This is a genomic window from Pseudomonas zeae (assembly GCF_014268485.2).
Classification (GTDB): domain Bacteria; phylum Pseudomonadota; class Gammaproteobacteria; order Pseudomonadales; family Pseudomonadaceae; genus Aquipseudomonas; species Aquipseudomonas neuropathica.
Map to the genome: position 1 here is coordinate 6,403,186 of NZ_CP077090.1, position 113,130 is coordinate 6,516,315.

Consider the following 113,130-nt stretch of genomic DNA (forward strand, 5'->3'; position numbering starts at 1 on the left):
GCAGGCGCTGGAGCGACCGGAGCTGGAGCCGGCTCTGGCGCCTTCACAGGCTCTGGCTTCTTCTCGTCATCCGAACCGCCAAACAGATTAGTGAAGAAGTTGCCCTTCTTCGCCGCCACGGCACCCGCCGCGCCTGCCGCTGCTGCAGCCGGCACTACTTTGGCTGGCTCAAACGATTTGCCTGCCGCCAGATCTTCAACCTGACTCGCCGCCCGCTGACCGGTGCGCAGCGCGCCTTCCAGGGTGCCCGGGTACAAGGTGTCGGTGTGTTCGCCGGCGAACGTCACGCGTTGCAGCGGACGTTCCCACAAGCGCCAGAACTTGCTGATCTGGCCCGGGCCGTAAGCCAGGTACGCGCCGCCCATCGACGGGTCGGTGCTGTAGCGACGAATTTCATAGCCGGTGAACGAACCACGAGCCTGTGGATAAAACGCGTGCAGACGAATCAGCACCTGATCGACCATTTGCTTGTCGCCAAACGCCTGCATCACACGAGCGTTGTCGCCGGACAGGTTGATCACCACGTTGGCGCCGCCCTTCAGGGCAGGTTCGATCCACAACATGCCGAGACCGGTGTTGCTATAGATCTCGCCGGACATGCGCGCCTTGCTTTCCCACACCGGCGTCTTGAACTTCAGCATGATCTGGTCGCGCCAGCCGTAGTTGGTGCCCTTGATCGCGGCCATGTGCTGGGCATCCAGCGCCGGCGTCAAAGCAATCTTGTTCAGCGCACGCAATGGCACGGCCAACACAACGTAGTCAGCCTGATAGCCAACACTGCCGACCTTGACGGTCACGCCGTCTTTGTCCTGAGTGATCGCGGACACCGGCGAGTTGGTCTTGATGGTTTTGATCTGTTTGACGAACGCCTGCGCCAGCACTTGGCTGCCGCCGACCAGACGCGAAGCGCGCAGGTCACGGTCGGAGATGCCGCGATACACGCGGTTCTGCTGAGCGAAATACAGCAGCGACAGACGCGAAGGCTCGTCGTAGTGAGTGCGGATGTCCTGGTTGATCAACTGACGCGCAGTGGCCGGCAGGTTCTGCTTGTCGAGCCAGCTCGATACGGTGATCTGGTCCAGTGCGTGCAGGGTGCTGGTCGCCGCCGGGTTTTGCGGGTCGTCGATCGAACGCGCCAGATCATCGAGGGTTTTCTGGTAGCGCTTCAAGGCATCGGCGGTGGCCGGCTGCTTGGTCGCCAGATCGGCGGCAGAGAAATACTCGCCGTCGATCAGGTAGCCCGGGGTCCGCACGAATTCCGGCGCCGGCGTGGTGCCCAGCTTGAACGTCGAAACGTACTTGTTCAGCACTGGCTGGGTCTTGTCGTTGCCGATCCACTCGCTGGTGGCCATACCCGAGCGACCACCCAGGCTCGGTTTGGCTTCCAGCAGGGTGACCTGCCAGCCTTTGTTTTGCAGCTCATAAGCGGCGGTCAGGCCCGACAGGCCACCGCCGATCACGATTGCAGTTTTATCCTTGGCCAGCGCTGTAACGCTGAACAGCCCCAACATCACCAGCGCACAGGCGCGCAGCCAACCGACAGACATTCAGCGAACTCCGGAAATACACGTAGGAAAAAGCAGTTTTGCGGGTCAGACGACCCAAAGAACCGCGAAGAATACGTTAGCCATCAAAACGCCGCCAGCGACGTCTATCGGCTCATACAAAGTAGCTCAATCCACACAATGGGTTGTCCCGGCGCGATGCATTGCATAGGCTTGCGCGATTGTTTGCCCGCGCCTGACGCGAGCCGCCTCGAGGAGACTGTAAATGGGCCTGAATAACCAGTGGATGCAACGCGACCTCGCGGTGTTGTGGCATCCCTGTACCCAGATGAAAGACCACGAACAGCTGCCGCTGATCCCGATCAAGCGCGGCGAAGGCGTCTGGCTCGAAGACTTCGAAGGCAAGCGCTACCTCGACGCCGTCAGCTCGTGGTGGGTCAACGTGTTCGGCCACGCCAACCCGCGCATCAACCAGCGCATCAAGGATCAGGTCGATCAGCTGGAACACGTGATTCTCGCCGGTTTCAGCCATCAACCGGTGATTGAGCTGTCCGAGCGTCTGGTGAAGATGACCCCGGAAGACCTGAACCGGGTGTTCTACGCCGATAACGGTTCGTCCTGCATCGAAGTCGCGCTGAAAATGAGCTTTCACTATTGGCTCAATCGCGGCCAACCGAACAAGAAGCGCTTCGTCACCCTGACCAACAGCTACCACGGTGAAACCATGGCAGCGATGGCGGTCGGTGACGTGCCGCTGTTCACGGAAACCTACAAAGCGCTGCTGATGGACACCATCAAGGTGCCGAGCCCGGATTGCTACGGGCGTCCCGAAGGCATGAGCTGGGAAGAACACTCGCGCAACATGTTCGCGGCCATGGAGCAGACTTTGGCCGAGCATCATGGCAGTGTCGCGGCAGTGATCGTCGAGCCGTTGATTCAGGGCGCCGGCGGCATGCGCATGTATCACCCGGTGTATCTGAAGTTGCTGCGCGAGGCCTGCGACCGCTACGGCGTGCACCTGATTCTCGACGAGATTGCCGTTGGTTTCGGTCGCACCGGGACGATGTTTGCCTGCGAGCAGGCCGGTATTCGCCCGGACTTCCTCTGCTTGTCGAAGGCGCTGACTGGCGGCTATCTGCCGTTGGCGGCGTGCCTGACCACCGACGAGGTCTACAGCGCGTTCTACGACGACTATCCAACCCTGCGCGCCTTCCTCCATTCGCATAGCTACACTGGCAACCCGCTGGCCTGCGCGGCGGCACTGGCGACGCTGGATATCTTCGAGCAGGACAACGTCATCGAGAACAACAAGGCGCTGGCCCAGCGCATGGCGTCGGCGACGGCGCATCTGGTCGATCACCCGAACGTCTCCGAAGTACGCCAGACCGGCATGGTCCTGGCCATCGAGATGGTCAAGGATAAAGCCACGAAAGAGGCCTACCCTTGGCAAGAGCGTCGCGGCTTGAAGGTGTTCCAGCATGCGTTGGAGCGTGGCGCGTTGCTGCGCCCGCTGGGCAGCGTGGTGTATTTCCTGCCGCCGTACGTGATCACCCCGGAGCAGATCGACTTCCTCGCCGAAGTGGCCAGCGAAGGCATCGATATAGCGACGCGTGACAGCGTCAGCGTCGCCGTGCCGAAAGACTTCCACCCGGGGTTCCGCGACCCAGGCTAACCGTAACTTCTCGTTCCCACGCTCCGCGTGGGAATGCAGCCAGGGACGCTCCGCGTCCCAAAGCGGACGCAGAGCGTCCATTGAGGCATTCCCACGCAGAGCGTGGGAACGATCTAATCTGAGAGACCCGAAATGAGACTGTCCCGCTTCTTTATCGACGCCCCGCTGAGCACCGGCGAACACGAATTGCCGGAAGCCCAGGCGCATTACATCAGCCGCGTGCTGCGCATGGCCGAGGGCGATGCGGTGCAGCTGTTCGACGGTTCCGGCCATGAATTTCGCGGCGCCCTGCTGGAAGTCGGCAAGAAGCGCGTGACCGTACAAATCGATGAGCAATTCGCCGGCCAGGTCGAATCGCCGCTGCACATTCACCTCGGCCAGGGCCTGTCCCGTGGCGAGCGAATGGACTGGGCGATTCAGAAAGCCACCGAACTGGGCGTGAATGAAATCACCCCAATCTTCAGTGATCGCTGTGAAGTCCGCCTCAAGGACGAACGCGCCGACAAACGCCTGCTGCATTGGCGTCAGGTGGCGATCAGCGCGTGTGAACAATGTGGACGCTCGCGGGTGCCGGTGATTCATCCGCCGGTGTTGCTGGCGGACTGGATCAAGCAGGCCGAAGCCGAGTTGAAACTGGTGTTGCACCCGGTGGCGGAGCCGTTGGTGAGTCATGCCAAACCGGCGACTTTGGCATTCCTGATCGGGCCTGAAGGCGGTTTGACAGATGCCGAAGTCGAGCAGGCCAAGGGCAACGGTTTCCAAGCCGCCCGCCTCGGACCGCGGGTGTTGCGCACCGAGACGGCGCCGGTGGTTGCACTGGCGGTGGCCCAACAGCTTTGGGGTGATTTCTAAGGCCCCATCGCTGGCAAGCCAGCTCCCACAAGAGATCCTGAGTTCGAACAAATCTTGTGTTCACTGAATATCTACTGTGGGAGCGAGCCTGCTCGCGAAAGCGGTGTATCAGCCAACATCAGCATCAGCTGGACTGACGCCTTCGCGAGCAGGCTCGCTCCCACAGGGGATTGGGGATGATTCGGGCTACAGGACATAAAACAGAATCGCGACAAAGTGCAGCAAACTCCCGGCAATCACGAACAAATGCCAGATCCCGTGCGCATGCCGCAACCGGTGATCAAGGGCAAAAAAGATAATCCCCACCGTGTACAAAACCCCGCCCGATGCCAGCCAGGCAAACCCGGCCGTACCCAGCGCCGCAATCAAAGGCTTCACCGCCACCAACACAATCCAGCCCATCACCGCATAAATCACGATCGATAGAATCCGCGCCTCCGAACGCGGTTTGATTTCTTGCAGAATGCCGATCAGCGCCAGCCCCCAGACAATCCCGAACAACGTCCAGCCCCACGGCCCACGCAGGGTGACCAGACAGAATGGCGTGTAGCTACCGGCAATCAGCAAATAGATCGAAAAGTGATCAACCTTCTTCATGATCGCTTTCTTGCGCCCGCGCACGCTGTGGTACACGGTCGATGCGCTGTAGAGCACCAACAAGGTGAAAGCGTAAATCGCCACACTGACAATCTTCCACGGGCTGCCGTCCAGGCAGGCAATCACCAACATCCAGACGCCGCCGACAAAAGCCGCCACTGCCCCGACCAGATGGGTCCAGGCGTTCAATCGTTCTCCGTGATACATGTATCGCTCACCTCAAATTCGTTACCGCAGCGCGCAAGGCTCGGGCCTTAAGCGTAAAAGCGCAATGTTTCTGTTCAACGCGGACCTGCGCACGCCACGGTAATTGGGCACAATCGAAGCATTCCAAAAAGAGTCCGCGCCATGCTGATCGACGAAGAATTGACCCTGAAAAAACTCGAGGTGTTCCTCGCTTTCATGCGTACCGGCAACCTCGCGCGCGCCGCTGCCGAGTTACAGACCAGCAACGTCAGCGTGCACCGCGCGATCCACTCGCTGGAAAGCGCCCTGCGCTGCCCGCTGTTCAAACACGAAGGGCGCAACCTGACGCCGCTGGAAAGCGCTTATGTGCTCGAAGAACGGGCGCAGAAGCTGATCAACGACGTCGTCGAAAGCGTACGCTTGACCCGCGAAGCCGCCGGGTTCTCCGCCGAACGCTTCAAACTCGGCTCGCTGTATTCGCTGACCGTGAAAACCGTACCGCAACTGATCATGGGCCTGAAGATCCGCCGCAGCGAACTCAACATCGACCTGATCCTCGGCTCGAACATCGACCTGCTCTACAAGCTGAAGAACATGGAAGTCGACGCGATTCTGGTGTCGCTGGACGACAGCATCAACGACCCGGATTGCGAGCAGATTGCGCTGTTTTCCGACGACATCTTCCTCGCCACACCGGCGGATTCAAAGTTTGCCCAGCGCAGTGAAGTGGATCTGGCGGAAGTCCGGGATGAAACTTTTATCACCTTGACCCAGGGTTTTGCCACGCATCAGGACGGTAACCGGGTATTCAAGCAGGCGGGGTTCGAGCCGAAGGTGGCGATGCAGGTGAATGACATCTTCACGCTGTTGAGCATGGTCAGTTCGGGAGTGGGTTATGCATTGCTGCCGGGGCGGATTGCGGCGGTGTATGAGAATCGGGTGAAGTTGATTCCGCTGCAGGAGAAGTACCGGTTGCAGCAGCACATTGGCGTGGTGTTTTTGAAGGCCAAGGAGAGGGATCCGAATTTGCTGGCGTTGCTGGCGGAGTGTCGGATGTATGCCAATCGACAGGCTGGGATTTAGAGCAAGATCAAGATCAACAGCTACCCCCTCACCCCAGCCCTCTCCCCCAAGGGGGCGAGGGGGAAGGGAGCAGACCGGGGGCCTTTCAAAACCTGAGTTCGACTCAGGACTTTCAGATCGATGTATAACGCCAAAACAACTCGGTCAGTCCCCTCTCCCTACGGGCGGTCCGACGTTTCGGGAGGGCTAGGGTGAGGGCAGCTCTTAGCTGTTATCCCATCAACCCGCGCATCGCCAGAAACAACAGCGAAGGCCCAAGCAAACACCCAAGCGCCGTATAAAACGCCGCCGTCAGACACCCATAAGGCACCAGCTTCGGATCCGTCGCCGCCAACCCGCCGGCCACACCGCTGGACGTGCCCATCAGCCCACCAAAAATCACCGCGCTGCGTGGATTGTTCAGGCCAATCATCGGCGCCACGAACGGCGTCATCACCATCACCAGAATCGCCTTGATCAACCCCGCTGCAATCGACAGCGCCATGACCTCGGAACTGGCGCCAATCGCCGCGCCGGTCACCGGGCCGACGATGTAGGTCACCGCGCCGGCACCAATAGTGGTCAGGCTAACGGCATCGGTATAACCGAACGCCATCGCCACACCAACACCCGCCACGAACGACGTGCCTACGCCGACAAACAGCGCCAGCACCCCGACGAACCCTGCCCGTTTCAGCTCATCGACACTCACGCCGAAGGCCGTGGCCACAATCGCAAAATCGCGCAGCATCGCCCCACCGAGCAAACCGATGCCCGACAGCAACGGAATATCCACCACGCCCTTCTGCCCACCGGTCAGCGCGCCGCCGACATACGACAGCACCAGCCCCAGCAAAATGGCGATGGCCGAGCCGTGCAAACGGCCCTTGGTGAAGGTGTTGGACATCCAGTAGGACACCCACATGGTCAGCCCGACAATCAGAAACCCGCTGATCAAACCGTAACCGGTGATCACTTTCATCATTGATTCGTACATGGCGCTTACCCCGCAGTCTTGGCTGGAGCGATCGGGGTCTGCTCCTTGTTGCCCATGCGCGTCAGCACGGGCACCAGGGCAAAAGCGATCACCACGGCAAGCGTCCCGGCGAGAATCGCCATTGGCCCGCCCTTGAGCGCGCCGTACACGTTCTGCTGCGCTGCCATCGCCACGACGATCGGAATGTAGATGGCGCTCCAGAACTCGACACCCTGCTCGGTCTTGCCCTTGAGCCAGCCGCTTTTGTTCAGATAACTGCCCAGGCCAATCAACAGCAGCATCGCAATGCCGACGCCGCCGACGTTGGCCGGCACGCCGATCAGCTTGCCGAGCAGTTCACCGACCCAGATACCCACCAGCGTACAAAAGGCGAGAAACGCCACACCGTAAATAATCATTGTTGTAGTCCTCAAAGTGCATCGTCGAATGTTGTTTTTGTTGTTCGAAGCTTGAGTCGGCGGTTTTAGAGTTGGTGGCCACCCTCCTCACGCAACAGCGCCTGCAAGGTGTCGAGACGCGCACTGTCGAAGGCAGTGACCGTGCCCTGTTCGAACACCCGGCGCGCCAGCCCGGTCAGCACCGCACCGGGCGGCAGTTCGATCTGTAAACGCACGCCGCGCTCGTAGGCGCTTTGTACGGTGCCGCGCCAATCCACTACGCGACACATGTTGAAGGCGAGGTCGTCGCGCAGCGCTTCGATTTTGGTCACAGGACGCGCGCGGCTGCCGCTCAGGTAAGCGATTTTCGGAGTTTTCAGTTCAACTTTGGCGAAGGCCTCGGCGAGGGTTTGTGCAGGTGCCTCCAGCAGCGGACAGTGCGACGGCACACTCACCGCCAGGCGTTTCGCCAGACCGGCGCCACGGCTGCGCGCCAGTTCGGCCACGGCTTGCATGGCCTCGTCACTGCCGGCGATCACCACCTGGTTATCGGCATTGATGTTGGCCAGGTACACCGGCGAATCTTCACTGTGCACCTGCGCCAGCAGCGTTTCGACTGTGGATAATTGCAGGCCGATGATCGCGGTCATGCCGTAGCCCTGTGGATAAGCCTGCTGCATCAACTCACCGCGCAGGCTGACCAGATGCAGCGCATCGCTGAAGCTCAACGCTCCAGCGACCACCGCTGCCGGGTAAGCGCCGATGGACAAGCCGGCGACGTAATCCGCCGTGAGTCCGTCCTGCAATAACTGTCGTGAAGCCGCGACGCCGGCGATCAGCAGGCACAGCTGAACCGCCCTCGTCGTGCGCAATGCTTGAGCAGAATCGAGCAGCAAAACATCTTCGCCAAGTACATCACTGGCTTCGACCAAGGTTTCCCGAGGCAAGCGCTGAAACATGCCCGCCTGCTGCGCGCCCTGGCCGGGGAACACCAGCAGACTGCTCACGCTGCCTGCTCCTGCGGATTCCACGGATCAATCACCAGGCAAGCCTGATGAGCATTTTTCAGCAGCACCCGCGCCGAACCGCTAGCCCATTCACGCAAAGCCACAGCACCAAACGGCGTCTGCAATTGCATATCCACCCGGCACACAGCCTGATCAAAAACCGCGACAAGTTTGCGTGCCTGATTACGCGTGATCAGTTGCGGTGTACGCAGAATCAAATCGAGATCACTGGCCGCGTGCATCGCGGTAAAACCGCTGGCCAATTCAAACCCGACACTGCCGCTGACACCCCAGACCCAACCGCAATCGTCGAGCATCGGCCGCAGCTGTTGGAGCGCGTGCATGACTGGCAGATTGCGCTCACTGTCGACGTGACACAGCGCCTCTGGACTGACCCGACAGGCAATCGAATCGACGGCCATAAATGCCGCCCAGCGCTGCTCGCGCAACACACCGCGCACGCCGACCGCGACAAACCCCTCAGCACTCAACGCCCGTCGCACTACCACCGGTTGCCCGGCGGCTAATGACTCGACGGCCCACAGCGGCGCATCCGCCGGCAACTGCGCCGGGGTCATGCCCCAGAGCAGATCGTGGGCCAGAGGCGTGCTCACCACTGCGCCCTCAGCAGTTCGCGAACCTTGCTGGAGGCCGCACGATTCTTCGCGCCGAGGCGATTGCTCAGATCAGTGCTGACGACATCGCCGATGGCTTGCTTCAGGCACTCGTTAACTCTCGATAGATCCTCCGCCGTCGGCTGCTCAATCTGCTGCACCGACAGGGTTTCCCAGAGCAATCCGAGGCTGGCGTAGCTGTCGATGTCATAAGCCATCGGTGGCACACTGGCGGCCAGCGCTTCGAGCTCTTCAACACTGCGCAACGTCACCCGCGCCGCCGACGCCTTGCCCATCGCATGCACCATCACGCCCGGATCGCGCAGCGCAATCAAACGGTTGGCCTGATAACCATGAGCGAGAAACGCCCCGGACATTGCCTTACCGACCAGTAATGCAATCACCGGATGCCCGGCCAACCGCGCACGGGCATAACTGTCCGCCGCACCGGCCAGCGCCTGATGAATGCCGAGGGCTTCTTCGCGCCGACCGTAAGCCTGGCTCGGCACATCGACGATGGCGATGATCGGGCGTTTCTGGGATTTATCACGATCAGCAGTGATCGCGTCATCCACAGCCTTGGCCAGACCCCAGCCTTCAAGCAAACCGACTTCGCCGTTGCGCGCACGCGCAAAACGATTGTCCGGATCAGCGACCACGGCGATAAAACGCCCAAGTTCACCATCGGCAACCCGCAGCGATGGCGGCAAACCCTCAACGGCTTTCGCCCCGGCGCTCAAGGCGTCGAACCAGTTCAAACCGCGCAGTGAATAACCGCTCATGAGCGCTCTCCTTGGTAAAGATCGCGAACCACCGACGGTTCGATTTGCGGGTCAGTGTTCAGGCTGCTCAGGCGTTGCAGGAACCATTCGGCGCGCTGGCTGCGAGGTTGCTTTGGCAAACCTTGCTGCAGCAATTCGCCGACCTGCTGACGAATCTTCGCCACATCATCGGCGACATAACGATCCACCAGACCACTGGCGAAACGCTGCTCGCCACCGGTCAGGCTCCAAATGAACGGCCGGTCGCGGGAGTCGTATTCCTCGATCCCGGCTTCTTGCTCGATCACTTGCGGGCCGTTCAAACCGAGACGTGCTTCCTGAGTCACCAACAGGTAGCTGCACAGCGCCGCCGCAATCGACATACCGCCAAAACAACCAACGCTGCCCGCCACCACACCAACCACCGGTTGGTACTGCTGCAAATCGACAATCGCCGCGTGAATATCAGCAATCGCCGCCAGCCCGAGATTGGCCTCCTGCAAGCGCACGCCACCGGTTTCCAGCAGCAACACCGCGCGGGTCGGAATGCCTTTGCGGTTGTCTTCAGCCGCCAGTTCCAGCGCGCCAGCAATCTTCGCCCCGCCAACTTCGCCAAGGCTGCCGCCTTGAAACGCGCCTTCAATTGCGGCAATGACCACTGGCAAACCGTCGAGGCTGCCCTTGGCGATCACCACGCCGTCATCGGCCTGCGGCACCACGCCCTGGCGTTCGAGCCACGGCGACATGACCCGTTGAAACGGGTCGAGCAATTCGCGAAAACTGCCGGCATCGAGCAAGGCTTTCGCCCGTTGCCGCGCGCCGAGTTCGACGAAGCTGTGTTTGTTGAGCAACGCTGCGCTGTCAGTCATGGCCGATCTCCTCGAAACCCTGTTCCAGGCGCAAGCGCACCACCCCCGGCGTCGCACCGAAATCGTGGATATCGATGGCCATCGCCGGCGGCGTGGTGCCGTCGAACATCCGCGCAAACAGATGCTGCCAACGCAGCTGCGCACCGTTTACCGAGGTCTGCACATTGATCGTCAGCTTGCCGGCCAGGCCCGGTTCGATCAGCACTTCCAGATCACCCGAGCCAACACATCCGACCAGCGCGCGACCGCGTGGCGGCTGCCCGGCGGGGAATTCAAACGATAGGGTTTCCATCAAAACGCTCCCTGAAGGATGCCGTCGCGCTCGATGCGATCGAGCAGCAGTGTGGCGGCGAGCAAGTCGGCGGCGCCACCGGGCGAGGCATTCAATGCGATGAGTTGTTGATCGAGATCGTGCAGGCGACGGCGACCGCTGAGGCTGGCGCTGCCACCGGCGTCGAGCACCGCTTGCGCGCCGGACTGCATGGCGTGCAGACCCTCTTCGCCGGCGCGGTAGAGCACGCAGGTGTCGGCGAGGTTGGTCATGATTGCGAGCAAGGCGTCGAGCCGGGCGTTCTGTTCGCCGTGGCCATTGCCGCGGCTGCGTTTGAGTTGCGGCAGGCCACGTTGCAACACCGAGGGGAAGCCGAGTTGCGCTTCTTCACGAGCGCCGCGTGCGCCGTAACGCAGGGCGACTTGGGCGCCGTGGCTCAAAGGTTTTGGTGCGTAGCGGTCATCCAGCAGGGCGAGACGTGCGGCGCGCAGGGTCACGGCATTGGCGCTGGAGGATTGCGGTTCCAGCGCAGCGGCCGTCACCAATAATCCCAGCGCCCAAATGGCGCCGCGATGGGTGTTCACGCCGTTGGTGGTCGTAAGCATGGCTTGCTCGCCTTCTCGACCGATCCGGCCAATCGCTTCGCGCAACGTTGAATCGACTTCGCCGATTGCAACCGCCGCTTCAGCCATTTCCTTGAACGCTGGCCATAACGCCAACGCCGAAGCGTGCATCAGGCCCAAGTGCAGATCGGTGTGCGCGCCATTGCCGCGACGGTCAACCAGTGCCGGTTTCGGCGACAGATCGGCTTCGTCAATCAGCGCGTCCACCGCCAGATCGGCCAATCGATCTGCCAAGGACAGCGGTTTCGCTTGCAGGTTAAATGCGTGCATTACCAGCTCCTGAATTTGGCGGGCGGGTTGTACAGGCCGCCGGACCACTCAACCAGATCGCCCACGCTTTTCGCCGCGAGCAATTCGCGAGTGGCGTCGGTGCGGCGGATGCCGAGGTCTTCGGGCAAGGCGATCAAGCCTTCGCGGCGCATGCGTTCGGTGTCTTTCGGGTTGTGGCGCAGGCCGATGGCGGTGACGCCGGCGACTGCGGCGATCATCGCCTGGCGCTCTTCCAGCGAGCGCGCCTTGTACAGGTAGGCGATGCCTTCTTCGGTGAGCAGGTGGGTGACGTCGTCGCCGTAAATCATGATCGGTGCCAGCGGCATGCCGCTTTTCTTCGCCACTTCCACGGCGTCGAGGGTTTCGACGAAGGTCGGTTTGCCGCCCTCCTGGAACGTCTCGACCATTTGCACCACGAGTTTCTTGCCGCGTTCGAGCATCGGTTGCTGCGCATCGTCGTGGCGCATATCCAGCCACGCCGGGGTGCCGTGACGGCGGCCGCGCGGGTCGTGGCCCATGTTCGGCGCACCGCCGAACCCGGCGAGACGGCCACGGGTGACGGTTGAGGAATGGCCGTCGCCATCGACCTGCAACGTCGCGCCGATAAACAGATCCACCGCGTACTGCCCGGCGAGTTGGCAGAACATCCGGTTGGAACGCAACGAGCCGTCGCGGCCGGTGAAGAACACGTCCGGACGCGCGGCGATGTAGTTTTCCATGCCGAGTTCGGTGCCGAAGCAATGCACGCTTTCGACCCAACCGCTCTCGATTGCCGGGATCAAAGTTGGGTGCGGGTTGAGCGTCCAGTTGCGGCAGATCTTGCCTTTGAGGCCGAGGGATTCGCCGTAGGTCGGCAGGATCAATTCGATGGCGGCGGTGTTGAAACCGATGCCGTGATTGAGCGACTGCACGTTGTGTTTTTCGTAGATCCCGCGAATCGCCATCATCGCCATCAGCACATGCACAGGCTTGATGTGGCGTGGGTCGCGGGTGAACAACGGTTCGATGTAGAACGGCTTGTCGGCGACCACGACGAAATCGACCCACGACGCCGGGATGTCCACGCGCGGCAGTTCGCTAACGTCGTCGACCAATTGGTTGACCTGGACGATGACAATACCATCGCTGAACGCGGCGGGTTCGATCAGTGCCGGGGTGTCTTCAGTGCTGGGGCCGGTGTAGATGTTGCCGGCGCGGTCGGCCATGAAGCCGGCCGAGAGCACGACATTGGGAATCAGGTCCACCACGAGTCGGGCGTAAAGTTCGATATAGGTGTGGATCGCGCCGATTTCCAGCAGGCCGTCTTCCAGCAACTGGCTGATGCGCAGGCTCTGGGTGCCGGCGAAGGAGAAATCAAGCTTGCGGGCGATGCCGCGTTCGAACAGGTCGAGGTGTTCCGAGCGACCGACGCTGGGCATGATCATGTGCAGGTCGTGGAGCTTTTCCGGGTCGGCTTTGGCTAGCGAGCGCGAGAGGAAGTCCGCCTGCTTCTGGTTGTTGCCCTCCAGCACCACACGGTCGCCGGGATGGATCAGCGCTTCGAGCGCGGCGACGATCTTGTCGGTGGGCAACACCACACCGTCGGCCAGCCCGCGCACCTTGTCGAGACGGCGCTGCTTCTCATCGCGCCGCCGCGTCCAGCGCGAGTCGGGGGAAATTGTTGTTGTCATGCTCACTCCACGGGGTTCGCTGTCGTGGAGCTAAGGTAGGCGTGTGGGGTGGGGGCATCAATCAAGCGCGGTGGTGGATCGTTACGCTCAGGGTAACGATCAAGAGCCGCCCTCACCCTAGCCCTCTCCCGGAGGGAGAGGGAACTGATTGGGGGATGCTCAAGGGATACGCCGACCTGATCGTGCTTTACCGAATCCATAATCGACTCGCTTTACCAAACCCATAATCGACTCGGTTTTTCAGGTCGATGTATAGCGCAAGACACCTCGGTCGGCCCCCTCTCCCTCCGGGAGAGGGCTGGGGTGAGGGTCAGCTTTTTCGCTACTCCGTCGGCACCAACCTATCCAACAAACGATTGACGGCCATCTCCGCCACCATCACCACCTGCGCAATACCCTGCACAGTCTTGCGGTGCGTACCTTCCACCATTGCCGCATGGTTGTTAAGCATCACCGTGGCCGAGCCGAGGGTTTCACTGGCGTCAGCCAGCAGGGATTCGGTGTCGGCCTTGGGATTGGCCATGTACAGCGTGTTGGGGGTGTAAGGCGTGGCCATCAGGTCGGCGTTGGTCGGACCGAGGTAATGGTCGAGGGCGCGCTCGGCGGCTTCGTGGAATTTCTTCGAATCGGGGGATTCGTAGGGGGATGCCGGGTCGGTGACCGGCGGGTTAGGCGTTGGTTTAATCATCTTCAGGTTCCGAAATAAAGCTGGAACCGCTTCTCTGCTAAAAGAAGGGGTGGCAGCTGAACGCAGGTTAGCAGACCGGGGAACCTAAGGAAGCCGGCGCGCCGAAGCGCCCTGCGCACAGCCGCCATCGAATGCAGGCGCTGAGCCTGACGATGATGCATGTGCACCCTTAGATTAACCACGGGCTGCTAAACCCGATCACTGGAAATCAGTGACGGAATCAAGTTACGCAGCATGCCCAAGGCGCACAAGCCGGCGGATTCTGGTGCATGCGTAGGCAGCGGCGCAAGGATTTGTAGGCTGGGGAGGCGTAACACCGGGTGTCTTTAAACAGCCGGACTGAATGGTGTTTATTACGCACAGAGATTGAGGATTTGTCTGTCGGAATTCAGCGCTGCAACTGGCGCTTTCGCGAGCAGGCTCGCTCCCACAGGGGGTCTGTGTCGTACGCAAAATCCGGGATCAATGGAGATCCAATGTGGGAGCGAGCCTGCTCGCGAAGAGGCCAGTCGCAGTACCGAAAAGGCTGGATCAGCCCGCGGACGATCGTTCCCACGCTCTGCGTGGGAATGCCTCAACGGACGCTCTGCGTTCGGCTTCTTGGGACGCGGAGCGTCCCGGGCTGCATTCCCACGCGGAGCGTGGGAACGATCAAACTCAGGATCAGTGGACGAGACCCGCATCCACCAACAACTTCTCCAGCCCAAGCAAGTCAGGCACCTTCGCCACTTGCTCCCCCACTTGCACCGCTGCCTGCTCCAACGCACACAACGGCACATCGACATAACTCAACTGACTGTCGAGCTTGTACGACCGCGGAATCCCCTGCACCAGCAGCGCGATGAACTTCAACTCCGGCAACCCGCCCAGCGCATTCAAAATCACGATCCGCGCGCGCTCGCCAATGACGATTTTCTGCCCGCACGCCGATTCAAAACTCAGCAACGGAATCTGCCGCTCGCGCCACTTCACCCGCCCCAGATACCACGGCGGCGTGTCCAGATCGAAGGCACTGGCCTGATAGTCAATCAACTCAGCGACAGCAACGTTAGGCAGGATCAGATTGCGATCCGCCAACGGCAGCAACAATCCGGTCAGCTGACTGCTGCGCTGATTATGCCGGCGCTCATGCATGTTTCTTGCTCCACTGGGCAATGCTTTCGAGCAGCACCGACTCTTGATACGGCTTGCCGAGGTAGTCGTTGACGCCAATCGCCATGGCACGGTCGCGGTGTTTCTGCCCGGTGCGTGAGGTGATCATGATGATCGGCAGGTGTTGCAGGCGTTCGTCGTTGCGTACCTGGGTGGCGACTTCGAAGCCGTCCATGCGCGGCATTTCGATGTCGAGCAGCATCAGGTCGGGCATGTGTTCTTCGAGCAGCAGCATGGCGTCGACACCGTCCTTGGCCGTGAGCACGTTCATGCCGTGACGTTCGAGCAAACGGCTGGTGACCTTGCGTACGGTGACCGAGTCGTCGACCACCATCACCAGCAGCGGTTTCTGCGGTTCGCTGTCGATCTCCGGCAGCGTCGGTGTCTGCGCAACACGCGCTTGCATCGCCCGAATCGGTGCGAGCAAATCGAGAATCAGCACCACCCGGCCATCGCCGAGAATCGTCGCGCCGGACACGCCCTGCACCGCCGCAAACTGCGCGCCAAGACTCTTGACCACAATCTCGCGGGTGCCGGCCATGGTATCGACCAGCACCGCGATGCGCCGGTCGTTGTAATGCACCAGCAGCACCGGTAACGGCAGGTTCTGGCCGAGCAGTTTCGGCCGTGGCGCGGTTTTCAGCAGTTCGCCGAGGTAGCACAGTTCATAGGTCTGGCCGCCGTACTGATAGCGCGGCGGATCAACCCGGAAGTAAGCTTCCAGATCATTCGGCAACACGCGGACGATGCCTTCGATGGTGTTCAGCGGAATCGCGTATTGATCCTCGCCGCACTGCACCATCAACGCGCGGTTGACCGACACGGTGAACGGCAGCCGAATGCGGAAATGCACGCCCTGCCCCGGCACCGAGTCGATGCTCATGCTGCCGCCGAGTTGCCGCACTTCTTCATGCACCACGTCCATGCCGACGCCGCGCCCGGAAATCTGCGTAATCTTTTCCGCCGTGGAAAAACCCGGCTGGAGGATGAACTGCAACACGTCGCGGTCGCTGATTTCGGCCTCCGGCGCGAGCATGCCGCGCTTGATCGCCTTGCGCCGCACCGCTTCCAGTGGCACCCCGGCGCCGTCGTCGCGAATATCGAAAACGATGTCGCCGCCCTCGCGGGACAGGTCCAGGCTTACCGTGCCCTGCGCCGGTTTGCCTGCCGCCAGACGCACTTCAGCGGACTCCAGACCGTGGTCGACGGCGTTGCGCAGCATGTGTTCCAACGGCGCGGCCATGCGTTCGAGTACGTTGCGATCCATCTCGCCTTCGGCGTTGCCGACGACAAACGCGACGTCTTTGTTCAGCTCTTCAGCGACCTGGCGGACGATGCGTTTCAAACGCGGCAACATGCGCTCGAACGGCACCATGCGCGTGCGCATCAGGCCTTCCTGCAATTCGGTATTGATCCGCCCCTGTTGCTGCAACAGGTTCTCCGCGTCGTGGTTGCGGCGGTCGAGGGTTTCCTTGAGGTCGAGCAAGTCGGAGGCCGATTCGAACAGCGCGCGAGACAGTTGCTGCAACTGCGAATGGCGGTCCATTTCCAGCGGATCGAATTCTTCGTAGCCGAGGCGTTCGGCATCGACCTGCTGACGGCTGAGTATCCGCCCCTGGGTTTCAGTGTCGAGACGGCGCAACTGATCGCGCATGCGTTCGATGGTGGTTTCCATCTCGTTCAGCGCGATCTGCGCGTCGTTGACCTGCTGTTCGATACGGCCACGGAAGATCGAGGTTTCCCCGGCCAGATTGACCAGCTCATCGAGCAGTTCGGCGGAGACTTTGACCATGTCCGCGCCAGCGTCAGCAGCCGGCGGCGCCGCGTCAGTCTTGACCGGAACGGGTAGCACTGGCGGCGTTTCTATCGTCACCGGATGGCTGAAATTCTGGATCGCGTTGATCAGCCGATCGGCCGGTGGACACGGTTGCCCGGCGCGCACGCCATCGAGCATTTGCGCCAAGCGATCATGGCCGCGCTGCACCAGCGCAAACAGTTCGGTCGACGGCTGCAATGTTCCGGAGGAGAGACTTTCGTAAAGGTATTCCAGCTCATGGGCAAGGTCGCCGATCGGGCCGATCTCGACCATCCGCGCGCCACCCTTGAGGGTGTGCAGATCGCGCAGCAGGGTTTCCACTTCCTGGCGATTGCCCGGCTCGGCTTGCCAGCGCAGCAGCGCGGCGCCGGAGTTTTCGATGATGTCGAAACCTTCTTCGAGGAAGATTTCCAGCAGTTCGGGATCGTGGCCAGCGCTGTCGTGATCGGTTGTTGCTGGCGGCGCTTCGGCGACGCTGTGGCCCTGACGTACCTGACGAATCGTGTCGATCAGATCCTGCGCCGGGATCAGCGGCTGATGGTTTTGCAGTTGATCAAGCAACAATGCCAAACGCTCATGACTCTTGAGCAGCAAGCGCCCCAGGCTTTCGCTGTAGTGGTAGCGACGATCCACCAAACCTTCGTAAAAGCTTTCCAGCTCCTGAGCCAGATCGCCAATGGCCTCGACTTCAGCCATCCGCGCGCCGCCCTTGAGGGTGTGCAAATCGCGCTGCAACGAGGACAGCGGCGCGGCATTGTCCGGGTCGCTCAACCAGCGCTGCAAGGCCTGGCCTGAGCTGTCGAGAATGTCGACCGCTTCTTCAAGGAAGATCTCGACAATCTCGTCATCGTGTTCAAGCGCCGTTGCCTTTTGCTGCAACTCGGCGGTGGCGCTGCCCAGTTCACGGATGCTCAGGGTGCGGCTGCCATCGCTGCGAATCAGGCCCATGGACGACGGATCGAGGCTCTGATCGAGCAGATCATGCAACGCCCGGATCCGCGCCGGTTGTGGCGTGACTTCCTGCCCGGCGGCCAGTTCGTCGAGCATGTTGATCAGCGCTTCGTGGGCGTTCTGCGCTTCGCGGAAAAACTGTTCGCTGACCGCCAGGCTGCTTTCTTCCACCGCGCCATACAGGTCGAGCAAGGCTTCGCACAACACGTCCACCGGCAGCAGATCAGCCAGATGTGCGCCTTCGCCGAGGGTGGTCAGCTCATCCAGCAAGGCGCTGAGTTCCTGACGCTCGCCGGGGTGTTGTTGCCAGCGCTGCAACAGGCTTTCGGCGTCGAGCAGGATGTCCATGCCCTGAGCGAGGAAGTTGTTGATCAATTGCGGGTCACGCTTGATCCGCAGGCCGGTGTGCGGCGCATCGAGGATCGATTCCAGGCGCTCGGCAAGCAGGGTTTCCGAGCGCTTGATCAGCGACTGTGCACCGACAATCGGCGCCAGCGGATCATGCTTGAGTTGACGCAGGCCGACACGGAACAGGCCCTCGGCTTCCAGCAGCAACTCCACTTCGTCGAGGTCCAGCGGCAACTGGTGCGCCTTGAACTCGCGGGCCAGTTGATCGAGCGGCGCAGCGAGTTCGGCAATCGGCAATACGCCGGCCATCGAGGCGCTGCCCTTGAGCGTGTGCAAGGCGCGCTGCAGTTCGTCGCTGGCCTGCAGCGGCACATGCTCGGCGGCCTGATCGAGAAAGCGGTTGAGGCTGGCGAGGTGGGTCTCGGCTTCTTTGCGGAAGATTTCCAGCAACAGCGGGTCGAGTGCCGCCACATCGTCGACGTCTTCGGCGGCCAGCGGTTCATCGCCTTTGGCCAAGGCGTGGGCGCGAGCAGCGAGTTGATCGACATCGCTGCGCTGACGCTGGCTGTTGGTGGCGAATTCGCTGATCAACTCGGGCAGCAACAGCACGGTGTCGCTCAGCACTTGCTGCACCACCGAGCCCGGTTCGACACTTTGTTCGAGCACGCGGTTGAGCAGGTTTTCCACCGACCACGCCAGCTCACCGAGAATCAGCGCGCGGACCATGCGCCCGCTGCCCTTGAGCGTGTGGAAGGCGCGACGCAGTTCGGTCAGCGCATCGCGGTCCTGCGGATTGGCAATCCAGCGCGGCAGGTATTCGTGGAGGACTTCGAGGACCTCGTCGGTCTCTTCGAGGAACACTTCGCGCAGTTCATCGTCGACCGGTTCTTCATCGGCTGGCGGCGGCATCAAGCTGCCCGGCGTGATCAATGCCGGCGGGTTGAGCGCTGAAACCGGGCTGGCCAGAACGTCGGCCAGCGACTGCACGGTTTCCGGGTCATCAAGCGCTTGCATGTCCTGCATCACCAGCGCTTCGCTGGGGCTGAGCACGTCGTCGAGCACGGGCACATGCGGCTCATTTGGAAAGAACCCCAGACTCGCAAGGGACTTCTGCGCGACATCCAGCAACTGCTCGCTCGGCGCCTGCGGGTCGTCGCTCAGACGTTCGAGGTAATACTCGAGGCTGCTGATGACATCGGCCAGATGATCCAGCTCTTCCCAACCCGGCTCGTGCGGATCAAGCAACAGATGTTCGCGGATAAACCCGTTGCACGCCTCGACCAGACTTGCCGCGCGGTTCAACGGAATCATCGCCAGTGCCCCGCGCACCTGAGTCAGCAGCGCCGGCAACGGTTGCAGGTGCTGGCGATCCCAATCGGCGTCGATGTAGTCGACGATCATGTCCTTGGCCTGTTGCAGGCAGATGCGCGCTTCCTTGATGACGATCTGATGGATCTGCGTCAGGTCGGTGGTCGGCAGGCGCGTATCTTCCGGGCTTTCCGGCTCGACGGTACCGACCATTCCGGCCAGCGTCGCTTCGACGTAGAGCAGCGCGCCGGCAACGTCCATCAGGATCGCGTCGTTCGGTTCGCGCTGGCCCTGAGCGAGGCTGAGCACCACGGCCAATTGATCAATGATCACTTTGCGCGGCTGGCCGAAACCGAGCACCGCGAGGGTGTCGGCAATCTGCCGCAGGGGTGCGAGCAGGTTTTCCAGATCCGAGGTGTGCTGGCGGTCGCTGCGCACGAACAGGTCGAGGCGCTCCTTGACCCGCACCAGTTCTTCACACAACGCCGCCAGCACCGAGCGCATCGCATCGCGATCGGGGCCGGCCAGGCGCGCGCGTTCTTCGTCGACCATCGCGCTGTCGGGCAACGCGTCGTCCAGGGAGTAGCGATCTTTCATGGTCAGCATCTGCCCGGTGGGATGTTCGGCTTTGGCAATATAGAACAACAGGCTTTTCAGCAGCTCAGCCGGAGGCGGCTGATTGAGGCCGGACATACCTTGCTCGAGCAGACGCTTGAGCTCTTTGTCGGCATCCTTGAACAGGCTGCGCAGCGCCGGGCTGTTGGCGATGACGCCTGCGCGCATGCCCTCGACCAGCGCCGAGGCGACTTGCCACAGCGGACTCAGCGGCGAATCACCGCTCAGCGCTTCGAGGCGAGTGAATACTTTGGCCAGATAACCGAGGTGGGTCTGGTCATCCTGCTCGCGCAGCAAACCGACCAAAGCCATTTGCAGCATCTGGCGCAATTTGCGCAGCACGTTCGGCAGTTCTGCCGGCTCCAGCAGTGCCAGCGCTTCTGCGTTTAGCTGTGCCAGTTCGGGCAGTTGCGGGCTGAACAGGCTGGTTTCAGACAACAGGCTTTCGCCACGGGCGCTGCGCAGATCGTTGATCAGCGGCAGCACCACCAACGGCAAATCTCTCCGGGCGCTCTGCACGCGGTCGAGGTAGATCGGCAATTGCCCAAGGGCTTGCAGCAACAGGTGCAGGGCTTCGTCGCGATGGCTGACGCGCTCGTGCTGCAGGGCTTCGACCAGATGCTCCATTTCCTCGGCGAGCAAGGCTGCGCCGTAGAACTCGACCATCTGCAGACTGCCGTGGACCTGATGGATGTAATCCAGGCACTCCTCCAGTCCGGGAAAGGCCTGCGGATCATCGAGCACGGCTTCTATCGCCTGATGCGCCTGTTTCAGCGTTTCGGCAATTTCACCTTTGACCCATTCGAGGGCCACGTAGTCGTGCCGATCACCCATAACCACTCCACTCACGCTTTATCTGTCGCCGCCGGCAAGGTGAAGCCGGACACCGAACGTCGTAGCTGACTGGCCATTTTCGTCAGGTTGCCGATGCTCTCGGCGGTGGCTGTGGAGCCGGACGAGGTCTGCGAGGTGATCTGCTGGATCACGTTCATCGTCAGCGAGATCTGCCCGGCCGAAGTCGTCTGCTGCTGCGCTGCGTTGGAGATGCTTTGAATCAGCGCCGCAAGGGTCTTCGACACGCCTTCGATTTCTTCCAGGGCCACACCGGCATCCTGCGCCAGTCGTGCGCCGCGCACCACTTCGGTGGTGGTTTGCTCCATCGAGATGACCGCTTCGTTGGTGTCGGTCTGAATTGCCCGCACCAGGGTTTCGATCTGCCGGGTCGCGGCGGACGAGCGTTCAGCCAGTCGCTGCACTTCATCGGCGACCACGGCAAACCCGCGCCCGGCATCACCAGCCATCGACGCCTGAATCGCCGCATTGAGGGCGAGGATGTTGGTCTGGTCGGCAATGTCGTCGATCAGGCTGACGATGTCGCCGATTTCCTGCGACGACTCGCCCAGACGCTTGATGCGTTTGGCGGTGTCCTGAATCTGCTCGCGGATGTTGTCCATGCCGTGGATGGTGTTGTGCACCACCTCGTTGCCCTTGTTGGCGATCTCCACGGACCGCTCGGCTACCGCTGAAGACTCAGCGGCGTTGGCCGAAACCTGGTCGATGGATTCGGCCATGTCGCTGATCGCCGTCGAGGCTTCGGAAATCTGCTGGGCCTGATGCTCCGAGGCCTGGGCCAGGTGCATGGCGGTGGCCTGGGTTTCCTGCACGGCGGCGGCAACCTGGCCGGCGGTGAGGTTGATCGTCGCGACCAGATCGCGCAATTGGTCGACGGAGTAGTTGATCGAGTCGGCGATGGTGCCGGTGAAGTCTTCGGTCACCGAAGCGGTCACGGTGAGGTCGCCGTCAGCGAGGTCTTCGATTTCATCGAGCAGGCGCATGATCGCGTTCTGATTGCGCTCGTTCTTCTCGGCGGTTTCGCGCAACTGGCGATTGGTTTCGCGGACCATGACCATGCCGATGAGGATGATCGAGGCCAGCGCCAGCAAACCGAGGACGTAGCCGCCGATGGTGTCAGTGTTGCGCCCACCGGCAAGGTTCTCGAAGCGAGTGGCCAAGTGCGAGGCTTCGTCGAGCAGGGTTTGCGAGAGGCTGAAGATATTGCTCGCCGATTCACGAACCTTGAACAGCTCCGGCGAGGTTTCGAGGATTTCATCGACGGAGCCGGAGACAAACTGGAACAGCTCAGAGATTTCGCTCAAACGAGCACGGGCGTCGCGATCTTCGACCTGGCTGATTTTCAGCGTCGGGTTGCCTTGCAGCATGCCGTTGAGCACTTGGCCGAAACGCGTGGCGTCGCGGCCAAAGGCGTCGGCGGCTTGCTGCGAGTTTTCGTCGCCAGCGAGCACCGTGTTGACCGCGCCGAGAATGCGTTCGGCGAGCAGCGATTGGCGCTGGGCCATGGCCACTTGCGCGGCTGGGGCACCGCGCTGGAGGAGAATTTCGACGACTTTTTCGTATTCGATCTGCAACTGCGGCACGGTTTCGGCCAGCGTTGCGGCGACCTGATGCAGCGACAGCACGGTCTGTTCGCTGGAAAGAATCGCGTCGGTGTTTTTCAGCAGGCGTTCCCAGTCGAGCTGCACGGCGCGCATTTCCGGGCGCACAGTAGCCGGGGCGGGAGGCAGGCCGGTGGCCGGGTCGCCCTTCTTCAGGTAACCCCAGCGCTGGGCGAAATCGTTGCGCGCGTCGCTGAGCAATTTGAACGCGGCAGCCTTGCCGGCGGCGGCTTCGGTGGCGTTCTTGGCGATGCGTTGCGAGAGCACGCGCAGCTCACCGGCGTGGCCGATGTACTGTTTGTCGTAGTTCGCCTGGGTGTTGAGGTAAGCGAAGTTGGCGAACAGCAGCATGATGAACACGATCAGTGCGATAAACAGCACGATGATCTGCGAGCGACTGCGCGAGCCTTCCGCCGGCTTGCCTGTTTTTGCTTTTGTCATCGGTCCTCGCCCTTAACCCACACCTTTGAGACCTGCTCGCTCCCACAGGGGACGGTGTTGAATCTGTTATATCGCGACACTCATGAACACCGGGGATTTGGCCAGCGCAAACAAACTGAACACCCGCCAGTTCTGCTCGCGGCGGAAATAGCCTTTGACGAACTCGGCCTTCGAGCCCTGGCGTTTGCTGATCGACAGCGGTTCAAAACTGTTCTGCTCAAAGTGCTGCAGGCCGATGACTTCATCGACCATCAGCCCGGCAAACACATCGCCATGCTCGACCACCAAGACCCGCCGCTGTTTACGCAACGGCGACAGTTCATGGCCGAAGAAACCGCACAGATCCATGATCGGCAGCAGCCGCCCGCGCAGGTTAGCCACGCCTTTGACCCATGGTTTGACCCCGGGCAACTGGGTGAATCGCGGTTCATGCAGCACTTCGCTGACTTCGCCCATCGGCGCCACATACCAATGCTCGCCAAGGCGAAAGCCGATGCCGCTCCAGCGATCCTGGCGCGCCGCTTGCGACGGCAGGTCCGCCGCCAGCAAGCGGCAGCGCTGGTCGATTTGCCAGAGCAGTTCGAACGCGGTCAGCGATTCGCTCATGGTTGCGCGATCAACCGGCCAAAACGTTGTTCAGGGTCTTGATCAGGGTGTCTTCGTCGACCGGTTTGGTCAGGTAATCCTTGGCGCCCTGACGGGTGCCCCAGACCTTGTCGGTTTCCTGATCCTTGGTGGTGATGATGATCACCGGGATATGTCCGGTTTCCGGGTCTTTGGTCAACTGACGGGTTGCCTGAAAACCATTGAGGCCGGGCATGACGATGTCCATCAATACCGCGTCAGGTTTTTCCTGACGGGCCAGGGCCACGCCGTCAGCGCCGTTTTCGGCCTTCAGCACTTCATGGCCGTGCTTTTCGAGCATGCCGGTGAGTTTGTACATTTCAGTCGGCGAATCATCAACGATCAGGATGCGTGCCATGGTTTTCCCCATTTTTCTTGTCGACGCGCGGCCCGCTGGCCGCGTGTCTCTGTACGTGTCTTACTGCGGCAAAACGGCGGCGAAGCCCGGAACATGGGCCTGGATCGCGTTGAGCAGTTCTTCCTTGCTGAAAGGCTTGGTCAAAAATTGATCAGAACCGACAATCCGCCCCTTGGCCTTGTCGAACAGCCCGTCGCGCGATGACAGCATGATCACCGGCGTGGCCTTGAATGCACTGTTGTTCTTGATTAAAGCGCAGGTCTGATAACCATCCAGACGCGGCATCATGATGTCGACAAAAATGATCCCGGGATGGTTGTCGGCGATCTTTGCCAACGCATCGAAACCGTCGATCGCCGTGATCACTTCGCAACCGACATTCTTCAACAATGTTTCGGCGGTGCGACGAATCGTTTTCGAGTCGTCGATCACCATGACCTTCAAGGCGCTGGACTGCTGTTCCATAAGAGGGCTCTACCGTCGCCTTTGCGAATCAAATTGTCCGTTTTGCGATGACTGATGGCCGGAAACCCTTGATGTTCAAGGGCCAGCACTGCATGGCAGCCTTTTTAGCACAGTCTCCAGATGCAATCTATCGACGGGTTTTTCCTTGACCGAAAACCCGCCCGGCGCCACTCTGGCGGCACTTTTTCAATACCGATCCGGTAGCCAATTTTCGAGGAAAACCCAATGAGCGTTCGCGTCGGGATTGTCATGGACCCTATCGCCAGCATCTCCTATAAAAAGGATAGCTCGCTGGCCATGCTGCTGGCCGCGCAGAAGCGCGGCTGGGAACTGTTCTATATGGAACAGCGCGACCTGTATCAGGGCGAAGGTCAGGCACGGGCGCGCATGAAGCCGCTGAAAGTCTTCGCCAACCCGGAAAAATGGTTCGAACTGGACGCCGAGCAGGACAACCTGCTGAGCGATCTCGACGTGATCCTGATGCGCAAGGATCCGCCGTTCGACATGGAGTTCGTTTACTCCACCTACCTGCTCGAACAGGCCGAAACCGCTGGCGTGCTGGTGGTGAACAAACCGCAGAGCCTGCGCGACTGCAATGAAAAACTGTTCGCCACGCTGTTCCCGCAGTGCACGCCGCCCACCATCGTCAGCCGCCGCGCCGACGTGCTGCGTGAATTTGCCGCGAAACACGGCGACGTGATCCTCAAGCCGCTGGACGGCATGGGCGGTACTTCGATCTTCCGCCACCGTGCCGGTGATCCGAACCTGTCGGTGATTCTCGAAACCCTGACCGCCCTCGGTGGCCAGCAGATCATGGGCCAGGCTTACCTGCCGGCGATCAAGGACGGCGACAAACGCATTCTGATGATCGACGGCGAGCCAGTGGATTACTGCCTGGCGCGGATTCCGGCGCAGGGCGAAACCCGTGGCAACCTGGCGGCCGGTGGCCGTGGTGAAGCGCGCCCGCTGACTGACAAGGATCGCTGGATCGCCGCCCAAGTCGGCCCGACCCTGCGTGAGAAAGGCCTGCTGTTCGTCGGTCTCGACGTGATCGGCGAGAGCTTGACCGAAATCAACGTCACCAGCCCGACCTGCATCCGTGAAATCGACAATGCTTTCGGCACTGACATTGGCTGCATGCTCATGGATGCGATCGCCAAGAAGCTGCAAGCCGCCGGCAAAAAGCCACAAGCTTGATGCACGTCACATGCAGTCTGTCGCTTGAAGCGTGAAGCCCAAGGCGTGAAACCAACATTGCGTTATCATGCGCAGCCTCTGAAAAACGCGATGTTGGTTTTCTTGTCATGACCCTCCCGTCCGATCTGCCCGCAGAACTCGCCCACCGTGGCGTGCGCCCGGCCGATCGCCTCGGATTTACCCTGTTTCTCGCGGCGCTGATCCATTTGGCGCTGCTGCTCGGCGTCGGCTTCACGATGGTCGAGCCCAAGCAAATCAGCAAAACCCTGGAAATCACCCTCGCCACCTTCAAGAGCGAAAAGAAGCCGGAGAAGGCTGACTTTCTCGCTCAACAGCATCAGGAAGGCAGCGGCACGCTGGACAAGAAGGCGATTCCGAAGACTACTGAGGTGGCGCCGTTCCAGGACAATCAGGTCAAAAAAGTCACCCCGCCACCGGCCGCCAAACCGCAAGTGCAGGAAGCCGCACCCAAAGCTGCGGTGACCACCGTCGCGCCGAAACCTAAAAAAGCGCCGACCAAGAAAGAAGAAGCCAAAACCGAAGTCAAACCGACAGTCGACGCGCCAGAATTCGACAGCTCACAGCTGTCCAGCGACATCGCCAGCCTCGAAGCCGAACTGGCCAAGGAACAGCAGTTATACGCCAAACGCCCACGCATCCACCGTTTGAGCGCGGCGTCGACCATGCGCGACAAGGGTGCCTGGTACAAAGACGACTGGCGCAAGAAGGTCGAGCGCATCGGCAACCTCAATTACCCCGAAGAAGCACGGCGCAAGCAGATCTACGGCAATTTGCGCCTGATGGTCTCGATCAACCGCGACGGCTCGCTGTATGAAGTGCTGGTGCTGGAATCCTCCGGCCAGCCGCTGCTGGATCAGGCGGCGCAGCGCATCGTCCGGTTGGCAGCACCGTTTGCGCCGTTTACCGGGGACTTGTCGGATATCGATCGTCTGGAAATCATTCGCACCTGGAAATTTGCCCGGGGCGACAAGCTCTCGAGCAATTAAAGACACCGCAAATCCCCCTGTGGGAGCGAGCCTGCTCGCGAAAGCGGTGTGTCATTCAACATTGATGTAGCTGATCCACCGCATTCGCGAGCAGGCTCGCTCCCACATTGGATCGGTGTGTCACCTGCATCTCCAGCTTGTCAGTTTGCCCCCCGAACGCCACACTAGCGCACATGAAAAACGTCAGCCCCAGCTACCTCAAGCATCAATTCCTGATCGCCATGCCACACATGGCCGACCCGAACTTTGCCCACACCTTGACCTACATCGTCGAGCACACGGCCAATGGCGCTATGGGGATTGTGGTCAACCGGCCGCAAGAGCTGAATCTGGCCGACATCCTTGAGCAATTACGTCCGGACATCGACCCGCCAGCACTCTGCCAGCATGTGCCGATCTTCATTGGCGGCCCGGTGCAGACCGATCGCGGTTTTGTTCTGCACCCGGCGGGCAAGACCTTCCAGGCCACCGCGCAATTGGACGGTGATCTGGCCCTCTCGACCTCGCAGGACGTGCTGTTCGCCATCGCTGACGGCGTCGGCCCGGCAAAAAGCCTGATTGCCCTCGGTTACGCCGGTTGGGAAGCCGGGCAACTGGAAGCCGAACTCGCCGACAACGCCTGGCTGAACTGCCCGTACGACGCCGACATCCTGTTCAACACCAGCAGCGAACTGCGTCTGGAAGCGGCGGCCCGGCACTTGGGGATCAACCTCAGCCTGCTGACCAGCCAGGCAGGTCACGCCTGATGGCCCTGCGCCTGATTCTCGGCTTCGACTACGGCACCAAACAGATCGGCGTCGCGGTCGGCCAGGTGATTACCGGCCAGGCCCGTGAGCTGTGCACCTTGAAGGCACAGAACGGCGTGCCGGACTGGAACCAGGTCGAAGCCCTTATAAAAGAATGGAAACCCGATGCCGTTGTTGTCGGACTGCCGCTGAACATGGACGGCACCCCGAGCGACATGTGCGTACGCGCGGAAAAGTTTGCCCGCCGCCTCAATGGCCGCTTCAATCTGCCCTTCTATACCCACGACGAACGCCTGACCACGTTTGAAGCCAAAGGCGAGCGACTGGCCCGTGGCGGTCAAAAAGGCAGTTACCGCGACAACCCGGTGGACGCCATCGCCGCCGCCCTGCTGCTGCAGGGCTGGCTCGATGAAAACACTGCATTGTTTGAATCCTGACAAGCGCTTCGGCGCTTTTCTTTTGAGTGAAAAACCGAGTCGTGTCCAAGGACCCGATTCGCCCCCAACAAGGAGCAACCATGAGCCTGCCAAATCCCGCCGATCTGATCAGCCAGATGGCAACCCGCCTCAAGGCGCACCTTGCCCAGCGTGAAATCACTGAACCGCGTTACATCGGCATTCGCACCGGCGGCATCTGGGTCGCGCAGGCCTTGCTCAAGGAACTGGGCAGCGATGCGCCACTGGGCACGCTGGATGTGTCCTTTTACCGCGACGACTTCAGCCAGAACGGCCTGCACCCGCAAGTGCGCCCGTCCGCCCTGCCCTTCGAGATCGAAGGCCAGCATCTGGTGCTGATCGACGACGTATTGATGAGCGGCCGCACCATCCGCGCTGCCATGAACGAATTGTTCGACTACGGCCGCCCGGCCAGCGTGACCCTGGTCTGCCTGCTGGACCTCGACGCCGGCGAGCTGCCGATCCGCCCGAACGTGGTTGGCGCAACGCTGTCGCTGGCCGCACATGAACGGGTGAAGCTGTCCGGCCCCGAGCCGCTGACGCTCGAACTGCAAGACTTCAACCTTTAATCCGCCCTATTGAGAGTCCCCTTCGCGATGACGCCTCTAGATACCAAGCGCCCGCTGCAGCTCAATGATCAGGGCCAGCTGCGCCACTTCCTCTCGCTCGACGGCCTGCGCCGTGAGTTGCTGACGGAAATCCTCGACACTGCCGACTCGTTCCTCGAAGTCGGTGCCCGGGCGGTGAAGAAAGTCCCGTTGCTGCGCGGCAAAACCGTGTGCAACGTGTTCTTCGAAAACTCCACGCGCACCCGCACCACCTTCGAACTGGCGGCCCAGCGATTGTCGGCGGACGTGATCACCCTGAACGTGTCGACCTCGTCGGCAAGCAAGGGCGAAACGCTGCTCGACACCCTGCGCAACCTCGAAGCCATGGCCGCCGACATGTTTGTCGTGCGCCACGGTGATTCCGGCGCCGCGCACTTCATCGCCGAACATGTCTGCCCGCAAGTGGCGATCATCAACGGCGGCGACGGCCGTCACGCCCACCCGACGCAGGGCATGCTCGACATGCTCACCATCCGTCGGCACAAGGGCGGTTTCGAAAACCTCTCGGTGGCCATCGTCGGCGACATCCTGCACTCGCGGGTTGCGCGCTCGAACATGCTCGCGCTGAAAACCCTCGGCTGCCCGGATATCCGCGTGATCGCGCCGAAAACCCTGCTGCCGATCGGCATCGAGCAATACGGCGTGAAGGTTTACACCGACATGACCGAAGGCCTGAAAGACGTCGACGTGGTGATCATGCTGCGCCTGCAGCGTGAACGCATGACCGGCGGCCTGCTGCCGAGCGAAGGCGAGTTCTACCGCCTGTTCGGCCTGACCACCGCGCGTCTGGCCGGGGCCAAACCCGATTGCATCGTCATGCACCCGGGGCCGATCAACCGGGGGGTGGAGATCGAGTCCGCAGTGGCCGACGGCCCGCACTCGGTGATCCTCAACCAGGTCACCTACGGCATCGCGATTCGTATGGCCGTGCTGTCCATGGCCATGAGCGGGCAAACCGCGCAGCGTCAATTCGAGCAGGAGAACGCCCAGTGAAGCTCAGCATTCTCGGCGCACGCGTCATCGATCCAAGCAGCGGCCTGGATCAAATCACCGACATTCACGTTGAAGCCTGCAAGATCGTCGCCCTTGGCGCCGCTCCAGCGGGTTTCACGGCAGTGGAAACCATCGATGCCCAAGGCCTTGTCGCCGCTCCGGGCCTCGTCGATCTGAACGTGGCCCTGCGCGAGCCGGGCTACAGCCGCAAAGGTTCGATCATCAGCGAAACCCGCGCAGCGGCTGCCGGCGGTGTGACCAGCCTGTGCTGCCCGCCGAAAACCAAGCCGGTGCTCGACACCTCCGCCGTGGCCGAACTGATCCTCGACCGCGCTCGCGAGGCCGGCAACACCAAAGTCTTCCCGATTGGCGCCTTGAGCAAAGGTCTGGACGGCGAGCAACTGGCCGAACTGGTGGCGCTGCGCGACGCCGGTTGCGTGGCGTTCGGCAACGGTCTGGAGAGTTTCCGCAACACCCGCACCCTGTGCCGGGCACTGGAATACGCGGCGACCTTCGACCTGACGGTGATCTTCAATTCGCAGGATCACGACTTGGCTGAAGGTGGCTTGGCTCACGAAGGCGCGGTGGCCAGTTTCCTCGGTCTGCCGGGGATTCCGGAAACCGCTGAAACCGTGGCCCTTGCCCGTGACCTGCTGCTGGTCGAGCAGACCGGCGTACGTGCGCACTTCAGCCAATTGACCAGCGCTCGCGGCGTAGCCCTGATCGCTCAGGCGCAGGCCCGTGGCTTGAAGGTGACGGCGGATGTCGCGCTGTATCAACTGATTCTGACTGATGAGGCGCTGATCGACTTCAGCAGCCTGTACCACGTGCAACCGCCGCTGCGCACCCGTGCTGACCGTGATGGCCTGCGTGAAGCGGTGAAGTCCGGTGTGGTCACGGCGATTTCCAGCCATCACCAGCCGCACGAACGCGACGCCAAACTGGCACCGTTCGGCGCGACCGAGCCGGGCATCAGCAGTGTTGAACTGTTGCTGCCGCTGGCGATGACGCTGGTTGAGGATGGGTTGCTGGATCTGCCTACCTTGCTGGCGCGTTTGAGCGCTGGCCCGGCTGAAGCGCTGCGTCTGCCGGCAGGCAAACTGGCGGTGGGTGGTGCGGCGGATATCGTGCTGTTCGATCCGCAGGCTTCGACGGTGGCCGGTGAAGGCTGGTTGTCGAAGGGTGAGAACTGCCCGTTCATTGGGCACACTTTGCCGGGTGTGGTTCGCTATACGCTGGTGGATGGGCGGATTAGTCACCAGGCTTGATACCGCGTCGCCCCATTCGCGAGCAGGCTCGCTCCCACATTGGATCTGTGAACGACACAAATCCCCTGTGGGAGCGAGCCTGCTCGCGAAGACTTACTGGAAGGCGCCTCTGCCTTCGGCGTTACGCACCGAGACCTGATCATTCAGCGTCCAGAAATCATACAGCACCCCCAGAAAGAACAACCCGCCTGTCAACAGATAGATCAGCCCACTGATCCACTTGCCCTGATACATCCGGTGCACACCCAATGCTCCGAGGAACGTCAGCAGAATCCACGCCACGTTGTACTCGATCGGCCCTGCGGTAAAACGTAGATCCGCCTCGCGATCCATCGCCGGGATCAGAAAAAGGTCGATCAGCCAGCCAATACCCAGCAAACCGAAGGTGAAGAACCAGATCGTCCCGGTCACCGGTTTGCCGTAATAGAAGCGGTGAGCACCGGTAAAACCGAAAATCCACAGCAGATAACCGATGATTTTGCTGTGCGTATCTTGCTGCTGAACAAATTGTTGATAGGGGTTCATGAAGACCTCGATTCACACGATAGATAAATATTCTTGAATTCTTTGTGACTTTTTTACAGGTAGCCGACGTACGGCAAATGTTACCGTTGCTACCGTCAAAGCCTTATAGCACCTGACTTCTGTCCGACAATTGCGTCCATTTGCCGCTTATTTGGTTCCGTTGGCCTCCAACTGAATCGACCAACGGACTCGGAATGAAAAAAAACTCTGTTATAAAGTTGCGCGCTATCACTAAAGAGCCACGCCTAATGCGACCATTTTTCAAGACATGGCTAACCATCTGCCTATTAATGCCACTGGCCGCCCACGCCACCAATCGTGAGCAACGTCTTCCTAACGTTAACGGCTTTACCCCTAAATCCCATGCTTCGGCTCCCTCGAGCAAAAGCAGCAAAAGCAAAACCACCACGCTGAGCAGCAAAAACCACAGCAAGCTGGTGCCACCGATGGCGAGCAAGGAAAGCAGCAATGTGCTGAGCCGTGCGGTGAACGTCCTCGGTACCCCTTATCGTTGGGGCGGCAGCAGCCCAAGTAAAGGCTTCGATTGCAGCGGTCTGGTGAAATACGCTTTTAACGACGCCACGTTCGACCTGCCACGCACCTCCAACGCCATGGCCAGCGGTCACGGCGAGAAAGTCGAGCGCAAGGATCTGAAGCCGGGCGACCTGATTTTCTTCAACATCAAGAGCCGTCGGGTCAACCATGTTGCCATCTACCTGGGCAACGATCGCTTCATCCACGCTCCGCGTCGTGGCAAAGCGGTGAGCATCGATACGTTGAACAAGCCGTATTGGGAACAGCATTACGTAGTTGCCAAGCGAGTATTGCCGAAAGAGCCTGCAAGCAAGCAGATGCGCGTCGTTCAACGCTGAGCTGACTGACCCGCAACGGGTATCGCCAGCACTGACCTCTTCGCGAGCAAGCTCGCTCCCACAGGTGAAAGCATTCCAATTGAAGGAATGCAATCAATTGTGGGAGCGAGCTTGCTCGCGAAAGGGCCGGCTAGAACACCGAAAATCTCCCTCAGAAATTATCCGGCGTGCGCGCCTTCTCCCGCGCATGCTCGCGACTGATCAAGCCCTTGGTCACCAGTTCCTTCAGGCACATGTCCAGTGTCTGCATGCCCAACGCCCCACCCGTCTGAATCGCCGAATACATCTGCGCGACCTTGTCCTCGCGGATCAGGTTACGGATCGCCGACGTCCCCAACATGATCTCGTGCGCCGCCACCCGCCCGCCGCCGATCTTCTTGATCAGCGTCTGCGAGACCACCGCCAGCAACGACTCCGACAGCATCGAGCGCACCATCGACTTCTCGTCACCGGGGAACACGTCGACCACGCGGTCGATGGTTTTCGCCGCCGAGGTGGTGTGCAGCGTGCCGAATACCAAGTGCCCGGTTTCGGCTGCGGTCAGCGCCAGGCGAATGGTTTCCAGGTCACGCATCTCGCCGACCAGAATCACGTCCGGGTCCTCACGCAGTGCCGAGCGCAACGCAGTGGCGAAACTGCGGGTATCACGGTGGACTTCACGCTGATTGATCAGGCATTTGCGCGATTCGTGAACAAACTCGATCGGATCTTCGATAGTCAGGATGTGGTGATGCCGGTGGGTATTGAGGTAATCGATCATCGCCGCCAGCGTGGTCGATTTGCCGGAACCGGTCGGCCCGGTGACCAACACCAGACCGCGCGGGGCATCGGTGATCTTGCGGAAGACGTCGCCCATGGCAAGGTCTTCCATGCTCAGCACTTTCGACGGAATGGTACGGAATACGGCGCCTGCGCCACGGTTCTGGTTGAAAGCGTTGACGCGGAAACGCGCGACACCCGGCACTTCGAAGGAAAAGTCGGTTTCCAGATGCTTCTCGAAGTCGACCCGCTGGGTATCGTTCATGATGTCGTAGATCAGTTCGTGCACTTGCTTGTGATCCAGCGCCGGCAGATTGATCCGCCGCACGTCGCCATCGACGCGGATCATCGGCGGCAGACCGGCCGACAGGTGCAGGTCGGAAGCTCCCTGTTTGGCGCTGAAGGCCAGCAGTTCAGTGATATCCATAGCGCTCCTCAATTCCAGTAGAATGCCGCGAACCTTCCGACCGCTGGCGCCTCTTGATGTCCACGATAGCAGACAACATCCAACTGGTTAGTTCGCGCATCCAGGCAGCGGTAACAGCTGCAAACCGCGCTGAAAACAGCGTCCAGCTGCTCGCGGTCAGCAAGACCAAACCCGTCCAGGCCCTGCGCGAAGCATATGCCGCCGGCCTGCGCGACTTTGGCGAGAACTACCTGCAGGAAGCCCTGGGCAAACAGCTCGAGCTGGCCGACCTGCCCTTGATCTGGCACTTCATCGGCCCCATTCAATCGAACAAGACTCGCGCCATCGCCGAGCATTTCGACTGGGTGCACTCCGTGGATCGCCTGAAAATCGCTCAACGCCTGTCCGAACAGCGCCCGGCTGAACTGCCGCCGCTGAACATCTGCGTTCAGGTCAATGTCAGCGGCGAAGCCAGTAAATCCGGCTGCACTCCGGCTGACCTGCCGGCATTGGCCGCCGCGATCAGCGCACTGCCGCGCCTGAAACTGCGCGGCCTGATGGCGATTCCCGAGCCGACCGACGACCGCGCCGAGCAAGACGCAGCCTTCGCCGCCGTGCAGAAATTGCAGGCGAGCCTTGATCTGCCGCTCGACACACTTTCCATGGGCATGAGCCACGACCTTGAGTCGGCCATCGCCCAAGGCGCCACCTGGGTTCGTATCGGTACGGCCCTGTTTGGCGCCCGCGACTATTCCCAATCTTGAACGTTTCCAGATAAGGACCACACATGAGCAACACACGTATTGCGTTTATCGGTGCGGGCAACATGGCGGCCAGTTTGATCGGCGGCCTGCGCGCCAAAGGTCTGGAAGCTGCACACATCCGTGCCAGCGATCCGGGCGAAGAAACTCGCGCCAAGGTCAGCGCTGAGCACGGCATCGAAACGTTTGCCGACAACGCCCAAGCCATCGACGGCGTCGATGTGATCGTGCTGGCGGTCAAGCCGCAAGCCATGAAGGCTGTGTGCGAGGCGATTCGCCCGAGCCTGAAACCCAATCAACTGGTGGTGTCGATTGCCGCTGGCATCACTTGCGCAAGCATGACTGCGTGGCTCGGCGAGCAGCCAATCGTGCGCTGCATGCCCAACACCCCGGCACTGCTGCGACAGGGCGTCAGCGGTTTGTACGCGACCAGCGAAGTGACCGCCGAGCAGCGTCAGCAAGCCGAAGAGCTGCTGTCTGGCGTCGGTATCGCCCTGTGGCTGAAAGAAGAACAACAACTCGACGCCGTGACCGCTGTGTCCGGCTCCGGCCCGGCGTACTTCTTCCTGCTGATCGAAGCCATGACTGCTGCTGGCGTCAAACTTGGCTTGCCCAAGGACATCGCCGAGCAACTGACTCTGCAAACGGCGCTTGGCGCTGCGCATATGGCGGTGTCCAGCGACGTTGACGCCGCCGAACTGCGCCGCCGTGTGACCTCGCCAAATGGCACTACGGAAGCTGCAATCAAATCATTCCAGGCCAATGGCTTCGAAGCCCTGGTCGAAACCGCACTCGGCGCCGCCGCGCACCGCTCGGCCGAAATGGCCGAACAACTGGGCAAATAAGGAGCCTTACATGATTGGATTGAACACTGCAGCGGTTTACGTGCTGCAAACCCTCGGCAGTCTGTACCTGCTGATCGTGCTGCTGCGCTTCGTCCTGCAACTGGTGCGGGCGAACTTCTACAACCCGCTGTGCCAGTTCGTGGTCAAGGCGACCCAGCCGCTGCTCAAGCCACTGCGCCGGATCATCCCGAGCCTGTTCGGCCTCGACATGTCGTCGCTGGTCCTGGCGATTCTGGTGCAACTGGCGCTGATGGCGCTGACCCTGCTGCTGACTTACGGCACCACCGGCAACCCGCTGCAACTGTTTATCTGGTCGATCATCGGCGTGACCGCACTGTTCCTGAAGATCTTCTTCTTCGCCCTGATCATCAGCGTGATTCTGTCGTGGGTTGCGCCGGGCAGCCACAATCCGGGCGCTGAACTGGTCAACCAGATCTGCGAGCCGGCGCTGGCGCCGTTCCGCAAGTTCCTGCCGAATCTTGGCGGTCTGGACCTGTCGCCGATCTTCGCCTTCCTCGCGCTGAAACTGATCGACATGCTGGTGATCAACAATCTGGCGGCGATGACGATGATGCCGGAAATCCTGCGCTTGCTGATGTGAGCTGGTTCCGTTGGGACGGTGACGACTTGATCCTCGAGTGTCACTTGCAACCGGCAGCCCGCAGCGATGACTTCGCCGGGCTGCACGGCGATCGTTTGAAGATTCGCCTGACTGCGCCGCCGGTTGAGGGCAAGGCCAATGCTTATCTGATGGGCTTTCTGGCCAAGGCGTTCGGGGTTTCCAAGAGCCAGGTCAGTTTGCTCAGCGGCGAGTTGAACCGGCAGAAGCGGGTGAAGATATGTTCGCCGAAGAAGGTGCCGGATTTACCGGGATTGGTTGGGCGCTTGTCTTGAGTTTGGCGGCGTCTGTACCCCTCACCCCAGCCCTCTCCCCCTGGAGAGGGAGCCGATCTATGGTGTTTTCAAAACTTGAGTTCGACTCCATAGCTCAGGACGGTGTAGCTCAAAAGAACACCTCGGTCAGTCCCCTCTACCTCTGGGAGAGGGCTAGGGTGAGGGCCGCTTGCCGCTAACCCCCCCGGTCTTTAGACTTACGCCTCATTTCAACGAGAGCAGGGTCGATGCCAACTGCCTTTCCCCCCGATTCTGTTGGTCTGGTGACGCCGCAAACCGCGCACTTCAGCGATCCGCTGGCGCTGGCCTGTGGCCGCTCGCTGGCCGCCTATGACCTGATCTACGAAACCTACGGCACGCTGAACGCGCAGGCGAGCAACGCCGTGCTGATTTGCCATGCCTTGTCCGGCCATCACCACGCTGCCGGCTATCACAGCGTCGACGACCGCAAACCCGGTTGGTGGGACAGCTGCATCGGCCCGGGTAAACCGATCGACACCAACAAGTTCTTCGTGGTCAGCCTGAACAACCTCGGCGGCTGCAACGGCTCCACCGGCCCGAGCAGCATCAACCCGGAGACCGGCAAACCGTTCGGTGCCGATTTCCCGGTGCTCACCGTGGAAGACTGGGTGCACAGCCAGGCGCGGCTGGCCGACCTGCTCGGCATCGGCCAGTGGGCGGCGGTGATCGGCGGCAGCCTCGGCGGCATGCAGGCGCTGCAATGGACCATCACTTACCCGGATCGCGTGCGTCACTGCCTGGCCATCGCCTCGGCACCGAAGCTGTCGGCGCAGAACATCGCCTTCAACGAAGTGGCGCGTCAGGCGATCCTCACCGACCCGGAATTCCACGGCGGTTCGTTCCAGGAAGCCGGCGTGATTCCAAAGCGCGGGCTGATGCTGGCGCGGATGGTCGGCCACATTACTTACCTGTCCGACGATTCGATGGGCGAGAAGTTCGGCCGTGGCCTGAAGAGCGAAAAGCTCAACTACGACTTCCACAGCGTCGAGTTCCAGGTCGAAAGCTACCTGCGTTATCAGGGCGAAGAGTTCTCCGGACGCTTCGACGCCAACACCTATCTGTTGATGACCAAGGCGCTGGACTACTTCGATCCAGCGGCGAACTTCGACGATAACCTGGCGAAAACCTTTCAAAACGCCACGGCCAAGTTCTGCGTGATGTCGTTTACCACCGACTGGCGCTTCTCTCCGGCCCGTTCGCGGGAACTGGTGGATGCGTTGATGGCGGCGCGCAAAGACGTCAGCTATCTGGAAATCGACGCACCGCAGGGCCACGACGCCTTCCTGATTCCGATCCCGCGCTACTTGCAGGCGTTCGGCAATTACATGAACCGCATCACGCTGTGAGAAAGCCATGAGAGCTGATCTGGAAATCATCCAGGAATGGATCCCCGCCGGCAGCCGCGTCCTCGACCTCGGTTGCGGTGACGGCGAGCTGCTGACCTGGCTGCGCGACAACAAGAACGTCACCGGTTATGGCCTGGAAAACGACGCCGAGAACATCGCCGAGTGCGTGGCCAAGGGCATCAACGTCATCGAGCAGGATCTGGACAAGGGGCTGGGCAACTTCGCCAGCAACAGTTTCGACATCGTCGTCATGACCCAGGCCCTGCAAGCCGTGCACTACCCGGACAAGATCCTCGACGAAATGCTCCGGGTCGGTCGCCAATGCATCATCACCTTCCCGAATTTCGGTCACTGGCGCTGCCGCTGGTACCTGGCAAGCAAGGGGCGCATGCCGGTGTCGGAATTTCTGCCGTACACCTGGTACAACACACCGAACATTCACTTCTGCACCTTCGAAGACTTTGAAGAACTTTGCCGCGAACGTGATGCGAAGGTCATTGATCGGCTTGCCGTGGATCAACAGCACCGCCACGGGTGGGCCAGTAAGCTATGGCCTAATCTGTTAGGTGAGATCGGTATCTACCGCGTCAGCAGCCCGCAGCTTGCAGACCACAAAGTCGCGGTCTGAATCCCGTCATTTCGAGGAGCACGATCATGGGTCGTTTAGCGTTGTTGTTATTGACTGCCTGCCTGAGCGCCAGCGCCATAGCGGCCGACGTCATCAAGGGCGAGCGCAAGGAAACCTTTGGCGACGTCACGGTGCACTACAACACTTTCAACTCGACGTTTCTGACGCCGGACATCGCCAAGGCGGCTGAACTGATTCGCAGCAAAAATCAGGGCGTGATCAATGTCTCGGTGATCAAGGACGGCAAACCGCTGGTCGCCAACGTCACCGGCACGGTCAAAGACCTGACCAGCCAGAGCGTGCCGCTGAATTTCAAGCAAGTCACCGAGCAGGGTGCGATCTACTACATCGCCCAATACCCGGTGCCTCAGCAGGAAACCCGCACCTTTGAAATCAAGGTGCAGAACGGCGACAAGATCAACACCATCAATTTCAACCAAGAACTCTTTCCCGGCGAATGATGAACATTAAGCAGCTCGTACTGGCCAGCCATAACGCCGGCAAACTCAAAGAACTCCAGGCCATGCTCGGCGATTCGGTGCAACTGCGCTCGATTGGCGAGTGGAGCAAGGTCGAGCCGGAAGAAACCGGTCTGTCGTTCGTCGAGAATGCGATCCTCAAGGCACGCAACGCCGCACGCATTTCCGGGCTGCCGGCATTGGCCGACGACTCCGGTCTGGCGGTGGATTTCCTTGGCGGTGCGCCGGGCATCTATTCGGCGCGTTATGCCGACGGCAAGGGCGATGCGGCGAACAATGCCAAATTGCTCGATGCACTGAAAGATGTGCCGGAAGCCGAGCGCGGTGCGCAGTTCGTCTGCGTGCTGGCATTGGTGCGTCACGCCGATGATCCGTTGCCGATCCTCTGCGAAGGCCTGTGGCACGGACGCATCCTGACGGCCGCCAGCGGCGAGCACGGTTTCGGTTATGACCCGCTGTTCTGGGTGCCGGAGCGTGATGTGTCCAGCGCCGAACTGAGTCCGGCCGACAAGAACCAGATCAGCCACCGCGCCCGTGCAATGGATCTGCTGCGCCAGCGTCTGGGCCTGAAATGACCGACAGCCCCTCCGCGTCGTCGCTGATCATCGGCGGTGCCGCTTCTTCGCCTCGGGCGCCGCTGCCAACGCTGCCGCCCCTGGCGCTGTACATCCACATCCCGTGGTGTGTGCGCAAATGTCCGTATTGCGATTTCAACTCACACACCGCCAGCCCGGTTTTGCCGGAGCAGGAATACGTCGACGCCTTGCTGGCCGATCTCGATCAGGATCTGCACGCCGTGTACGGTCGTGAAATCAGCTCGATCTTCTTTGGTGGCGGCACGCCGAGCCTGTTCAGCGCCGAAGCCCTCGGGCGGCTGCTGGAAGGCGTCGAACAGCGGATTCCGTTTGCCCACGACATCGAAATCACTCTGGAAGCCAACCCCGGGACCTTCGAGCAAGAGAAGTTCGTCGCGTACCGCAAGCTGGGGATCAATCGCCTGTCGATCGGCATCCAGAGCTTCCAGCAGGAAAAGCTCAAGGCGCTGGGGCGGATTCACAACGGTGACGAAGCGGTACGCGCGGCCGGTATGGCGCGGCAGGCCGGGTTCGATAACTTCAACCTCGACTTGATGCACGGTTTGCCCGATCAGTCGCTGGACGATGCCCTCAGCGATCTGCGCCAGGCCATCGCGCTGAATCCAACGCACATTTCCTGGTATCAGCTGACGCTGGAGCCGAACACCGTGTTCTGGAACCAGCCGCCGGTGCTGCCGGAAGATGACACGCTGTGGGACATTCAAGAGGCCGGGCAAGCGCTGCTGGCGGAACACGGTTATGCGCAATACGAAGTGTCGGCTTATGCCCAGGCCGGTCGGCCAGCGCGGCACAACCTCAATTACTGGAGTTTCGGCGACTTCATCGGCATAGGCGCGGGAGCCCACGGCAAGCTGAGTCATCCGGACGGACGCATCGTGCGTACCTGGAAGACGCGTCTGCCGAAGGACTATCTCAACCCGGCAAAAAGCTTCCAGGCTGGCGAGAAAGCGCTGACCAACGACGAGATGCCGTTCGAGTTTCTGATGAACGCTTTGCGCCTGACCGCAGGCGTCGAATCGCACCTGTATCCTGAGCGCACCGGGCTGTCGCTGGAAAGCCTCGCTGAAGGCCGGGCCGCGGCAGAACAAAGCGGTCTGTTGCAGGTCGAACCGTCACGTCTGGCGGCCACCGAGCGCGGACAGTTGTTCCTCAACGACTTGCTGCAACAATTTCTGAACTGACTTCAGTGCTAAGGGAAAACGCATGGATTTGATACTCGACCTGCTCGCCACCGTCTCCCGCTGGAGCCGCAGCAACCTCTCGGAAATCGCCCTGGCGCTGGTCGGCTGCCTGCTGGTGCTGTTCGGCGCCGACTTCAAAGGCTGGGTTGAGCAACGCCTGGGCAGCATCGCCGGCGCCCTGCGCGTGCCACTGATGGCGCTGCTCTGCGTGATCGGCAGCGGTGCGGCGCTGATCTATGCAACGCCTTGGGTTATCAAGGGTTTGAGCCAGTTCAACAACTACAGCCTGGCGCCCGTCCTGCTGGTAGTCCTCGTCCTCATCGGCGTCGTCGCCGACCGCCGCTGACTCCGCAAACGCCCCAAAACAACTGTGGGAGCGAGCCTGCTCGCGATAGCGGTGTGTCAGTCGGCATAAGTACTGACTGATCCACTGCTATCGCGAGCAGGCTCACTCCTACATTTTTACCGCGTGATGCTTAGGACTGTTTTTCGAACTTCAGGTCCCACACGCCATGGCCCAGTCGTTCGCCGCGGCGTTCGAACTTGGTGATCGGGCGTTCGGCCGGGCGTGGTACGCACTTGCCGTCTTCGGCGAGGTTGCGATAGCCCGGGGCGACGTTCATCACTTCCAGCATGTATTCGGCGTACGGTTCCCAGTCGGTGGCCATGTGCAGGATGCCGCCAACCTTCAACTTGCTGCGCACCAGTTCAGCGAACGAGGCCTGAACGATACGACGCTTGTGGTGACGGCTCTTGTGCCATGGGTCCGGGAAGAACAGCATCAGGCGATCGAGGCTGTTGTCGGCGATGCAGCGGTTGAGCACTTCGATCGCGTCGCAATCGTAGACGCGCAGGTTGGTCAGGCCTTGCGTCAGCACGCCATTGAGCAGCGCACCGACACCCGGACGGTGCACTTCAACGCCGATGAAATCCTGATCTGGTGCGGCCGCTGCCATTTCCAGCAGCGAGTGGCCCATGCCGAAACCGATCTCCAGCGAGCGCGGTGCCGAACGGCCGAACACTTGATCGTAATCCACCGGCGCGTCGGCCAGCGGCAGCACGTACAGCGGCGTGCCTTGATCCAGACCTTTCTGCTGGCCTTCGGTCATGCGCCCGGCGCGCATCACGAAACTCTTGATGCGGCGGTGTTGGCGCTCGTCGCCTTCTTCCGTCTGGATAGGCGTGTCGTTCGATTCAGTCATCAATGGCTCTTACTTGATCAGACCATCCAGCGGCGAGGAGGCGCTGGCATAGAGTTTTTTCGGCATACGGCCAGCGAGGTAGGCCAGACGGCCTGCAACGATGGCGTGTTTCATGGCTTCAGCCATCATCACCGGCTGCTGGGCGTGGGCGATGGCCGAGTTCATCAGCACCGCATCGCAACCCAGTTCCATGGCGATGGTCGCATCGGACGCAGTGCCGACACCGGCATCGACCAGCACAGGGATTTTGGCTTCTTCGAGGATGATCTGCAGGTTGTACGGGTTGCAGATCCCCAGACCGGAACCAATCAAACCGGCCAGCGGCATGACCGCGATGCAGCCGATTTCCGCCAGTTGGCGGGCGATGATCGGATCATCGCTGGTGTACACCATCACGTCGAAGCCTTCCTTGACCAGTGTTTCCGCAGCCTTGAGGGTTTCGATGACGTTAGGGAACAGGGTCTTCTGGTCGGCCAGTACTTCCAGCTTCACCAGGTTGTGGCCATCGAGCAGCTCACGGGCCAGGCGGCAGGTGCGCACGGCTTCGATGGCGTCGTAGCATCCAGCGGTGTTCGGCAGGAAGGTGTAGCGCTCCGGCGACAGCACGTCGAGCAGGTTCGGCTCGCCTTCGATCTGGCCCAGGTTGGTGCGGCGCACGGCGAAGGTGACGATCTCGGCACCCGAGGCTTCGATGGCCTGACGGGTTTCTTCCATGTCACGGTACTTGCCGGTACCGACCAGCAAACGCGACTGGTAAGTACGACCGGCCAGCACAAAAGGCTTGTCGCTACGAACGATGCTCATGGGGAATCCTCTTTAGGAGTGAGGGTCTTGCAGAATTCTGTGCCCTTGCGGGCCGGGCGATCAGCCGCCGCCGATGGCGTGCACCACTTCGACGTTGTCACCGTCATTGAGCGTGGTGCTGGCATGCTGGCTGCGCGGGACGATATCCAGATTGAGTTCGACTGCCACTCGACGTCCGGTCAGTTCCAGACGAGTGATCAGGGCCGCAACGGTCTCGCCGTCGGGCAGTTCAAGGGATTCGCCGTTCAACTGAATGCGCATGCGTAACGCCGCCATCATTTTTAGGGGCTGGCATTCTAGCCCGATCATGACCTAAAGGTCAGCACCAAGCGTCAAGCGGTTGGTTGCAAGCGCCAGGCGGCGAGGCCCAGGCATAGCCAGCCAATCAGGAACGCCAGGCCACCAAATGGGGTGATGATGCCGAGCTTGCTGATCCCGGTGGTGGTCAGCACGTACAGGCTGCCGGAGAACAGCAGGATGCCAATGGTGAATGACACGCCGGCCCAATTGACCAGTCGGCCCTGAATCTGCGTGGCCAACAGTGCCACACCAAACAGCGCCAAGGTGTGCACCAATTGATAGGTGACGCCGGTATGGAAGATCGCCAGATACTCGGGTGTCAGGCGGTTTTTCAGGCCATGGGCGGCGAATGCACCCAAGGCGACCCCGGTGAAACCGAAAAAAGCGGCCAGCATCAAAAAGCCACGCAGCATTGGGAACTCCAGTCAGACGCGATCGGCAGGGTCTGTATAATGGCCCGCTCCACCGGTTCGGCCAAGCCATCTCTATGCTGCGTACTATTTTCCGTCGTCTCACGAAGGCCCTGCTCTGGTTCGCGGGTGGCAGCGTCTTGCTGGTGCTGGTGTTTCGCTTCGTGCCGCCGCCGGGCACGGCGTTGATGGTCGAGCGCAAGGTCGAATCCTGGGGCGATGGCGAGCCGATTGACCTGCAACGCACGTGGAAGCCGTGGGACGAGATCTCCGATGACCTCAAAGTCGCGGTCATGGCCGGTGAGGATCAGAAGTTTCCCGAGCATTGGGGCTTTGATTTCAGTGCGATCCAGGCAGCGTTGGCCCACAACGAGCTTGGCGGGTCGATTCGCGGCGCCAGCACCTTGAGCCAGCAGGTGTCGAAAAACCTGTTTCTGTGGGCCGGCCGCAGCTATCTGCGTAAAGGCCTGGAGGCGTGGTTTACCGCGCTGATCGAGGTGTTCTGGCCCAAGCAGCGGATCCTTGAGGTGTATCTCAACAGCGTCGAGTGGGATGACGGGGTGTTTGGCGCCGAAGCCGCAGCCCGCCATCACTTTGGTGTGAGCGCGAAGTCGTTGTCGCGGCAGCAGGCGAGTTATCTGGCGGCTGTTCTGCCCAATCCTCGGGTGTGGAGCGCTAGCCATCCGACCGCTTATGTCTCGCGCCGGGCCGGGTGGATTCGTCAGCAGATGAGTCAGCTGGGTGGGGATAGTTACTTGCTGGGGCTGAATGATTCGCGGCGAGCACCTTGGTCGCGATAGCAGGCCACATTCTCCCAGACTCTGAAAATCCCATGTGGGAGCGAGCCTGCTCGCGAATACGGTGTGTCAGTCAACATCAGTGTTGAATGAACATCCGCTTTCGCGAGCAGGCTCGCTCCCACAGGGACCCTCTGTTGAAGCAGAAAAAAAACGCCCCGATCATCGCTGATCGGGGCGTTTTTTATTGCCTGCTCGCCGGTTATGCGGCGATCGACAACTTGAGCTTGTTCATCGCGCTCTTCTCGAGCTGACGAATCCGCTCGGCCGACACGTTGTACTTCTGCGCCAGGTCGTGCAGCGTGGCTTTCTCTTCTGCCAGCCAGCGCTGGTAGAGGATGTCGCGGCTACGTTCGTCCAGCACTTCCAGCGCTTCGTGCAGGTTGTGGTTGGAGTTGTCGCTCCAGTCAGCATCTTCCAGTTGACGCGCCGGGTCGTACCGGTGGTCTTCCAGGTAGTTGGCCGGCGACTGGAAAGCGCTGTCGTCATCGGCTTCAGCAGCCGGGTCGAAAGCCATGTCATGGCCGGTCAGGCGACTTTCCATTTCGCGCACTTCACGCGGCTCGACGCCGAGGCTTTCCGCCACACGGTGGACTTCCTCGTTGTTCAGCCACGCCAGACGTTTTTTCTGGCTGCGCAGGTTGAAGAACAGCTTGCGCTGGGCCTTGGTGGTCGCGACTTTCACAATGCGCCAGTTGCGCAGGATGAACTCGTGAATTTCCGCCTTGATCCAGTGCACGGCGAACGACACCAGACGCACACCCATTTCCGGGTTGAAGCGCTTCACAGCCTTCATCAGGCCGACGTTACCTTCCTGGATCAGGTCAGCCTGAGCCAGACCGTAGCCGGAATAGCTACGGGCAATGTGTACGACAAAACGCAGGTGGGCGAGCACCATCTGCCGAGCCGCCCCCAAATCCTGCTCATAGTAGAGACTCTCGGCCAGTTCACGCTCCTGCTCCGGCGTCAGCAATGGAATGCTGTTGACGGTGTGCACGTAGGCTTCCAGGTTCGCACCCGGAACCAACGCATACGCAGGTTGCAAAGAATTGGTCATACGAAAAAACCTCCCACTTACATACTCGTGCCTCTCGGCACTGCGAAAAATTGACCGGGAATTCAAGTGCAAGTTCCCAAAAAACCGCGAGGTCAATCACGCGCAAAAAAGATTCTACTTCGGCGCCAGCTCCCTGAGATGGCGTGCGACTGCAATCCATGCACCGATATAACCCAACAGCACCGCGCCAAGCAAGAGCGACAGACCGTCGGCAACTGGCACTCCGGCCAGAGCGAAATCGCTGCCGTACAAGCCGGCCAGTCCAACCACCGCGTCGTTCAGCCAGTTCAGGCCGAACGCCAATACACCCCAGGACAGTAGCCCCGCACCGAAGCCATACAACGCGCCCATATAAAGGAAAGGGCGACGCACATAACTGTCAGTGCCGCCGACGAGTTTAATCACTTCTATCTCGGTGCGGCGGTTTTCAATATGAAGACGAATGGTATTGCCTATCACCAAAAGTAATGCAGAAACCAGCAGCACCGTCAGACCGAAGACAAAACGATCGCCAAGCTTGAGGATCGCGGCCAAACGCTCGACCCAGACTAGATCAAGTTGCGCCTGTTGTACCTTGGGCAATTCGGAAAGTTTTTGTCTTAATGCTTCCAGCGTCGGCTTGTCGACCTCGTTCGGGGTGACCAGCACCACGCCCGGCAACGGGTTCTCCGGCAGCTCGCGCAGGGCTTCGCCCAACCCGGATTGCTGCTGAAACTCTTCCAGCGCCTGATCGCGGCCGACATATTCAGCATCCGCTACGCCGGGCATGCCTTTGATCTGCTCGCGCAACGACTCGCCCTGCTCCGGGCTGGCGTCGAGTTGCAGATACAGCGAAATCTGCGCCGCACGCTGCCACGAACCGCCAAGACGCTCGACGTTGTTGAGCAACAGGGACAAGCCCATTGGCAGACTCAGCGCGACCGCCATCACCATGCAGGTGAAGAAGCTGCCGATCGGCTGTTTGCCAAGACGACGCAGGCTGTCGAGCAGACTGGCGCGATGGCTTTCGATCCAGGCACGGAACAGCGTGGCGAAGTCCGGGCCATCGTCTTCGTCGTGTTTTTTCTTCTTCGGTGGTTGCGGATCGGCGGCTTTCGGCGCCACGCGCTCGGAAACCTTCGGACTGCGTGTCGCACTCATTCTCCGGCCTCCCCGTCGCCAATCAATCGGCCGCGTTGGAGGGTCAGCATGCGGTGACGCATGCGCGCGATCAGTGCCAGGTCGTGACTGGCGATCAGCACGCTGGTGCCCAGACGGTTGATGTCTTCGAATACGCCCATGATTTCCGCCGCCAGACGCGGGTCGAGGTTACCGGTCGGTTCGTCCGCCAGCAGCAAGGCCGGGCGGTGCACGATGGCGCGGGCGATGCCGACGCGCTGTTGCTGACCGGTGGACAGGTCGCCCGGGTACAGATCGGTTTTATCCGACAGCGCCACGCGCTCCAGCGCCGAGTCGACACGCTTGGCGATTTCGGCCTTGGACAAGCCAAGAATCTGCAGCGGCAAGGCGACGTTGTTGAACACCGTGCGATCGAACAGCAGTTGGTGATTCTGGAACACCACGCCGATCTGCCGACGCAGGAACGGAATCTGCGCGTTGCTGATGGTGCTCAGGTCTTGCCCGGCCAGCAGCAGTTTGCCGCTGGTCGGACGCTCCATCGCCAGCAACAGGCGCAACAACGTGGATTTACCGGCGCCGGAGTGGCCGGTGACAAACAAGAACTCGCCACGACGGACTCGAAAGCTCAGCTCATGCAAGCCGACGTGACCGTTCGGGTAGCGTTTACCGACCTGTTCGAAACGAATCATGAACGCTCCCGCTCGGCAAACAGTGCCTGGACAAAGGGTTCGGCTTCAAAGGTACGCAAATCGTCGATGCCTTCACCGACGCCGATGTAGCGGATCGGCAAGCCGAACTGCTTGGCCAGGGCGAAAATCACCCCGCCCTTGGCGGTACCGTCGAGCTTGGTCAGCGCCAGGCCGGTCAGTTCGACGGTCTGGTTGAATTGCTTGGCCTGGTTGATGGCGTTCTGGCCGGTGCCGGCGTCGAGCACCAGCAGCACTTCGTGCGGCGCGTCGGCGTCGAGCTTGCCGATCACCCGGCGAACTTTTTTCAGTTCTTCCATCAGGTTGTCTTTGGTGTGCAGGCGACCGGCGGTGTCGGCGATCAATACATCGATACCACGGGCCTTGGCGGCCTGCACGGCGTCGAAGATCACCGAAGCCGAGTCGGCGCCGGTGTGCTGGGCGATGACCGGGATCTTGTTGCGCTCGCCCCAGACTTGCAGCTGTTCCACGGCAGCGGCGCGGAAGGTGTCACCGGCGGCGAGCATGACTTTCTTGCCTTCCAGTTGCAGCTTCTTCGCCAGTTTGCCGATGGTGGTGGTTTTGCCGGCGCCGTTGACGCCCACCACCAGAATCACGAACGGCTTGTTCTGCGAAACGATTTTCAGCGGTTGTTCGACCGGCTTGAGCATCGCTGCCAGTTCGGCCTGCAGGGATTTGTACAGCGCATCGGCGTCGGCCAGCTCTTTGCGGGCGACCTTCTGGGTCAGGCGCTGGATGATCTGCGTGGTGGCTTCGACGCCGACGTCGGCGGTGAGCAGACGGGTTTCGAGGTCATCGAGCAGGTCGTCATCAATGGTTTTGCGGCCGAGGAACAGGCTGGCCATGCCCTCGCCGATGCTGGCGCTGGTTTTCGACAGGCCTTGCTTGAGGCGGGCGAAGAAACCGGCTTTGGTTTCTTCGGTGCGCGGGGCTTCGACTGGGGCCTCGGTAACCACTTCAACCGGCACAACTGGCGCAGCGACGACCGGTGCAGGTGCAGGTGCAGGTGCAGGTGCAGGCTCGGGCTGTTGAACGACCGGAGCAACAAACGCCGGCGCAACAGGCTCAGCAACAACCGGCGCAGGCTCGACAACCGGCTCAACAACAGGCGCCCGAGCCACTTCGGGCACCATCGCAGCAGGCGCTGGAATTTCCGGAGTGATGTGTGGCGCAGCTTCTTCAACCAACGCCACCGGCTCTTCCGCCACCGGCAAGGTCAGCCACGGTTCAGCCGCAGGAGTCAGTGGTAGCTCAGCCGCCACAGGCGCTTCAGGCTCAGGCTCAACCGGTTGCAACACCGGCTCGGCAATCGGCAGCACAATCGGTGCCGGCTCTTCTTCTATGACTGGAGCCGGCGCAGGCGCTGGCTCAGGAATCACCGGCGGCTGTTCGACGACGGGTTCCTGCGGTTTCTTACGCAGCCATCCGAACAGGCTTTTCTTCTCGCCAGCCGCAGCTGGGGTCTTCTTGTCGTCGTTGGAACCAAACATGGAGGACGGCTATCTCACGGTAGCGACGCGCCATAAGGGCGCCCCGGCAAATAAATATTCGATGCAGAACAGACTGTGTTTCATCCAGCTTGTTCACGCGCAACATTTTGTCGAGGCGCCAGCGGCACCTCAAAGAATCGTATAAACGAAGGACTAAACCGGCAAATTCGGCGAAAAAGCGAAGTTTAGTCGATAAACCGTAGCTTTCTGCCGCAAACCCATTCAGCCAGATCAGGTCTGAAAACCTGATAGGCGTGGTCGCCGGTAAAACGGATCAGTATCCTAGCACCCTCTCGCCCGCCGACGCTAAGACCAAGCGGGCAGCCCAACAGGTTAAAAAACGAATGAATGCTCTAGCCCGCCGCGCTGCAGGCCTGCTGCTCAGCACAGTCTGCCTGCCCCTTTCGGCCCTGGCGGCCGACCCGCAACCGACTCATGAATTCACCCTCGACAACGGCCTCAAGGTCGTCGTGCGCGAAGACCATCGCGCACCGGTGGTGGTCTCGCAGGTCTGGTACAAGGTCGGTTCCAGCTACGAAACCCCGGGCCAGACCGGTCTGTCCCACGCGCTTGAGCACATGATGTTCAAGGGCAGTGAAAAAGTCGGTCCCGGCGAAGCCTCGCTGATCCTGCGTGACCTCGGCGCCGAAGAGAACGCCTTCACCAGCGACGATTTCACCGCTTATTACCAGGTGCTGGCCCGCGACCGTCTGGGCGTCGCCTTCGAACTGGAAGCCGACCGCATGGCCAATCTGCGCCTGCCGGCCGACGAGTTCGCCAAGGAAATCGAAGTCATCAAGGAAGAGCGCCGTTTGCGCACCGATGACAAGCCGATGTCCAAGGCTTACGAGCGCTACAAGGCCATGGCCTACCCGGCCAGCGGCTACCACACGCCAACCATTGGCTGGATGGCCGACCTCGACCGCATGAAGGTTGAAGAGCTGCGCCACTGGTACCAATCCTGGTATGTGCCGAACAACGCCACGCTGGTGGTGGTCGGCGACGTGACCCCGGACGAGGTGAAAACCCTCGCTCAACGCTATTTCGGCCCGATCGCCAAACGCGACGTGCCACCGGCGAAAAAGCCGCTGGAACTCGCCGAACCCGGCGAACGCCAGATCACCCTGCACGTGCAGACGCAATTGCCTAGCCTGATGCTCGGTTTCAACGTGCCAAGCATCGCCACGGCTGAAGACAAGCGCTCGGTCAACGCCCTGCGCCTGATCTCGGCCCTGCTCGACGGCGGTTACAGCGGGCGCATCCCGACGCAACTGGAGCGCGGCGAAGAACTGGTCTCCGGCGGTTCGTCGAGCTACGACGCCTATACCCGTGGCGACAGTCTGTTCACCCTGTCGGCAACCCCGAACACGCAGAAGAAAAAGACCATCGCGCAAGCCGAGGCCGGTCTGTGGAAGCTGTTGGAACAGCTGAAAAACACCGCGCCGTCCGCTGAAGAACTGGAGCGCGTGCGAGCACAAGTGATTGCCGGTCTGGTCTTCGAACGTGATTCGATCACCAGTCAGGCCACCGCCATCGGTCAACTCGAGACCGTCGGTCTGTCGTGGAAACTGATGGACACCGAACTGGCCGACCTGGAAAGCGTGACCCCGCAAGACATCCAGAACGCCGCCAAGCTGTATTTCACCCGCGAACGTCTCAGCGTCGCCCACGTCCTGCCACTGGAGACGACTCATGAGTAAGCGCAAATCCCCACGCCTGCTGCTCGGCCTGATCGCCGTGGCGGTGATCGGCTCTGCCGCGCTCTACCTGTCGCCTGGCGCTGACAGCAATGCCAGCGAAGCCCTCGACAACGCCAAGACCAGCCAGAAGCTGCAATCACTGACCGAACTCGACGGCAAGGCCCCGGCCAGCCGCAAACTCGACGTGCAAACCTGGAACACCGCCGAAGGCGCCAAAGTATTGTTCGTCGAAGCCCATGAGCTGCCGATGTTCGACATGCGCCTGATCTTCGCCGCTGGCAGCAGCCAGGACGGCAGCGCGTCGGGTCTGGCGGTGCTGACCAACGCAATGCTCAACGAAGGTGTCGCCGGTAAAGACGTCGGCGCCATCGCGCAAGGCTTCGAAGGCCTCGGTGCGGATTTCGGCAACGGTGCTTTCAAGGACATGGCGCTGGCTTCGCTACGCAGCTTGAGTGCCACCGACAAGCGTGAACCGGCGCTGAAGCTGTTTGCGGAAGTGGTTGGCAAACCGACCTTCCCGGCCGATTCGTTCGCACGCATCAAGAACCAGCTGCTCGCCGGTTTCGAATACCAGAAACAGAACCCCGGCAAACTCGCCAGCCTTGAGCTGATGAAGCGCTTGTACGGCGATCACCCGTACGCGCATTCGAGTGACGGTAACCCGCAGAGCGTGCCGAAGATCACCCTCGCGCAGTTGCGTGAGTTCCACGCCAAGGCCTACGCCGCTGGCAACGTGGTGATCGCGCTGGTCGGCGACCTGTCGCGGGCGGACGCCGAAGCAATTGCCAATCAGGTCTCTTCTGCCCTGCCGAAAGGCCCGGCGCTGGCGAAGATCGCCCAGCCACAGGAACCGAAGGCCAGCACAGGCCATATCGAGTTCCCGTCGAAGCAGACCAATCTGATGATCGCGCAACTGGGTATCGACCGTGACGATCCGGATTACGCCGCGCTGTCGATGGGCAACCAGATCCTCGGTGGCGGCGGTTTCGGCACGCGCCTGATGAGTGAAGTGCGCGAGAAGCGCGGCCTGACCTACGGCGTGTACTCGGCGTTCAGCCCGATGCAGGTACGTGGCCCGTTCATGATCAACCTGCAGACCCGCGCGGAAATGAGCGAAGGCACCCTGAAACTGGTGCAGGACGTGCTTGCCGATTACCTGAAAACCGGGCCGACGCAGAAGGAACTCGACGACGCCAAACGCGAACTGGCCGGCAGTTTCCCGCTGTCCACCGCGAGCAATGCCGATATCGTCGGCCAACTCGGCGCGATGGGCTTCTATAATCTGCCGCTGAGCTACCTGGATGACTTCATGCGTCAGTCGCAAAGCCTGACCGTGGAACAAGTCCGCGACGCTCTGAACAAACACCTGAGCACGGACAAAATGGTCATCGTCACCGCTGGCCCGACCGTGCCGCAAAAGCCGTTACCGGCCCCATCTGATAAACCTGCCGAGCAACCGCTCGGGGTTCCGGAGCACTAATGGCTACCCGATCGCCTAAAAAACCTGCGCAAAACGTCCACAACGGTGTGAACCAGTTGCGCATCATTGGCGGCCAATGGCGCAGCCGCAAGCTGAGCTTCCCCGACGCACCGGGCCTGCGCCCGACGCCGGATCGCGTGCGTGAAACCTTGTTCAACTGGCTCGCACCGTACGTTGAAGGGGCCAAGGTGCTTGATCCGTTCGCCGGCAGTGGCGCGCTGTTTCTCGAAGCGCTGTCCCGTGGCGCGGCCATGGGTCAGGCACTGGATGCCAGCAACATTGCGGTGTCCAGCCTGAAAGAACACCTCGGCACCCTGCGCTGCACCAACGGCCAGGTGCAGACCGCCGACGCCCTGCGTTATCTGGAAACCCAGACCGCAACACCGTTCGACCTGGTATTCCTCGACCCGCCGTTCAACCAGAACCTGCTGCCTGCCGTCTGCACCTTGCTCGAAGAGCGCCATTGGCTGGCGCCGGACTCGTGGATCTACACTGAAAGCGAAACGGCGCCATCGACGCTGGGCCTGCCGGGCAACTGGCGCCTGCACCGCGAGCAGAAATCCGGCCGGGTTTATTACGCGTTGTGGCAACGTACGGCAGAGATCGCCGGTTAACCGACCGGTCCGAATAAGCGGCGCCCCTTCCAACAGGGTCGCCGCTCTGCATCGAGAACCATCGTGTCCACCTCTTCAGAACGCTTCAAACCCGCCTTCGGCCTCGGCAATCCGCACCTGCAAACCTTGTGGGGGCCGCTGTGGCGCAAAACCGTACATATCGAGCGTGAACGCGAACGCCTGTGGCTTGAGGATGGCGACTTTCTCGATCTCGACTGGCACGGCCCGCACACCGCCGATGCACCACTGGTGCTGGTGTTACACGGTCTGACCGGGTCCTCCAATTCGCCTTATGTAGCGGGCATCCAGAAGTCATTGGCTGATCAAGGCTGGGCCAGTGTTGCGTTGAACTGGCGCGGCTGCTCTGGCGAACCGAATTTGCTGCCGCGCAGCTATCACTCCGGCGCCAGCGAAGACCTCGCCGAAACCATCAGACATCTGCGCGCCAAACGACCGCTGGCACCGCTGTATGCCGTCGGCTACTCCCTGGGCGGCAACGTGCTGCTCAAACACCTCGGGGAAACCGGCAGCGCCAGCGGCGTGCTCGGCGCCGTGGCGGTATCAGTGCCGTTTCGCCTCGACCAATGCGCCGACCGCATCGGCCAGGGATTTTCCAAGGTCTATCAGGCGCACTTCATGCGCGAGATGGTCGCCTATATCAAGAACAAGCAGCGGCAGTTTCAACACGACGGGCGTGAAGAAGGACTCGCCGCGCTGGCCGCCCTCGGCTCGCTGGAAAACATGCGCACCTTCTGGGATTTCGATGGCCGGGTAACCGCGCCGTTGCACGGGTTCGAGGATGCCGAGGATTACTATCGCCGCGTTTCTAGCCGCTATTTCCTCGGCGAGATCCGCACGCCGACCCTGATCATTCAAGCGGCGGACGATCCTTTCGTGTTCCCGCACAGTTTGCCGCAGGCCAATGAGCTATCGGCGTCAACCGTCTTCGAATTGCAGGCACGCGGTGGGCATGTCGGCTTTGTCGAAGGCTCGCTGCGTCAGCCCGGTTACTACCTGGAACGACGCATCCCGCAGTGGCTGGCTCGCGTGTCCGCATGAGCGATCAGGGCGAGTCGATCCGCTTCTGGCAAACCGCGCCGCTGGCCGGGGTCGAGTTGCTGTCGGCGCGCTACATCGAGCATCGCTTCGCCCCGCATGTGCATGACGGCTATGTGATCGGCATGATCATGGCCGGCGCCCAGCGTTATCGCTATCGCGGCGCCGAGCATCTGGCGGGCAGCGGCACGCTGGTGTTGATCAATCCCGACGAACTGCACACCGGACACAAGGGCACCGAGGATGGCTGGCTGTATCGGGCGTTTTATCCCGATACCGCGCAAATCGTTTCGTTGCTGGATGAGCTGGAGCTGTCCACCAGCAACCTGCCGGCGTTCGGCGCCACGTTGTATCGCGATGCGGATCTGGTCAACGGCTTTGCGCAGTTGCACCGCTTGCTCGAAAGCCCGACCACCGCGCTGCAACAGCAGACGGTGTGGCGCGAGATGATGTTGCTGCTGTTGCAGCGCCATGCGGCAGTACCGGTGCCCGGTCGAGCGGGTAAAGAACACCGCGCGGTGCTGTTGGGCAAAGAACTGCTGCACGCGCAACTGGCGGCGCCGCCATCGCTGGAAGAGCTCGCAGCGGCGGTGAATCTGTCGCCCTTCCATTTCGCCCGAGTATTCCGTCGCGCCACCGGCATGCCGCCGCACACCTGGCTGATGCAGCAGCGCATCGCCCAGGCGCGCGCACTTCTGCAACACGGCTGCCTGCCCGTGGAGGTCGCCACGCAACTGGGTTTTGCCGATCAGAGCCATTTGAGCCGGCAGTTCAAGCAGGCTTATGGTGTTGGGCCCGCCGCTTACCGTAGCGCCCGACAGCGTCCTTCAGACAACGAATAACCAATGTGGGAGCGAGCCTGCTCGCGAAAGCGGTTGTTCATTCAACATTAATGTCGACTGATCCGACGCCTTCGCGAGCAGGCTCGCTCCCACAGGTATTGGTTATTCGCCGGTGGCGATACCGCGCGAAGGCTCGTTGATCCACTCACTCCACGATCCGGCATACAACGATCCCAACGGATAACCCGCCAGACACAAGGCAAACAGGTTGTGACACGCCGTCACGCCGGACCCGCAATACGCAACCAGATCCGCTGGCGAACGCTCACCGAGCTTCGCGGCAAAACGCTGCTTGAGTTGATCCGCCGGCAGGAATTGTCCATCGCTGCCGAGGTTGTCGGTGAACGCCGCGCATTGCGCATCGGGAATATGCCCGGCAACCGGATCAATCGGCTCGACCTCACCTTTGAAACGCGGCAAAGCCCGGGCATCGATCAACGTCAGCGCCGGTTGACCAAGGCGCTGTTGCAGTTGCTCGGCGCTGAGCAGCAGGCGGGTGTCCGGCTGGCCACTGAAATTGCCACGGGTAACCGTCGGCGCATCCAGGCTCAGCGGGAGCCCCGCCGCATGCCACGCCTTGAGCCCGCCATCGAGAATGAACACGCCATCGCGCTTGCCCAGCCACGCCAGCAACCACCACGCCCGCGCCGCGTAGGCACCGGGACCGTCGTCGTACAAAATCACGTCACTGTCGTTGTTGATGCCCCACGCCTGCAGCCGCTCGATCAACGCCGCAGGTTCGGGCAACGGGTGACGGCCAGTCACGCCTTTGACCACTTTACCGCTGAGGTCACGCTCAAGGTCGGCAAAGCTCGCCCCGGCAATGTGCCCTTCGGCATAGCTGCGCTGACCGTAGACCGGGTCTTCGAGGGCAAAACGACAATCGAGAATCACCAGCCCTGGCTGTTCCTTGCGGTTATCCAGCGTTTGCGGGCTGATCAGTTGCGCAATCGGCATAACGGGCTCCTGAGGGATTTCAACAGAACGGTTTATTTCACGTCTTCGAGGGCCTGGGCCAGCGGCACGTAAAACTCCTCGAACAACGCATTGACCTCGTCACGCGCCTGCTCGGTGACAAACCCGGCTTCAAGCACCAGTACCTGATACACGCCACGTTTAATAGCTTGTTCACTGAGGTGGTTGGAGTTTTCGCGCGTGGTGCACAGGAAGCGCACCCAGGACGTCAGGATGATCCAGGCATTGAGGGTCAGGGATTCGATCTGCACGCGATCCATATCAAGGATCCCGGCGGAAACAAAACCTTCGTAGATCGCCGCGCCCTGAATCACGCAGCGCTGGGAAAAGCGCCGATAGCGGGCGGCCAGTTCCGGATCGCTGTCGAGCAGATGCTCCAGATCGCGGTGCAGAAAGCGGTAGCGCCACATCGCCGAGAGCAATTCCTTGAGATAGAAACGCTTGTCCTCGACCGTCGCCGCGCGCCCCTGCGGCGGACGCAGAAAGCTGTCCACGAGGCTTTCGTACTCACTGAACAACACGGCGATGATCGCCTGCTTGTTGGGGAAGTGGTAGTACAGGTTGCCCGGAGAAATCTCCATGTGGGCGGCAATATGATTGGTGCTGATGCTGCGCTCGCCCTGCTGATTGAACAGTTCAAGGCTGTTCAGCACGATACGCTCGCTGGTTTTTATTCGTGGGGCCATGGCTTGAGCTTTAATTCAGAGTGCGTTGGGGAGCATCTTACGACCTAACCGGAAATGGATAAAACACTGCCGTGCAAGGAAGTCATTTGACTTTCTAGAGCATAGACTCTAAAAAGTTCATCACTACAATAAATCCGGAGCAGACCATGACTGCCGACGTTGCTTACCTGCAAACGCTGCAACAACCGCTGGCCGAACTGGACCGGTTGTTCGAGGCGCAGCGGGCTGCGTATGCCGCCAATCCCATGCCGCCCGCCGCCCAGCGCCAGCAATGGCTCAAGGCCCTGAGTGATTTGCTCAGCAACGAGCGTCAGGCCTTGATCGAGGCGATCAGCTCCGATTTCAGCCATCGCAGCGCCGACGAAACCTCGCTCGCCGAACTGATGCCGAGCCTGCACGGCATTCATTACGCCAGCCGCCATCTCAAAGGCTGGATGAAAGCTTCGCGGCGCAAGGTCGGCATCGCGTTTCAGCCCGCTTCGGCAAAAGTGGTGTATCAGCCTCTCGGCGTAGTCGGCGTCATTGTGCCGTGGAATTACCCGTTGTATCTGGCGGTTGGCCCGCTGGTTGGCGCCTTGGCGGCGGGCAACCGGGTGATGCTCAAACTGAGCGAATCGACCCCGGCCACCGGCTTGTTGATGAAAGAACTGCTGGCGCGAATTTTCCCCGAAGACCTGGTCTGCGTGGTGCTCGGTGAAGCCGACATCGGCGTGGCGTTCTCGCGCTTGCGCTTCGACCACTTGCTGTTCACCGGCGCCACCAGCATCGGCAAACACGTGATGCGCGCCGCCGCCGAAAACCTGACCCCGGTCACCCTGGAACTGGGCGGCAAGTCGCCGGCCATCGTCTCCCGCGATGTCCCGCTCAAAGATGCCGCCGAGCGCATAGCCTTCGGTAAAACCCTCAACGCCGGCCAGACCTGCGTGGCCCCGGATTACGTGCTGGTGCCGGAAGACCGGGTCGGTGCTTTTGTCGAAGCCTATCGCCAGGCGGTGCAGGGTTTTTACCCGACACTCGCCGACAATCCGGACTACACGGCGATCATCAACGAACGCCAACTAGCGCGGCTCAACGGTTATGTAAGCGACGCCACCAGCAAGGGAGCGCTGTTGATTCCGCTGTTCGAGCAGGGCCAGGGCCGACGCATGCCGCACAGTGTGCTGCTGAATGTCAGTGATGAGATGACGGTGATGCAGGACGAAATCTTCGGCCCGCTGCTGCCGATCGTGCCGTATCAGGACCTGGAGCAGGCATTTGCTTACATCAATCAGCGGCCACGTCCTCTGGCTCTTTACTACTTTGGCTACGACAAACGCGAACAGAACAGGGTGCTACACGAAACTCATTCCGGCGGTGTGTGCCTGAACGACACCTTGCTGCATGTGGCTCAGGACGATATGCCATTCGGTGGCATCGGCGCTTCGGGCATGGGCCACTACCACGGTCACGAAGGTTTCCTGACCTTCAGCAAAGCCAAGGGCGTGCTGATTAAACAGCGGTTCAACGCAGCCCGACTGATTTACCCGCCCTACGGCACATCGATTCAGAAACTGATCCAGAAGCTGTTCATTCGCTAAACCTTTGTCATCGCCGGGTAATAAAAACAATGCACCCAAGCCTGACCGAAACACCTGCACTGTCGCGCCGTGGCCTGCTGAAATTCAGCCTTGGCGCCACGGCGTTTCTCGCCACCGCCGGACTCGGCGCCAGCCTAAGTGGCTGTTCGTCGAGCGTCGCGGCCAACGGCTTTGTCTCGTTGCGCGACGGCGACCTGCTGTTTCTGCGCGCACTGATTCCGGTGATGCTCGACGGCGCCGTGGCAGCCGAGAAGATGCCGAGCGCGGTTGATGGCACGCTCAAGTCGCTGGACTACAGCCTTGATCACCTGTCGCCGGAAATGCTCAAGCTCACCCGGCAACTGTTCGACGTACTCGGCATGGCCGTGACGCGCGGGCCACTCACCGGGATCTGGGGCAGTTGGGAGAACGCCAGTGCCGAGGCCATGCGGCATTTCCTTGATCGCTGGGAAAACAGCTCATTGAATTTGTTGCGCATGGGGCATAGCTCGTTGCAGCAGATGGTGATGATGGCCTGGTATACCCGCGCAGAATCGTGGGCGCATTGCGGTTATCCAGGGCCGCCTAGCGTCTGAAACCGTGTCGTTCCCTTCGCGAGCAAGCTCGCTCCCACAGGGGAGTGCATTTCAAATGTGGGAGCGAGCCTGCTCGCGAAGAGGTCGGCCGCCACACCGCCGCATCCAAAAATAATAAAGAGAACCTGATCGATGCCCGTACCCGACCCGTTCCGCGAAGGCCTCGCCCGAGGCTGGAAAACCTACAACGGCGCACAACTGAGCGACGATCTCAGCCTTGAAGCCGACGTGGCCATCATCGGCAGCGGCGCCGGTGGCGGCACCACGGCAGAAATCCTCAGCGCTGCCGGCTACAAAGTTCTGCTGATCGAAGAAGGCCCGCTGAAAACCAGTTCAGATTTCAAAATGCTCGAAGACAAGGCCTACAGCAGCCTTTATCAGGAAGGCATCGGGCGCATGAGCAAGGACGGCGCGATCACCATTCTTCAGGGCCGCGCGGTCGGCGGCACGACGCTGATCAACTGGACCTCGAGCTTTCGCACCCCGGAGCCGACCCTCGAGCACTGGGCCAAGGAACACAACGTCAAAGGCCATAACCCTGCCGAGATGGCGCCGTGGTTCGAGAAAATGGAGCAGCGCCTCGGCGTCGCCCCGTGGATGGTGCCACCCAATGCCAACAACGACGTCATCCGTAAAGGCTGCGAGCAACTTGGCTATAGCTGGCACGTGATCCCACGTAACGTGCGCGGCTGCTGGAACCTCGGCTATTGCGGCATGGGCTGTCCGACCAATGCCAAACAATCGATGATGGTCACGACCATTCCGGCGACATTGGAAATGGGCGGCGAACTGCTTTATCTGGCCCGCGCGGAGAAGCTGCTGATCAACGGCGACAAGGTCACTGGCCTGCAATGCGTGGCGATGGACGAACGTTGCGTCACGCCGACCGGGCGAAAGATCACGGTCAAGGCGCGGCATTACGTGCTCGCCGGCGGCGGCATCAACAGCCCGGCGCTGCTGCTGCGTTCGGATGCTGCGGACCCACATAAAACCCTGGGAAAACGTACCTTCCTGCACCCGGTGAACATGTCCGCAGCGCGCTTCGACGAAGTCATCAACCCGTTTTACGGGGCGCCGCAGTCGATCTACTCCGACCATTTCCAGTGGAAGGACGGCACCAGCGGGCCGATGGCCTTCAAACTCGAAGTGCCGCCGTTGCATCCGGCCTTGGCTGCGACCCTGCTCGGCGGCTTTGGCGCAGAGAGCGCGCAACACATGGCGGACCTGCCGCACACCCACGCCATGCTGGCCTTGCTACGTGACGGTTTTCACCCGGACAGCACGGGCGGCACCGTCGAGCTGCGTGGCGATGGTTCGCCGGTGCTCGACTATCAGGTGTCACCCTACGCCTGGGAAGGCTTGCGCCGGGCTTTTCACGTCATGGCCGAAATCCAGTTCGCCGGCGGTGCAAAAGCGGTGATGCCGATGCACGCCGACGCCCGTTACGTGAAAACCCTGGCTGAGGCCCGCACGTTGATCGATGGTTTGAGCCTTGAGCTGTACCGCACGCGTCTGGGCAGCGCGCATGTCATGGGCGGTTGCGCGATGGGCGAAGAGCCGAAAAGCGCAGTCACCGACAGTCTCGGCCGGCATCATCAACTGGCTAATCTGTCGATTCACGACGGCTCGCTGTTCCCTACCAGCATCGGCGCCAACCCGCAGCTATCGGTGTATGGCCTGACCGCGCAACTGGCGACTTCCCTCGCCGATCGGCTGAGAAACCCGTGAAAAAACCGATTAATTGCCTCGTCTATAGTGCTTTCTTACCCAACAGGCGACTTGGCCGACCGGGACGGCTGCGATACCATCCGACTCCCCAACGGACTCCCGCCAGGACGACGCGATGAACCGAGTGTTGTACCCAGGTACCTTCGACCCTATTACCAAGGGCCATGGCGATCTGGTCGAACGCGCCTCGCGCCTGTTCGACCACGTGATTATTGCAGTCGCTGCCAGCCCGAAGAAAAACCCGCTGTTCCCGCTGGAACAACGGGTAGAACTGGCTCGCGAAGTGACCAAACACCTGCCGAACGTGGAAGTGGTCGGTTTCTCGACACTGCTGGCGCATTTCGCCAAAGAGCAGAACGCCAACGTGTTCCTGCGCGGTCTGCGTGCGGTGTCGGACTTCGAATACGAATTCCAGCTGGCCAACATGAACCGTCAGTTGGCCCCGGATGTGGAGAGCCTGTTTCTCACGCCGTCCGAGCGTTATTCGTTCATTTCCTCGACGCTCGTGCGGGAAATTGCCGCGCTGGGCGGCGATATCAGCAAGTTCGTCCACCCGGCCGTGGCTGATGCGTTGACCCTGCGCTTCAAGAAGTAGGAGCTGCCGAAGGCTGTGATCTTTTGCTTTTAAAAGATTGCAGTCTCGTGCCCTTGATCGCAGCCGCGTGCACTGCGCTCGCCAATGCGGCACAATTGCGCGCATTGATTTATAGCGCCCGGGCCTGCCGCCCCGGCTGGAGTTAGCATGTCCCTGATCATCACCGACGATTGCATCAACTGCGACGTCTGCGAACCCGAGTGCCCGAACGCCGCCATCTCCCAAGGCGAAGAGATCTACGTGATCGACCCGAACCTGTGCACCCAGTGCGTCGGCCACTACGACGAACCACAATGCCAGCAGGTCTGCCCGGTGGATTGCATTCCGCTGGACGAAGCGCATCCGGAGACTGAAGAACAGTTGATGGAGAAATACCGCAAGATCACCGGCAAGGCCTGATTCGATAGTTTTATAGCGATTTTTCGGGCCTCTTCGCGAGCAGGCTCGCTCCCACATTGGATTTGCGTCGCTCACAAATCCCCTGTGGGAGCGAGCCTGCTCGCGAAAGGGCCATTAGCTGCTCCGCAAATCCCTGATCAGCTTACTCGCGCTGCTCAAACCCCTCCCCGATACACCCCAGGCACCGCACAAAAGCGGCTTTAGCCGGATCAACTACCAGCGCCTGCCCGGCATCGCCCACCCCGCCGCCCAGTGCGGTGAACGGCAACGACACGACGAACGCCCCCGCACCGATGACCGTCGCCACCACCAATAAAGGTCGGGCAATCAGCAAGTCGCCGATCATCGCGTAGGCCGGTGGATTCTGGATGGTGTAGCGCGGGTCACCGCTGCCGTTTTCCGTGGCCTGAACCGCCAGACTGGAACACAGCAGCAGCGTAATAACGAGGGTTTGCAAGGATTTCATGGCACGATCCTTCGGGCTGAACAGTGAGACCACTCACTATAGACCGTAGGACTTTTTCAGCCTGTTGCCTCAGGTCTGGCAGCGCGGGCAGAACACACTGGCACGCTGGCCGAGCTTCACTTCACGCAAACCGGTACCGCAGACCTTGCAGTGTTCACCGCCACGGCCATAGACAAACAGTTCCTGCTGGAAATACCCCGGCTGACCGTCGCCGCCAATGAAATCGCGCAGCGTCGTACCTCCGCGCTCGATGGCAGCGGCCAGAATGCGTTTGATCTCTATCGCCAGCTTCAGATAGCGCCCCCGGGAAATGCCCCCGGCCTCGCGGCGCGGGTCAATCCCGGCGGCGAACAGCGCTTCGGTCGCGTAAATATTGCCGACCCCGACCACCACTGCGTTGTCCATGATGAACGGCTTGACCGCCATCGACCGCCCGCGTGACAGCTGAAACAAGCGCTCGCCGTCGAACAGATCGGTCAGTGGCTCAGGCCCCAAGCGAATCAGCAGTTCATGATTGAGCGGGTCGTTGCTCCACAACATCGCGCCGAACCGGCGCGGATCGGTGTAGCGCAGCGCCAGCCCCGACTCCAGCTCGATATCGACGTGTTCGTGCTTAAGCGCCGGCAATCCGGCTTCAACCAGACGCAAATTACCCGACATGCCCAAGTGGCTGATCAGCGTGCCGACTTCGGCGTTGATCAGCAGATACTTGGCGCGACGCTCGACCAGCACGATGCGCTGCCCCGACAGGCGCACATCGAGGTCTTCGGGGATCGGCCAGCGCAACCGCCGGTCACGCACGATCACCCGACTGACGCGCTGGCCTTCCAGGTGCGGGGCAATCCCGCGACGGGTGGTTTCGACTTCTGGCAGTTCAGGCATGGCGTTCTCGGATCAATGCGCGCCGAGGTCGCGGATTGTTTGTTTGAGAGTTTCGAAGTCGTAATCCGACAGTCCTACATAGTCGAGTACCAGCGGGCCGACGGCGTTCCATTCGGAATCTTCGGTCTGGTTGCCCAGCACACGGTATGACGCACAAATATGCTCGGCCATCTTCAGGATTGCCAGGAGGTTTTTCAGCTGACTGTTGCGCGACGATTCATCGCTGAAGATCGCCAGGGCGTTGTGGTGATTGGCGATCGCCGCACTGACATGCTCCGGCAGGCGCCACGACTTGGCGGTGTAGTAGCCGACCACCGCGTGGTTGGTGTTGAACTCGCTGTTCTCGGTGTCGACCACCCGACATTCGGCGCTGGCATTGGCGTAAGCCTTTTCCAGCACCGTCATGTAATTGGGAAACCGTTGCAGCATCAACGGCACGCCACAATCGTGGAACAGGCCCAAGGCGTATGCCTCGTCACCGGCCTGAGTGCCGATACGCTTGGCCAGCGTCAGGCAGGTCATCGCCACATCCTGGGCGGTGTCCCAGAAGCGGTTAAGGGTGACGATGGTGTCGTCGTTCATCTCGCCCTTGATCGACTGCGCGTTGATCAGGTTGATGATCGAGCGGCTACCCAGCAGGTTCACCGCGCGCTGAATCGAGGTGATTTTGTTGCTCAAGCCGTAATACGGCGAGTTGACGATCTTCAGCAACGAGCCGGACAGCCCGGGATCCTGGGCGATCAGCTTGGCGATCACCTCCAGGTCCGGGTCGGGCATGTACTGCTCCATTTGCAGATCCACCATGATCTGCGGTTGCGCAGGCACGCTGATGCCTTGCAGCGATTGTTGAATCTGTTCGGTGGTCAGCTCTTGGGACATAAGTACACACTCTGGGACAGGCGGCGATTCTAACCTCTAAAAACCGCACGACGACACACCAGTGGGCAATTGTCAGGAACTTTCATTCACGTCCAGGCTTCGGAATCTGTAATGCCCAACGGGTCACACCGGCCCATTGCGGCGGCAAACTCCCACAGACTCAGGAGCTTATCGATGGCCACTTCCCTCAACGGCAAACGCGTCGCCATTTTGGTAACAGACGGTTTCGAACAGGTCGAACTGACCGGTCCCAAGCAGGCACTGGAGCAAGCGGGCGCGCAAGTCGACATCCTCTCCGCCGAGGCCGGCAAGGTCAAAGGCTGGAACCACGATAAACCAGCGGACGACTTCGAGGTCGACCAGACTTTTCAGAGCGCCAGCAGCGAGCAGTACGACGCGATCGTCTTGCCGGGCGGCGTGCAGAACTCCGACACCATCCGCATCGATCAGGATGCCCAGCACCTGGTCAAGACCGGCGCCTCTGCCGGCAAACCGATTGCGGTGATCTGCCATGGCGGATGGCTGCTGATTTCCGCCGGGCTGGTCAACGGCAAGACCATGACCAGTTACAAGACACTCAAGGATGACCTGGTGAATGCCGGGGCCAACTGGGTCGATAAAGAAGTGGTCAAGGATGGTCACCTGATCAGCAGCCGTCAGCCGGATGATATTCCGGCGTTCAGCAAGGAGTTGATCACCGCGCTGTCGGCGTAGCATTGGGGACCGCATTCGCGAGCAGGCTCGCTCCCACAAAGGGCTTGTGACCGACACAAGACCAATGTGGGAGCGAGCCTGCTCGCGAAGAGGCCATCAGCGTTTCATCGCTCTCCAATCCCGGCACCAGCCCCAACACGCTATACTCCCGCTCTTTTTTCCGGAGCGACGTCATGTCCCTGCCTAGCTTGCGCCTCAAAGCCAACGCCGACCGTCGCCTGCGCGCCGGTCACCTGTGGGTCTACAGCAACGAAATCGATGTAGCCGCCACCCCGCTGCACGGCTTCAATGCCGGCGACCAGGCCATCCTCGAAGCCGCTGGCGGCAAGCCGTTGGGCATCGTGGCGATGAGCCCGAACAACCTGATCTGCGCCCGCCTGCTGTCGCGCGATATTAAAGTTGCGCTGGACAAGTCGCTGCTGGTGCACCGTCTGAACGTGGCCCTGTCACTGCGCGAGCGCCTGTTCGACAAACCGTTCTACCGTCTGGTCTACGGTGACTCCGACCTGTTGCCAGGTCTGGTGGTTGACCGTTTCGGCGACATCCTTGTGGTGCAGATCGCCTCGGCGACCATGGAAGCGCACAAAGATGACGTGATCGCTGCCCTGACCCAAGTGCTCAAGCCAAGCGGCATCCTGTTCAAGAACGACTCCGCCGCGCGCGATGCCGAAGGCCTCAACCGCTACGTCGAAACCGTGTTCGGCCTGGTGCCGGAGTGGGTGGCGCTGGAAGAGAACGGCGTGAAATTCGAAGCCCCGGTCATTCAGGGGCAGAAAACCGGCTGGTTCTACGACCACCGCATGAACCGTGCACGCCTGGCCCCTTACGCCAAAGGCAAACGCGTCCTCGACCTCTATAGCTACATCGGTGGCTGGGGCGTGCAGGCTGCTGCGTTCGGCGCCAGCGAAGTGTTCTGCGTCGACGCCTCGGCTTTCGCCCTCGACGGCGTTGAGCGCAACGCCGCGCTGAACGGTTTCGCCGACAAGATGACCTGCATCGAAGGCGACGTCTTCGAGGCCTTGAAAGAGCTGAAAGCCAGCGAAGAGCGCTTCGACGTGATCGTGGCCGACCCGCCAGCGTTCATCAAACGCAAGAAAGACATGAAAAACGGCGAAGGCGCCTACCGTCGCCTGAACGAGCAAGCCATGCGCCTGCTCAACAAGGACGGCATCCTGGTCAGCGCGTCGTGCTCGATGCACCTGCCGGAAGATGACCTGCAGAACATCCTGCTGACCAGCGCCCGTCACCTGGATCGCAACATCCAGTTGCTCGAGCGTGGTGGCCAGGGTCCGGATCACCCGGTGCACCCTGCCATCGCCGAAACACGCTACATCAAGAGCATCACCTGCCGCCTGCTGCCCAACAGCTGATTTTTTGCGGATAACGGGGAGCCAGCAGGCTCCCCGTTTTGGTTTCTGGCATCGCCCTTCCCTTCGCTATCTTCCTGAACTTCCTACAATTATATTCCCGCAGACATGCAGGACATTTCCTTACGTCTTTTAATTACTGAAACTTGCCCTACAAGTTTATTTCCAGCTAAAGATTGCTCCGACAAAATTACTGGAAATTTCCTACCTAATATCCCCTTGCCAATAATCCATTACAAACTATTATGAAGTTGTCACCACGAGGTGACTTCAACTATCAATGAACAAGGAGTTCACATCATGAAAAGTATTTCTCTGGAAAGTAAAAAAATCGCAAACCTGGCTTTTCTGGTTGCCCCTAAAGCCCGCTAAGTAAGTCAGGACGCTGGGGAGTGCCGGCAACCCGGCGTCCTTTTGACTTCTTCCAGAGTGAAACGATCAATATGCACATCAATCCTTACTTGTTTATATTGCCGCGCCAGACCGGACAAGTTGTGTGGAATTATAAAAACCATACACAACACGAACTTGATCTGAACTATGCAACTCGCCTTGCGCAACTAATCAACGATCCTCAACTGTTCGACGCGCACAACATAATAGACACACAACTATTGAGCGCAGATATTCTTACCGTTTCAAAAATAGACAATCCGCCATGGGGCTGGGATGAGCTGTCGAAGATTTATCACATCGGCACACAAAATATTCCCTGCGAACATACCCCACAGAATATTCACGAGTGGTCCAGGCAATATCTGGCGCACTGCAACGAAGTACTGGCCACCCCACAGCCTGCTGCAGACCGCCCGACGCCAGCACCCGAGCAGCGTATCGCCCTGCCTGCGCCGGGCGCTTTGAATAACGACCGTCTGGGAAATGTTCTGCTTCAGCGCAAAACCTGCCGTTCCTATTCAGGTGCAGCGATATCGCTGAAGGACGTCGGCACCCTGCTTTACCTTTCCCTCGGTTATCTCCATGAACGAGACAATGATCGCGACGACAGCATCGCCCAAGGACTAAGCGCACGGCGAAGCAGTCCTTCCGCGGGGGGCCTGAACGCTTGCGAAGGCTTCCTCCTGGTGCAGAACGTCGAAGGCCTGGAACCGGGCATCTATGCCTATCATCCGGCCGACCACACCCTGAGCCGGATCAATCCGCTGCCTCAACCAGCGCTGGGCCAATTGCTCGGCGGTCAGCACTTCATCAACAACCTGCCGCTGGGGTTGTTCATCACCGCCCGTTTTGACCGGCTCTGGTGGAAGTACGAACACTCGCGGGCCTATCGCATGGCCTTCGTTGAAGCGGGCCACTTGTCGCAAACCTTTCAACTGGTCGCCACGGCACTGGGCCTCAACACCTGGCTGACCGGCGCATTTGCCGACCAGCAGGTCGAAGCACTGCTCAATCTCGAGGGCAGCGCTGAACAACCGCTGTTCTTTGTTGGCTGTGGACAAAGCGACGGGCAAGTGATGTGCCACGAAATGCGCGAGCTGTTGCGCGAGGGACAGGCATGACCCTGTCGATGGCCGACCCTGATCAAGCGCCGGTGTCCTGGGCGCTCAAATTTACCTTGGGAGACTGGGAAAGCCGGGCCTCGGTGCGCAGCAGTACCCATGACTATCAATTGCCCGACGATGTGCCGCTGCAACTGCAAACCCGCCACTGGTTCCCGCCGGCATTTCTGCCTTATCTGGCACATCCGGCCATCCAGGCGGCGGGGCGCGACGTACAGCATCGACTGGCAGCCAACCATCTGGTGCATTTTCTCGATTACACCACCTTGCTTGAACACCGCATCGTCAATCGTGCAGTGGAAGTCATCGTGCACCGGGAACTGCCCCTTTACGTGCCTCTGCCGATGAAGCACGCCGCGTTGCAGCTCTACACCGACGAGGGTTATCACGCGCTGTTCTCCAATCGTCTCGCCGAACAGATCGCCGCGTTTTACGGGTTCACCGGACGTCCGACGATTCCGAAGCGCATCAGCCGCCTCAACGCACTGATCGCCCGCATCCCGGAAAACAACCGGCCACTGGCATGGTTTCTGCTCGGTTTCGTCTCGGAAACCATCATTGCCCGCGAGCTGCTGGACGTCTGCCGCGACAGCCTGGTGTCCAGCGTCAACGACATGCTGCGCGACCACCTGACTGACGAAGCCCGCCACAGCCGCTACTTCAGCGAGGTGTTCCATTATTTCTGGCTGTCGATGAACAGCCGCCAGCGTGCGTTTGTGAGCCGGACACTGCTGGAGATCATCGGGATTTTTTTCGAGGCCGACGAACGCTGGCTGCAACAGAGCCTGCGAGGGGCAGGCATCGCCGACAGTGACGTGAAACAAATCGTCGGCGGCATGGCAACGGTGCAAGCCAACCGGGCCCGTGCACGATCAGGCGCCATCGCAACGCTGGACGCACTACGCAAGGCCGGTTTTTTCGCACTTCCCCATAACCAGAAACTTTTCGCCAAGGCAGGACTGATCGATGGATAAAGGACAATCCGTGGCAACCACCAGGCAGCGCCGCGCCGCTGTCAGCCTGTTGCTGGCCATGGTGCTGCTGGGTGTGTTTCCACTGGACGTGCTGCTGCCCTCCTTTCCGGCAATGGCGACGCACTTTCTCCGTTCACCGGCAGACATCGCACTGTCCATCAGCCTGTTCGCCGTGGGGATCGCGTTTGCCCAGCTTTTGATCGGCCCCCTCTCGGACGTGATCGGGCGCAAGGGCCTGTTACTCGCCGGCATGAGCGTATCGATGCTGGGTGCGTTCGGTTGCGTGATGACCTCCGATTACACGCTATTCCTGATATTTCGGGTGATGCAGGCCTTGGGCTGTGGATGTTTCGTGCTGTCGCAGGCACTGGTGCAGGATCTGTTCGAAGGTGAAGAGCGCGACCGGTTACGGATCCTGATGGTCACGGCGACCGGGATATTCATTTCGGTATCGCCGCTGGCCGGGACTTTTCTCCAGGCGACACTTGGTTGGCGCGGCAGCTTCTGGATCTTTTGCGCACTGTCCGCCACGGTGCTGATCAAGGCCTGGCTGTTTTTACCGAGCAGCCGACCGGCCTCAGGTGGTTCGCCGACCGGCTTCATTCAATCCTACCGACGCGTGTTGGGGGACTTCGAGTTTGTCGGCTACTGGCTGATTTCGGCGTTTGCCTTCGCTTGCCACTTCTCGTTCATCGTGATTTCGCCGCTGATTTTCATGGACCAACTGCAACTCGCGCCTTACGACTTTTCGCTGATCCTGCTGGTTTACGGTGCGGCGTATGTTGTCGGCGGGATCATCGCCGCGGTACTCAATCGACGCATCACGCCGGTTCAGCAAATCTTCACCGGGCTGAGCCTGATACTGCTGTCGGGACTGGCAATGCTGTACCTGGCAGCCAATCATGTGTTGGCGCCGGCCACGGTGTTGATCCCGATGCTGATCTGCACCGCCGGCACCACCATTGCCCGCCCTGCCGCCACCTCTCGGGCCATGGGCCTGTTTCCTGAGAACGCCGGCACATCGGCCTCGGCGGGCAGTACGATCATCTTTATATGTGGCGGCCTGATCAGCGCATTGATCAGCCTCAGTCCGGCCAATCTGCAATTGACGCTGGGCTACAGCTTTTTGCTGCTGAGCGCGATTGCGCTGGTGCTCAACAACCGGCTCAGCCGTCGCGCGAAAAACCTTGAAGGCAACGTCATGGCGCAGACCGGCGGTGATTAAACCCGCCGGTCGTCATCCCATACACGCCGTCGGCACTGGAACAACGCTTTGCGCCATTCCCTCCAGACGCCAGCGGTGTAGAATCGGCTGATTCATCGCCATTCATCCCCCGGCGGGTTTATGAGCTCAGGCTGAGACCAGCGGCGATCCCGCAACGTCATCGGCAACTTCACGGACACACGGCCATTTCTGAGTGTTCCAGACGTCAATAGAAGCTCACTCCCCTTTTGCACCTGATTAGTAAGTGATTAGCCGCCCGGAGTGCTCCATGCCAGATTACCGCTCGAAAACATCCACCCACGGCCGCAACATGGCCGGTGCCCGCGCACTGTGGCGCGCCACGGGGATGAAAGATGACGACTTCAAAAAGCCGATCATCGCCATTGCCAACTCGTTTACCCAGTTCGTACCGGGCCACGTGCACCTGAAGGACCTCGGTCAACTGGTCGCCCGTGAAATCGAACGCGCCGGTGGCGTGGCCAAGGAATTCAACACCATCGCCGTGGATGACGGCATCGCCATGGGCCACGACGGCATGCTGTATTCGCTGCCGAGTCGCGAAATCATCGCCGACTCCGTCGAGTACATGGTCAACGCCCACTGCGCCGACGCCATCGTCTGCATCTCCAACTGCGACAAGATCACCCCGGGCATGCTGATGGCTGCCTTGCGCCTGAACATTCCGGTGATTTTCGTTTCCGGCGGCCCGATGGAAGCCGGCAAGACCAAACTCGCTTCCCACGGCCTCGACCTTGTCGATGCCATGGTGATCGCCGCCGACGCCAGCGCTTCTGACGAGAAAGTCGCTGAGTACGAGCGCAGCGCCTGTCCGACCTGCGGTTCGTGCTCCGGCATGTTCACCGCCAACTCGATGAACTGCCTGACCGAAGCACTGGGTCTGGCATTGCCCGGCAATGGTTCGACCCTCGCCACCCACAGCGACCGCGAACAACTGTTCCTGCAGGCCGGCCGCACCATCGTCGAGCTGTGCAAACGCTACTACGGCGAGAACGATGAGTCGGTATTGCCGCGCAACATCGCCAACTTCAAGGCGTTCGAGAACGCGATGATGCTCGACATCGCCATGGGCGGTTCGACCAATACCATCCTGCACTTGCTCGCTGCCGCTCAGGAAGCCGAGATCGATTTCGACCTGCGCGACATCGATCGTCTCTCGCGCAGCGTCCCGCAACTGTGCAAAGTGGCGCCGAACATCCAGAAGTACCACATGGAAGACGTGCACCGCGCCGGCGGCATCTTCAGCATCCTCGGCTCGCTGGCCCGTGGCGGTCTGCTGCACACCGACCTGCCGACTGTGCACAGCCGCAGCATGGAAGAAGCCATCGCCAAGTGGGACATCACCCAGACCGACGATGAAGCGGTGCACCACTTCTTCAAGGCTGGTCCTGCCGGCATTCCGACGCAGACGGCGTTCAGCCAGTCGACCCGTTGGGAAACCCTCGATGACGACCGTGAAAACGGCTGCATCCGCAGTTTCGAACACGCCTATTCGCAAGAAGGTGGTTTGGCCGTGCTGTACGGCAACATCGCGCTCGATGGCTGCGTGGTGAAAACCGCCGGTGTTGACGAGTCGATCCACGTCTTCGAAGGCAACGCGAAGATCTTTGAAAGCCAGGACAGCGCCGTACGCGGCATCCTCGCTGACGAAGTGAAGGAAGGCGATATCGTCATCATTCGCTACGAAGGCCCGAAAGGCGGCCCGGGCATGCAGGAAATGCTCTACCCGACGTCGTACCTGAAATCCAAAGGTCTGGGCAAAGCCTGTGCGCTGCTCACCGACGGCCGTTTCTCCGGCGGCACGTCGGGTCTGTCCATCGGCCACGCTTCGCCAGAAGCAGCAGCCGGCGGCGCTATCGGTCTGGTGCAGGACGGCGACAAGGTGCTGATCGACATTCCGAACCGCTCGATCAACCTGTTGGTCAGCGACGAAGAACTGGCGGCACGCCGCGCCGAGCAGGACAAGAAAGGCTGGAAACCGGTCGAGGTGCGTCCACGCAAAGTGACCACCGCCCTCAAGGCCTACGCCCTGCTGGCGACCAGTGCCGACAAGGGTGCTGTGCGTAACAAAGCGATGCTCGACGGGCTGTAAGCCTCAGCTGTCGAAAAGAAAATGCCCCGCCAAGTGCGGGGCATTTTTTTGTCTGGCCGAAATCCCAAAGTCACTGCAGATCAAACTGTGTGCGAGCCTGCTCGCGAATGCGGTATGTCAGAAACGAAGAAGGTGACTGACACTACGCTTTCGCGAGCAGGCTCGCTCCCACATTGGATCGGTGTGGCTTACTGAATCTCCTCCGGTTTGACGATCACCCAGTTCTTGTCCGCTGTCACCGGCAAACCTTCCTTGGCCTGCGCCGCCGCGTGCTTGGCCATCATGCCGTTCAACTGCGTCATGTACTTGTCCTTGCGGTTGACCCACAAGTGAATCCCGCCCTTGGCCACATCGACATCGTGGAACAGCATGTAACCGTCGCTGGTCGGGGTATCGCCACCGACCAATACCGGTTTTTTCCATTCATCGATGTAGGTCAGAATCGCTGCGTGCTTGCCGGCCATCCACGTCGCCGGCGTCCACAGATACGGCGTCAGTTCGAGCCCAAGGTTGGCCTTCTCGTCATATTTGCCGGCGGTAATCTGCTTGCGTGCCGTGGTCAGTTCGTTGGTCTCGCGGTTCTTCAGCAGGGTGGTCACGCCGATGACGTTTTGCGGTTTGACGTTGTAGCCGTACTTCGGATCCGCCGCGACCATGCGCACCAGCTCTTCAGAGGCGGCGGTCATCACGTAGACCTCAATGCCGTTCTCCATCAGCTTGTTGTACAGCTCTTGCTGGCCGGTGAAGATCTTCGGCGGATTGACGTCGAGTTTCTTGACCACATCGCCTTCGTAGTAAGTCGCTGGCACCGGCTTGCCCGAAGCCATCAGCTCATCGACGTAGCCTTTGAGTTCCTTGAGGGTGAAACCGGAGAACACCTGCGCCACCCACGGGTAGCAGACCATGTCGTCGACTTCGCAGAGGCGGTAGTAGTAACTGAACAGGCTTTCCTTGTGGTCGGCGGTGTCCTTGAACGGCATCAGTTTCAGGGAAGGATCAAGCTTGTCGCGGGTGATCAGGCCCTTGTTTTCCATGAACGGCAACAAGGATTCTTCGAGGTCGTAGCGGTAACTGGTGTTGTCCATGTCGAACACCGCGTAGTTACCCTTGTTGGCGTTGGCGGCGATCATCGCGTCCAGCGCCTTGGCCTGATCGGCCGGCCAGTGTTTCAGGTCGGTGGCGAACGCCTGAGTGGCCAGGCCCATGCCCACAGCCAGTGCGACAGCCAGAAATTTCGGTGCGAACTTCATAAGCCTCTTCTCCCTGATTCAAAGAGATCGACGCTAACAAATATGTGTGACAGTCCTCGTCTGTCAGCGACCGCCCTCGTCCCTGTTTGCGCCAGATGCATTGCCGAGAGCGACACGGGCTTATTCCAAAAACGACGGACGCCCTAAGATTTCGGTATTAAATCATTGCAAATCAAGCTGTTAGGCTTGCCGGTTCGCAGCAGCCCCGGAAGGCTGTTGGCACAGTCTTTCCTGGAGATCTCATGAATCTACCGTTGATTCTCAACCTGCTGGTGTTCCTCGCCCTGCTCTTCGGTCTGGCACAAACCCGCCACACCACGTGGAGCCTGGCGAAAAAAGTCCTGCTCGCGCTGGTGCTGGGTGTTGCGTTCGGCGTGGCCCTGCACACCGTTTACGGTGCCGGCAACCCAGTGCTGAAAGCTTCGATCGGCTGGTTCGATCTGGTCGGCAACGGCTACGTGCAGTTGCTGCAAATGATCGTCATCCCGTTGGTGTTCGCCTCGATCCTCAGCGCCGTGGCACGCCTGCACAATGCTTCGTCGCTGGGCAAGATCAGCTTCCTGACCATCGGCACCCTGCTGTTCACCACTGCGATCGCGGCGCTGATCGGCATCGGCCTGACCAACCTGTTCGGCCTCACCGCTGAAGGTCTGGTCGCCGGCACCCAGGAAATGGCCCGTCTGCAAACCATTCAGACCGACTACGCCGGCAAGGTCGCCGATCTGAATGTGCCGCAACTGCTGCTGTCGTTCATCCCGCAAAACCCGTTTGCCGATCTGGCGCGGGCCAAGCCAACCTCGATCATCAGCGTGGTGATTTTCGCCGCATTCCTCGGGGTTGCCGCGCTGCAACTGCTCAAGGATGACGTCGAGAAAGGTCAGAAAGTGATCAACGCCATCGACACCCTGCAAGCCTGGGTGATGCGCCTGGTGCGTCTGGTGATGAAACTGACCCCATACGGCGTGCTGGCGCTGATGACCAAAGTGGTCGCCGGTTCCAACCTGCAAGACATCATCAAACTCGGCAGTTTTGTGGTGGTGTCGTACCTCGGTCTGGGCCTGATGTTCGTCGTGCACGGTTTGCTGGTGTCGGCGGCGGGTATCAACCCGTTGCGCTTCTTCCGCAAGATCTGGCCGGTGCTGACGTTCGCGTTCACCAGCCGCTCCAGCGCGGCGAGCATTCCGCTGAGCATTGAGGCGCAGACCCGCCGTCTGGGGATTCCGCAGTCGGTGGCGAGTTTTGCTGCATCGTTCGGCGCGACGATTGGCCAGAACGGTTGCGCCGGTTTGTACCCGGCGATGTTGGCGGTGATGGTTGCGCCAACCGTAGGCATCAATCCGCTGGATCCGCTGTGGATCGCGACGCTGGTGGCGATTGTGACCTTGAGTTCGGCGGGTGTGGCCGGTGTGGGTGGCGGCGCGACGTTCGCGGCGCTGATCGTGCTGCCGGCAATGGGGTTGCCGGTGTCACTGGTGGCGTTGCTGATTTCGGTTGAGCCGCTGATCGACATGGGCCGCACGGCGTTGAACGTGAGTGGCTCGATTACCGCTGGGGCGATTACCAGTCAGGTGATGCAGCAGACTGATAAAGAATTGCTGGATGCTGATGAGCATGCGGAGCTGGCTCAGGCTTAAGCTCATCTTTGCCTGATCTGGCCACTTCGCGAGCAGGCTCGCTCCCACATAGGAATGCGTTTCCCCTGTGGGAGCGAGCTTGCTCCGGGCGGCGTTCCGACGAAGCTCTTAGGCTTTCTCCCAAACCTCAAAGCTGTACGCAGGTTTGTCGCCCTCAGCCGGATTCGGCACATTCGAGACCAGTTTCCACTGCTCCAAATCAAACTCCGGAAACCACGCATCCCCCTCCGGGCTCAACGCCACGCGAGTCAGATACAGACGATCCGCCCGCGCCAGCCCTTGCGCATACAACTGCGCGCCGCCAATCAGCATCAGCTCATCGACGCCCTGCTCCTTCGCCCATTCCTCGGCGCGAACCACGGCTGCTTCCAGCGACGGATAAACTTCCGCACCTTCGAGTACCAGACTGGCCTGACGGCTGACCACGATGTTCAAGCGCCCCGGCAATGGCCGGCCGAGCGAATCCCAGGTCTTGCGACCCATGATGATCGGCTTGCCCAAGGTGGTGGCCTTGAAGTATTTGAAGTCCCCCGGCAGGTGCCAGGGCATGCTGTTGTCGACGCCGATCACGCGGTTTTCACCGAGGGCTGCGATCAGGCTGAGGGGGAGTGATTTAGTCATGCCGGCGAGGATACCAGAGCCGCGCTTACCCCGATAAGCGCCACAGCGGTTATGCTCAGCGCTCATTTAAGCGACGGGACGCCGCGTGACTGAACTGACTCCACTGCAAAACCTCTGGCTGACCGAGACCGTGCGCCTGCGCGAAGAACACGCAGGCCCCTTGGAAGATCTGGAAGCCAACCGACTGGCGCGCACGGCCGGCGGCGATCTGCCGAGCCGCATTCAACGCCGGGCGCTGTGGCTGGCCGAACGTGACGGACTGACGGCAGCCCTCAAACACTGGCTGCAAGGTGCGCGTCTGGCGCTGGTGCTGATGGCGCTACTGGCCTGCGTCACTGGCGCAGGCATGGCATTTTCTGCGCTCGGCGACGGCACACGAGCGGTCAATATTTTCTGGGCGCTGGGCACCTTGCTCGGGGTCAATCTGATCCTCCTGCTGAGCTGGGCGCTGGGCCTGCTTTTCGCTGGCGAACACGGAGCAGCGCTCGGCCGCCTGTGGCTGTGGCTCAGCGAAAAATTTGCCCGGGACGCCAAGGCCGCGCAATTACCCCCCGCATTACTGGTCTTGCTGCAACGCCACAAACTCAATCGCTGGGCGATTGGCACGCTGGTCAATGGCCTGTGGCTGCTGATCATGTTCAGCGCGCTAAGCATGCTGATATTGATGATGGCCACTCGGCAATATGACTTCATCTGGGAAAGCACGCTGCTGGGCGCAGACTTCTTCGCGGCACTGACTGATGCGTTGACGGTGATTCCCCATGCGCTGGGCTGGAGTGCGCCGAGCGTGGACATGATTCGCGTGACGCTGGACACCGATTACAACCGCGTCCTGGTTCGCCAGATGTGGGCGATATGGCTGGTCGGCGCGGTGCTGATCTATGGCGTGCTACCCCGTCTGCTGCTGATGCTGTTCTGCCGTTGGCGCTGGAAGCGTGGTCGGGATCGCTTGCGTCTGGACTTGAACCTGCCCGGCTACGCGCAACTGCGCGAACGTCTGATGCCGACCAGCGAACGCCTCGGCGTCAACGATCCGGAGCCTGCGCAACTGCACCGCGTCGAAAGCAGCGTCGGCGGACTCGCCAGCGAAGGTGCCTTATTGGTCGCCATCGAACTCGATGAACAACGCCCATGGCCACCCGCACTGCCGAAAAACGTCAGCAACGCCGGCATCCTCGACAGTCGCGAATCGCGCCATAAACTCCTCGAACAACTCAGCCGCTTCCCGCCGGCACGTCTGGCGATTGCCTGCGACCCACGGCGCTCGCCGGATCGCGGCAGCCTCGCCTTGATCGCTGAACTGGCGCGTAGCGCGGGCGAGACTCGCGTGTGGCTGCTGCAAGCGCCACCGGGCGAAGCACTGGATGCCGAGCGCCTCGGCGACTGGCACATCGCGCTGCAACAGCTGGATCTGCAGTTTGCCGATTGCGCACCGTTGAACTGGCTGGAGAGTGGCCATGACTGACGCCTGGAAAGCGCCGCTGAAACTCGCGGTGGTCGGCCACACCAACGTCGGCAAAACCTCGCTGCTACGCACGCTGACCCGCGATGTCGGCTTCGGCGAAGTCTCCCATCGCCCGAGCACCACGCGGCATGTCGAAGGCGCGCGGTTGTCGGTGGACGGCGAACCGTTACTCGACCTCTACGACACGCCTGGCCTGGAAGATGCGATCGCTCTGCTGGATTTTCTCGAACGACTGGAGCGACCCGGCGAACGCCTCGATGGCCCTGCGCGGCTGACGCGGTTTCTCGACGGCAGCGAAGCGCGCCAGCGTTTCGAGCAGGAGGCGAAAGTGCTACGGCAACTGCTTACTTCCGACGCCGGTTTGTATGTGATCGACGCCCGCGAACCGGTGTTGGCCAAGTATCGCGATGAGCTGGAAGTACTCGCCAGTTGCGGCAAACCGCTGCTGCCGGTACTGAATTTTGTCAGCAGCGCCAACCATCGCGAGCCAGATTGGCGTGAAGCGCTGGCGCGGCTTGGTCTGCATGCTCTGGTGCGTTTCGACAGCGTGGCGCCGCCGGAGGATGGCGAGCGACGGCTGTACGAAAGTCTCGCGTTGTTGCTGGAGAATGCTCGGCCACAATTGGAGCGGTTGATTGCCGATCAGCAGGCTCAGCGCCTTGCCCGTCAGCAAAGTGCGGCGCGATTGATTGCTGAATTGTTGATCGACTGCGCCGCGTGTCGGCGCAGTGTGGTCAGTGAAGCCGAGCAGGAACAGCAGGCGATCAGTGAACTGCGCAAAGCTGTGCGCCAGCGTGAGCAGAAGTGTGTTGAGGCGCTGCTCAAGCTGTATGCGTTCCGCCCGCAAGATGCGGCGGCGAGTGATTTGCCGCTGCTGGATGGGCGCTGGGGCGATGACTTGTTCAATCCGGAAACCTTGAAGCAACTCGGCGTGCGCGTGGGTGGCGGCATTGCTGCCGGTGCGGCGGCGGGGGCTGGTGTGGATTTGCTGGTCGGCGGGATTACCCTTGGCGCGGCGGCGCTGGCGGGTGCAATTGCCGGTGGTGCGCTACAAACGGCGCGCAGTTATGGCAGTCGCTTGCTGGGCAAGATCAAAGGGCAGCGTGAGCTGACAGTGAATGACGGGGTGTTGCGGCTGCTGGCGTTGCGTCAGCGGCAACTGGTGTTGGCGCTGGATCAGCGTGGGCATGCGGCGATGGATACGGTTCAGGTGGCGACACCGCAGGACAAGACCTGGCGCGAGGGCAAGTTGCCGGAGGCATTGAGCAAGGCGCGGGCACATCCGCAGTGGTCGTCGCTCAATCCGCAGGCGAAATTGAATCAAGCGGAACGGCAGGAGCAGATTGAGGCGTTGGTGGGGAAGGTGCTTGAGCTGTAGACGCCGACCCTCACCCCAGCCCTCTCCCAGAGGGAGAGGGAGCTGACCGTGTTGTTCTTCCGTCATACGTCGACCTGAGATATCCAGTCGAACTCAGGTTTAAAAGGCATGAAAATCGGCTCCCTCTCCCTCCGGGAGAGGGCTGGGGTGAGGGCGACAATCACACAGTAGACAACAATCTCGCAGCCTTACGCTTCAAAACCCCAAGATCCATCACCGGCACCGCCATCTCCTTGGCCAGCTCATCCCACTGGCGCATCCGCAGACTGACCGCACACAACGGATCCCGCGCAAACGCATCCGCTTCAGCCTCGGTCATCACCCCGCCCTGATACGCCAGCGTCCGCCGACTCGCCTCACTCAGCCGATCAAAATACCCCGGCTCACGCAACGTCAGATACCGCTTGGCCTGCACGTGATATTCCACCAGCCGCGCCATGCGCTCGCTGAACCCGGCCTCACGCAAATAATCCGCACCCAGCCGTTCATGGCTGACCACGCCATACCCGCCCATGTTCTCCGCGCCCTCGGTACACAAATGGCCGATGTCATGGAAGAACGCCGCGAGCACCACTTCGTCATCGAAGCCTTCGGCCATCGCCAGCTCAGCGGCCTGGGACATGTGCTCGATCTGCGACACCGGCTCGCCGATGTAATCGCTAGTGCCAAAGCGCTCATACAAGCCGAACACCCGGGCGACGACTTGCTCGTGACCTGTCATCAATCTTCCTCCAGCAACTGCGCGATATTGCGCTCAGCCAACGCCGGGCCGACGCTCATGCCGACGCCGGTGTGCATCAGCGCCACACTTAGCCCCGCTGCCGGGCGCAGGAACGAGAACGGCCCCGGCCCCCGGGAACCATAGACGCCCTGCCAGCGCTCGACCACTTGCACCTTGCAGCCCAGCGTCTGCTCGGCGAGTTCAAGCATCCAGTTATCCACTTGCTCGGCGTTGAACGGTGAAGGATCGCTGCCGTAATGATGCGAGTCGCCGATGATCAGTTCGCCGTACGGCGTCGGGCTGATCAACAGGTGGATGCCGTTGTCGTGCAGGTGCGGTTGCTCACGGAGGATTTGCGCCTGCACCGCCGCTGCTTCCGGCAGATCGGCGAAGGCGCCGTAATGCACGCAACTGAGGCCGGTGAGCAAGGCGTGTTGCAGATTCAGTTCGGTCTGCGGTTTGGCGCGGAGCATTTGCAGGCGGCAGATTTGCGGGTCGAGTGCGGCAATCGGCTCGGCCAGCAAAGTCTGATAATCGTGGCCGGAGCAGACGATAATCTGCTTCGCCGTAAAGCTGCCGACGGTGCTGTGCAGACGCCCCGGTTCGACGTCGCGCACCAGCGTGGAGAAATGAAACTCCACACCAAGGTCGCGGCGCAGATAATCGATCAGTGCCGGAATCGCTTCGCGCGAATACAGCTGTTGATCGTCCATACCGTGCAACGCGGCGCGGTGGTGGCTGAACTGACCGTGATACAGATCGCGCAAGGCAGCGCCGCGCAGCAACTGGATGTTGTAACCGTGTTCCACGGCGCGACCGTTGCAGAAGGCTTCGAGCAGATGTTCTTCGGCTTCAGTGCGGGCAAACAAGTAGGAGCCGTTGCGTTTGATTTGCAGCCCGGCGAGTTGCGCCCAGTCGCCCCATATTTCGCGGCTGGCCTTGGCCAGTTCGAGCATTGGGCCCGGCGGTTGGCCGGTGACCAAGGCCTGACCGAAGTTGCGCACCGAAGCGCCGAGGGGGGTAGCGGTGCGTTCGAAAACGGCGACCTTGAGGCCGCGTTTGGCGGCGGCGTAGGCGTGGGACAGGCCGAGGATGCCGGCGCCGACGATCAGCAGGTCTAGGTGTTGTGTCATTTAGAAATGTCCTGCATGAGAGACCGCTTTCGCGAGCAGGCTCGCTCCCACAGGGATTTTTAGTGCCCACAGCATTTGCGTTCACTGAAGATCCAATGTGGGAGCGAGCCTGCTCGCGAAGGGGCCCTGTCAGTCGATGGAGATCTTACTTGGCAACCACTTTCTCGGACTTGCCGTCATAACGCTTGCGCCACTCGGTGAGGATCTCGTCGCGGTTCTTCGAGGCCCAGGCAAAGTCGTTCTTGATCAGGCGTTGCTCATAATCCGCCGGCAATTCGGTCTGCGGCTTGGCGATCCCTGGCTGCGCGAGGACAGCGAAGTTCTCCTTGTACAGATCCATCGCCTCAGCACTCGCTGAGAAGTCAGCCAGTTTCTTCGCGGCCTCTTCATGCGGCGTACCTTTGATCACCGCCGTCGCTTCGATCTCCCAACCCAGGCCTTCCTTCGGCAGGATGATGTCCAGCGGCGCGCCCTGACGCTTGAGCTGTACCGCCGGGTATTCAAAGGAAATACCAATCGGGAATTCGCCCGCCGCTGCCAGTTTGCAAGGCTTGGAACCGGAGTGAACGTACTGGCCGATGTTCTGGTGCAGACCGTCCATATAGGCCCAGCCCTGCTTCTCGCCGAAGGTTTGCAGCCAGGCGCTGACGTCGAGGAAACCGGTGCCGGACGACGCCGGATTCGGCATGACGATCTTGCCCTTGTACTCAGGTTTGGTCAGGTCCTGCCAGCTCACGGGCTTGGTCAGGCCCTGCTTCTCGGCCTCGACGGTGTTGAAGCAAATAGTCGCGGCCCAGACGTCCATGCCGACCCACGCTGGCGGGTTGGCGGCGTCGCGGTAGTTCGCGCCGATCTTGCCGAGGTCCTTCGGCGCGTAGCTCTGCAGCATGCCTTGCTGATCGAGGATCGCCAGGCTCGAAGCCGCGAGGCCCCACACCGCATCAGCCTGCGGACGAGCCTTCTCGGCGAGCAGCTTGGCGGTGATGATCCCGGTGGAATCACGCACCCACTTGATCTCGACGTCCGGGTTGGCCTTTTCGAAGGCTTCTTTGTAGGACTTCAATTGCTCGGCCTCGAGGGCGGTGTACACCGTCAACTCGGTTTTTGCCGCGAAGGCATTCAGGCTGAAAGTAGCGAGCACAGCAGCGGCCAGGGCCATAGGCTTGAACATGATCGTTTTCCTGTAAGTGAGTTGAATCAGTGACCGGGCGCGGTTTGCCGCCAGGCTTGAGAACGGCGCAGCAAGCCGCGCGAAGCCCACGCCAGCAGCAAGGACACGCCCGCCGAGGTGAACAGAATCAGGGTCGACATCGCCGCCGCGCCGCCGACGTTGCCGGCGTCATCCATGTTCAGCACTGCCACCGCCGCGAGGATGGTGTCGGGGCTGTAGAGGAAGATCGCCGCCGACACCGTGGTCATCGCCGAGACGAACAGGTAGCGCACGATGTCGAGCAGCGCCGGCAGGCAGATCGGCACAGTGACACGCAGGTAGTGGCGGTACAGCGGCGCTTTGAGCGACAGCGCGGCGGCTTCGAACTCGGCATCGAGTTGGCGCAGCGCGGTGGTCGCGGTCATTTGTGCGGTGGTCAGGTAGTGCGCAATCGTGCAGACGATCAGCAGCGTCATCGTCCCGTAGAGCACATGCAGCGGATTACCCGTGAGGTTGAAGAAGAAGACGTAACCCAGACCGAGCACCAGCCCCGGCACCGCCATCGGCACAAAACTGAGCATGCGCAGGGCCAGGTTGAGTCCGCGTTGGCTGCGGGTTTTCTCCATCAGGTAAGCGCCGGTAAAGATCAGCACACTGCCGATCAGCGCCGTGCCCAACGCCATCTTCAGACTGTTGCTGTAGGCCAGCCAGCCACCGCCGGCGGTTTCGTTGAACTGATAGTGGTTGAGCGACAGCGACAGGTTGTACGGCCAGAACTTCACCAGCGAGGAAAACACCGCCATGCCGAACACCAGAATCAACGCGGCGCTGATCAGCACAACAATCGCCAGATAGCAGCCATCGCGCAGTTTCGACGGTGCCGGTTTGAACACCTGTGCACGCCCGCTCATGGAATCGCCGTGTCGCCGACGCAACCACGCATCGACGCCGAAGCTGAACAGCGCCGGCAGCAACAGCACCATGCCGATCAACGCGCCGCGACCGAATTGCTGTTGGCCGACCACGGCTTTGTAGGCTTCCAGCGCCAGCACTTGATAGTCGCCACCGACCACCACCGGCACCCCGAAATCGGTGATGGTCAGGGTGAACACCAAACAGAACGCGGCAAACACCGCTTGGCGAGTGGCCGGCCAGGTGATGCTGCGGAAAGCCTTGGCGGGACTGGCGCCCATGCTCGACGCAGCATCAAACAGACGCGCATCGGCCAGCGACAGCGCCGAGAGCAAAATCATCAATGCATGCGGGAAGGTGTAAATCACCTCACCCAGCACAATCCCCCAGAACCCGTAGATGTTGTCCGAGAGCAGGCCGCGCAACATGCCCTGGTTGCCGAACAGATAGACCAGTGCAATGCCTGGCAGCATCGACGGCGCCATCAACGGCAGCAGGGAAATTCCGCGCCAGATGCCCTTCGCCGGAATCATTGTGCGTTGCAGCGCGTAGGCAAACAGGTAGGCCAGCGGTACGACGATGGCCGCGACGCTGAGGGAAACTTTCAGGCTGTTGCCGAACAGCCAGTGGAAATTCTCGCTGCTCACCAGCTCCTTCGCCGCGACCCAGCCACCGCCCTGCCCGGCTTCACTGCTGAAGCCGCGCCAGAAGATCGCCAGCAACGGCAGCAACACCGCGACGCCAAGCAACAGCAGCAAGAGAAGCTTGCCGCCGACGACAAAAATGCGGTCGCCAATCTCGGCTTTCGAGGACTGTCGCACCTGCTTGTGCGGTAGCGGCAGCGCGAGGTTGCTGTTCATCAGGCAAACACCTGCAGGCTGCGCGGCGGCAAGGCGACCATGATTTGCTGGGCGCCGAGGCGCGGCATGGCTTCCGGCGCGAGTTCGGCGAGCAGTGCGTGGCCCGGCAACTGATCGAGTTCGAAGCTCATGCGGCAGCGGTTGCCGAGGAAGGTGATCTCGCGGACTTTGGCCGGGAACAGGTTTTCTTCGTGCACCGGCGGATTGACGTTGATCGCTTCCGGGCGGCAGAACAACCGGCCCGAGGCGCGCTGGATGCTGCCGTCGCTGAGGCGCAGGTTCATTCCGCCGACCTGCGCGTGAGTGTCGCTGCTGCGCTGGAACGGCAGCCAGTTGCCCTGACCAACGAACTCGGCCACGAACGGTGTGGCCGGGCGGTTGTAGATTTCCTGCGGCGTGGCGTACTGCTCGACGCGGCCGTTGTTCATCACGGCGATGCGGTCGGCCATCAGCATGGCTTCGTCCTGATTGTGCGTGACCATCAGCGTGGTGATGCCGAGGTTGCGTTGCAGCTGGCGCAGTTCGGTGCACAGATGCTCGCGGACGCGGGCGTCGAGGGCGGACATCGGTTCATCGAGCAACAACAGCGATGGTGCTGGTGCCAAGGCCCGAGCAAGAGCAACGCGCTGTTGCTGGCCGCCGGACAATTGGCCGGGGAATTTTTTCTCGCTGCCAGTGAGGCCGACCAGTTCGAGCATTTGCCCGACGCGACGGCGTACTTCATCACGACCGCTGCCAGCGAGGCCGTAGGCAATGTTCGCTTCGACGGTCAGATTGGGGAACAGCGCGTAAGACTGGAACAGAATCCCGTAGTCGCGGGCTTGTGGGGCAAGGTGCGAAACGTCGCGGTCGCCGAGGTACAGCTCGCCACTGTCCTGCTTCTCCAGACCGGCGATGCAGCGCAGCAACGTGGTCTTGCCGCAGCCCGACGGGCCGAGCAGGCACACCAGCTCACCGGCGGCGACGTCGAGGGAGACGTTATCCAGCGCAGTGAACGCGCCGAAGCGTTTCTGTACGCCGCGCACTTTCATCGGCGCACCGGGGTTGGTCAGGGCAGTTGCGATGGCAGGATTCATGGACAGACCTCATCAAGCAGATGGGGCCAATCCTAGAGTTGTAATGCGTCCGTCATGTGGCAGTGAGGCAAAAACGGCCGATAGTGGTATTCGGGGATTTTGGTTCAGAAGATTCAGGTCTTGGGTTGTTTGAACCGACGCCTTCGCGAGCAGGCTCGCTCCCACAGGGGATAGTGTTCACAACCCAAATCCAAAGTGGGAGCGAGCCTGCTCGCGAAGAGGCCAGCTCGCACACTGAAGATCTCAGGCCGGCGACATTTCCTGCGCCAACCCAAGAAACGCCGCCGGCAACCGCGCGCCCTTCCTCTCCTTCAGGCAATACAGATATTCGGGAATCTGCGGCGCATTTTCGATCGTCAACACGCGCAACTGCGGATCATGCGGCACTTCCTGACGGGCAATGATGCTGATGCCGATATTGCGCAGTACCGCCTCACGGATCGACTCACGGCTGCCAATCTCCAGCAACGGACCGAAACTCACCCCGGCGCTGGCCAGCAACTCTTGAGTCAGCCGCCGGGTCGTTGACCCGGTTTCGCGCATCAACAAGGTATGCCCGGCCAGTGCGCTCAATGTCACATGATCATGGGCCGCCAGCGGATGGTTGCGATGCACCGCCAGCACCAGTGGATCAGTGCCGAGCACCCGGCGAATCAATCGCGCATCGTCGAGCAACTGTGACGAAGCGGCGACGTCCACTCGGTAATCCTCCAGCGCTTCGAGCACCTGCTGCGAGTTACCGATTTCCACCGACACTTCCACCTGCGGCAAGCGCTCGCGGAAGGTCTTCACCAGATCGAGGATGTAATACGGCGCCGTCGCGGCAATGCGCAAAGTACCCTGCACCTGACCGCTGTTGCGCAGGAAGAACTCGATGTCGGCCTCCTGCTGCAACAGCGTCTTGACCATCGGCAGCAACCGCGCACCTTCCTCGCTGACGCTCAGACGCCGGCCGCCACGGTAGAACAACTCCACCGAATACTGGCTTTCCAGATTGCGGATCTGCGTGGTCACGGTCGGTTGGCTGAGACCGAGTTTTTTCGCCGCCAGCGTGATGCTGCCCAGGCGGGCGACCATGTAAAACGCTTTCAGCTCGGCACTCAGCACAACCTTTCCTCATCTATTTGCGCAGCAGGCGCAAACCGTTGAACACCACCAACAGGCTTACGCCCATGTCGGCGAACACCGCCATCCACATGGTGGCGAGCCCGGCGAAGGTTACCGCAAGAAAGATAGCCTTGATCACCAGTGCCAACGCAATGTTCTGTTTCAGGATGCTTGCGGTATTGCGCGACAGGCTGATGAACGCCGGAATCTTGCGCAGATCGTCGTCCATCAGGGCGACATCGGCGGTTTCAATCGCGGTGTCGGTACCGGCCGCGGCCATGGCAAAACCAATCTCGGCGCGGGCCAGTGCCGGCGCGTCGTTGATACCGTCGCCGACCATGCCGACTCGGCGGCCCTGTGCATAAAGCTCTTCGATGGCTTGCAGCTTGTCGGTCGGCAGCAAGTCGCCACGCGCTTCGTCGATCCCGACCTGTGCGGCAATCGCTTGGGCGGTGTGGACGTTGTCGCCGGTGAGCATCAGGGTTTTCACCCCGAGTTCATGCAATTGGCGGATCGCTTCGCGGCTGGTCTCCTTGACGGTGTCGGCCACGGCGAACAGTGCCAGCGGGCCAGAGCTGTCGAGCAGTAACACCACGGATTTGCCCTGTTTCTCCAGCGCGAAGAGCGTTTCTTCCAACGCCGGCGAGCACAAACCGAGTTCTTCGACCAGGCGATGGTTGCCCAAGTGGTACGTCTGGCCGTTGATTTCGCCTTTGACGCCGCGCCCGCCCAATGCTTCGAAGTTATCCACAATCAGCGCAGCGAAGTTTTTATCCACAGCGGCGTTGGCGATGGCCAGCGACACCGGGTGATCGGAGCGTCCTGCCAACGCCGCAGCGATTGCAGGTGCGCTGGCATCGGCGGTTGGATCGAGCGACAGGTAATCGGTCTGCACCGGTTTGCCGTGGGTGATCGTCCCGGTTTTATCCAGCGCCAGATAATCCAGTTTGAAGCCGCCCTCCAGGTACACGCCGCCCTTGACCAGAATGCCTTTGCGCGCCGCTGCCGCGAGGCCGCTGACGATAGTCACCGGGGTGGAAATCACCAGTGCGCATGGGCATGCAACCACCAGCAACACTAGCGCACGGTAGATCCAGTCGAACCACACAGCGCCCATGAACAGCGGCGGAATGATCGCCACGGCCAAGGCAAACACGAACACTACCGGCGTGTAGATTTTCGAGAATTGATCGACGAAGCGTTGGGTCGGCGCACGCGCGCCTTGGGCCTGCTCGACGGCGTGGATGATCCGCGCAAGAGTCGAGTTGTTCGCCGCTGCGGTCACCGCGTATTCCAGCGAACCGGCCTGGTTGATGGTGCCGGCGAAAACTTTGTCGCCGACAGTTTTCTCCACCGGCAGGCTCTCACCGGTGATCGGCGCCTGGTCGATGGTCGAACTGCCGCTGACCACTTCACCGTCCAGCGCGATACGCTCGCCGGGTTTCACTCGCACGCGGGCGCCGAGCTCGACGCTCTTCACGTCCTGCTCAATCCACGAACCGTCAGCCTGCAACACCGTGGCTTGTTCCGGCGTCATCTGCATCAGGCCGCTGATCGCGTTGCGCGCACGGTCCAGCGAGCGCGCTTCGATCAACTCGGCGACGGTGAACAGGAACATCACCATCGCCGCTTCCGGCCACTGACCGATGAGGATGGCACCGGTGACGGCGATGCTCATCAGTGCGTTGATGTTGAGGTTGCGGTTCTTCAGGGCGATCCAGCCCTTTTTGTAGGTAGTCAGGCCACCGCTGAGGATCGACACCAGCGCAATGATCGCCACCACCCAGGTGGGAGCGGCGTTGGTGAAGTGGATGACTTCGGCAGCGAGGGCGCCGACACCGGACAGCGCCAAGGGCCACCAAAGCTTTTTCACTGGCGCCGGGGCCGGTGCTTCGACGCCCGCCTCCAGAGGCTCGGCGTGCATGCCGAGGGATTTGATCGCTTCGGTGATCGGCTCGGTGCCCGGCAGGTTATGGGTCACGCCGAGTACGCGGTTGATCAGGTTGAATTCCAGTTGCTGCACGCCGGCGAGTTTGCCGAGCTTGTTCTGAATCAGCGTCTGCTCGGTCGGGCAGTCCATCGCCTCGATGCGGAAACTGCTCAGTCGCGCATCGGCGCTGGTCTGCTCGCTCAATTGCACCAGCGCAGGCGCGGCAGCTGTCGACGAGCAGCAGGAATCTTCGTGCGCATGAACCGGTGCCGGCGCAACGACTTTCGACCCGCAGCAAGAATCGCCACCCTGTGAATGTTTATGCACAGGCTGCAATTTATGACTGTGATCGTGGCCGTCGCCGGGCTTATGGGTGTGCTGGGAATCGCTCATTGGTCGCGTCCATGAAGGTGCCTGTTGCCAAGTAAAGACCCTGTAGCCACTATAGGGTCAAGCACCCTTTTGGAGATTGTCGTCATGAAGATCGGAGAACTGGCCAAACTCACCGACTGCGCCGTGGAAACCATCCGCTACTACGAGCGCGAAAACCTCCTGCCGGAACCAGCGCGCAGCGACGGCAACTACCGCGTCTACACCCAGGCCCACGCCGAACGCCTGACCTTCATCCGCAACTGCCGCACCCTCGACATGACCCTCGAAGAGATTCGCAGTCTACTGGCCATGCGTGATAGCCCTCAGGATCAGTGTGAAAGCGTGAATACGCTGATCGACGAGCACATCCAACATGTGAAGGCGCGGATTGATGGCTTGTTGGCGTTGCAGACACAACTGCTCGACCTGCGCCAACGTTGTGGCGAAGGGCCGATGGCCGATCAGTGCGGAATTTTGCAGCGCCTGGAAGTGAGTGGCGGGGTTGTCGCGACGGAGGTTGAGCACTCCCATGTTGGCCGCAGCCACGGTCATTAAGACTCACGCAAAACCAAATGTGGGAGCGAGCCTGCTCGCGAAAGCGGTGTATCAGTCGACATCTCTATGACTGACACGCCCACTTCGCGAGCAGGCTCGCTCCCACAGGGGTTTTATGCAACGGCTTAGACCGCCATTGGCGCGGTCATTGGCGCGTGGTGTTCGTAGCCTTCCAGCGAGAAATCGCTCGGCTCGACCAGCTCCAGCCACTCCGGCTGATAAACACCGGTCTTGGCAAACTCCGGCACACGATCCGAAATTTTCAGCTTCGGCATGGCGAACGGCTCGCGCTTGAGCTGTTCGTTGAGCATGTCCAGATGGTTCTCGTAGACGTGCGCATCACCGATGAAATAGGTGAACCAGCGCGGCGTGTAGCCGGTCAGGCGACCGATCAGGCTCAGCAGCGCGGCGCCTTCGGTGAGGTTGAACGGCGTGCCCAGACCCAGGTCGTTGGAGCGGATATAGAGGGTCAGGGAGATCTCTTTGGTCTCGACGTTCGGGTGGAACTGGTACAGCAGATGGCACGGCGGCAGGGCCATTTCATCCAGCTGCGCGACGTTCCAGCCGTGGAACAGGATGCGGCGGCTGCCCGGATCGTTGATGATCGTGTCGACGCACTGACGCACCTGGTCGATGGCTTTGTACAGCACCACGTAGGCCTGGCCGTCTTCTTCGCCTTGAGCGATCTGCTTGTAGCCGTTGGCCAGGGTTTGTTCGATGGCGGCGCTGTTGCTCAGCGGGATCTGCTTGTACGCCGGCCATTTGCGCCATTGCACGCCGTAGATTTCGCCGAGGTCGTCGTCGCCCTGACGGAACGGGTTGGCCAGCCACTGCGCGTTTTCGTTGGCGTTCTGGTCCCAGACCTTGCAGCCCAGCGCCCGGAATTCAGCGGCGTTGTTCACGCCACGGAGAAACCCGCACATCTCGCCGATGGCCGATTTGAAGGCCATTTTGCGCGTGGTGATCGCCGGAAAACCTTCCTGAAGATCGAAACGCAGCATCGCACCCGGGAAGCTGATGGTGTTGATACCGGTGCGGTTGGCTTGTTTGGTGCCGTTCTGAATGACGTGCGAGACCAGTTCGAGATATTGCTTCATGAGTTACCTGTGTCCTTTGAGCCCCGGCGTCGCGCGCCGGGTTCGTAGTTTAAGCCGTCGGCGCGAGCGGTGCTGCCGGTGCGCGACGATAGGCCAGCCAGATCAGGAACAGCCCGCCGACGATCATCGGCACGCAGAGCACCTGGCCCATGGTCAGCCAGTTCCAGGCCAAGTAGCCCAGTTGCGCATCCGGGACGCGAACGAACTCGACGATGAACCGGAAGATGCCGTAAAACAGCGCGAACATGCCGGAAACGGCCATGGTCGGACGCGGCTTGCGCGAGAAAATCCACAGGATCAGGAACAGCGCCACGCCCTCGAGCGCGAACTGATACAGCTGCGACGGGTGACGCGGCAGTTGCGCCGGATCGCTGAATGGCGGGAAGACCATGGCCCACGGCACGTCGGTGGCCTTACCCCACAACTCGGCGTTGATGAAGTTGCCGATACGCCCGGCGCCCAGGCCGATCGGCACCATTGGTGCGACGAAGTCCATCAACTGGAAGAACGACTTGCCGTTACGCTTGCCGAACCACAGGGCCGCGAGCATCACGCCAATGAACCCGCCGTGGAACGACATGCCGCCCTTCCACACTTCGAAAATCAGCGTCGGGTTGGCCAGGTAGGCACTCAGATCGTAGAACAGCACGTAACCCAGACGTCCGCCGACGATCACGCCCATCGACATCCAGAAGACCATGTCGGAGAGTTTCTCCTTGGTCCAGGTCGGGTCGAAACGGTTGAGCCGGCGCGACGCCAGCAGCCACGCACCGCCGATGCCGACGAGGTACATGAGACCGTACCAGTGGATTTTCAGCGGACCGATGGCCAGGGCCACCGGGTCGATCTGCGGGTAAGGCAGCATTGCGACTCCTCGTTAGAGTTGAAACCAAAATTCCCGGGCGACGCTGCCACCACAGGATTAAGCCAGGATTGCGAAGTGGTTAAAGCAAGAAGCTCAGACCCACGCTGAACAGCAAAGCGGCGAACAGCCGTTTCAGCAAGCGCGGCGACAACCGATGTGCCAAACGCGCGCCGATGCGGGCGAAGACCATGCTGGTCAGGGCGATGCCCAGCAGCGCCGGTAAATAAACAAAACCGAGACTATGCGGTGGCAACAACGGATCGTGCCACCCCAGAATCATGAAACTTAATGCACTGACCAGGGCGATCGGCAGACCACAGGCCGATGAGGTTGCCACGGCTTGCTGCATCGGCACGCTGCGCCAGGTCAGGAACGGCACGGTCAGCGAACCGCCGCCCACGCCAAAAATCGCCGAGGCCCAACCGATCACACTGCCGGCCACGGTCAGACCGAGTTTACCTGGCACGGTTCGGCTGGCCTTGGGTTTGATGTCCAGCGCCAGTTGCACCGAGATGATCAAGGCGAAAACGCCGATGATCTTTTGCAGGTGCGGCCCGGAAATCGCTTCAGCGGTCAGCGCGCCAAAACCGGCCCCCAACAGAATGCCGACGGCCATCCACATGAAGATCGGCCAGCGCACTGCGCCTCGACGGTGATGCTCACGCACGGCGTTGACCGAGGTGAAGATGATCGTCGCCAGCGAAGTGCCGACCGCCAGATGCGTGAGGATCGACTGATCGAAGCCCTGCAAGGTGAAACTGAACACCAGCACCGGCACGATGATGATCCCGCCGCCAACCCCGAACAGCCCGGCCAGCACGCCCGCACAGGCGCCCAGCGCCAGATAGAGCAGAAATTCCATGACCGTCTCCCCAGACCGCATCCGCAAAACCGGAGCGGCATGGTAACGGATGCACACCCTTTGGCTCCACTGGCGATGGATGCACGGACGCCGGATGCGTAGAGTGAGCAAAAAACACACAAGGACCACCTTATGTGCCTGATTGTTTTCGCCTGGCGCCCGGGCCATGCCCAGCCGCTGATCGTCGCGGCCAACCGTGACGAGTTCTACGCCCGGCCAAGCCTGCCACTGGCGCCATGGCCAGAGGCGCCGCATGTGCATGCCGGACGTGATCTTGAGGCCGGCGGGAGTTGGCTGGGGATTGGCGCCAACGGGCGCTTTGCCGCGCTGACCAATATCCGCGATCCGCAGCAGGCGCCAGCGCGTAAGTCGCGGGGTGAGTTGGTGGCGCGGTTTCTGACCGGCGATGCGTCGATTGATGATTATTTGAGCGAAGTGGTCGGGCGTGCGGCGGAATATGCCGGGTTTAATCTGCTGCTCGGTAATAGTCATGAGCTGTGGCACTTCAATGCGCGGATGTCGGAGCCAGTAATGCTGGGATTGGGGGTTTACGGATTATCCAATGCCGGGCTGGATACGCCGTGGCCGAAGTTGCTCAAGGCCAAGGCAGCGTTAGGTGCAGTGCTGGATGATCCGACGCCTGCGCGGTTGTTGGGGTTGTTGAGTGATGCGCAGGTTGCGCCGTCGGCTGAGCTGCCGGATACAGGGGTGGGGTTGGCGACTGAGACTTTGTTGTCGAGTGTGTTTATTGCCAGTCAGAGTTATGGGACGCGGGCGAGTACGGCGTTGATCGTTCAGGCGGACGGGACTCGGCGGATGGTGGAGCGGAGTTTTGGGCCGTATGGCGGGCATCTTGGGGAAGTTGAGGTTTGTGTCTAAGAGCTGACCCTCACCCCAGCCCTCTCCCGGAGGGAGAGGGGGCCGACCGAGGTGTCTTGCGCCATACACCGACCTGAAAGACCGAGTCGATTATGGATTCGGCACAGCACTATCAGGTCGGGGCGCTTCGATTATGGATTCAGCACAGCCCTTTCAGGTCGGCGTAAGTCCGCAGCATCCCCGGATCAGTCCCCTCTCCCTCTGGGAGAGGGTTAGGCGGGCGGCGTTCCGATGAGGGGCTTTTGATTCAGAGGGCCTTGACCACCGCCGGCGGATGCATCTTCGACAACCCAAGGTTCTTCAGCGCCAATTGCAGCGAGCTGTGGATAACTTGCGGGTTGTCGATAGTCATCAGCTCCGCCAGCAATTCCTGAGCCTTGCTCAAATTGACCTGACGCAGCATCCACTTCACTTTCGGCAAGTTGGTGGCGTTCATCGACAGGCTGTCGAAGCCCATCGCCATCAACAGCACTGCCGCCGCCGGATCACCGGCCATTTCGCCGCAGATACTCACCGGTTTGCCTTCGGCATGGGCATCGCGCACCACGGTCTGCAGGGCTTGCAGCACCGCCGGATGCAGGTAGTCGTAGAGATCGGCCACACGCGGGTTGTTACGGTCGACCGCCAGCAAATACTGGGTCAAGTCGTTGGAACCGACGGACAGGAAGTCGACCATCCGCGCCAGCTCCTTGGTCTGGTACACCGCTGCCGGGATCTCGATCATCACGCCGATCGGCGGCATCGGCACGTCGGTGCCTTCGTCGCGCACTTCGCCCCAGGCCCGGTGGATCAGGTGCAGGGCTTCTTCGAGTTCGTGGGTGCCGGAGATCATCGGCAGCAGAATCCGCAGGTTGTTCAGGCCTTCGCTGGCCTTGAGCATCGCGCGGGTCTGCACCAGGAAGATTTCCGGGTGGTCGAGGGTGACGCGAATGCCGCGCCAGCCGAGGAACGGGTTGTCTTCCTTGATCGGGAAGTACGACAGCGACTTGTCACCGCCGATGTCGAGGCTGCGCATGGTCACCGGTTGCGGGTGGAACGCGGCGAGCTGCTCGCGGTAGATCGCCAGTTGTTCCTTCTCGCTCGGGAAGCGCTGGTTGATCATGAACGGCACTTCGGTGCGGTACAGGCCGACACCTTCGGCGCCACGCTTCTGCGCCCGCGCCACATCGGCCAGCAGGCCGGTGTTGACCCACAGCGGCATGCGGTGGCCATCGAGGGTCACGCACGGCAGGTCACGCAGGGTGTCGAGGCCCAGCGCCAGTTGTTTCTCTTCTTCGACGACTTCGGCGAACTGCTTGCGCAGCACTTCGCTCGGGTTGGTGTAAACCTCACCGCGTGTGCCGTCGACGATCATTTCGATGCCGTCGACCTTGGCGTACGGCAGGTCGACCAGCCCCATCACCGTCGGAATGCCCATCGCTCGGGCGAGGATCGCGACGTGGGAGTTACCCGAGCCGAGTACCGAGACCAGACCGACCAGTGTGCCTTCCGGAACCTCGCCGAGCATCGCCGGCGTCAGTTCTTCGCTGACCAGAATGGTTTTTTCCGGGTAGACCAGGTTCTGCTGGCGCTCTTCCTGCAAGTAGGCGAGCAGACGGCGACCAAGGTCTTTGACGTCCGAGGCACGCTCACGCAGGTAGGCGTCGTCCATCAATTCGAAACGGTTGACGTGTTCCGTGACCACCTGACGCAGCGCGCCCTGGGCCCACTGGCCGGTCTTGATCACGGTGGTGATTTCGCTGCCCAGCGAGGCATCGTCGAGCATCATCAGGTAGACGTCGAACAGTGCGCGCTCTTCCGGGCGCAGTTGGGTCGCGAGTTTGGCGGACAACGCGCGCATGTCGGCGCGCACGCCTTCGATGGCGGTCTTGAACAGCGCCAGTTCAGCGTCGATGTCGGTGATGGTCTTGTCGGGCACCACGTCGAGATCGGCCGGCGGCAGCATGACCACCGCGGTACCGACCGCCGCACCCGGCGAGCCCGGCACGCCGACGAACTTGGCTTCTTGAATACCCTTGCCCTGACGGCCCAGACCACGGATCGAACCGGTGGCCTCGGCATGGGCGATAACGCCTGCAAGCTGGGCGCTCATGGTCACGAGGAAGGCTTCTTCACCCTCGTCGAACTGGCGGCGTTCTTTTTGCTGGATGACCAACACGCCGACGACGCGGCGGTGGTGAATGATCGGTGCACCGAGGAACGAGGCGTAACGCTCTTCACCGGTTTCGGCGAAGTAGCGGTAGCGCGGGTGATCCGCAGCGTTTTCGAGGTTCAGGGGTTCTTCACGCGTGCCGACCAGACCGACCAGACCTTCGTTGGGTGCCATGCTGACCTTGCCGATCGAGCGCTTGTTCAAGCCCTCGGTGGCCATCAGGACGAAGCGGTTGGTCTCGGGATCAAGCAGGTAGACCGAGCAGACCTGGCTGCCCATGGCCTCTTTGACGCGCAACACAATAATCCCCAACGCCGCCTTGAGATCCTTGGCGGAGTTAACTTCCTGGACGATCTTGCGCAGCGTATTGAGCATGGCTCGGGGTCGAACTCCGTCGTCAGTCGCGCGCTAAAAGGCGCGGGGCAAGCTCTTTGAGGGCGCGGCGATACACCTCGCGCTTGAATGTCACCACCTGGCCCAACGGATACCAATAGCTGACCCAGCGCCAGCCATCGAACTCCGGTTTACCGGTCAAATCCATCCGCACCCGCTGCTCGTTGGAGATCAGGCGCAGGAGAAACCATTTCTGTTTCTGGCCGATGCACAGCGGTTGGCTGTGCGTACGCACCAGACGTTGCGGCAAACGATAGCGCAACCAGCCCCGGGTACAGGCCAGTATTTCAACATCTTCACGTTCCAGGCCAACTTCTTCGTTCAGCTCGCGGTACAAGGCGTCTTCCGGCGTCTCTTCAGGGTTGATTCCCCCTTGCGGAAACTGCCAGGCATCTTGATTGATACGGCGAGCCCATAGCACCTGGCCGGCGTCATTCGTCAGAATGATCCCGACATTGGGGCGGAAACCATCGGGGTCGATCACGGCAACAACCTCGCAAACGCATGTCGCCGCATTGTTCCACAAAGGTTGATAAGGCGGCAACGAGGCTTCCTACCTTATGTGCACTCTTGTGAAAAGACCGTATTCTTGTCGCCTTTTTACTGACTTTTCAGCGGGTAACTGCAATGCGCCTGGCTCTATTCGATTTGGACAACACCCTTCTGGGCGGCGACAGCGATCACGCCTGGGGCGACTATCTGTGTGAACGCGGCTTCCTCGACCCGATTGCGTACAAGGCGCGCAACGACGAGTTCTATCAGGATTACCTGGCCGGCAAACTGGATAACGCCGCGTACCTGAACTTCTGCCTGGAGATCCTCGGTCGCACCGAAATGGCCGTGCTTGAGCAATGGCACAACGATTACATGCGCGATTGCATCGAACCGATCGTGCTGCCGAAGGCACTGGACCTGCTGAAAAAACATCGTGATGCCGGCGACAAACTGGTGATCATCACCGCGACCAACCGCTTCGTGACCGCGCCAATTGCCGTGCGCCTGGGCGTTGAAACCCTGATTGCCACCGAATGCGAGATGGTTGATGGCCGCTACAGTGGGCGCAGCACCGACATTCCGTGCTTTCGCGAAGGCAAGGTCACGCGCCTGAACCGTTGGCTGGAGGAGACCGGGTATTCGCTGGATGACAGCTATTTTTATAGCGATTCGATGAATGACTTGCCGCTGCTGGAGCAGGTGGCGAATCCGGTCGCGGTGGATCCGGATCCGAATCTGCGTGCTGAAGCCGAGAAGCGTGGTTGGCCGGTGATTTCGCTGCGCGGCTGATTATGCCTTCGCGAGCAGGCTCGCTCCCACATTGGATCTGTGTCGCTCACAAATCCCCTGTGGGAGCGAGCCTGCTCGCGAATGGGGTCGACACGGTCCAAAGCCTTAAACAGGCTTGCCCCCCATCAACCCGGCAATGGCAAGAAACCCGACACCGCTGACAATCGCCAGGGCCAGATTGAATTTCCAGTTGCCAACCCCGCTAGTCCACAGCCGATTAAGCCGCACCAACAACCACACTGCACTCAACGTGGCCACGGCATAAATCACGCTGGAACCCAAAATCCACAATTGCCCCAATGGCCAGCCAATCAGGTGTACCAGCCACCAGCCGGTGAAAGGCATGCTCAGCATACCGATCAGCATCAAACACCAGATAAACAGCCAGGGACGCTGCATCGTGCTGGCCGGCCCTTCGCTGCGATTACGCCAGGTCAGGGCGGCAAGCCCCAGCCCGCTCGCGAGTATGACCACGGTCGCCGCGACGTGAAGGACTTTCAGGGTGGTCAGGGTTTCCATGTAATTCTCTTCCTTGGGCCATGCCCATCAGCGTAGCCGCTCAGCCAAGAAACAGCTGATAGGCCGGGTTTTCGCTTTCATCCCAGTACGGGTAACCGATTTCCTCAAGCGCCGCCGGCACCAGATGACGCTCATCGTGCGGGACTTGCAGACCGGCGACCACGCGACCATCGGCAGCGCCGTGGTTGCGGTAGTGGAACATCGAGATGTTCCAGCGCCCACCGAGCTTGTTGAGGAAATTGAACAGCGCGCCCGGACGCTCCGGGAACTCGAAGCGGAACACCACTTCATCAATCACGTGCGCCGCGTGGCCGCCGACCATGTGGCGGATATGCAGCTTGGCCAGTTCGTTATCGGTCAGGTCGAGTACCGGGAAACCCTGCTCGGTCAGGCTCGCCAGCAATGCACTGCGCGGATCGTTTTCCGGATGGGTCTGCACGCCAACGAAAATGTGCGCTTCGCTGCCGGTGTTGTAGCGGTAGTTGAATTCGGTGATCTGGCGCTTGCCGATCGCTTCGCAGAACGCCTTGAAGCTGCCGGCCTTCTCGGGGATGGTCACGGCGATTATCGCTTCGCGGCCTTCACCCAGTTCGGCGCGTTCGGCGACGTGGCGCAGGCGATCGAAGTTGACGTTGGCGCCGGAGTCGATGGCCACGAAGGTCTGGCCGCTGACGCCACGCAACTCGACGTATTTCTTGATCCCGGCCACGCCCAATGCGCCGGCAGGTTCGGTGATCGAGCGGGTATCGTCGTAGATATCCTTGATAGCCGCACAGATCTCATCAGTGCTGACGGTGATCACTTCATCGACGTAGTCTTTGCAGATGTCGAAGGTGTGCTGGCCAATCTGCGCCACCGCCACGCCGTCGGCAAAGATGCCCACGGTCGGCAGCACCACACGCTCACCGGCGGCCATCGCCGCTTGCAGGCAGTTGGAGTCGTCCGGCTCGACACCGATGACTTTGATGTCCGGGCGCAGGTATTTCACGTAGGCAGCGATGCCGGCGATCAGGCCGCCGCCGCCGACCGGAACGAAAATCGCGTCCAGTGGCTGCGGGTGCTGGCGCAGAATTTCCATCGCCACAGTGCCCTGCCCGGCAATGGTGTGCGGATCATCGTACGGGTGAATGTAGACGTAGCCTTTTTCATCGACCAGTTTCAGCGAATAAGCCAGCGCTTCCGGGAACGAGTCACCGTGCAGCACTACTTTGCCGCCACGCGAGCGCACGCCTTCGACTTTGATCTCGGGGGTGGTCTTGGGCATGACGATGGTGGCTTTGACGCCCAGCACTTTCGCCGCCAGGGCCAGACCTTGCGCATGGTTGCCCGCCGACGCGGTGACCACGCCACGGGCGCGCTCTTCGTCAGTCAGCTGGGTGAGTTTGTTGTAGGCGCCGCGAATCTTGAACGAGAACACCGGCTGCAAGTCTTCACGCTTGAGCCAGATGTCATTGCCCAGCCGCTCGGAGAGCTGGCGAGCGTTCTGCAACGGGGTTTCTACGGCAACGTCATAAACGCGCGAGGTGAGGATCTTTTTGACGTACTGTTCGAGCATCGGAAAGCATCACTGAGCGGGTTGGGCAGGGCCAAGGAGTCTAACCCGGCTTTTGCCCGGACGACCACACGAATCCAGAGGTTTTAGCCTCGCTTGCGGCTATAATGCCGGCCTTTCCGTTCTCACCTTGCCCGCTTCCGGAGCCCGCATGACCCAGGATCAACTCAAACAGGCAGTGGCTCAGGCCGCCGTCGACTTCATCCTTCCGAAACTCGACGACAAGAGCATCGTCGGGGTCGGCACCGGCTCCACCGCCAACTGCTTCATCGACGCCCTGGCCCAGCACAAGGGCGCCTTCGATGGCGCGGTGGCCAGTTCCGAAGCTACCGCCGCGCGCCTCAAGGGCCACGGGATTCCGGTGTATGAGCTGAACACCGTCAGCGACCTGGAGTTCTACGTCGACGGCGCCGATGAAAGCGACGCGCACCTGAACCTGATCAAGGGCGGCGGCGCAGCGCTGACCCGCGAGAAGATCGTTGCCGCCGTGGCCAAGACCTTCATCTGCATCGCCGACGCCAGCAAACTGGTGCCGGTGCTGGGCGAGTTCCCGCTGCCGGTCGAAGTGATCCCGATGGCCCGCAGCCACGTCGCGCGTCAATTGGTGAAACTGGGCGGCGACCCGGTGTACCGCGAAGGCGTTTTGACCGATAACGGCAACATCATTCTGGATGTGTTCAACCTGCAGATCACCAACCCGGTGGAGCTGGAAGCGCAGATCAATGCGATCGTCGGCGTGGTCACCAACGGCTTGTTCGCGGCGCGTCCCGCGGACTTGCTGTTGCTGGGCACCAGTGAAGGTGTGAAAACCCTGAAGGCTGAGTAAGCCCAGTCACCCACACATTTGTGGGCAAACGAAATCCCCCTGTAGGAGTGAGCCTGCTCGCGATAGCGGTCTGTCAGTTGATATTGTTGTCGACTGACAGACCGCTATCGCGAGCAGGCTCACTCCTACAATGGTTTTGGGGTGTTGGTTAGGGCTGTGCAGGCTTTTTGAAGACGTAAAACAGGTTCGGCTCGCTCACCAGATACAACGTCCCGTCATCATCCATCGCAATGCCTTCCGCCTGCGGCACGGTTTTCTTCAAACCCTGCCGGCCGCCACTGATGGACATAGTGCTCAACGGCCGTCCGCCGACATCCAGCTCCAGAATCAACCGCGACTCATCCGACAGCGCCAGCAAATGCCCGCTGCGCTCGTCGTATTGCAAACTCGACAGATCGCGCACAAACATCCCAGCGTCACGCTTGGGGTCGTTGATCACATGCACCGCGTAGGACTTTTCCGGATTGAAGTGCGGAAAACCGTGCACTTCGTAGATGAGCATCGGATTACGCTCTTTCGCGACAAACAGACGCTTGCCCACCGAGTCATACGCCAGGCCTTCAAAACCTTTGTTGCTGGCCATATGCACGCCGAGGGTCATCTGCTCGGCGTCCGCCGCGTCGAGGAATGTGGTGCTTGCCTCCAAGTGAATCTTGATCAGTCGCTGCTGACGCTCATCAGTGATCACGTAGGTGTCGGCGCTGATGTACTCGACGGCTTCGGGATCGCCAAAACCAATCAGGGCAATGCGCCGCAGGATCTTGCCTTCAAGCGACAGTTCGACCAGCTCGGAATTCTTGTTGGTCACGGTGAACAGGCTTTTGCGCACCGGATCGAAGGTCAGCGCCGAAACATCGTCGTCCAGCCCGTCAATCACCCGCGCCTCAATCTCCACGCGATACTGATCCAGCCCAATCGACTCGCTACTCTGCGGTTGCCACAGGGTGTGCAAGTTAAACCAGGCGCGCTCGAACAGGCGCATGTATTGACCGATCGCAATCAACGCGATCAGGGCAATCACCGACAGGAAGATAATCAGAGGCTTGGGGCGGGCAAGTCGACGCATGTGGATGGCTCGGGATCAAAACAGGCGGATGAAATATCACGCCCGTCTGAACTGAAGCTTAATGGCCACTTGCCTCAAACCACAAGCCAACCCCTGTAGGAGCTGCCGAAGACTGCTATTTCTGTTTTTCGAAGCGATAGAACAGGTTGGGCTCGCTGACCATGTACAGCGTACCTGCCTCGTCCATGGTCACGCCTTCGGCGCGGGGAATGGTGTTTTTCAGGCCATTGAAGCCGCCAAGCAGGGTCATGAAGCTGACCTGTTCGCCCTTCTCGTCCAGTTCCAGCAGCAGATGCGAGTCGGCGGACAGCACCAGTGTGTGCTGAGTGCGCGGGTCAATCGCCAAGGCCGAGAGGTTGCGAATATCCAGTTCATCACTGGCAAGTTTCTGCTTGTCGCCCTTGAGGGTCTGGCTGCCGTCGCTCTTCCAGGTGAACAGCGCCGGTGGCCGCTCCTCACCGAGCAGCAATTGCTGGTTGTGGGAATCCCAGGTAATGGCTTCGAAGGCTTTGTTCTGGTCTTTCGACGGGCCGAGGTCGTATTTCGGGAAGTCGGCGATATTCAGCTCGCGAGTATCGGCATCGACTTTGACGATCGACAGCATGTGCTGGCGCTCGTCGACGATGGCCATCAAGCCGTTTTCCATCATCGTCAGGCCTTCCGGATTACTCCAGCCCACCAGCGGCATTTTGCGCAGTACATCGCCCTGTAACGTCAGTTCAGCGAGAAACGGGTTCTTGCCCATCACCGAGAACAGCGTTTTGGTCTGCGGGTTGTAAGCCAGATCCGAAGCCTCGTCCTTCTCCATACCCTTCAGCGGTTTGGCATCGATGACCACCCGATAGTCCGGCAGCCAGATGCTTTCCTTCTGCTCGGCCTGGCTTTCAAAGCGCTCCTGCAGCCAAAGCACACCGCGATCATCCCAATGCATGGCAAACGCCAAGGCATATGCCGCGGCAAGCACCAGCAACAGCCAGACATACCAGCGCAGGGCGAAACGTGAACGGCGGGTGGGTTTGAGCTGAGTTTGAGATGACATCGAGGGACGCGTTCCGAAAATTCAGGCTATGGGTAATAGCACAAAGAGGCCGGCTCAGACGCCAGAATGAGAGGAATTATCCGTACAGGATGTGAAAAAAACGGCAAATGGCGGGATTGCCCTGCGCCATTGTGGGAGAGATCACAAAACCCTGTAGGAGTGAGCCTGCTCGCGATGGCGTCAGGTCAGTCGAAACAATCGTTGACTGACAGACCGCTATCGCGAGCAGGCTCACTCCTACAAGGGGACCGCGTTAAATCAGCGCACGCTGCTGTTGAAGCTGCTCGCGCCGACCAGTTCGAGGACGATGTCATCGCCAACGTTCAGCGGGCCAACGCCCACTGGCGTGCCGGTGAGGATCACGTCACCGGCCTGCAGCGAGAAGCAGCCGGCCATGTGCTGGATCATCGGCACGATCGGGTTGAGCATCGCGCTGCTGTTGCCGTCCTGGCGCACTTCGCCGTTGATGGTCAGGCGAATGCCGATGTCGGTCAGGTCAGCGAAGGTGCTGCCAACCACGAACGGGGCGATCACCGCTGCGCCGTCAAACGACTTGGCGATTTCCCACGGCAGGCCCTTGGCTTTCAGCTCGGCCTGCTTGTCGCGCAGGGTCAGATCCAGTGCCGGGGCAAAACCAGAGATGGCATCGAGCACTTCTTCACGGCTCGGTTTGGTCGACAACGGCTTGCCGATCAACACGGCGATTTCCGCTTCGTAGTGCACCGAACCGCGCTCGGTCGGAATGCTGAAACCGCCTTCCAGCGGCACCACGCAACTGCCCGGTTTGATGAACAGCAACGGCTCGGTAGGCACCGGATTGTCCAGTTCCTTGGCGTGTTCGGCGTAATTGCGGCCAATGCACACGACTTTCCCGATCGGGAAGTGAATGCGCGTGCCGTCGACGTACTGGTGCTGATAGCTCATTTACCGACTCCTGCCTTCATTGATTCATCAAAGATTGCCGATCAAACCGCAAAAATCTTGCCCGGGTTCATGATGCCGTTCGGGTCGAACACCGCTTTCACCGCTTTCATGTACTCGATCTCAACCGGCGAGCGGCTGTAGGTCAAGTAATCGCGTTTGGTCATGCCCACGCCGTGCTCGGCGGAGATCGAACCGTTGTACTTCTCGACGGTTTCGAACACCCACTTGTTGACGGTCGCGCATTTGGCGAAGAACTCGTCCTTGCTCAGGTTATCCGGCTTGAGAATGTTCAAGTGCAGGTTGCCGTCGCCGATGTGGCCGAACCAGACGATCTCGAAGTCCGGATAATGTTCGCCGACGATCGCGTCGATTTCCTTCAGGAACGCCGGCACTTTCGACACGGTGACCGAGATGTCGTTCTTGTACGGCGTCCAGTGCGAGATGGTTTCGGAGATGTACTCGCGCAGCTTCCACAGGTTCTGCAGCTGGGTTTCACTCTGGCTCATCACGCCGTCGAGCACCCAGCCCTGTTCGACGCAGTGCTCGAAGGTTTCCAGTGCGCTGTTGGCCACTTCTTCAGTAGTCGCTTCAAACTCCAGCAACGCATAGAACGGGCAGTCGGTTTCGAATGGCGCCGGTACGTCGCCACGGCCCATGACCTTGGCCAGAGCCTTATCGGAGAAGAATTCGAACGCGGTCAGGTCGAGCTTGCCCTGGAAGGCGTGCAGCACCGGCATGATCGAGTCGAAATCGGCGGTGCCGAGAACCATCGCGGTGAGGTTTTTCGGCGCACGATCGAGGCGCATGGTCGCTTCGACGACGAAACCGAGCGTGCCTTCAGCGCCAATGAACAGCTGACGCAGGTCGTAACCGGTGGCGTTCTTGATCAGGTCTTTGTTCAGTTCCAGCACATCACCCTTGCCGGTGACGACTTTCATGCCGGCCACCCAGTTGCGGGTCATGCCGTAGCGAATCACCTTGATTCCGCCGGCATTGGTGCCGATATTGCCGCCAATCTGACTGGAACCTGCCGAGGCGAAGTCGACCGGGTAGTACAAGCCTTTTTCTTCGGCAACGTTCTGCAAATGCTCGGTGACCACGCCCGGCTGACACACGGCAGTGCGGTCGGTGAGGTTAACGTCGAGAATCTGATTCATGTAGTCGAAGGAGACGACCACTTCGCCGTTGGCCGCCACCGCAGCGGCGGAAAGCCCGGTGCGCCCGCCCGACGGCACCAGCGCAATCTTGTGGGTGTTGGCCCAACGCACCACGGCCTGCACCTGCTCGATGGTCTTGGGAAACACGATGGCGCTTGGCGCCGGGGCGAAGTGCTTGGTCCAATCCTTGCCGTACGCATTCAGGGAGTCGGCGTCGGTCAGGACCTTGCCAGGCTCGACCAGGGTCTTCAGTTCATCAATCAGGGCAGGATTGGTCATCGACAGAACTCTCGAACAATTCATGGTCATCCTGAGAACGCTTCACGTCGCAGGAATGAGTGTTTAGCGGGGAGGCTATGCTAGCATACCGACCCCGCAGGCCAGTGCCCAAGGCCAGTTCTGCGGTAACGGCTTTCCTGCCGTTTGGGTCAGCTCCAGGCTGCTCCCCTCCCTGCCATTTTTCTCCGGGATACAGGTTTACGCAGATGAGCAAGACTTCTCTCGATAAGAGCAAGATCAAGTTCCTTCTTCTCGAAGGCGTCCACCAATCGGCTGTCGACGTCCTCAAGGCGGCGGGCTACACCAGCATCGAATACCTGACAGGTTCCTTGCCGGAAGCCCAGCTCAAGGAAAAGATCGCTGACGCTCACTTCATCGGCATTCGTTCGCGCACCCAACTGACCGAAGAGATCTTCGATCACGCGAAGAAGCTGGTCGCGGTCGGCTGTTTCTGCATCGGCACCAACCAGGTTGACCTGAGTGCTGCCCGCGAGCGCGGTATCGCCGTGTTCAACGCGCCGTACTCCAACACTCGCTCCGTCGCCGAGCTGGTGCTGGCCGAAGCGATCCTGCTGCTGCGCGGCATCCCTGAGAAAAACGCTTCCTGCCACCGTGGCGGCTGGATCAAATCCGCAGCCAACTCCTTCGAGATCCGTGGCAAGAAACTCGGCATCGTCGGCTACGGCTCGATCGGTACGCAGTTGTCGGTTCTGGCTGAAGGTCTGGGCATGCAGGTGTACTTCTATGACACCGTGACCAAGCTGCCACTGGGCAACGCGACTCAAATCGGTAGCCTGACCGAACTGCTGGGCATGTCCGACATCGTCACCCTGCACGTTCCGGAAACCGCTGCGACCCAGTGGATGATCGGCGAGAAGGAAATCCGCGCCATCAAGAAGGGCGGCATCCTGATCAACGCCGCGCGCGGCACCGTGGTCGAACTGGACGCCCTGGCGGACGCGATCAAGGACAAGCACCTGATCGGCGCGGCCATCGACGTATTCCCGGTGGAGCCTCGTTCCAACGACGAAGAGTTCGAAAGCCCGCTGCGTGGCCTCGACAACGTGATCCTGACCCCGCACATCGGTGGCTCGACCGCAGAAGCACAAGCCAACATCGGTCTGGAAGTGGCAGAAAAACTGGTCAAGTACAGCGACAACGGTACCTCCGTTTCGTCGGTGAACTTCCCGGAAGTGGCCCTGCCGGCTCACCCTGGCAAGCACCGCCTGCTGCACATCCACGAGAACATCCCGGGTGTGATGAGCGAGATCAACAAGGTCTTCGCCGAAAACGGCATCAACATCTCCGGTCAGTTCCTGCAGACCAACGAGAAAGTCGGTTACGTGGTAATCGACGTCGACGCCGAGTACTCAGACTTGGCGCAAGAGAAGCTGCAGCACATCAACGGCACTATCCGTAGCCGCGTGTTGTTCTGATCAAGCGTTGAGAGACAAAAAAAGGGAGCCTTCGGGCTCCCTTTTTCATGCACGCCGAAACGTTATTCGACGTTGACGGTGATTTTCTTCGAGACGATGGGTGGATCGAACGGCATGTGGCCGCTGTCGCCCAGTTCCAGCTGCAAGGTGTGCTTGCCCGGAGCCAGTTTGATGGTCGCTTCCGTCTGCGCCTTGCCGAAATGCATGTGGTTGGCATCATTGGGAATTGGCTGACCGGCCGCTGGCAGCTTGTCGACGTCGATCAACAAGTGATGGTGACCGGTGTTCTTGGTGAGGTCACCAGCCGGTGCCAGCGCGACGTCCTTGGTGCCGAACTTGACCTTGAACTCTTGGGCAACCTTCGCCCCGTCTTCGGGAGAAACGATGAACACTTCGGCACCCTTGGGGGCCGGTGTCGCCGCACTGGCCAGCACCGAAACACCCATCAGCACACCCGCCAGCGCTGCACGTGACATAAAGCTTTTCATTTTCTTCTCCAGTTTTTCCGTAAAATCCGCAGGGTCATGACAACTTCATGACCATTCGTTGTCGAAGGCACTCGACAACCATAGCAAAGCGAGCCTCACTCAGAGCGTCGCGATAATGATTTCAAAGGAGTGACCATGCGCTTTCTGCCTGGCCTGATCTGCCTGCTACCCCTTCTGAGCCCTTTGGCTCACGCCGAACTGATTGATGACGTCAATGACCGTGGCGAGCTGCGCATTGCCCTTGAGGCTAATACACCGCCCTTCAATTTCAAGGATGGCGACACACTCACGGGGTTCGAGGTCGAGCTTGGGCAACTGCTGGCCAACGAGCTGGATGTGCGCGCCGACTTCATCGTCACTGACGAAGCCGACCTGCTCCAGGGCGTTGAAAGCGGCAAGTACGACGTTGCGCTCAACCACATAGCACTGACACCGGAGCTCAAGGATCGTTTCGACTTCAGCGAGCCTTACGGCAAGGTCGATTCGCAGTTGCTGGCGAAAAAGGATGAGCAGCCACGGCCGATGGTGCTGGTGCAGGCGCTGACGGAAGAGAAGCCGAAAGCAGCAGCGCCGGTGGATTTGGCGATTCCGTTCCAGAAGGGTAATCCGGCGTTTCAGGCCAGCCTTGCGAGTGCGATGGAGCGGATCAAGGCGGATGGACGTTTGGCAGCGCTGACTGAGAAGTGGTTGAAGCCTTAAAAGCCCCTCACCCTAGCCCTCTCCCGGAGAGAGAGGGGACTGATTGGGGGATGCTTTAGAGATACGCCGACTTGGGATGGCTATACCGAATCCGAAATCGACTGACCATGGCTTCGTCGACGCCATAATCGATCGGTCATGCCTGTGTCGAATCCATAGTCGATCAGTCATGGCTGTTTCGAATCCATAGTCGATAAGGTCTTTCAGGTCGATGGACAGCGCCGGACACCTCGGTCGGCCCCCTCTCCCTCTGGGAGAGGGCTGGGGTGAGGGCAACGATTGCGGATCAGCCCAAAGCCGCCAGAGCCACCGCCGCCTCAGGCAATTCAAGCTCACTGAACACCTGCACACCATGGCGCTTGAGCAGCGCAGCCGTCACGCCCTCGCCACTGACTTTGACGCCACTGAACGTGCCGTCATAGGTCAGCAGGTTTCCACAGGAGGGACTGTTGGCTTTCAATATTGCTACGCGAATCCCGTGCTTCTGCACCAGCTCCAGCGCCTGCCGCGCGCCATCCAGAAACTGCGCACTGACATCCTCGCCATCAGTGGTGATCACCGCCGCGACACCATCAAGCACTTCACCGCCCTGCCCTCCGGGAATCTCCGCCGCCGCCCGCGGCGTCGGCAATCCTCCCGCGACCTCCGGACACAACGGCACCACCCGCCCCTCGGCAATCCACTGCTCCAGCAGATCAAACGGTCCGCTCGCGCCACCGTCGTAACGCACGCGATGGCCCAGCAGGCAGCGGCTGACCAGAATCTTTTCCATCTCAGAACGGCTCGTTGCCACGGCGGCGGAACCAGCCGGTCAGCGACAGGCGCTCGCGGTTCGCCGGCAGCACTTCATGAGGCACTTCACCGGAAAGGAACACCACCAGGCAACCGCCGGTAGGCTGCACGTCGTGCACGCGCTCATCGCTCAGGTACATGCGCAACTGACCACCGTCCTCCGGCAACCATGCATCATTGAGATAGACCACTACCGACACCATGCGCTTGTCATCGTCGCGAAAACGGTCGACATGCCTGCGATAGAACGCGCCCGGCGGATACAGCGCGAAATGGCATTCAAAGTCCTCAAGCCCGAGAAACAGGCCACGGTTAAGCGCCTCACGCAGGCTTTCCATCAAGTTCAGATAACGATCGCTGGCCTCGGCCTGGCCGGGGTCGATCCACTGAATGTGGTCGCCCCGAATCCCTTCGCGGATCTCTGAAAACGGCCCGCGACCGACAGCCGCCGGCGCCAGCTCACCCTCGGCCTCACGTTTACGGCACTCGGCCGCCAGCTCGCGGGTCAAACCGGCGGGCAGGAATATGTTCTGCTGCGACCAGCCGTGTTCCGCCAGGTCGTCGACGATGCGTAACAGCAGTGGGTGTTCAGAGGATATTTGCATGGCGCGCATAGTATGTCGGCGGCAAGAAATCCGACAGAGCCACGCGGCGGCTTGCTACGAATTCTCGACAAGTACCGGCACCGCACGGAGAATAGTCCGCTGCTGACAGGAGTCCCTATGCGCCGTTTGCTTTTTTCACTGTTGATGTTCTGCGTTTTGCCCGCTTGGGCGGACGGCCACGATCAGTTGTACAAGGTCGCCGGCTGGCCAGATCAACGTGCGCATTTCAATGACGCCCTGACCGCCGCGCAGCAGCGCTACCAGAACAGCCTGCCGCCCGCCGTGTTTCAGGCACTGGTGAACAACAGCAACCAGCGCTTCGCCCCGCAAGCTGTGGATCAACGCGCCGAGGCGCAACTGCGGCAGAAGCTCGCTGATCCAAAACCGGCCCTGACTTTCTTTCAATCGCCGCTGGGCAAGAAAATTGTCGCGGCTGAATTGCTCGCCACCCGTCGCGATCAACTGGCGAAAAATGCCAAGGGCTTGCCGAAGATGCAGGCCAGCGACAGCCGTCTGCTGATCATTGGCCACCTCGCGCAAGCCTTGCCGGCGCGAGAAGCCGGCGCCGAAGTCAGCCTGGCGATTGCTGGTGTGGCGGCGGACAGCTTGAGTTCGATGATTCCGGGGCTGCTCGGTGGCGGTCAAGCGCAGGGCATGCTCAATGGTCAGCGCCAGCGCTTGATGGATCAGATTGGCGCGGACATCAACAACACGCTGCTCTACGTGTATCGCGACTTGTCGGATGAAGAGCTGGAAGAGTTTGCGACATTTGCCGAATCGACTGAGGGCAAGGCTTATTACCAGGCGGCACTGGCGGCGATCCGCGCAGGGCTTGCGGTCGGACAATGATCTTTAGCGCCTGACCGGCCGCCTTCGCGAGCAGGCTCGCTCCCACACTGGTTCTTCAATGGAAACAAAATTTGTGAACACCTCGACTACCCTGTGGGAGCGAGCCTGCTCGCGAAGAGGCCCTCACAGACGCTACAGGTTTCGGCCCCTGATCCGCTTGTTCAAGAACTCGAAATACTCCTCACGCATCTCCACCGTCTCATTCGCCAGATGATGCCGCGCCTCGGCCAGCAACAGGATCTGCGGTCGATCGAACTTCCACTTCATCACCTGCAAATTGTGTTGCCAGTCCACCGTCATGTCCGCCTGTCCCTGAATGATCAGCGGCCGTCGCGGACTTTTTTTCGCGTGCTCGACGCGGATGATCCAGCGTGACAGCGCGCCCACCCATTTGGTCGGCAAGCGCCGTGGCTGCAACGGATCGGCCTGGAGAAACGGCAGGAAATCCGGGTCATTGGAATTCTCGCTAAAGCGTCGCGTGACACCCCGAACGAAAGGCCGGAGCAGGTAATAACTAAACTGCGACCAGCCCCATGCCCTTGGACGCACCAGCGGCGCCAGCAAAATCACCTGGCCTTGCGCCGGGCTGTTTTCGCCATGGTTGAGCAGGTGATCAACCACAATCGCCCCGCCGGTGCTTTGCCCGCACAAGTGCCACGGCTGCGGCAACGCGATCGACTGCGCCTCGGCGAACAACGCTTGCAGGACATCCTGGTACTCAGAGAAATCGCGGATGCTCGCACGCGGCCCGCTCGACAGACCATGCCCCGGCAAATCACAGGCGATTACCGCAAAGTCTTGATCCAGCGCCCACTCGATCACATGCCGATACAGCCCGGTGTGATCGTAGTAACCGTGCAGCAGAAACAGCGTCGCCTTGACCTTCTCCGGCCACCAGCAATGGCTGACCACTTCATAGCCATCGACCTCGAAACGGCCCATGCCACGCCAGACATCGCGATGGGGAAAGTCGGTCTGGTAGAAGCGCTGGTAGGCCTTGGCCTCGTCCGACAACGGCTGCCACTCGGCCAAAGGCTTGAGGCTGGCGCGGATTTGATCGGGGTCGAAAGTGGCAGGCATGCGGGCATTCCAAAGCGGTAAACAGACTTTATCGGCCTGCGATATTCATCTGTCGGAGCAAGCATGGCAAGCTAGCCCACCTCTTCTGGAACGAAAACCATGCGTTCGCCCTACCGCACCGCACTGTTTGCCAGCCTGCTCGCGCTGATTTGCGCCGGGGTACTGTGGGCGGCGTACGACTGGTTTCAGGGGCGTTATCTGCGCGCGTTCAGCGAACACACGGCGGTGTTTTCCGGTGATCCGCTGCGCCTGCCGGACAACCTCGCCGGTCCCGGCAAGATTCGCCTGGTACATTTCTGGGACCCGGCCTGCCCGTGCAACGTCGGCAATCAACAGCACCTGACCGAGATGGTCGAGCGGTTTGGCGCTAAAGGCGTGGAGTTCTTCGCCGTGCAGAAAACCGGCAGCCACGGTCAGTTGCCCGCGACCCTCAGCAGTCTGAAAACCATCACGATATTGCCCGGCTCCGAACAGGTTCCGGCCAGCCCGGCCGTGGCGATCTGGGACCGCAGCGGTAAGCTGGCGTACTTCGGCCCGTACAGTGAAGGCCTGAGCTGCAATTCCAGCAACAGCTTTATCGAACCGATTTTGAATGCCCTGACGGAGGATCGCCCGGTGAATGCCACGCACACCCTGGCGGTCGGTTGTTATTGCCCGTGGCCGGTGGAAACGCCGTAAGGCATTCCGGACTTTTCAAGGACAGCGCTGCACGGCACAGAAGGTCTGTGCTAATTGTTTGCAGCCCGACGGGCGGCAATCCCGCTTGCACAAGGAGTCACCATGAAGCGCGTGTTCACCGTACTTGGCTTGCTCATCGTTGTTCTGCTTGCCGGCGTCGGCTGGTATGTCTACAGCAAACAACCCACACGCCAGGGCCAGGTTGAACTGCGCAACCTGCAAGGTTCGGTGACCGTGCGCTATGACGAGCGCGGCGTGCCGCACCTGCGCGCCGAGAACGAAACCGACCTCTACCGCGCCCTCGGCTACGTGCATGCCCAGGATCGCCTGTTCCAGATGGAAGCCATGCGCCGCCTCGCTCGCGGCGAACTGGCCGAAGTACTCGGGCCGAAACTGCTCGACACCGACAAACTGTTCCGCAGCCTGCGCATCCGTGAACGCGCGGCCAGTTACGTCGCCAGTCTCGATAAACAGTCACCGGCGTGGAAGGGCCTGCAAGCCTATCTGGATGGCATTAACCAATATCAGGACACCCACGCCGCACCGATCGAGTTTGACGTGCTGGGCATCCCCAAACGACCGTTCACCGCGGAAGACAGCATCAGCGTCGCCGGCTATATGGCCTACAGCTTTGCGGCGGCGTTTCGCACCGAGCCGTTGCTGACCTATGTGCGCGATCAACTCGGCGCTGATTACCTCAAGGTCTTCGATCTCGACTGGCAACCCAATGGTGTGCTGGCCAACGGTCACGCCAAACCTGCGCCGGTCCTCGCCGCCGGCGACTGGAAAGACCTCAACGCCCTTGCCCGCCTCAGCGAACAAGCGCTGATCGACCAAGGCCTGCCGCAGTTCGAAGGCAGCAACGCCTGGGTCATCGCCGGCAGCCGCAGCCAGAGTGGCAAACCTCTGCTGGCGGGTGATCCGCACATTCGCTTCTCGGTGCCGTCGGTGTGGTACGAGGCGCAATTGTCGGCGCCGGGCTTCGAGCTCTACGGCCATCATCAGGCGCTGGTGCCGTTCGCCTTCCTCGGCCACAACCTCGATTTCGGCTGGAGCCTGACCATGTTCCAGAACGACGATCTGGACCTGATCGCCGAGAAGGTCAACCCGGATAATCCGAATCAGGTCTGGTATCGCGGCCAGTGGACCGACATGGTCGTCACGCAGCAGCAGATCAATGTAAAGGGCCAGCCGCCGGTCACCCTCACCCTGCGCCAATCGCCCCACGGCCCGATCGTCAACGATGCCCTCGGCACCGCTGCCGGCAAAACGCCGATTGCCATGTGGTGGGCCTTCCTCGAAACGCCGAACCCGATCCTCGAAGGCTTTTACCAGCTCAACCGCGCCGACACGCTGGCCAAGGCCCGCGCCGCAGCGGCGAAAGTGCAGGCGCCGGGGCTGAACCTCGTCTACGCCAACGCCAAAGGCGATATCGCCTGGTGGGCTTCAGCGTTGCTGCCCAAGCGCCCCGCTGGGGTGAGGCCGGAATTCATTCTCGACGGCAGCAGCAATCAGGCGGACAAGGACGGCTTCTACCCGTTCAGCGCCAACCCGCAGGAAGAGAACCCGGCGCGCGGCTATATCGTCTCGGCCAACTTCCAGCCGCTGTCGCCGACCGGCATGGAGATTCCCGGTTACTACAACCTTGCCGATCGCGGGCAGCAACTCAATCGTCAGCTCAGCGACAAGAACGTGAAGTGGACCAACGAGGCCAATCAGAAACTGCAACTGGGCACTGCGACCGGTTATGGCCCACGTTTGCTCGCGCCGTTGCTGCCGGTGCTGCGTGAGGTAGTGAGCGATCCGGCACAGCTGAAACTGGTCGAGCAACTGGCGCAATGGCCGGGCGACTATCCGCTGGATTCGGTCAGTGCGACGGTGTTCAACCAGTTCCTCTACGACCTGGCCGATGCGGCGATGCGTGATGAGTTGGGCAATGATTTTTTCGACACCTTGCTGTCGACGCGGGTGATCGATGCGGCGTTGCCGAAGCTGGCGGCGAACGCCGATTCACCTTGGTGGGATAACCGCAACACGGCGAACAAGGAGACCCGTGCCGATGTCGTGCGCGCGGCGTGGGCGGCGAGCATGCAGCACCTGAAGCTGACCCTCGGCGACAATTCGGCCGAGTGGAAATGGGGCGCGGCGCACACGCTGACCCATGGCCATCCGTTGGGGCAACAGAAACCGCTGGAGCGGATTTTCAATGTCGGGCCGTTTGCCGCGCCGGGCAGTCATGAGGTGCCGAACAACCTCTCGGCGAAGATCGGGCCTGCGCCTTGGCCGGTGACTTATGGGCCGTCGACGCGGCGCTTGGTGGATTTTGCCGATCCGGCGCATGGCTTGACGATCAACCCGGTTGGTCAGAGTGGTGTGCCGTTTGACAGTCACTATGACGATCAGGCTGAGGCGTATGTTGACGGGATGTATGTGCAGGCGCATTTCAATGCCGAAGAGGTGACGGCGAATACGCGCAGTACCTTGAAGTTGTTGCCGGCGCGGGCAGCGCCTTAAAAGCCCCTCACCCTAACCCTCTCCCGGGGGGAGAGGGGACTGACCGAGGTGTCTTTTGTCATACATCGACCTGAAAGAACGGTGTCGATTATGGATTCACAACCGCTCACTCAGGTCGGCGTATCTCCTCAACATCCCCCAATCGGCGCCCTCTCCCTATGGGCGGTCCGACGTTTCGGGAGGGCTGGGGTGAGGGTAAGGCTCAAACCATCACCGCAAAATTCAGCCGAAACTGCTGCGGCGTCACCCCCAACCGCCGGTTGAACACCCCGCGCATATGCTGCGCATCCCGAAACCCGCACTGATAGGCCACCGTCTTCAACGGCGCCGCCGTGCTTTCCAGCATCACCCGCGCCGCATCCACCCGCGCCCGCTCGACGAACTCCGCCGGGGTGACTTTGGCTTCCCGGGCAAACACCCGCGAGAAATTGCGCGCACTCATGTTCGCCGCATTGGCCAGATCGGCAATCGTCAGATCGCCCGTGAGATTGGCCAACACATACAACTGCACCAGCGCCACCGCCGAGGTCGGCTCCGCGTGCGGCGTGAGGAACGGACTGAACTGCGACTGCCCACCGGAACGCTGGGTGAACACCACCAGCCGCTTGGCCACGCCCAGCGCCACTTCAGCGCCGTGATCACGCGCCAGCAAATACAACGACAGATCGATCCCCGCCGTGACCCCGGCCGAGGTGTAGAGCGTGCCGTCCTCGACATACAAACGATCCGCGTCGACCTGCGTGGTCGGACACAACTGCGCCAACGCCTCGGCATCGTTCCAGTGGGTGGTGACGGTGCGTGCCTCCAGCAATCCGGCCCGCGCCAGCATAAACGCGCCGTTGCAGATCGAGCCGAAACGCTGCGCCCGTGCGCAGGCCCCGCGCAGCCAACCGTCGAACGTCGCGCCGAAATCCATGAAGGGCAGTTGCGGCCCACCGGCGACCAGCAGCAGATCGTAGGCGTCGAGGGCTTCGCTGAAGTGGCGATGGGCATTCAGGCTCAAACCGTTGGAACAGGCCATCGGCCCGTGCTCGACGCCGATTACTTCGAGCCGATAGTGATCCTCGGGCGCCAGGAAGCGATTAGCCTCGGCGAACACATCCATCGGGCCGCTGACGTCCAGCGACTGCACGCCGGGGAACACGACGATGGCGACGGTTTTGCTCATGGCGGCAAAGCTCCTTTGGGTCTGACCCGAGTTGGCACGATTTGCAGGTGGATTGGCAAGGATCGCAGCCATGCATCGATTGTCCGCTTCCAGCGCCGGGAACAGACTTTCCCCATCAGCGCCACAACGGCGTTTCAGTGAGGAAACTTGCCATGACCACAACCATCGCCGGCATCAAAATCCCTGACAGCGCCCTCGCCCGGGCCACCACCGAATACATCCGCGACATCGAATCCGACCTGCTCTACCACCACTCGCGCCGGGTCTTTCTGTTCGGTGCGTTGAGCGGCGAGCGCCAGCAACTGGCTTACAACCCGGAGCTGCTGTACGTCGGCGCAATGTTCCATGACCTCGGTCTGGTCGAAGGTCATCGCAGTGATGATGAGCGCTTCGAAGTGGACGGTGCCAACGCAGCGGCGGCTTTTCTTAAACCGTACGGGTTGAGCGATGACGACATCGAGCAGGTCTGGCTGTCAATTGCCCTGCACACCACACCGGGCGTGCCCAAGCATCTGCGTCCAACCGTGGCGCTGGTGACCGCTGGTGTGGAAATGGACGTGCTGGGGATGGATTACGCGGCGTTCAGCACCGTGCAGCGTGAAGCGGTGGTGCATGCGCACCCGCGTGGGGAAGGTTTCAAGGAGTGCATCATCTGCGCGTTTGCCGATGGCTTGCGGCATCGTCCGCAGACGACGTTTGGCAATGTGAAGACTGATGTGCTGAAGGATCAGCAGCCGGGGTTCAAGCCGATGAACTTTGTTGAAGTCATCCGCCAATCTCCATGGATTTGAATATCACCAGAAACAACTGAGGGAGCGAGCTTGCTCGCGAATGCGGTGTATCAGCCAATATTTGAGTCGACTGATACTCCGTCTTCGCGAGCAGGCTCGCTCCCACAGTTCGATTTGTGGTTGGCCTCTAGGTTGAGGCCAAACCGATATTGCTTACGCCGCTTCCGGCGCCGGGGCGCGACGCACGTCCGGCTGCTTCCACGAATCGGCTGCGCTTTCTTCGATGGCTTGCTGGATGGCTTTCTTGCGCGCTTCTTCGGCACGGCGGCTGAAGAACCAGACCATGAAGGTCACGATCGACACCGCCAGCAGAATCAGACTGGCAACGGCATTGATCTCGGGTTTCACACCCAGACGCACCGCCGAGAACACTTCCATCGGCAGGGTCGTCGACCCCGGACCGGAGACGAAGCTCGCCAGCACCAGGTCATCCAGCGACAGCGCGAACGACATCATGCCGCCCGCCGCCAGCGACGGCGCGATCATCGGGATGGTGATCAGGAAGAACACCTTCCACGGCCGTGCACCGAGGTCCATGGCCGCTTCTTCGATCGACAGGTCCAGCTCACGCAGACGCGCCGACACC

Annotated in this window: 110 protein-coding genes (2 of these 110 cut by a window edge); 51 read left to right on the plus strand and 59 right to left on the minus strand. The window is 60.7% G+C overall.

The features are described 5' to 3' along the window. Positions 1 to 1,547, minus strand: the 5' portion of a protein-coding gene (locus HU754_RS28225; RefSeq protein WP_186620013.1) for a flavin monoamine oxidase family protein. The gene continues 223 nt to the left of window position 1, outside the view; 1,547 of the gene's 1,770 nt are visible here — the first part of the coding sequence; its start codon is at positions 1,545 to 1,547; its stop codon lies off the left edge, out of view. Positions 1,548 to 1,770: 223 nt separating this feature from the next. On the opposite strand from HU754_RS28225, the gene HU754_RS28230 reads away from it, so the two are divergent. Further along, positions 1,771 to 3,177, plus strand: a complete 1,407-nt coding sequence (locus HU754_RS28230; protein WP_186620014.1) for an adenosylmethionine--8-amino-7-oxononanoate transaminase — start codon at positions 1,771 to 1,773, stop codon at positions 3,175 to 3,177. A 132-nt stretch (positions 3,178 to 3,309) separates the two neighbouring features. Beyond that, positions 3,310 to 4,029, plus strand: coding sequence for a 16S rRNA (uracil(1498)-N(3))-methyltransferase (locus HU754_RS28235; RefSeq protein ID WP_186620015.1), 720 nt, complete (start codon positions 3,310 to 3,312; stop codon positions 4,027 to 4,029). 186 nt (positions 4,030 to 4,215) lie between these two features. On the opposite strand, the gene trhA is transcribed toward HU754_RS28235, so the two are convergent. After that, entirely contained in the window at positions 4,216 to 4,833 is a 618-nt protein-coding gene (gene trhA / locus HU754_RS28240; protein WP_186620016.1) for a PAQR family membrane homeostasis protein TrhA, read from the minus strand. Between the two features lie 141 nt (positions 4,834 to 4,974). Here trhA and HU754_RS28245 point away from each other — a divergent pair, with 141 nt between their 5' ends. After that, entirely contained in the window at positions 4,975 to 5,895 is a 921-nt protein-coding gene (locus tag HU754_RS28245) for a LysR family transcriptional regulator (RefSeq protein ID WP_099757407.1), read from the plus strand. Positions 5,896 to 6,106: 211 nt separating this feature from the next. Here the strand turns inward: HU754_RS28245 and madM are convergent, their stop codons facing one another. From madM to pilG, 16 genes are all read right to left on the minus strand, one after another. After that, positions 6,107 to 6,871 (minus strand): malonate transporter subunit MadM, encoded by a 765-nt coding sequence (gene madM / locus HU754_RS28250; protein WP_038861195.1) that lies wholly within the window; start codon positions 6,869 to 6,871, stop codon positions 6,107 to 6,109. Between the two features lie 5 nt (positions 6,872 to 6,876). Then, positions 6,877 to 7,269: a malonate transporter subunit MadL gene (gene madL / locus HU754_RS28255; protein ID WP_016984760.1), complete on the minus strand. Its 393-nt coding sequence runs from the start codon at positions 7,267 to 7,269 to the stop codon at positions 6,877 to 6,879. Positions 7,270 to 7,334: 65 nt separating this feature from the next. Continuing rightward, positions 7,335 to 8,255: a malonate decarboxylase subunit epsilon gene (gene mdcH / locus HU754_RS28260; protein ID WP_186620017.1), complete on the minus strand. Its 921-nt coding sequence runs from the start codon at positions 8,253 to 8,255 to the stop codon at positions 7,335 to 7,337. Beyond that, positions 8,252 to 8,872: a malonate decarboxylase holo-ACP synthase gene (locus HU754_RS28265; RefSeq protein ID WP_016984758.1), complete on the minus strand. Its 621-nt coding sequence runs from the start codon at positions 8,870 to 8,872 to the stop codon at positions 8,252 to 8,254. Before HU754_RS28265 ends, mdcH begins: the two co-directional genes overlap by 4 nt. Then, complete coding sequence (gene mdcE, locus HU754_RS28270; RefSeq protein ID WP_186620018.1) at positions 8,866 to 9,651, minus strand: biotin-independent malonate decarboxylase subunit gamma; 786 nt, start codon at positions 9,649 to 9,651, stop codon at positions 8,866 to 8,868. Before mdcE ends, HU754_RS28265 begins: the two co-directional genes overlap by 7 nt. After that, the gene (locus tag HU754_RS28275) at positions 9,648 to 10,499 is read right to left on the minus strand and encodes a biotin-independent malonate decarboxylase subunit beta (protein WP_064388093.1); all 852 of its coding nucleotides are present in this window, start codon (positions 10,497 to 10,499) and stop codon (positions 9,648 to 9,650) included. The genes mdcE and HU754_RS28275 overlap by 4 nt, the downstream gene beginning before the upstream one ends. Beyond that, positions 10,492 to 10,791, minus strand: coding sequence for a malonate decarboxylase subunit delta (locus HU754_RS28280; RefSeq protein ID WP_007913697.1), 300 nt, complete (start codon positions 10,789 to 10,791; stop codon positions 10,492 to 10,494). The genes HU754_RS28275 and HU754_RS28280 overlap by 8 nt, the downstream gene beginning before the upstream one ends. After that, positions 10,791 to 11,663 (minus strand): triphosphoribosyl-dephospho-CoA synthase, encoded by an 873-nt coding sequence (locus HU754_RS28285; RefSeq protein ID WP_186620019.1) that lies wholly within the window; start codon positions 11,661 to 11,663, stop codon positions 10,791 to 10,793. Before HU754_RS28285 ends, HU754_RS28280 begins: the two co-directional genes overlap by 1 nt. Next, the gene (gene mdcA, locus HU754_RS28290) at positions 11,663 to 13,333 is read right to left on the minus strand and encodes a malonate decarboxylase subunit alpha (RefSeq protein ID WP_186620021.1); all 1,671 of its coding nucleotides are present in this window, start codon (positions 13,331 to 13,333) and stop codon (positions 11,663 to 11,665) included. Before mdcA ends, HU754_RS28285 begins: the two co-directional genes overlap by 1 nt. A gap of 322 nt (positions 13,334 to 13,655) precedes the next feature. Further along, on the minus strand, positions 13,656 to 14,021 hold the full coding sequence (locus HU754_RS28295; RefSeq protein ID WP_186620022.1) for a DUF6124 family protein: 366 nt from the start codon (positions 14,019 to 14,021) through the stop codon (positions 13,656 to 13,658). 663 nt (positions 14,022 to 14,684) lie between these two features. After that, positions 14,685 to 15,155: a chemotaxis protein CheW gene (locus HU754_RS28300; RefSeq protein WP_137217437.1), complete on the minus strand. Its 471-nt coding sequence runs from the start codon at positions 15,153 to 15,155 to the stop codon at positions 14,685 to 14,687. After that, positions 15,148 to 21,045: a hybrid sensor histidine kinase/response regulator gene (locus tag HU754_RS28305; RefSeq protein WP_186620024.1), complete on the minus strand. Its 5,898-nt coding sequence runs from the start codon at positions 21,043 to 21,045 to the stop codon at positions 15,148 to 15,150. Before HU754_RS28305 ends, HU754_RS28300 begins: the two co-directional genes overlap by 8 nt. Before the next feature lie 11 nt (positions 21,046 to 21,056). Next, positions 21,057 to 23,105: a methyl-accepting chemotaxis protein gene (locus tag HU754_RS28310; protein ID WP_093429842.1), complete on the minus strand. Its 2,049-nt coding sequence runs from the start codon at positions 23,103 to 23,105 to the stop codon at positions 21,057 to 21,059. Between the two features lie 66 nt (positions 23,106 to 23,171). Beyond that, the gene (locus HU754_RS28315; protein ID WP_186620027.1) at positions 23,172 to 23,711 is read right to left on the minus strand and encodes a chemotaxis protein CheW; all 540 of its coding nucleotides are present in this window, start codon (positions 23,709 to 23,711) and stop codon (positions 23,172 to 23,174) included. A 10-nt stretch (positions 23,712 to 23,721) separates the two neighbouring features. After that, on the minus strand, positions 23,722 to 24,087 hold the full coding sequence (gene pilH / locus HU754_RS28320; protein ID WP_007897961.1) for a twitching motility response regulator PilH: 366 nt from the start codon (positions 24,085 to 24,087) through the stop codon (positions 23,722 to 23,724). A 60-nt stretch (positions 24,088 to 24,147) separates the two neighbouring features. After that, positions 24,148 to 24,552, minus strand: coding sequence for a twitching motility response regulator PilG (pilG, locus tag HU754_RS28325; RefSeq protein ID WP_007913673.1), 405 nt, complete (start codon positions 24,550 to 24,552; stop codon positions 24,148 to 24,150). A 225-nt stretch (positions 24,553 to 24,777) separates the two neighbouring features. Here pilG and gshB point away from each other — a divergent pair, with 225 nt between their 5' ends. The 7 genes from gshB to HU754_RS28360 all read left to right on the plus strand — a co-directional run bounded on the left by gshB (position 24,778) and on the right by HU754_RS28360 (position 30,826). Further along, a complete protein-coding gene (gene gshB, locus HU754_RS28330) occupies positions 24,778 to 25,749 on the plus strand; it encodes a glutathione synthase (protein ID WP_186620029.1) in 972 nt (323 codons plus the stop codon). A 107-nt stretch (positions 25,750 to 25,856) separates the two neighbouring features. Then, positions 25,857 to 26,756 (plus strand): energy transducer TonB, encoded by a 900-nt coding sequence (locus HU754_RS28335; RefSeq protein ID WP_093429840.1) that lies wholly within the window; start codon positions 25,857 to 25,859, stop codon positions 26,754 to 26,756. Between the two features lie 173 nt (positions 26,757 to 26,929). Beyond that, positions 26,930 to 27,502 (plus strand): YqgE/AlgH family protein, encoded by a 573-nt coding sequence (locus HU754_RS28340; protein WP_016985971.1) that lies wholly within the window; start codon positions 26,930 to 26,932, stop codon positions 27,500 to 27,502. Further along, complete coding sequence (gene ruvX / locus HU754_RS28345) at positions 27,502 to 27,939, plus strand: Holliday junction resolvase RuvX (RefSeq protein ID WP_064589634.1); 438 nt, start codon at positions 27,502 to 27,504, stop codon at positions 27,937 to 27,939. Before HU754_RS28340 ends, ruvX begins: the two co-directional genes overlap by 1 nt. An 80-nt stretch (positions 27,940 to 28,019) precedes the next feature. Then, on the plus strand, positions 28,020 to 28,526 hold the full coding sequence (pyrR, locus tag HU754_RS28350; protein WP_034153653.1) for a bifunctional pyr operon transcriptional regulator/uracil phosphoribosyltransferase PyrR: 507 nt from the start codon (positions 28,020 to 28,022) through the stop codon (positions 28,524 to 28,526). A gap of 27 nt (positions 28,527 to 28,553) precedes the next feature. After that, complete coding sequence (locus tag HU754_RS28355; protein WP_007913665.1) at positions 28,554 to 29,558, plus strand: aspartate carbamoyltransferase catalytic subunit; 1,005 nt, start codon at positions 28,554 to 28,556, stop codon at positions 29,556 to 29,558. After that, a complete protein-coding gene (locus HU754_RS28360) occupies positions 29,555 to 30,826 on the plus strand; it encodes a dihydroorotase (protein WP_099757416.1) in 1,272 nt (423 codons plus the stop codon). Before HU754_RS28355 ends, HU754_RS28360 begins: the two co-directional genes overlap by 4 nt. A gap of 93 nt (positions 30,827 to 30,919) precedes the next feature. On the opposite strand, the gene HU754_RS28365 is transcribed toward HU754_RS28360, so the two are convergent. Then, on the minus strand, positions 30,920 to 31,351 hold the full coding sequence (locus HU754_RS28365) for an NINE protein (RefSeq protein WP_007913651.1): 432 nt from the start codon (positions 31,349 to 31,351) through the stop codon (positions 30,920 to 30,922). A gap of 248 nt (positions 31,352 to 31,599) precedes the next feature. Here HU754_RS28365 and HU754_RS28370 point away from each other — a divergent pair, with 248 nt between their 5' ends. After that, the gene (locus HU754_RS28370; protein ID WP_093429838.1) at positions 31,600 to 32,223 is read left to right on the plus strand and encodes a C40 family peptidase; all 624 of its coding nucleotides are present in this window, start codon (positions 31,600 to 31,602) and stop codon (positions 32,221 to 32,223) included. A gap of 151 nt (positions 32,224 to 32,374) precedes the next feature. Here the strand turns inward: HU754_RS28370 and HU754_RS28375 are convergent, their stop codons facing one another. Then, on the minus strand, positions 32,375 to 33,409 hold the full coding sequence (locus tag HU754_RS28375) for a type IV pilus twitching motility protein PilT (RefSeq protein WP_116254322.1): 1,035 nt from the start codon (positions 33,407 to 33,409) through the stop codon (positions 32,375 to 32,377). A gap of 56 nt (positions 33,410 to 33,465) precedes the next feature. Between HU754_RS28375 and HU754_RS28380 the strand changes: the two genes are divergently transcribed. From HU754_RS28380 to HU754_RS28425, 10 genes are all read left to right on the plus strand, one after another. Further along, positions 33,466 to 34,152 carry a YggS family pyridoxal phosphate-dependent enzyme gene (locus HU754_RS28380; RefSeq protein WP_186620030.1) on the plus strand — a complete coding sequence of 229 codons (687 nt, stop codon included), beginning with the start codon at positions 33,466 to 33,468 and terminating at the stop codon, positions 34,150 to 34,152. Between the two features lie 23 nt (positions 34,153 to 34,175). Further along, positions 34,176 to 34,994 carry a pyrroline-5-carboxylate reductase gene (gene proC, locus HU754_RS28385; RefSeq protein ID WP_186620031.1) on the plus strand — a complete coding sequence of 273 codons (819 nt, stop codon included), beginning with the start codon at positions 34,176 to 34,178 and terminating at the stop codon, positions 34,992 to 34,994. Between the two features lie 10 nt (positions 34,995 to 35,004). Beyond that, on the plus strand, positions 35,005 to 35,595 hold the full coding sequence (locus HU754_RS28390; protein WP_099757419.1) for a YggT family protein: 591 nt from the start codon (positions 35,005 to 35,007) through the stop codon (positions 35,593 to 35,595). Further along, complete coding sequence (locus HU754_RS28395; RefSeq protein ID WP_186620032.1) at positions 35,592 to 35,888, plus strand: DUF167 domain-containing protein; 297 nt, start codon at positions 35,592 to 35,594, stop codon at positions 35,886 to 35,888. Before HU754_RS28390 ends, HU754_RS28395 begins: the two co-directional genes overlap by 4 nt. Before the next feature lie 227 nt (positions 35,889 to 36,115). After that, positions 36,116 to 37,255, plus strand: a complete 1,140-nt coding sequence (gene metX / locus HU754_RS28400) for a homoserine O-succinyltransferase MetX (protein WP_186620033.1) — start codon at positions 36,116 to 36,118, stop codon at positions 37,253 to 37,255. Between the two features lie 7 nt (positions 37,256 to 37,262). After that, positions 37,263 to 37,883 carry a methionine biosynthesis protein MetW gene (gene metW, locus HU754_RS28405; protein WP_034153662.1) on the plus strand — a complete coding sequence of 207 codons (621 nt, stop codon included), beginning with the start codon at positions 37,263 to 37,265 and terminating at the stop codon, positions 37,881 to 37,883. 26 nt (positions 37,884 to 37,909) lie between these two features. Further along, on the plus strand, positions 37,910 to 38,344 hold the full coding sequence (locus tag HU754_RS28410; RefSeq protein ID WP_186620035.1) for a DUF4426 domain-containing protein: 435 nt from the start codon (positions 37,910 to 37,912) through the stop codon (positions 38,342 to 38,344). After that, complete coding sequence (rdgB, locus tag HU754_RS28415; RefSeq protein WP_064116272.1) at positions 38,341 to 38,937, plus strand: RdgB/HAM1 family non-canonical purine NTP pyrophosphatase; 597 nt, start codon at positions 38,341 to 38,343, stop codon at positions 38,935 to 38,937. The genes HU754_RS28410 and rdgB overlap by 4 nt, the downstream gene beginning before the upstream one ends. After that, positions 38,934 to 40,139: a radical SAM family heme chaperone HemW gene (gene hemW / locus HU754_RS28420; RefSeq protein ID WP_225919952.1), complete on the plus strand. Its 1,206-nt coding sequence runs from the start codon at positions 38,934 to 38,936 to the stop codon at positions 40,137 to 40,139. The genes rdgB and hemW overlap by 4 nt, the downstream gene beginning before the upstream one ends. A 22-nt stretch (positions 40,140 to 40,161) precedes the next feature. Continuing rightward, complete coding sequence (locus HU754_RS28425) at positions 40,162 to 40,485, plus strand: DUF3392 domain-containing protein (RefSeq protein WP_007913629.1); 324 nt, start codon at positions 40,162 to 40,164, stop codon at positions 40,483 to 40,485. A 130-nt stretch (positions 40,486 to 40,615) separates the two neighbouring features. On the opposite strand, the gene trmB is transcribed toward HU754_RS28425, so the two are convergent. From trmB to HU754_RS28445, 4 genes are all read right to left on the minus strand, one after another. After that, entirely contained in the window at positions 40,616 to 41,341 is a 726-nt protein-coding gene (gene trmB, locus HU754_RS28430; RefSeq protein WP_186620036.1) for a tRNA (guanosine(46)-N7)-methyltransferase TrmB, read from the minus strand. 9 nt (positions 41,342 to 41,350) lie between these two features. After that, positions 41,351 to 42,145, minus strand: coding sequence for a thiazole synthase (locus HU754_RS28435; RefSeq protein ID WP_007913621.1), 795 nt, complete (start codon positions 42,143 to 42,145; stop codon positions 41,351 to 41,353). 60 nt (positions 42,146 to 42,205) lie between these two features. Further along, on the minus strand, positions 42,206 to 42,406 hold the full coding sequence (thiS, locus tag HU754_RS28440; RefSeq protein WP_123454333.1) for a sulfur carrier protein ThiS: 201 nt from the start codon (positions 42,404 to 42,406) through the stop codon (positions 42,206 to 42,208). A gap of 71 nt (positions 42,407 to 42,477) precedes the next feature. After that, a complete protein-coding gene (locus HU754_RS28445) occupies positions 42,478 to 42,858 on the minus strand; it encodes a DUF423 domain-containing protein (RefSeq protein ID WP_186620037.1) in 381 nt (126 codons plus the stop codon). A gap of 74 nt (positions 42,859 to 42,932) precedes the next feature. Between HU754_RS28445 and mtgA the strand changes: the two genes are divergently transcribed. Continuing rightward, positions 42,933 to 43,655, plus strand: a complete 723-nt coding sequence (gene mtgA, locus HU754_RS28450; protein ID WP_186620038.1) for a monofunctional biosynthetic peptidoglycan transglycosylase — start codon at positions 42,933 to 42,935, stop codon at positions 43,653 to 43,655. A gap of 199 nt (positions 43,656 to 43,854) precedes the next feature. Here mtgA and rpoH read toward each other — a convergent pair whose 3' ends face one another. The 4 genes from rpoH to ftsY all read right to left on the minus strand — a co-directional run bounded on the left by rpoH (position 43,855) and on the right by ftsY (position 48,025). Next, the gene (gene rpoH / locus HU754_RS28455) at positions 43,855 to 44,709 is read right to left on the minus strand and encodes an RNA polymerase sigma factor RpoH (RefSeq protein WP_003229146.1); all 855 of its coding nucleotides are present in this window, start codon (positions 44,707 to 44,709) and stop codon (positions 43,855 to 43,857) included. A 114-nt stretch (positions 44,710 to 44,823) separates the two neighbouring features. Further along, the gene (gene ftsX / locus HU754_RS28460) at positions 44,824 to 45,849 is read right to left on the minus strand and encodes a permease-like cell division protein FtsX (protein ID WP_099757424.1); all 1,026 of its coding nucleotides are present in this window, start codon (positions 45,847 to 45,849) and stop codon (positions 44,824 to 44,826) included. Beyond that, positions 45,846 to 46,517, minus strand: a complete 672-nt coding sequence (ftsE, locus tag HU754_RS28465) for a cell division ATP-binding protein FtsE (RefSeq protein WP_008065082.1) — start codon at positions 46,515 to 46,517, stop codon at positions 45,846 to 45,848. Before ftsE ends, ftsX begins: the two co-directional genes overlap by 4 nt. Continuing rightward, positions 46,514 to 48,025, minus strand: a complete 1,512-nt coding sequence (gene ftsY, locus HU754_RS28470; protein WP_186620039.1) for a signal recognition particle-docking protein FtsY — start codon at positions 48,023 to 48,025, stop codon at positions 46,514 to 46,516. The genes ftsE and ftsY overlap by 4 nt, the downstream gene beginning before the upstream one ends. 344 nt (positions 48,026 to 48,369) lie before the next feature. Between ftsY and HU754_RS28475 the strand changes: the two genes are divergently transcribed. The 5 genes from HU754_RS28475 to HU754_RS28495 all read left to right on the plus strand — a co-directional run bounded on the left by HU754_RS28475 (position 48,370) and on the right by HU754_RS28495 (position 53,717). Next, a complete protein-coding gene (locus HU754_RS28475) occupies positions 48,370 to 49,725 on the plus strand; it encodes a M16 family metallopeptidase (RefSeq protein ID WP_186620040.1) in 1,356 nt (451 codons plus the stop codon). Beyond that, positions 49,718 to 51,205 (plus strand): M16 family metallopeptidase, encoded by a 1,488-nt coding sequence (locus HU754_RS28480; protein WP_186620041.1) that lies wholly within the window; start codon positions 49,718 to 49,720, stop codon positions 51,203 to 51,205. Before HU754_RS28475 ends, HU754_RS28480 begins: the two co-directional genes overlap by 8 nt. After that, the gene (gene rsmD, locus HU754_RS28485; protein ID WP_186620047.1) at positions 51,205 to 51,819 is read left to right on the plus strand and encodes a 16S rRNA (guanine(966)-N(2))-methyltransferase RsmD; all 615 of its coding nucleotides are present in this window, start codon (positions 51,205 to 51,207) and stop codon (positions 51,817 to 51,819) included. The genes HU754_RS28480 and rsmD overlap by 1 nt, the downstream gene beginning before the upstream one ends. A 63-nt stretch (positions 51,820 to 51,882) precedes the next feature. Further along, positions 51,883 to 52,878 (plus strand): hydrolase, encoded by a 996-nt coding sequence (locus HU754_RS28490; protein ID WP_186620048.1) that lies wholly within the window; start codon positions 51,883 to 51,885, stop codon positions 52,876 to 52,878. Then, the gene (locus HU754_RS28495; RefSeq protein ID WP_186620049.1) at positions 52,875 to 53,717 is read left to right on the plus strand and encodes an AraC family transcriptional regulator; all 843 of its coding nucleotides are present in this window, start codon (positions 52,875 to 52,877) and stop codon (positions 53,715 to 53,717) included. Before HU754_RS28490 ends, HU754_RS28495 begins: the two co-directional genes overlap by 4 nt. 102 nt (positions 53,718 to 53,819) lie before the next feature. On the opposite strand, the gene HU754_RS28500 is transcribed toward HU754_RS28495, so the two are convergent. Together HU754_RS28500 and HU754_RS28505 are read right to left on the minus strand one after the other, a co-directional pair. Next, positions 53,820 to 54,674 carry a sulfurtransferase gene (locus HU754_RS28500; RefSeq protein ID WP_186620050.1) on the minus strand — a complete coding sequence of 285 codons (855 nt, stop codon included), beginning with the start codon at positions 54,672 to 54,674 and terminating at the stop codon, positions 53,820 to 53,822. A gap of 32 nt (positions 54,675 to 54,706) precedes the next feature. Further along, a complete protein-coding gene (locus tag HU754_RS28505) occupies positions 54,707 to 55,378 on the minus strand; it encodes a TetR/AcrR family transcriptional regulator (protein ID WP_099757428.1) in 672 nt (223 codons plus the stop codon). A 128-nt stretch (positions 55,379 to 55,506) separates the two neighbouring features. On the opposite strand from HU754_RS28505, the gene HU754_RS28510 reads away from it, so the two are divergent. From HU754_RS28510 to HU754_RS28530, 5 genes are all read left to right on the plus strand, one after another. Continuing rightward, on the plus strand, positions 55,507 to 56,955 hold the full coding sequence (locus HU754_RS28510; protein ID WP_496198609.1) for a coniferyl aldehyde dehydrogenase: 1,449 nt from the start codon (positions 55,507 to 55,509) through the stop codon (positions 56,953 to 56,955). A 29-nt stretch (positions 56,956 to 56,984) separates the two neighbouring features. Then, positions 56,985 to 57,530, plus strand: a complete 546-nt coding sequence (locus HU754_RS28515) for a twin-arginine translocation pathway signal protein (protein WP_116254312.1) — start codon at positions 56,985 to 56,987, stop codon at positions 57,528 to 57,530. A gap of 132 nt (positions 57,531 to 57,662) precedes the next feature. Next, positions 57,663 to 59,258, plus strand: coding sequence for a GMC family oxidoreductase (locus HU754_RS28520; protein ID WP_186620052.1), 1,596 nt, complete (start codon positions 57,663 to 57,665; stop codon positions 59,256 to 59,258). Positions 59,259 to 59,373: 115 nt separating this feature from the next. Continuing rightward, positions 59,374 to 59,853: a pantetheine-phosphate adenylyltransferase gene (coaD, locus tag HU754_RS28525; protein WP_003229157.1), complete on the plus strand. Its 480-nt coding sequence runs from the start codon at positions 59,374 to 59,376 to the stop codon at positions 59,851 to 59,853. A gap of 147 nt (positions 59,854 to 60,000) precedes the next feature. Then, the gene (locus tag HU754_RS28530; RefSeq protein WP_003195146.1) at positions 60,001 to 60,252 is read left to right on the plus strand and encodes a YfhL family 4Fe-4S dicluster ferredoxin; all 252 of its coding nucleotides are present in this window, start codon (positions 60,001 to 60,003) and stop codon (positions 60,250 to 60,252) included. A 142-nt stretch (positions 60,253 to 60,394) separates the two neighbouring features. On the opposite strand, the gene HU754_RS28535 is transcribed toward HU754_RS28530, so the two are convergent. The 3 genes from HU754_RS28535 to HU754_RS28545 all read right to left on the minus strand — a co-directional run bounded on the left by HU754_RS28535 (position 60,395) and on the right by HU754_RS28545 (position 62,425). Further along, the gene (locus HU754_RS28535) at positions 60,395 to 60,718 is read right to left on the minus strand and encodes a multidrug transporter (RefSeq protein ID WP_095049443.1); all 324 of its coding nucleotides are present in this window, start codon (positions 60,716 to 60,718) and stop codon (positions 60,395 to 60,397) included. Positions 60,719 to 60,787: 69 nt separating this feature from the next. After that, positions 60,788 to 61,600 (minus strand): bifunctional DNA-formamidopyrimidine glycosylase/DNA-(apurinic or apyrimidinic site) lyase, encoded by an 813-nt coding sequence (mutM, locus tag HU754_RS28540; protein ID WP_095125836.1) that lies wholly within the window; start codon positions 61,598 to 61,600, stop codon positions 60,788 to 60,790. Positions 61,601 to 61,612: 12 nt separating this feature from the next. After that, positions 61,613 to 62,425 (minus strand): HDOD domain-containing protein, encoded by an 813-nt coding sequence (locus HU754_RS28545; RefSeq protein ID WP_175559546.1) that lies wholly within the window; start codon positions 62,423 to 62,425, stop codon positions 61,613 to 61,615. A 228-nt stretch (positions 62,426 to 62,653) separates the two neighbouring features. On the opposite strand from HU754_RS28545, the gene HU754_RS28550 reads away from it, so the two are divergent. The 6 genes from HU754_RS28550 to ilvD all read left to right on the plus strand — a co-directional run bounded on the left by HU754_RS28550 (position 62,654) and on the right by ilvD (position 70,386). Next, on the plus strand, positions 62,654 to 63,193 hold the full coding sequence (locus tag HU754_RS28550; RefSeq protein ID WP_093429814.1) for a type 1 glutamine amidotransferase domain-containing protein: 540 nt from the start codon (positions 62,654 to 62,656) through the stop codon (positions 63,191 to 63,193). A gap of 173 nt (positions 63,194 to 63,366) precedes the next feature. Next, positions 63,367 to 64,563, plus strand: a complete 1,197-nt coding sequence (locus tag HU754_RS28555) for a class I SAM-dependent rRNA methyltransferase (protein ID WP_093429813.1) — start codon at positions 63,367 to 63,369, stop codon at positions 64,561 to 64,563. Between the two features lie 440 nt (positions 64,564 to 65,003). Then, complete coding sequence (locus HU754_RS28560) at positions 65,004 to 66,077, plus strand: SagB family peptide dehydrogenase (RefSeq protein ID WP_186620419.1); 1,074 nt, start codon at positions 65,004 to 65,006, stop codon at positions 66,075 to 66,077. After that, a complete protein-coding gene (locus HU754_RS28565) occupies positions 66,074 to 67,051 on the plus strand; it encodes a diiron oxygenase (RefSeq protein ID WP_186620053.1) in 978 nt (325 codons plus the stop codon). The genes HU754_RS28560 and HU754_RS28565 overlap by 4 nt, the downstream gene beginning before the upstream one ends. Beyond that, complete coding sequence (locus tag HU754_RS28570) at positions 67,044 to 68,276, plus strand: multidrug effflux MFS transporter (RefSeq protein WP_186620054.1); 1,233 nt, start codon at positions 67,044 to 67,046, stop codon at positions 68,274 to 68,276. The genes HU754_RS28565 and HU754_RS28570 overlap by 8 nt, the downstream gene beginning before the upstream one ends. Before the next feature lie 268 nt (positions 68,277 to 68,544). Next, positions 68,545 to 70,386, plus strand: coding sequence for a dihydroxy-acid dehydratase (ilvD, locus tag HU754_RS28575; protein ID WP_099757433.1), 1,842 nt, complete (start codon positions 68,545 to 68,547; stop codon positions 70,384 to 70,386). Between the two features lie 188 nt (positions 70,387 to 70,574). Here ilvD and HU754_RS28580 read toward each other — a convergent pair whose 3' ends face one another. Beyond that, complete coding sequence (locus HU754_RS28580) at positions 70,575 to 71,636, minus strand: HAD family hydrolase (RefSeq protein ID WP_099757434.1); 1,062 nt, start codon at positions 71,634 to 71,636, stop codon at positions 70,575 to 70,577. 242 nt (positions 71,637 to 71,878) lie between these two features. Between HU754_RS28580 and HU754_RS28585 the strand changes: the two genes are divergently transcribed. Continuing rightward, positions 71,879 to 73,270 (plus strand): L-cystine transporter, encoded by a 1,392-nt coding sequence (locus tag HU754_RS28585; RefSeq protein ID WP_095049438.1) that lies wholly within the window; start codon positions 71,879 to 71,881, stop codon positions 73,268 to 73,270. 108 nt (positions 73,271 to 73,378) lie between these two features. Here the strand turns inward: HU754_RS28585 and HU754_RS28590 are convergent, their stop codons facing one another. After that, positions 73,379 to 73,891, minus strand: coding sequence for a dihydrofolate reductase (locus tag HU754_RS28590; protein WP_186620055.1), 513 nt, complete (start codon positions 73,889 to 73,891; stop codon positions 73,379 to 73,381). A gap of 85 nt (positions 73,892 to 73,976) precedes the next feature. On the opposite strand from HU754_RS28590, the gene HU754_RS28595 reads away from it, so the two are divergent. After that, positions 73,977 to 75,356: a DUF2868 domain-containing protein gene (locus HU754_RS28595; protein ID WP_186620056.1), complete on the plus strand. Its 1,380-nt coding sequence runs from the start codon at positions 73,977 to 73,979 to the stop codon at positions 75,354 to 75,356. Beyond that, positions 75,349 to 76,734: a GTPase/DUF3482 domain-containing protein gene (locus HU754_RS28600; protein WP_186620057.1), complete on the plus strand. Its 1,386-nt coding sequence runs from the start codon at positions 75,349 to 75,351 to the stop codon at positions 76,732 to 76,734. Before HU754_RS28595 ends, HU754_RS28600 begins: the two co-directional genes overlap by 8 nt. Positions 76,735 to 76,894: 160 nt before the next feature. Here the strand turns inward: HU754_RS28600 and HU754_RS28605 are convergent, their stop codons facing one another. From HU754_RS28605 to HU754_RS28635, 7 genes are all read right to left on the minus strand, one after another. Further along, complete coding sequence (locus HU754_RS28605; protein WP_186620058.1) at positions 76,895 to 77,455, minus strand: phosphonate degradation HD-domain oxygenase; 561 nt, start codon at positions 77,453 to 77,455, stop codon at positions 76,895 to 76,897. Then, on the minus strand, positions 77,455 to 78,588 hold the full coding sequence (locus tag HU754_RS28610; protein ID WP_186620059.1) for a TIGR03364 family FAD-dependent oxidoreductase: 1,134 nt from the start codon (positions 78,586 to 78,588) through the stop codon (positions 77,455 to 77,457). The genes HU754_RS28605 and HU754_RS28610 overlap by 1 nt, the downstream gene beginning before the upstream one ends. A 145-nt stretch (positions 78,589 to 78,733) precedes the next feature. Continuing rightward, on the minus strand, positions 78,734 to 79,759 hold the full coding sequence (locus HU754_RS28615) for a putative 2-aminoethylphosphonate ABC transporter substrate-binding protein (protein WP_016983209.1): 1,026 nt from the start codon (positions 79,757 to 79,759) through the stop codon (positions 78,734 to 78,736). Between the two features lie 26 nt (positions 79,760 to 79,785). Beyond that, entirely contained in the window at positions 79,786 to 81,510 is a 1,725-nt protein-coding gene (locus HU754_RS28620) for a putative 2-aminoethylphosphonate ABC transporter permease subunit (RefSeq protein WP_186620061.1), read from the minus strand. Next, positions 81,510 to 82,586: a putative 2-aminoethylphosphonate ABC transporter ATP-binding protein gene (locus HU754_RS28625; RefSeq protein WP_093429802.1), complete on the minus strand. Its 1,077-nt coding sequence runs from the start codon at positions 82,584 to 82,586 to the stop codon at positions 81,510 to 81,512. The genes HU754_RS28620 and HU754_RS28625 overlap by 1 nt, the downstream gene beginning before the upstream one ends. A gap of 243 nt (positions 82,587 to 82,829) precedes the next feature. After that, complete coding sequence (locus HU754_RS28630; protein ID WP_186620063.1) at positions 82,830 to 83,693, minus strand: LysR family transcriptional regulator; 864 nt, start codon at positions 83,691 to 83,693, stop codon at positions 82,830 to 82,832. Positions 83,694 to 83,706: 13 nt separating this feature from the next. Further along, positions 83,707 to 86,016, minus strand: coding sequence for a heavy metal translocating P-type ATPase (locus tag HU754_RS28635; protein WP_186620065.1), 2,310 nt, complete (start codon positions 86,014 to 86,016; stop codon positions 83,707 to 83,709). A gap of 84 nt (positions 86,017 to 86,100) precedes the next feature. Between HU754_RS28635 and cadR the strand changes: the two genes are divergently transcribed. Next, the gene (cadR, locus tag HU754_RS28640) at positions 86,101 to 86,550 is read left to right on the plus strand and encodes a Cd(II)/Pb(II)-responsive transcriptional regulator (protein WP_016983204.1); all 450 of its coding nucleotides are present in this window, start codon (positions 86,101 to 86,103) and stop codon (positions 86,548 to 86,550) included. A gap of 125 nt (positions 86,551 to 86,675) precedes the next feature. Here cadR and HU754_RS28645 read toward each other — a convergent pair whose 3' ends face one another. From HU754_RS28645 to HU754_RS28655, 3 genes are all read right to left on the minus strand, one after another. Then, a complete protein-coding gene (locus HU754_RS28645) occupies positions 86,676 to 87,647 on the minus strand; it encodes a thymidylate synthase (protein WP_102901367.1) in 972 nt (323 codons plus the stop codon). Between the two features lie 49 nt (positions 87,648 to 87,696). Continuing rightward, complete coding sequence (lgt, locus tag HU754_RS28650) at positions 87,697 to 88,512, minus strand: prolipoprotein diacylglyceryl transferase (RefSeq protein ID WP_016983202.1); 816 nt, start codon at positions 88,510 to 88,512, stop codon at positions 87,697 to 87,699. 79 nt (positions 88,513 to 88,591) lie between these two features. After that, complete coding sequence (locus HU754_RS28655) at positions 88,592 to 89,374, minus strand: sulfite exporter TauE/SafE family protein (protein ID WP_016983201.1); 783 nt, start codon at positions 89,372 to 89,374, stop codon at positions 88,592 to 88,594. Positions 89,375 to 89,506: 132 nt separating this feature from the next. Here HU754_RS28655 and HU754_RS28660 point away from each other — a divergent pair, with 132 nt between their 5' ends. Beyond that, on the plus strand, positions 89,507 to 90,253 hold the full coding sequence (locus HU754_RS28660) for an NRDE family protein (RefSeq protein ID WP_186620069.1): 747 nt from the start codon (positions 89,507 to 89,509) through the stop codon (positions 90,251 to 90,253). A 247-nt stretch (positions 90,254 to 90,500) separates the two neighbouring features. Here HU754_RS28660 and ptsP read toward each other — a convergent pair whose 3' ends face one another. After that, the gene (gene ptsP / locus HU754_RS28665; protein ID WP_093429796.1) at positions 90,501 to 92,780 is read right to left on the minus strand and encodes a phosphoenolpyruvate--protein phosphotransferase; all 2,280 of its coding nucleotides are present in this window, start codon (positions 92,778 to 92,780) and stop codon (positions 90,501 to 90,503) included. A gap of 22 nt (positions 92,781 to 92,802) precedes the next feature. Next, positions 92,803 to 93,282 carry an RNA pyrophosphohydrolase gene (locus HU754_RS28670; protein WP_003229203.1) on the minus strand — a complete coding sequence of 160 codons (480 nt, stop codon included), beginning with the start codon at positions 93,280 to 93,282 and terminating at the stop codon, positions 92,803 to 92,805. A 143-nt stretch (positions 93,283 to 93,425) separates the two neighbouring features. On the opposite strand from HU754_RS28670, the gene HU754_RS28675 reads away from it, so the two are divergent. After that, a complete protein-coding gene (locus HU754_RS28675; RefSeq protein WP_116254299.1) occupies positions 93,426 to 94,082 on the plus strand; it encodes a histidinol-phosphatase in 657 nt (218 codons plus the stop codon). Between the two features lie 105 nt (positions 94,083 to 94,187). Here HU754_RS28675 and HU754_RS28680 read toward each other — a convergent pair whose 3' ends face one another. Beyond that, positions 94,188 to 94,601: a DUF2269 family protein gene (locus HU754_RS28680; protein ID WP_186620071.1), complete on the minus strand. Its 414-nt coding sequence runs from the start codon at positions 94,599 to 94,601 to the stop codon at positions 94,188 to 94,190. Between the two features lie 40 nt (positions 94,602 to 94,641). After that, positions 94,642 to 96,156: a threonine ammonia-lyase, biosynthetic gene (gene ilvA / locus HU754_RS28685; RefSeq protein ID WP_041072159.1), complete on the minus strand. Its 1,515-nt coding sequence runs from the start codon at positions 96,154 to 96,156 to the stop codon at positions 94,642 to 94,644. Positions 96,157 to 96,304: 148 nt separating this feature from the next. Between ilvA and rpiA the strand changes: the two genes are divergently transcribed. Further along, positions 96,305 to 96,979 (plus strand): ribose-5-phosphate isomerase RpiA, encoded by a 675-nt coding sequence (rpiA, locus tag HU754_RS28690; RefSeq protein ID WP_007913886.1) that lies wholly within the window; start codon positions 96,305 to 96,307, stop codon positions 96,977 to 96,979. Between the two features lie 148 nt (positions 96,980 to 97,127). Here the strand turns inward: rpiA and HU754_RS28695 are convergent, their stop codons facing one another. The 4 genes from HU754_RS28695 to HU754_RS28710 all read right to left on the minus strand — a co-directional run bounded on the left by HU754_RS28695 (position 97,128) and on the right by HU754_RS28710 (position 101,444). Then, entirely contained in the window at positions 97,128 to 98,045 is a 918-nt protein-coding gene (locus HU754_RS28695; RefSeq protein WP_186620073.1) for an SdiA-regulated domain-containing protein, read from the minus strand. A 115-nt stretch (positions 98,046 to 98,160) separates the two neighbouring features. Further along, positions 98,161 to 99,084: an SdiA-regulated domain-containing protein gene (locus tag HU754_RS28700; protein ID WP_093429792.1), complete on the minus strand. Its 924-nt coding sequence runs from the start codon at positions 99,082 to 99,084 to the stop codon at positions 98,161 to 98,163. Between the two features lie 258 nt (positions 99,085 to 99,342). Continuing rightward, positions 99,343 to 100,008 carry a fumarylacetoacetate hydrolase family protein gene (locus HU754_RS28705; RefSeq protein ID WP_093429791.1) on the minus strand — a complete coding sequence of 222 codons (666 nt, stop codon included), beginning with the start codon at positions 100,006 to 100,008 and terminating at the stop codon, positions 99,343 to 99,345. Between the two features lie 41 nt (positions 100,009 to 100,049). Further along, positions 100,050 to 101,444: a D-2-hydroxyglutarate dehydrogenase gene (locus tag HU754_RS28710; protein ID WP_026000500.1), complete on the minus strand. Its 1,395-nt coding sequence runs from the start codon at positions 101,442 to 101,444 to the stop codon at positions 100,050 to 100,052. Between the two features lie 206 nt (positions 101,445 to 101,650). Between HU754_RS28710 and serA the strand changes: the two genes are divergently transcribed. Next, positions 101,651 to 102,880, plus strand: a complete 1,230-nt coding sequence (gene serA, locus HU754_RS28715; RefSeq protein ID WP_008085296.1) for a phosphoglycerate dehydrogenase — start codon at positions 101,651 to 101,653, stop codon at positions 102,878 to 102,880. Positions 102,881 to 102,942: 62 nt separating this feature from the next. Here serA and HU754_RS28720 read toward each other — a convergent pair whose 3' ends face one another. Continuing rightward, the gene (locus tag HU754_RS28720; RefSeq protein WP_186620075.1) at positions 102,943 to 103,368 is read right to left on the minus strand and encodes a DUF4399 domain-containing protein; all 426 of its coding nucleotides are present in this window, start codon (positions 103,366 to 103,368) and stop codon (positions 102,943 to 102,945) included. A 135-nt stretch (positions 103,369 to 103,503) separates the two neighbouring features. Between HU754_RS28720 and HU754_RS28725 the strand changes: the two genes are divergently transcribed. Beyond that, entirely contained in the window at positions 103,504 to 104,067 is a 564-nt protein-coding gene (locus HU754_RS28725) for a transporter substrate-binding domain-containing protein (RefSeq protein WP_093429789.1), read from the plus strand. A 286-nt stretch (positions 104,068 to 104,353) separates the two neighbouring features. Here HU754_RS28725 and HU754_RS28730 read toward each other — a convergent pair whose 3' ends face one another. Further along, positions 104,354 to 104,839, minus strand: a complete 486-nt coding sequence (locus HU754_RS28730; protein ID WP_186620078.1) for a 2-thiouracil desulfurase family protein — start codon at positions 104,837 to 104,839, stop codon at positions 104,354 to 104,356. A 1-nt stretch (position 104,840) separates the two neighbouring features. Beyond that, complete coding sequence (locus HU754_RS28735; RefSeq protein WP_093429787.1) at positions 104,841 to 105,473, minus strand: 2OG-Fe(II) oxygenase; 633 nt, start codon at positions 105,471 to 105,473, stop codon at positions 104,841 to 104,843. Between the two features lie 108 nt (positions 105,474 to 105,581). Between HU754_RS28735 and HU754_RS28740 the strand changes: the two genes are divergently transcribed. Then, complete coding sequence (locus HU754_RS28740; RefSeq protein WP_093429786.1) at positions 105,582 to 106,313, plus strand: DUF2059 domain-containing protein; 732 nt, start codon at positions 105,582 to 105,584, stop codon at positions 106,311 to 106,313. 132 nt (positions 106,314 to 106,445) lie between these two features. Here HU754_RS28740 and bipL read toward each other — a convergent pair whose 3' ends face one another. Continuing rightward, a complete protein-coding gene (gene bipL, locus HU754_RS28745) occupies positions 106,446 to 107,393 on the minus strand; it encodes a phospholipase BipL (RefSeq protein ID WP_186620080.1) in 948 nt (315 codons plus the stop codon). Between the two features lie 99 nt (positions 107,394 to 107,492). Here bipL and HU754_RS28750 point away from each other — a divergent pair, with 99 nt between their 5' ends. Then, complete coding sequence (locus HU754_RS28750; protein WP_186620081.1) at positions 107,493 to 108,071, plus strand: DUF6436 domain-containing protein; 579 nt, start codon at positions 107,493 to 107,495, stop codon at positions 108,069 to 108,071. A gap of 102 nt (positions 108,072 to 108,173) precedes the next feature. Then, positions 108,174 to 110,585 (plus strand): penicillin acylase family protein, encoded by a 2,412-nt coding sequence (locus HU754_RS28755; protein WP_186620083.1) that lies wholly within the window; start codon positions 108,174 to 108,176, stop codon positions 110,583 to 110,585. Positions 110,586 to 110,787: 202 nt separating this feature from the next. On the opposite strand, the gene HU754_RS28760 is transcribed toward HU754_RS28755, so the two are convergent. Beyond that, on the minus strand, positions 110,788 to 111,753 hold the full coding sequence (locus HU754_RS28760; protein WP_186620085.1) for a GlxA family transcriptional regulator: 966 nt from the start codon (positions 111,751 to 111,753) through the stop codon (positions 110,788 to 110,790). A 152-nt stretch (positions 111,754 to 111,905) separates the two neighbouring features. On the opposite strand from HU754_RS28760, the gene HU754_RS28765 reads away from it, so the two are divergent. Beyond that, a complete protein-coding gene (locus HU754_RS28765; protein ID WP_093429781.1) occupies positions 111,906 to 112,544 on the plus strand; it encodes an HD domain-containing protein in 639 nt (212 codons plus the stop codon). A 153-nt stretch (positions 112,545 to 112,697) separates the two neighbouring features. On the opposite strand, the gene HU754_RS28770 is transcribed toward HU754_RS28765, so the two are convergent. Then, positions 112,698 to 113,130, minus strand: the 3' portion of a protein-coding gene (locus tag HU754_RS28770; RefSeq protein WP_093429780.1) for an ABC transporter permease subunit. 458 nt of this gene lie beyond the right edge of the window; only the last 433 of its 891 coding nucleotides appear in the window; its start codon lies beyond the right edge, outside the window; it ends in the stop codon at positions 112,698 to 112,700.

Bases quoted from the DNA above. Each gene is read 5' to 3' on its own strand.
- HU754_RS28285 (WP_186620019.1), bottom strand. From the start codon at position 11,663: ATGCACGCATTTAACCTGCAAGCGAAACCGCTGTCCTTGGCAGATCGA.
- HU754_RS28730 (WP_186620078.1), bottom strand. From the start codon at position 104,839: ATGGAAAAGATTCTGGTCAGCCGCTGCCTGCTGGGCCATCGCGTGCGT.
- ptsP (WP_093429796.1), bottom strand. From the start codon at position 92,780: ATGCTCAATACGCTGCGCAAGATCGTCCAGGAAGTTAACTCCGCCAAG.
- HU754_RS28740 (WP_093429786.1), top strand. From the start codon at position 105,582: ATGCGCCGTTTGCTTTTTTCACTGTTGATGTTCTGCGTTTTGCCCGCT.
- HU754_RS28555 (WP_093429813.1), top strand. From the start codon at position 63,367: ATGTCCCTGCCTAGCTTGCGCCTCAAAGCCAACGCCGACCGTCGCCTG.
- HU754_RS28305 (WP_186620024.1), bottom strand. From the start codon at position 21,045: ATGGGTGATCGGCACGACTACGTGGCCCTCGAATGGGTCAAAGGTGAA.
- cadR (WP_016983204.1), top strand. From the start codon at position 86,101: ATGAAGATCGGAGAACTGGCCAAACTCACCGACTGCGCCGTGGAAACC.
- HU754_RS28695 (WP_186620073.1), bottom strand. From the start codon at position 98,045: ATGCGTCGACTTGCCCGCCCCAAGCCTCTGATTATCTTCCTGTCGGTG.
- HU754_RS28570 (WP_186620054.1), top strand. From the start codon at position 67,044: ATGGATAAAGGACAATCCGTGGCAACCACCAGGCAGCGCCGCGCCGCT.
- HU754_RS28500 (WP_186620050.1), bottom strand. From the start codon at position 54,674: ATGCCGATTGCGCAACTGATCAGCCCGCAAACGCTGGATAACCGCAAG.
- proC (WP_186620031.1), top strand. From the start codon at position 34,176: ATGAGCAACACACGTATTGCGTTTATCGGTGCGGGCAACATGGCGGCC.
- HU754_RS28635 (WP_186620065.1), bottom strand. From the start codon at position 86,016: ATGAGCGATTCCCAGCACACCCATAAGCCCGGCGACGGCCACGATCAC.
- HU754_RS28315 (WP_186620027.1), bottom strand. From the start codon at position 23,711: ATGAGCGAATCGCTGACCGCGTTCGAACTGCTCTGGCAAATCGACCAG.
- HU754_RS28605 (WP_186620058.1), bottom strand. From the start codon at position 77,455: ATGACAGGTCACGAGCAAGTCGTCGCCCGGGTGTTCGGCTTGTATGAG.
- HU754_RS28560 (WP_186620419.1), top strand. From the start codon at position 65,004: ATGCACATCAATCCTTACTTGTTTATATTGCCGCGCCAGACCGGACAA.
- HU754_RS28710 (WP_026000500.1), bottom strand. From the start codon at position 101,444: ATGACCAATCCTGCCCTGATTGATGAACTGAAGACCCTGGTCGAGCCT.
- HU754_RS28365 (WP_007913651.1), bottom strand. From the start codon at position 31,351: ATGAACCCCTATCAACAATTTGTTCAGCAGCAAGATACGCACAGCAAA.
- HU754_RS28660 (WP_186620069.1), top strand. From the start codon at position 89,507: ATGTGCCTGATTGTTTTCGCCTGGCGCCCGGGCCATGCCCAGCCGCTG.
- HU754_RS28615 (WP_016983209.1), bottom strand. From the start codon at position 79,759: ATGTTCAAGCCTATGGCCCTGGCCGCTGCTGTGCTCGCTACTTTCAGC.
- mutM (WP_095125836.1), bottom strand. From the start codon at position 61,600: ATGCCTGAACTGCCAGAAGTCGAAACCACCCGTCGCGGGATTGCCCCG.
- madL (WP_016984760.1), bottom strand. From the start codon at position 7,269: ATGATTATTTACGGTGTGGCGTTTCTCGCCTTTTGTACGCTGGTGGGT.
- trmB (WP_186620036.1), bottom strand. From the start codon at position 41,341: ATGACTGAATCGAACGACACGCCTATCCAGACGGAAGAAGGCGACGAG.
- hemW (WP_225919952.1), top strand. From the start codon at position 38,934: ATGACCGACAGCCCCTCCGCGTCGTCGCTGATCATCGGCGGTGCCGCT.
- HU754_RS28310 (WP_093429842.1), bottom strand. From the start codon at position 23,105: ATGACAAAAGCAAAAACAGGCAAGCCGGCGGAAGGCTCGCGCAGTCGC.
- HU754_RS28530 (WP_003195146.1), top strand. From the start codon at position 60,001: ATGTCCCTGATCATCACCGACGATTGCATCAACTGCGACGTCTGCGAA.
- HU754_RS28375 (WP_116254322.1), bottom strand. From the start codon at position 33,409: ATGGATATCACTGAACTGCTGGCCTTCAGCGCCAAACAGGGAGCTTCC.
- mdcA (WP_186620021.1), bottom strand. From the start codon at position 13,333: ATGACAACAACAATTTCCCCCGACTCGCGCTGGACGCGGCGGCGCGAT.
- HU754_RS28495 (WP_186620049.1), top strand. From the start codon at position 52,875: ATGAGCGATCAGGGCGAGTCGATCCGCTTCTGGCAAACCGCGCCGCTG.
- HU754_RS28565 (WP_186620053.1), top strand. From the start codon at position 66,074: ATGACCCTGTCGATGGCCGACCCTGATCAAGCGCCGGTGTCCTGGGCG.
- madM (WP_038861195.1), bottom strand. From the start codon at position 6,871: ATGTACGAATCAATGATGAAAGTGATCACCGGTTACGGTTTGATCAGC.
- HU754_RS28425 (WP_007913629.1), top strand. From the start codon at position 40,162: ATGGATTTGATACTCGACCTGCTCGCCACCGTCTCCCGCTGGAGCCGC.
- ftsX (WP_099757424.1), bottom strand. From the start codon at position 45,849: ATGAGTGCGACACGCAGTCCGAAGGTTTCCGAGCGCGTGGCGCCGAAA.
- HU754_RS28590 (WP_186620055.1), bottom strand. From the start codon at position 73,891: ATGACTAAATCACTCCCCCTCAGCCTGATCGCAGCCCTCGGTGAAAAC.
- HU754_RS28410 (WP_186620035.1), top strand. From the start codon at position 37,910: ATGGGTCGTTTAGCGTTGTTGTTATTGACTGCCTGCCTGAGCGCCAGC.
- thiS (WP_123454333.1), bottom strand. From the start codon at position 42,406: ATGCGCATTCAGTTGAACGGCGAATCCCTTGAACTGCCCGACGGCGAG.
- pilG (WP_007913673.1), bottom strand. From the start codon at position 24,552: ATGGAACAGCAGTCCAGCGCCTTGAAGGTCATGGTGATCGACGACTCG.
- HU754_RS28750 (WP_186620081.1), top strand. From the start codon at position 107,493: ATGCGTTCGCCCTACCGCACCGCACTGTTTGCCAGCCTGCTCGCGCTG.
- HU754_RS28480 (WP_186620041.1), top strand. From the start codon at position 49,718: ATGAGTAAGCGCAAATCCCCACGCCTGCTGCTCGGCCTGATCGCCGTG.
- HU754_RS28235 (WP_186620015.1), top strand. From the start codon at position 3,310: ATGAGACTGTCCCGCTTCTTTATCGACGCCCCGCTGAGCACCGGCGAA.
- HU754_RS28295 (WP_186620022.1), bottom strand. From the start codon at position 14,021: ATGATTAAACCAACGCCTAACCCGCCGGTCACCGACCCGGCATCCCCC.
- HU754_RS28645 (WP_102901367.1), bottom strand. From the start codon at position 87,647: ATGAAGCAATATCTCGAACTGGTCTCGCACGTCATTCAGAACGGCACC.
- bipL (WP_186620080.1), bottom strand. From the start codon at position 107,393: ATGCCTGCCACTTTCGACCCCGATCAAATCCGCGCCAGCCTCAAGCCT.
- pyrR (WP_034153653.1), top strand. From the start codon at position 28,020: ATGAGCCTGCCAAATCCCGCCGATCTGATCAGCCAGATGGCAACCCGC.
- HU754_RS28300 (WP_137217437.1), bottom strand. From the start codon at position 15,155: ATGCATGAGCGCCGGCATAATCAGCGCAGCAGTCAGCTGACCGGATTG.
- mdcE (WP_186620018.1), bottom strand. From the start codon at position 9,651: ATGAGCGGTTATTCACTGCGCGGTTTGAACTGGTTCGACGCCTTGAGC.
- ruvX (WP_064589634.1), top strand. From the start codon at position 27,502: ATGGCCCTGCGCCTGATTCTCGGCTTCGACTACGGCACCAAACAGATC.
- HU754_RS28720 (WP_186620075.1), bottom strand. From the start codon at position 103,368: ATGAAAAGCTTTATGTCACGTGCAGCGCTGGCGGGTGTGCTGATGGGT.
- coaD (WP_003229157.1), top strand. From the start codon at position 59,374: ATGAACCGAGTGTTGTACCCAGGTACCTTCGACCCTATTACCAAGGGC.
- HU754_RS28580 (WP_099757434.1), bottom strand. From the start codon at position 71,636: ATGAAGTTCGCACCGAAATTTCTGGCTGTCGCACTGGCTGTGGGCATG.
- gshB (WP_186620029.1), top strand. From the start codon at position 24,778: ATGAGCGTTCGCGTCGGGATTGTCATGGACCCTATCGCCAGCATCTCC.
- serA (WP_008085296.1), top strand. From the start codon at position 101,651: ATGAGCAAGACTTCTCTCGATAAGAGCAAGATCAAGTTCCTTCTTCTC.
- HU754_RS28680 (WP_186620071.1), bottom strand. From the start codon at position 94,601: ATGGAAACCCTGACCACCCTGAAAGTCCTTCACGTCGCGGCGACCGTG.
- HU754_RS28620 (WP_186620061.1), bottom strand. From the start codon at position 81,510: ATGAACAGCAACCTCGCGCTGCCGCTACCGCACAAGCAGGTGCGACAG.
- lgt (WP_016983202.1), bottom strand. From the start codon at position 88,512: ATGCTGCCTTACCCGCAGATCGACCCGGTGGCCCTGGCCATCGGTCCG.
- HU754_RS28725 (WP_093429789.1), top strand. From the start codon at position 103,504: ATGCGCTTTCTGCCTGGCCTGATCTGCCTGCTACCCCTTCTGAGCCCT.
- ftsY (WP_186620039.1), bottom strand. From the start codon at position 48,025: ATGTTTGGTTCCAACGACGACAAGAAGACCCCAGCTGCGGCTGGCGAG.
- HU754_RS28735 (WP_093429787.1), bottom strand. From the start codon at position 105,473: ATGCGCGCCATGCAAATATCCTCTGAACACCCACTGCTGTTACGCATC.
- HU754_RS28600 (WP_186620057.1), top strand. From the start codon at position 75,349: ATGACTGACGCCTGGAAAGCGCCGCTGAAACTCGCGGTGGTCGGCCAC.
- HU754_RS28505 (WP_099757428.1), bottom strand. From the start codon at position 55,378: ATGGCCCCACGAATAAAAACCAGCGAGCGTATCGTGCTGAACAGCCTT.
- HU754_RS28550 (WP_093429814.1), top strand. From the start codon at position 62,654: ATGGCCACTTCCCTCAACGGCAAACGCGTCGCCATTTTGGTAACAGAC.
- ilvD (WP_099757433.1), top strand. From the start codon at position 68,545: ATGCCAGATTACCGCTCGAAAACATCCACCCACGGCCGCAACATGGCC.
- HU754_RS28390 (WP_099757419.1), top strand. From the start codon at position 35,005: ATGATTGGATTGAACACTGCAGCGGTTTACGTGCTGCAAACCCTCGGC.
- HU754_RS28370 (WP_093429838.1), top strand. From the start codon at position 31,600: ATGCGACCATTTTTCAAGACATGGCTAACCATCTGCCTATTAATGCCA.
- HU754_RS28655 (WP_016983201.1), bottom strand. From the start codon at position 89,374: ATGGAATTTCTGCTCTATCTGGCGCTGGGCGCCTGTGCGGGCGTGCTG.
- HU754_RS28445 (WP_186620037.1), bottom strand. From the start codon at position 42,858: ATGCTGCGTGGCTTTTTGATGCTGGCCGCTTTTTTCGGTTTCACCGGG.
- HU754_RS28280 (WP_007913697.1), bottom strand. From the start codon at position 10,791: ATGGAAACCCTATCGTTTGAATTCCCCGCCGGGCAGCCGCCACGCGGT.
- HU754_RS28700 (WP_093429792.1), bottom strand. From the start codon at position 99,084: ATGTCATCTCAAACTCAGCTCAAACCCACCCGCCGTTCACGTTTCGCC.
- HU754_RS28760 (WP_186620085.1), bottom strand. From the start codon at position 111,753: ATGAGCAAAACCGTCGCCATCGTCGTGTTCCCCGGCGTGCAGTCGCTG.
- rdgB (WP_064116272.1), top strand. From the start codon at position 38,341: ATGATGAACATTAAGCAGCTCGTACTGGCCAGCCATAACGCCGGCAAA.
- ftsE (WP_008065082.1), bottom strand. From the start codon at position 46,517: ATGATTCGTTTCGAACAGGTCGGTAAACGCTACCCGAACGGTCACGTC.
- rsmD (WP_186620047.1), top strand. From the start codon at position 51,205: ATGGCTACCCGATCGCCTAAAAAACCTGCGCAAAACGTCCACAACGGT.
- HU754_RS28675 (WP_116254299.1), top strand. From the start codon at position 93,426: ATGCGCCTGGCTCTATTCGATTTGGACAACACCCTTCTGGGCGGCGAC.
- HU754_RS28340 (WP_016985971.1), top strand. From the start codon at position 26,930: ATGAAAAACGTCAGCCCCAGCTACCTCAAGCATCAATTCCTGATCGCC.
- HU754_RS28475 (WP_186620040.1), top strand. From the start codon at position 48,370: ATGAATGCTCTAGCCCGCCGCGCTGCAGGCCTGCTGCTCAGCACAGTC.
- HU754_RS28275 (WP_064388093.1), bottom strand. From the start codon at position 10,499: ATGACTGACAGCGCAGCGTTGCTCAACAAACACAGCTTCGTCGAACTC.
- HU754_RS28435 (WP_007913621.1), bottom strand. From the start codon at position 42,145: ATGAGCATCGTTCGTAGCGACAAGCCTTTTGTGCTGGCCGGTCGTACT.
- pilH (WP_007897961.1), bottom strand. From the start codon at position 24,087: ATGGCACGCATCCTGATCGTTGATGATTCGCCGACTGAAATGTACAAA.
- rpoH (WP_003229146.1), bottom strand. From the start codon at position 44,709: ATGACCAATTCTTTGCAACCTGCGTATGCGTTGGTTCCGGGTGCGAAC.
- HU754_RS28380 (WP_186620030.1), top strand. From the start codon at position 33,466: ATGTCCACGATAGCAGACAACATCCAACTGGTTAGTTCGCGCATCCAG.
- rpiA (WP_007913886.1), top strand. From the start codon at position 96,305: ATGACCCAGGATCAACTCAAACAGGCAGTGGCTCAGGCCGCCGTCGAC.
- mtgA (WP_186620038.1), top strand. From the start codon at position 42,933: ATGCTGCGTACTATTTTCCGTCGTCTCACGAAGGCCCTGCTCTGGTTC.
- HU754_RS28705 (WP_093429791.1), bottom strand. From the start codon at position 100,008: ATGAGCTATCAGCACCAGTACGTCGACGGCACGCGCATTCACTTCCCG.
- ilvA (WP_041072159.1), bottom strand. From the start codon at position 96,156: ATGCTCGAACAGTACGTCAAAAAGATCCTCACCTCGCGCGTTTATGAC.
- HU754_RS28355 (WP_007913665.1), top strand. From the start codon at position 28,554: ATGACGCCTCTAGATACCAAGCGCCCGCTGCAGCTCAATGATCAGGGC.
- HU754_RS28585 (WP_095049438.1), top strand. From the start codon at position 71,879: ATGAATCTACCGTTGATTCTCAACCTGCTGGTGTTCCTCGCCCTGCTC.
- metW (WP_034153662.1), top strand. From the start codon at position 37,263: ATGAGAGCTGATCTGGAAATCATCCAGGAATGGATCCCCGCCGGCAGC.
- HU754_RS28610 (WP_186620059.1), bottom strand. From the start codon at position 78,588: ATGACACAACACCTAGACCTGCTGATCGTCGGCGCCGGCATCCTCGGC.
- HU754_RS28245 (WP_099757407.1), top strand. From the start codon at position 4,975: ATGCTGATCGACGAAGAATTGACCCTGAAAAAACTCGAGGTGTTCCTC.
- HU754_RS28535 (WP_095049443.1), bottom strand. From the start codon at position 60,718: ATGAAATCCTTGCAAACCCTCGTTATTACGCTGCTGCTGTGTTCCAGT.
- HU754_RS28765 (WP_093429781.1), top strand. From the start codon at position 111,906: ATGACCACAACCATCGCCGGCATCAAAATCCCTGACAGCGCCCTCGCC.
- HU754_RS28755 (WP_186620083.1), top strand. From the start codon at position 108,174: ATGAAGCGCGTGTTCACCGTACTTGGCTTGCTCATCGTTGTTCTGCTT.
- HU754_RS28230 (WP_186620014.1), top strand. From the start codon at position 1,771: ATGGGCCTGAATAACCAGTGGATGCAACGCGACCTCGCGGTGTTGTGG.
- HU754_RS28335 (WP_093429840.1), top strand. From the start codon at position 25,857: ATGACCCTCCCGTCCGATCTGCCCGCAGAACTCGCCCACCGTGGCGTG.
- trhA (WP_186620016.1), bottom strand. From the start codon at position 4,833: ATGTATCACGGAGAACGATTGAACGCCTGGACCCATCTGGTCGGGGCA.
- HU754_RS28625 (WP_093429802.1), bottom strand. From the start codon at position 82,586: ATGAATCCTGCCATCGCAACTGCCCTGACCAACCCCGGTGCGCCGATG.
- HU754_RS28515 (WP_116254312.1), top strand. From the start codon at position 56,985: ATGCACCCAAGCCTGACCGAAACACCTGCACTGTCGCGCCGTGGCCTG.
- metX (WP_186620033.1), top strand. From the start codon at position 36,116: ATGCCAACTGCCTTTCCCCCCGATTCTGTTGGTCTGGTGACGCCGCAA.
- HU754_RS28520 (WP_186620052.1), top strand. From the start codon at position 57,663: ATGCCCGTACCCGACCCGTTCCGCGAAGGCCTCGCCCGAGGCTGGAAA.